This is a genomic window from Chryseobacterium gleum (assembly GCF_900636535.1).
In the GTDB taxonomy this organism is placed as follows: domain Bacteria; phylum Bacteroidota; class Bacteroidia; order Flavobacteriales; family Weeksellaceae; genus Chryseobacterium; species Chryseobacterium gleum.
In genome coordinates this window covers 2,133,843-2,249,185 of the sequence record NZ_LR134289.1, presented here as the reverse complement: position 1 = coordinate 2,249,185, position 115,343 = coordinate 2,133,843, and the positions used below count along the sequence as shown (strand labels likewise).

General features: G+C 37.1%; 103 protein-coding genes, 2 tRNA genes and 1 riboswitch (2 of these 106 cut by a window edge). Of the genes, 61 read left to right on the top strand and 44 right to left on the bottom strand.

Going from position 1 to position 115,343, the window contains the following annotated elements:
* The 5 genes from EL165_RS10265 to EL165_RS10245 form a co-directional block, all read right to left on the bottom strand.
* Positions 1-171, bottom strand: the start of a protein-coding gene (locus EL165_RS10265) for a fumarate reductase/succinate dehydrogenase flavoprotein subunit (RefSeq protein ID WP_002977413.1). 1,746 nt of this gene lie to the left of the window's left edge; 171 of the gene's 1,917 nt are visible here — the first part of the coding sequence; it begins with the start codon at positions 169-171; the stop codon falls past the left edge of the window.
* A gap of 11 nt (positions 172-182) precedes the next feature.
* Positions 183-839 carry a succinate dehydrogenase cytochrome b subunit gene (locus tag EL165_RS10260; RefSeq protein WP_002977414.1) on the bottom strand — a complete coding sequence of 219 codons (657 nt, stop codon included), beginning with the start codon at positions 837-839 and terminating at the stop codon, positions 183-185.
* A 17-nt stretch (positions 840-856) separates the two neighbouring features.
* Positions 857-2,287: an anion permease gene (locus EL165_RS10255; protein ID WP_002977415.1), complete on the bottom strand. Its 1,431-nt coding sequence runs from the start codon at positions 2,285-2,287 to the stop codon at positions 857-859.
* 20 nt (positions 2,288-2,307) lie between these two features.
* Positions 2,308-3,474 carry a porin gene (locus tag EL165_RS10250; protein ID WP_002977416.1) on the bottom strand — a complete coding sequence of 389 codons (1,167 nt, stop codon included), beginning with the start codon at positions 3,472-3,474 and terminating at the stop codon, positions 2,308-2,310.
* A gap of 149 nt (positions 3,475-3,623) precedes the next feature.
* The gene (locus EL165_RS10245; protein WP_002977417.1) at positions 3,624-4,673 is read right to left on the bottom strand and encodes a linear amide C-N hydrolase; all 1,050 of its coding nucleotides are present in this window, start codon (positions 4,671-4,673) and stop codon (positions 3,624-3,626) included.
* 382 nt (positions 4,674-5,055) lie between these two features.
* Here EL165_RS10245 and EL165_RS10240 point away from each other — a divergent pair, with 382 nt between their 5' ends.
* The 3 genes from EL165_RS10240 to EL165_RS10230 all read left to right on the top strand — a co-directional run bounded on the left by EL165_RS10240 (position 5,056) and on the right by EL165_RS10230 (position 8,868).
* Entirely contained in the window at positions 5,056-7,254 is a 2,199-nt protein-coding gene (locus tag EL165_RS10240) for an ATP-binding protein (protein WP_002977418.1), read from the top strand.
* A gap of 20 nt (positions 7,255-7,274) precedes the next feature.
* The gene (locus tag EL165_RS10235; protein WP_002977419.1) at positions 7,275-7,826 is read left to right on the top strand and encodes a biliverdin-producing heme oxygenase; all 552 of its coding nucleotides are present in this window, start codon (positions 7,275-7,277) and stop codon (positions 7,824-7,826) included.
* A 115-nt stretch (positions 7,827-7,941) separates the two neighbouring features.
* Positions 7,942-8,868: a malate dehydrogenase gene (locus tag EL165_RS10230; RefSeq protein WP_002977420.1), complete on the top strand. Its 927-nt coding sequence runs from the start codon at positions 7,942-7,944 to the stop codon at positions 8,866-8,868.
* A gap of 296 nt (positions 8,869-9,164) precedes the next feature.
* Here the strand turns inward: EL165_RS10230 and EL165_RS10225 are convergent, their stop codons facing one another.
* From EL165_RS10225 to EL165_RS10190, 8 genes are all read right to left on the bottom strand, one after another.
* Complete coding sequence (locus EL165_RS10225; RefSeq protein WP_002977421.1) at positions 9,165-9,713, bottom strand: hypothetical protein; 549 nt, start codon at positions 9,711-9,713, stop codon at positions 9,165-9,167.
* Between the two features lie 104 nt (positions 9,714-9,817).
* On the bottom strand, positions 9,818-10,369 hold the full coding sequence (locus EL165_RS10220; RefSeq protein ID WP_002977422.1) for a putative glycolipid-binding domain-containing protein: 552 nt from the start codon (positions 10,367-10,369) through the stop codon (positions 9,818-9,820).
* 45 nt (positions 10,370-10,414) lie between these two features.
* Complete coding sequence (locus EL165_RS10215; protein ID WP_002977423.1) at positions 10,415-10,987, bottom strand: Crp/Fnr family transcriptional regulator; 573 nt, start codon at positions 10,985-10,987, stop codon at positions 10,415-10,417.
* A gap of 100 nt (positions 10,988-11,087) precedes the next feature.
* Positions 11,088-12,158 (bottom strand): tetratricopeptide repeat protein, encoded by a 1,071-nt coding sequence (locus EL165_RS10210; RefSeq protein WP_041461410.1) that lies wholly within the window; start codon positions 12,156-12,158, stop codon positions 11,088-11,090.
* A 98-nt stretch (positions 12,159-12,256) separates the two neighbouring features.
* Complete coding sequence (locus EL165_RS10205) at positions 12,257-12,490, bottom strand: hypothetical protein (protein ID WP_002977426.1); 234 nt, start codon at positions 12,488-12,490, stop codon at positions 12,257-12,259.
* A gap of 101 nt (positions 12,491-12,591) precedes the next feature.
* The gene (locus EL165_RS10200; protein ID WP_002977427.1) at positions 12,592-13,128 is read right to left on the bottom strand and encodes a GNAT family N-acetyltransferase; all 537 of its coding nucleotides are present in this window, start codon (positions 13,126-13,128) and stop codon (positions 12,592-12,594) included.
* Positions 13,129-13,145: 17 nt separating this feature from the next.
* Positions 13,146-13,538 carry a VOC family protein gene (locus EL165_RS10195; protein WP_002977428.1) on the bottom strand — a complete coding sequence of 131 codons (393 nt, stop codon included), beginning with the start codon at positions 13,536-13,538 and terminating at the stop codon, positions 13,146-13,148.
* Between the two features lie 18 nt (positions 13,539-13,556).
* Positions 13,557-14,393, bottom strand: coding sequence for a hypothetical protein (locus EL165_RS10190; RefSeq protein WP_126358620.1), 837 nt, complete (start codon positions 14,391-14,393; stop codon positions 13,557-13,559).
* A 53-nt stretch (positions 14,394-14,446) separates the two neighbouring features.
* Here EL165_RS10190 and pafA point away from each other — a divergent pair, with 53 nt between their 5' ends.
* Positions 14,447-16,093, top strand: a complete 1,647-nt coding sequence (gene pafA / locus EL165_RS10185; protein ID WP_002977430.1) for an alkaline phosphatase PafA — start codon at positions 14,447-14,449, stop codon at positions 16,091-16,093.
* Positions 16,094-16,150: 57 nt separating this feature from the next.
* Here the strand turns inward: pafA and EL165_RS10180 are convergent, their stop codons facing one another.
* Both EL165_RS10180 and EL165_RS10175 read right to left on the bottom strand, forming a co-directional pair.
* On the bottom strand, positions 16,151-17,284 hold the full coding sequence (locus EL165_RS10180) for a tetratricopeptide repeat protein (RefSeq protein WP_002977431.1): 1,134 nt from the start codon (positions 17,282-17,284) through the stop codon (positions 16,151-16,153).
* A complete protein-coding gene (locus EL165_RS10175; RefSeq protein ID WP_002977432.1) occupies positions 17,281-18,906 on the bottom strand; it encodes a helix-turn-helix domain-containing protein in 1,626 nt (541 codons plus the stop codon). The genes EL165_RS10180 and EL165_RS10175 overlap by 4 nt, the downstream gene beginning before the upstream one ends.
* 155 nt (positions 18,907-19,061) lie before the next feature.
* Here EL165_RS10175 and EL165_RS26295 point away from each other — a divergent pair, with 155 nt between their 5' ends.
* The 4 genes from EL165_RS26295 (at position 19,062) to EL165_RS10160 (ending at position 23,621) form a co-directional block, all read left to right on the top strand.
* On the top strand, positions 19,062-19,445 hold the full coding sequence (locus EL165_RS26295) for a hypothetical protein (protein ID WP_232529180.1): 384 nt from the start codon (positions 19,062-19,064) through the stop codon (positions 19,443-19,445).
* Positions 19,397-20,374 carry a T9SS type A sorting domain-containing protein gene (locus EL165_RS10170; RefSeq protein ID WP_232529179.1) on the top strand — a complete coding sequence of 326 codons (978 nt, stop codon included), beginning with the start codon at positions 19,397-19,399 and terminating at the stop codon, positions 20,372-20,374. Before EL165_RS26295 ends, EL165_RS10170 begins: the two co-directional genes overlap by 49 nt.
* Before the next feature lie 135 nt (positions 20,375-20,509).
* Positions 20,510-20,687: riboswitch (cobalamin riboswitch) on the top strand.
* A gap of 31 nt (positions 20,688-20,718) precedes the next feature.
* Positions 20,719-22,545, top strand: a complete 1,827-nt coding sequence (locus EL165_RS10165) for a TonB-dependent receptor plug domain-containing protein (protein WP_002977434.1) — start codon at positions 20,719-20,721, stop codon at positions 22,543-22,545.
* 20 nt (positions 22,546-22,565) lie between these two features.
* Positions 22,566-23,621: a YncE family protein gene (locus EL165_RS10160; protein ID WP_002977435.1), complete on the top strand. Its 1,056-nt coding sequence runs from the start codon at positions 22,566-22,568 to the stop codon at positions 23,619-23,621.
* 139 nt (positions 23,622-23,760) lie between these two features.
* On the opposite strand, the gene EL165_RS10155 is transcribed toward EL165_RS10160, so the two are convergent.
* The 9 genes from EL165_RS10155 to gldB all read right to left on the bottom strand — a co-directional run bounded on the left by EL165_RS10155 (position 23,761) and on the right by gldB (position 30,927).
* Complete coding sequence (locus EL165_RS10155; protein WP_002977436.1) at positions 23,761-25,179, bottom strand: CCA tRNA nucleotidyltransferase; 1,419 nt, start codon at positions 25,177-25,179, stop codon at positions 23,761-23,763.
* 37 nt (positions 25,180-25,216) lie between these two features.
* Complete coding sequence (locus EL165_RS10150) at positions 25,217-25,561, bottom strand: nuclear transport factor 2 family protein (RefSeq protein ID WP_002977437.1); 345 nt, start codon at positions 25,559-25,561, stop codon at positions 25,217-25,219.
* Between the two features lie 106 nt (positions 25,562-25,667).
* The gene (locus tag EL165_RS10145) at positions 25,668-26,216 is read right to left on the bottom strand and encodes an L-threonylcarbamoyladenylate synthase (protein WP_002977438.1); all 549 of its coding nucleotides are present in this window, start codon (positions 26,214-26,216) and stop codon (positions 25,668-25,670) included.
* Between the two features lie 275 nt (positions 26,217-26,491).
* Positions 26,492-26,920 carry an IS200/IS605 family transposase gene (gene tnpA / locus EL165_RS10140; RefSeq protein WP_002977439.1) on the bottom strand — a complete coding sequence of 143 codons (429 nt, stop codon included), beginning with the start codon at positions 26,918-26,920 and terminating at the stop codon, positions 26,492-26,494.
* Between the two features lie 264 nt (positions 26,921-27,184).
* The gene (locus tag EL165_RS10135) at positions 27,185-27,697 is read right to left on the bottom strand and encodes a DinB family protein (protein WP_002977440.1); all 513 of its coding nucleotides are present in this window, start codon (positions 27,695-27,697) and stop codon (positions 27,185-27,187) included.
* 96 nt (positions 27,698-27,793) lie between these two features.
* Positions 27,794-28,246, bottom strand: coding sequence for a GNAT family N-acetyltransferase (locus EL165_RS10130; RefSeq protein ID WP_002977441.1), 453 nt, complete (start codon positions 28,244-28,246; stop codon positions 27,794-27,796).
* A 68-nt stretch (positions 28,247-28,314) separates the two neighbouring features.
* On the bottom strand, positions 28,315-29,454 hold the full coding sequence (locus tag EL165_RS10125) for a cystathionine gamma-synthase (RefSeq protein ID WP_002977442.1): 1,140 nt from the start codon (positions 29,452-29,454) through the stop codon (positions 28,315-28,317).
* Positions 29,455-29,587: 133 nt separating this feature from the next.
* A complete protein-coding gene (gene gldC, locus EL165_RS10120) occupies positions 29,588-29,911 on the bottom strand; it encodes a gliding motility protein GldC (RefSeq protein WP_002977443.1) in 324 nt (107 codons plus the stop codon).
* A gap of 32 nt (positions 29,912-29,943) precedes the next feature.
* Positions 29,944-30,927 (bottom strand): gliding motility lipoprotein GldB, encoded by a 984-nt coding sequence (gene gldB / locus EL165_RS10115; protein WP_126358619.1) that lies wholly within the window; start codon positions 30,925-30,927, stop codon positions 29,944-29,946.
* Positions 30,928-30,979: 52 nt separating this feature from the next.
* Here gldB and EL165_RS10110 point away from each other — a divergent pair, with 52 nt between their 5' ends.
* The 6 genes from EL165_RS10110 to EL165_RS10085 all read left to right on the top strand — a co-directional run bounded on the left by EL165_RS10110 (position 30,980) and on the right by EL165_RS10085 (position 34,518).
* The gene (locus tag EL165_RS10110) at positions 30,980-31,618 is read left to right on the top strand and encodes a leucine-rich repeat domain-containing protein (protein ID WP_002977445.1); all 639 of its coding nucleotides are present in this window, start codon (positions 30,980-30,982) and stop codon (positions 31,616-31,618) included.
* Between the two features lie 11 nt (positions 31,619-31,629).
* Positions 31,630-32,160, top strand: a complete 531-nt coding sequence (locus EL165_RS10105; RefSeq protein ID WP_126358618.1) for a GNAT family N-acetyltransferase — start codon at positions 31,630-31,632, stop codon at positions 32,158-32,160.
* Positions 32,150-32,689 (top strand): GNAT family N-acetyltransferase, encoded by a 540-nt coding sequence (locus EL165_RS10100; RefSeq protein ID WP_002977447.1) that lies wholly within the window; start codon positions 32,150-32,152, stop codon positions 32,687-32,689. The genes EL165_RS10105 and EL165_RS10100 overlap by 11 nt, the downstream gene beginning before the upstream one ends.
* 13 nt (positions 32,690-32,702) lie before the next feature.
* Positions 32,703-33,494, top strand: a complete 792-nt coding sequence (nadE, locus tag EL165_RS10095; RefSeq protein ID WP_002977448.1) for an NAD(+) synthase — start codon at positions 32,703-32,705, stop codon at positions 33,492-33,494.
* Between the two features lie 26 nt (positions 33,495-33,520).
* Positions 33,521-34,024 (top strand): ribonuclease domain-containing protein, encoded by a 504-nt coding sequence (locus tag EL165_RS10090; RefSeq protein ID WP_002977449.1) that lies wholly within the window; start codon positions 33,521-33,523, stop codon positions 34,022-34,024.
* Positions 34,025-34,209: 185 nt separating this feature from the next.
* A complete protein-coding gene (locus EL165_RS10085; RefSeq protein ID WP_002977450.1) occupies positions 34,210-34,518 on the top strand; it encodes a barstar family protein in 309 nt (102 codons plus the stop codon).
* A 230-nt stretch (positions 34,519-34,748) separates the two neighbouring features.
* Here EL165_RS10085 and EL165_RS10080 read toward each other — a convergent pair whose 3' ends face one another.
* Positions 34,749-35,231, bottom strand: coding sequence for a cytidine deaminase (locus EL165_RS10080; protein ID WP_002977452.1), 483 nt, complete (start codon positions 35,229-35,231; stop codon positions 34,749-34,751).
* 101 nt (positions 35,232-35,332) lie between these two features.
* Here EL165_RS10080 and namA point away from each other — a divergent pair, with 101 nt between their 5' ends.
* From namA to EL165_RS10015, 14 genes are all read left to right on the top strand, one after another.
* Positions 35,333-36,385, top strand: coding sequence for an NADPH dehydrogenase NamA (gene namA / locus EL165_RS10075; protein ID WP_002977454.1), 1,053 nt, complete (start codon positions 35,333-35,335; stop codon positions 36,383-36,385).
* A gap of 28 nt (positions 36,386-36,413) precedes the next feature.
* On the top strand, positions 36,414-36,692 hold the full coding sequence (locus tag EL165_RS10070; protein WP_002977456.1) for a DUF2752 domain-containing protein: 279 nt from the start codon (positions 36,414-36,416) through the stop codon (positions 36,690-36,692).
* Positions 36,693-36,981: 289 nt separating this feature from the next.
* Complete coding sequence (tssD, locus tag EL165_RS10065; protein ID WP_002977458.1) at positions 36,982-37,386, top strand: type VI secretion system tube protein TssD; 405 nt, start codon at positions 36,982-36,984, stop codon at positions 37,384-37,386.
* Between the two features lie 149 nt (positions 37,387-37,535).
* Positions 37,536-39,467, top strand: coding sequence for a type VI secretion system Vgr family protein (locus EL165_RS10060; protein WP_002977460.1), 1,932 nt, complete (start codon positions 37,536-37,538; stop codon positions 39,465-39,467).
* A gap of 1 nt (position 39,468) precedes the next feature.
* On the top strand, positions 39,469-39,639 hold the full coding sequence (locus tag EL165_RS25810; RefSeq protein ID WP_002977462.1) for a hypothetical protein: 171 nt from the start codon (positions 39,469-39,471) through the stop codon (positions 39,637-39,639).
* 64 nt (positions 39,640-39,703) lie between these two features.
* Positions 39,704-40,681 carry a DUF2931 family protein gene (locus EL165_RS10055; RefSeq protein WP_002977464.1) on the top strand — a complete coding sequence of 326 codons (978 nt, stop codon included), beginning with the start codon at positions 39,704-39,706 and terminating at the stop codon, positions 40,679-40,681.
* A 31-nt stretch (positions 40,682-40,712) separates the two neighbouring features.
* A complete protein-coding gene (locus EL165_RS10050) occupies positions 40,713-42,125 on the top strand; it encodes a T6SS phospholipase effector Tle1-like catalytic domain-containing protein (RefSeq protein ID WP_002977466.1) in 1,413 nt (470 codons plus the stop codon).
* Between the two features lie 56 nt (positions 42,126-42,181).
* Positions 42,182-43,225, top strand: a complete 1,044-nt coding sequence (locus EL165_RS10045; RefSeq protein WP_002977468.1) for a hypothetical protein — start codon at positions 42,182-42,184, stop codon at positions 43,223-43,225.
* Positions 43,226-43,254: 29 nt separating this feature from the next.
* The gene (locus tag EL165_RS10040; RefSeq protein ID WP_002977470.1) at positions 43,255-43,743 is read left to right on the top strand and encodes a DUF4280 domain-containing protein; all 489 of its coding nucleotides are present in this window, start codon (positions 43,255-43,257) and stop codon (positions 43,741-43,743) included.
* 11 nt (positions 43,744-43,754) lie between these two features.
* Complete coding sequence (locus EL165_RS10035; protein ID WP_002977471.1) at positions 43,755-46,415, top strand: OmpA family protein; 2,661 nt, start codon at positions 43,755-43,757, stop codon at positions 46,413-46,415.
* Between the two features lie 8 nt (positions 46,416-46,423).
* Positions 46,424-47,239, top strand: coding sequence for a hypothetical protein (locus EL165_RS10030; protein ID WP_041461412.1), 816 nt, complete (start codon positions 46,424-46,426; stop codon positions 47,237-47,239).
* Positions 47,240-47,248: 9 nt separating this feature from the next.
* Entirely contained in the window at positions 47,249-47,902 is a 654-nt protein-coding gene (locus EL165_RS10025) for a hypothetical protein (RefSeq protein WP_002977475.1), read from the top strand.
* 54 nt (positions 47,903-47,956) lie between these two features.
* The gene (locus tag EL165_RS10020) at positions 47,957-48,607 is read left to right on the top strand and encodes a hypothetical protein (protein ID WP_002977476.1); all 651 of its coding nucleotides are present in this window, start codon (positions 47,957-47,959) and stop codon (positions 48,605-48,607) included.
* 90 nt (positions 48,608-48,697) lie between these two features.
* Positions 48,698-49,414: a hypothetical protein gene (locus EL165_RS10015; RefSeq protein WP_002977477.1), complete on the top strand. Its 717-nt coding sequence runs from the start codon at positions 48,698-48,700 to the stop codon at positions 49,412-49,414.
* Between the two features lie 80 nt (positions 49,415-49,494).
* Here EL165_RS10015 and EL165_RS10010 read toward each other — a convergent pair whose 3' ends face one another.
* The 3 genes from EL165_RS10010 to EL165_RS10000 form a co-directional block, all read right to left on the bottom strand.
* Positions 49,495-51,282: an endonuclease gene (locus EL165_RS10010; protein ID WP_002977478.1), complete on the bottom strand. Its 1,788-nt coding sequence runs from the start codon at positions 51,280-51,282 to the stop codon at positions 49,495-49,497.
* Positions 51,283-51,897: 615 nt separating this feature from the next.
* Positions 51,898-52,425: a DUF4136 domain-containing protein gene (locus EL165_RS10005; RefSeq protein WP_002977479.1), complete on the bottom strand. Its 528-nt coding sequence runs from the start codon at positions 52,423-52,425 to the stop codon at positions 51,898-51,900.
* A 5-nt stretch (positions 52,426-52,430) separates the two neighbouring features.
* Positions 52,431-52,610: a C1orf53 family protein gene (locus EL165_RS10000; protein ID WP_002977480.1), complete on the bottom strand. Its 180-nt coding sequence runs from the start codon at positions 52,608-52,610 to the stop codon at positions 52,431-52,433.
* 40 nt (positions 52,611-52,650) lie between these two features.
* On the opposite strand from EL165_RS10000, the gene EL165_RS09995 reads away from it, so the two are divergent.
* From EL165_RS09995 to EL165_RS09965, 7 genes are all read left to right on the top strand, one after another.
* Positions 52,651-52,977, top strand: a complete 327-nt coding sequence (locus EL165_RS09995) for a hypothetical protein (RefSeq protein ID WP_041461413.1) — start codon at positions 52,651-52,653, stop codon at positions 52,975-52,977.
* A gap of 347 nt (positions 52,978-53,324) precedes the next feature.
* Entirely contained in the window at positions 53,325-54,233 is a 909-nt protein-coding gene (locus EL165_RS09990) for a 1-aminocyclopropane-1-carboxylate deaminase/D-cysteine desulfhydrase (protein WP_002977482.1), read from the top strand.
* A 66-nt stretch (positions 54,234-54,299) separates the two neighbouring features.
* A complete protein-coding gene (locus tag EL165_RS09985; RefSeq protein ID WP_002977483.1) occupies positions 54,300-55,358 on the top strand; it encodes a glucosaminidase domain-containing protein in 1,059 nt (352 codons plus the stop codon).
* A 73-nt stretch (positions 55,359-55,431) separates the two neighbouring features.
* Positions 55,432-56,721, top strand: coding sequence for a glutamate-1-semialdehyde 2,1-aminomutase (gene hemL / locus EL165_RS09980; RefSeq protein WP_002977484.1), 1,290 nt, complete (start codon positions 55,432-55,434; stop codon positions 56,719-56,721).
* 966 nt (positions 56,722-57,687) lie between these two features.
* Positions 57,688-59,022 (top strand): amidohydrolase, encoded by a 1,335-nt coding sequence (locus EL165_RS09975; RefSeq protein WP_002977487.1) that lies wholly within the window; start codon positions 57,688-57,690, stop codon positions 59,020-59,022.
* A 187-nt stretch (positions 59,023-59,209) separates the two neighbouring features.
* Complete coding sequence (locus EL165_RS09970) at positions 59,210-60,055, top strand: AraC family transcriptional regulator (protein WP_002977488.1); 846 nt, start codon at positions 59,210-59,212, stop codon at positions 60,053-60,055.
* Between the two features lie 78 nt (positions 60,056-60,133).
* Positions 60,134-61,372, top strand: coding sequence for an amidohydrolase (locus tag EL165_RS09965; RefSeq protein ID WP_002977489.1), 1,239 nt, complete (start codon positions 60,134-60,136; stop codon positions 61,370-61,372).
* Between the two features lie 414 nt (positions 61,373-61,786).
* Here the strand turns inward: EL165_RS09965 and EL165_RS09960 are convergent, their stop codons facing one another.
* Entirely contained in the window at positions 61,787-63,196 is a 1,410-nt protein-coding gene (locus EL165_RS09960; protein WP_002977491.1) for a hypothetical protein, read from the bottom strand.
* A 46-nt stretch (positions 63,197-63,242) separates the two neighbouring features.
* A complete protein-coding gene (locus EL165_RS09955) occupies positions 63,243-66,032 on the bottom strand; it encodes a TonB-dependent receptor (RefSeq protein ID WP_002977492.1) in 2,790 nt (929 codons plus the stop codon).
* 324 nt (positions 66,033-66,356) lie between these two features.
* On the opposite strand from EL165_RS09955, the gene EL165_RS09950 reads away from it, so the two are divergent.
* The 12 genes from EL165_RS09950 (at position 66,357) to EL165_RS09895 (ending at position 81,872) form a co-directional block, all read left to right on the top strand.
* Positions 66,357-67,031 (top strand): response regulator, encoded by a 675-nt coding sequence (locus tag EL165_RS09950; RefSeq protein ID WP_002977493.1) that lies wholly within the window; start codon positions 66,357-66,359, stop codon positions 67,029-67,031.
* A 48-nt stretch (positions 67,032-67,079) separates the two neighbouring features.
* Positions 67,080-68,111, top strand: coding sequence for a sensor histidine kinase (locus EL165_RS09945; RefSeq protein WP_002977494.1), 1,032 nt, complete (start codon positions 67,080-67,082; stop codon positions 68,109-68,111).
* A gap of 134 nt (positions 68,112-68,245) precedes the next feature.
* Positions 68,246-68,842 (top strand): IS1096 element passenger TnpR family protein, encoded by a 597-nt coding sequence (locus EL165_RS09940; protein ID WP_002977495.1) that lies wholly within the window; start codon positions 68,246-68,248, stop codon positions 68,840-68,842.
* Positions 68,843-68,984: 142 nt separating this feature from the next.
* Entirely contained in the window at positions 68,985-70,334 is a 1,350-nt protein-coding gene (locus EL165_RS09935; RefSeq protein WP_041461638.1) for an alpha-amylase family glycosyl hydrolase, read from the top strand.
* A 147-nt stretch (positions 70,335-70,481) separates the two neighbouring features.
* Positions 70,482-70,922 (top strand): hypothetical protein, encoded by a 441-nt coding sequence (locus tag EL165_RS09930; RefSeq protein ID WP_002977497.1) that lies wholly within the window; start codon positions 70,482-70,484, stop codon positions 70,920-70,922.
* A gap of 17 nt (positions 70,923-70,939) precedes the next feature.
* Positions 70,940-71,590 (top strand): hypothetical protein, encoded by a 651-nt coding sequence (locus EL165_RS09925; protein WP_002977498.1) that lies wholly within the window; start codon positions 70,940-70,942, stop codon positions 71,588-71,590.
* 137 nt (positions 71,591-71,727) lie between these two features.
* Positions 71,728-72,522: a thymidylate synthase gene (locus tag EL165_RS09920; protein WP_002977499.1), complete on the top strand. Its 795-nt coding sequence runs from the start codon at positions 71,728-71,730 to the stop codon at positions 72,520-72,522.
* Between the two features lie 213 nt (positions 72,523-72,735).
* Complete coding sequence (locus EL165_RS09915) at positions 72,736-72,954, top strand: hypothetical protein (protein ID WP_002977500.1); 219 nt, start codon at positions 72,736-72,738, stop codon at positions 72,952-72,954.
* 22 nt (positions 72,955-72,976) lie between these two features.
* The gene (locus tag EL165_RS09910) at positions 72,977-75,487 is read left to right on the top strand and encodes a M1 family metallopeptidase (protein ID WP_002977501.1); all 2,511 of its coding nucleotides are present in this window, start codon (positions 72,977-72,979) and stop codon (positions 75,485-75,487) included.
* A gap of 169 nt (positions 75,488-75,656) precedes the next feature.
* Positions 75,657-76,985 (top strand): hydroxymethylglutaryl-CoA synthase family protein, encoded by a 1,329-nt coding sequence (locus EL165_RS09905; protein ID WP_002977502.1) that lies wholly within the window; start codon positions 75,657-75,659, stop codon positions 76,983-76,985.
* Positions 76,986-77,601: 616 nt separating this feature from the next.
* Positions 77,602-80,397, top strand: coding sequence for a SusC/RagA family TonB-linked outer membrane protein (locus tag EL165_RS09900; protein ID WP_002977503.1), 2,796 nt, complete (start codon positions 77,602-77,604; stop codon positions 80,395-80,397).
* Positions 80,398-80,411: 14 nt separating this feature from the next.
* Positions 80,412-81,872 carry a RagB/SusD family nutrient uptake outer membrane protein gene (locus EL165_RS09895; protein ID WP_002977504.1) on the top strand — a complete coding sequence of 487 codons (1,461 nt, stop codon included), beginning with the start codon at positions 80,412-80,414 and terminating at the stop codon, positions 81,870-81,872.
* A gap of 68 nt (positions 81,873-81,940) precedes the next feature.
* On the opposite strand, the gene EL165_RS09890 is transcribed toward EL165_RS09895, so the two are convergent.
* Positions 81,941-82,864: an AraC family transcriptional regulator gene (locus EL165_RS09890; protein ID WP_002977505.1), complete on the bottom strand. Its 924-nt coding sequence runs from the start codon at positions 82,862-82,864 to the stop codon at positions 81,941-81,943.
* A 181-nt stretch (positions 82,865-83,045) separates the two neighbouring features.
* Here EL165_RS09890 and EL165_RS09885 point away from each other — a divergent pair, with 181 nt between their 5' ends.
* The 3 genes from EL165_RS09885 (at position 83,046) to EL165_RS09875 (ending at position 86,293) form a co-directional block, all read left to right on the top strand.
* Positions 83,046-84,575 carry an aldehyde dehydrogenase family protein gene (locus EL165_RS09885; protein ID WP_002977506.1) on the top strand — a complete coding sequence of 510 codons (1,530 nt, stop codon included), beginning with the start codon at positions 83,046-83,048 and terminating at the stop codon, positions 84,573-84,575.
* Between the two features lie 207 nt (positions 84,576-84,782).
* A complete protein-coding gene (gene adhP / locus EL165_RS09880; RefSeq protein ID WP_002977507.1) occupies positions 84,783-85,817 on the top strand; it encodes an alcohol dehydrogenase AdhP in 1,035 nt (344 codons plus the stop codon).
* Between the two features lie 92 nt (positions 85,818-85,909).
* On the top strand, positions 85,910-86,293 hold the full coding sequence (locus EL165_RS09875; RefSeq protein ID WP_002977508.1) for a DUF779 domain-containing protein: 384 nt from the start codon (positions 85,910-85,912) through the stop codon (positions 86,291-86,293).
* Between the two features lie 9 nt (positions 86,294-86,302).
* On the opposite strand, the gene EL165_RS09870 is transcribed toward EL165_RS09875, so the two are convergent.
* Both EL165_RS09870 and EL165_RS09865 read right to left on the bottom strand, forming a co-directional pair.
* Positions 86,303-86,728 (bottom strand): hypothetical protein, encoded by a 426-nt coding sequence (locus EL165_RS09870; RefSeq protein ID WP_002977509.1) that lies wholly within the window; start codon positions 86,726-86,728, stop codon positions 86,303-86,305.
* 114 nt (positions 86,729-86,842) lie between these two features.
* Positions 86,843-88,042: a dicarboxylate/amino acid:cation symporter gene (locus tag EL165_RS09865; protein ID WP_002977510.1), complete on the bottom strand. Its 1,200-nt coding sequence runs from the start codon at positions 88,040-88,042 to the stop codon at positions 86,843-86,845.
* A 93-nt stretch (positions 88,043-88,135) separates the two neighbouring features.
* On the opposite strand from EL165_RS09865, the gene EL165_RS09860 reads away from it, so the two are divergent.
* The 3 genes from EL165_RS09860 to EL165_RS09850 are packed head-to-tail and all read left to right on the top strand — an operon-like array spanning position 88,136 to position 89,926.
* Positions 88,136-89,050 (top strand): DnaJ C-terminal domain-containing protein, encoded by a 915-nt coding sequence (locus EL165_RS09860; RefSeq protein WP_002977511.1) that lies wholly within the window; start codon positions 88,136-88,138, stop codon positions 89,048-89,050.
* Between the two features lie 3 nt (positions 89,051-89,053).
* Positions 89,054-89,356 (top strand): chaperone modulator CbpM, encoded by a 303-nt coding sequence (locus tag EL165_RS09855; protein WP_002977512.1) that lies wholly within the window; start codon positions 89,054-89,056, stop codon positions 89,354-89,356.
* Between the two features lie 36 nt (positions 89,357-89,392).
* The gene (locus EL165_RS09850) at positions 89,393-89,926 is read left to right on the top strand and encodes a YcxB family protein (RefSeq protein WP_002977513.1); all 534 of its coding nucleotides are present in this window, start codon (positions 89,393-89,395) and stop codon (positions 89,924-89,926) included.
* 77 nt (positions 89,927-90,003) lie between these two features.
* Here the strand turns inward: EL165_RS09850 and EL165_RS09845 are convergent, their stop codons facing one another.
* Positions 90,004-90,996 (bottom strand): PLP-dependent cysteine synthase family protein, encoded by a 993-nt coding sequence (locus EL165_RS09845; protein WP_002977514.1) that lies wholly within the window; start codon positions 90,994-90,996, stop codon positions 90,004-90,006.
* A 152-nt stretch (positions 90,997-91,148) separates the two neighbouring features.
* The gene (locus EL165_RS09840) at positions 91,149-92,378 is read right to left on the bottom strand and encodes an ABC transporter permease (RefSeq protein WP_002977515.1); all 1,230 of its coding nucleotides are present in this window, start codon (positions 92,376-92,378) and stop codon (positions 91,149-91,151) included.
* A gap of 4 nt (positions 92,379-92,382) precedes the next feature.
* On the opposite strand from EL165_RS09840, the gene EL165_RS09835 reads away from it, so the two are divergent.
* Positions 92,383-93,579 carry an exo-beta-N-acetylmuramidase NamZ family protein gene (locus tag EL165_RS09835; protein WP_041461640.1) on the top strand — a complete coding sequence of 399 codons (1,197 nt, stop codon included), beginning with the start codon at positions 92,383-92,385 and terminating at the stop codon, positions 93,577-93,579.
* Here EL165_RS09835 and EL165_RS09830 read toward each other — a convergent pair whose 3' ends face one another.
* From EL165_RS09830 to EL165_RS09815, 4 genes are all read right to left on the bottom strand, one after another.
* Positions 93,580-93,786 carry a hypothetical protein gene (locus EL165_RS09830; protein ID WP_002977517.1) on the bottom strand — a complete coding sequence of 69 codons (207 nt, stop codon included), beginning with the start codon at positions 93,784-93,786 and terminating at the stop codon, positions 93,580-93,582.
* A 4-nt stretch (positions 93,787-93,790) separates the two neighbouring features.
* Positions 93,791-94,423: a DUF3575 domain-containing protein gene (locus EL165_RS09825; RefSeq protein ID WP_002977518.1), complete on the bottom strand. Its 633-nt coding sequence runs from the start codon at positions 94,421-94,423 to the stop codon at positions 93,791-93,793.
* 14 nt (positions 94,424-94,437) lie between these two features.
* Complete coding sequence (locus EL165_RS09820; RefSeq protein WP_002977519.1) at positions 94,438-95,613, bottom strand: thioredoxin family protein; 1,176 nt, start codon at positions 95,611-95,613, stop codon at positions 94,438-94,440.
* A gap of 162 nt (positions 95,614-95,775) precedes the next feature.
* Positions 95,776-96,138, bottom strand: a complete 363-nt coding sequence (locus EL165_RS09815; RefSeq protein ID WP_002977520.1) for a winged helix-turn-helix transcriptional regulator — start codon at positions 96,136-96,138, stop codon at positions 95,776-95,778.
* 142 nt (positions 96,139-96,280) lie between these two features.
* Between EL165_RS09815 and EL165_RS09810 the strand changes: the two genes are divergently transcribed.
* From EL165_RS09810 to EL165_RS09785, 6 genes are all read left to right on the top strand, one after another.
* The gene (locus EL165_RS09810) at positions 96,281-97,225 is read left to right on the top strand and encodes an alpha/beta hydrolase (RefSeq protein ID WP_002977521.1); all 945 of its coding nucleotides are present in this window, start codon (positions 96,281-96,283) and stop codon (positions 97,223-97,225) included.
* Positions 97,226-97,424: 199 nt separating this feature from the next.
* Complete coding sequence (locus tag EL165_RS09805) at positions 97,425-99,008, top strand: histidine kinase (protein WP_002977522.1); 1,584 nt, start codon at positions 97,425-97,427, stop codon at positions 99,006-99,008.
* A gap of 129 nt (positions 99,009-99,137) precedes the next feature.
* Positions 99,138-101,711, top strand: a complete 2,574-nt coding sequence (locus tag EL165_RS09800) for a zinc-dependent metalloprotease (protein WP_228370553.1) — start codon at positions 99,138-99,140, stop codon at positions 101,709-101,711.
* A gap of 6 nt (positions 101,712-101,717) precedes the next feature.
* Complete coding sequence (locus EL165_RS09795) at positions 101,718-105,047, top strand: SusC/RagA family TonB-linked outer membrane protein (RefSeq protein WP_002977524.1); 3,330 nt, start codon at positions 101,718-101,720, stop codon at positions 105,045-105,047.
* Between the two features lie 12 nt (positions 105,048-105,059).
* A complete protein-coding gene (locus EL165_RS09790; RefSeq protein WP_002977525.1) occupies positions 105,060-106,379 on the top strand; it encodes a RagB/SusD family nutrient uptake outer membrane protein in 1,320 nt (439 codons plus the stop codon).
* Positions 106,380-106,458: 79 nt separating this feature from the next.
* Entirely contained in the window at positions 106,459-107,220 is a 762-nt protein-coding gene (locus EL165_RS09785; protein WP_002977526.1) for a LytR/AlgR family response regulator transcription factor, read from the top strand.
* A 72-nt stretch (positions 107,221-107,292) separates the two neighbouring features.
* On the opposite strand, the gene EL165_RS09780 is transcribed toward EL165_RS09785, so the two are convergent.
* The 5 genes from EL165_RS09780 to EL165_RS09760 form a co-directional block, all read right to left on the bottom strand.
* Positions 107,293-110,349 carry a non-ribosomal peptide synthetase gene (locus EL165_RS09780; protein WP_002977527.1) on the bottom strand — a complete coding sequence of 1,019 codons (3,057 nt, stop codon included), beginning with the start codon at positions 110,347-110,349 and terminating at the stop codon, positions 107,293-107,295.
* A gap of 261 nt (positions 110,350-110,610) precedes the next feature.
* A tRNA-Phe gene (locus EL165_RS09775) sits at positions 110,611-110,683 on the bottom strand.
* A 532-nt stretch (positions 110,684-111,215) separates the two neighbouring features.
* A tRNA-Phe gene (locus EL165_RS09770) sits at positions 111,216-111,288 on the bottom strand.
* A 109-nt stretch (positions 111,289-111,397) separates the two neighbouring features.
* Complete coding sequence (locus EL165_RS09765; protein ID WP_002977529.1) at positions 111,398-113,239, bottom strand: bifunctional lysophospholipid acyltransferase family protein/GNAT family N-acetyltransferase; 1,842 nt, start codon at positions 113,237-113,239, stop codon at positions 111,398-111,400.
* 22 nt (positions 113,240-113,261) lie between these two features.
* Positions 113,262-114,500, bottom strand: a complete 1,239-nt coding sequence (locus EL165_RS09760; protein ID WP_002977531.1) for an aspartate kinase — start codon at positions 114,498-114,500, stop codon at positions 113,262-113,264.
* Positions 114,501-114,825: 325 nt separating this feature from the next.
* Here EL165_RS09760 and fbp point away from each other — a divergent pair, with 325 nt between their 5' ends.
* On the top strand, positions 114,826-115,343 hold the 5' portion of the coding sequence (gene fbp, locus EL165_RS09755; protein WP_002977533.1) for a class 1 fructose-bisphosphatase. It continues 499 nt past the right edge of the window; the window shows 518 of its 1,017 coding nt (coding positions 1-518); it begins with the start codon at positions 114,826-114,828; its stop codon lies beyond the right edge, outside the window.

Genomic DNA, 115,343 nt, shown 5'->3' with positions numbered 1-115,343 from the left:
ATATCCCATTTCTCCCAAAGAAGCTGCGATTGAGCTTCCCGCCAGCCCTGTTCCTACCACAATCACATCCAGTTTTTTTCGGTTGGCAGGGTTTACGAGTCTTGCTTTCTTTTTATAATTTTCCCATTTATGTTTTAATGGGCCTTGTGGTATTTTTGAATCTAAAATCATGATCGTTCCTTTTAATGATAAGTAAAGAATACATAAATTGGCATCAATGCAAAGCCTACACAGATAATAATTGAATAAGCAATTCCGATCGTTTTGAACCATTGTACAAACTTAGGATGATATAATCCCAGAGTTCTTACAGCACTGTGTATCCCATGAACCAGGTGATAACACAAAGCGATCATTGATACAACATAAATGATAACGTACCACCATTCTTTAAAGACATTTACAACCAAGATGTAGAGATCTTTATTTCCGTTCTCATCTAAAGGAGGATTTCCGAATTTGTAGATATACCAGAAATTCTGGAAATGGATCACCAGGAAAATCAGGATTAATGTTCCGAGGATTCCCATATTTCTGGAAGCCCATGTACTGGCCCTTCCTCGTTTGTCTGTCTGGTAATCACCACCTGATTTTTTATTTTTCAAGGTAATGATTAATCCGTCAACTGCATGCAGGATAATACTGGCATACAAAACATAAGAAACTATTTTGATAATGATATTTCCTGATAAAAAATGCGAATAGGCATTAAACTGAAGGTGCGCCTGTTCTTGCGGAAGAAAAAGCTGAAGATTTCCAAGGAAATGAATCAACAGGAAGAATCCCAAAAAGAGTCCGGTAAGGCACATCAGCATTTTTCTTGACAATGTTGATAACATATTTTTGATTTAAATGATTAATAATATCCTAAGACTTTCATCCACAATCCTCCTATAACCATATAAATGATCAGTAGAACAATTCCTATCTCAAGACCTCTGAGCCACCATGCTTTAAGGTCTACATAGCCGCTTCCGAAGAATACCGGAGCAGGACCGTGACCGTAATGAGTCAATACCCCGTAAATAGAACCCATGAAACCAAGCATCATCGCCAGTAGCATAGGAGGAATTCCCAAAGAAACCCCTACACCCAGCAATGCTGCATACATGGCAGCTACGTGAGCAGTGGCACTGGCAAAGATATAGTGACTGAAGAAATACACGACAATAATAACAGGGAAGGCGACCTGCCAGCTCAATCCTCCGATCTGAACTTTGATAAGGTTACTGAACCAGCCAATGAATCCCAGTTCATTTAAAGAGCTTGCCATCATCACCAATACGGCAAACCAAACAATCGTATCCCATGCACCTTTTTCACCTTTTACGTCCTCCCAGGTTAATACTGAGGTTAACAGTAATAAGGTTAAACCAATGAAAGCTGTTGTTGTAGCATCAATTGAAAGTGCTCCTCCAAAGATCCAAAGGGCCAGCAGGATAAAGAAGGCTAATAGCATCAGCCATTCGTTTCTGGAAATAGGTCCCATTTCTTTTAATTTATCAGCCGCCATTTTTGGAGCATCTCCTGTTTTTTTCAATTCTGGCGGATATAATTTGTACAATACCAAAGGAACAACAAAGAATGCTACCGCCCCAGGAATAAAACCTGCTGCAGCCCATGACATCCAGGTAATATCGATGCCAAGGTTAGCGGCAAATTTCTGACACATCGGGTTACTGGCTGTCCCGGTAAGGAACATAGAAGAAGCGATGAGGTTCATATAGTAGCTGTTTAAAGTCAGGAATGATCCTAATTTTCTATGGGTTTCCGGCTTTTCAGGAACGGAATCAAAGCTTATGGCCATAGATTTCATGATAGGATAAATAATCCCGCCACCTCTTGCTGTGTTACTTGGAATAGCGGGTGCAAGACAAACGTCGGCAAGCCCTAATCCGTAAGCCAGCCCCAGTGAACTTTTCCCGAAAACTCTGATGAATAAAAAGGCAATACGGTTCCCTAGTCCTGTTTTGATAAAACCTCTGGCAATAAAGAATGAAATCCCGATCAGCCAGATTACTTTATCTCCAAAACCGGAAAGCGCTTTTGTAATAGATTTTCCGGCATCTCCCGGAGCAACTACCTGGGTAAGGGCAGTAAATCCAATGGCCATCATACACATGGTTCCCATGGGAGCAGCTTTTAGAATGATTCCTAAAATGGTTGCTGCAAAGATGGCAAACAGATGCCAGGCATTCTCAGCAACACCTTCCGGGGCAGGAATGAACCATATGATCAACGCAACAACAAATGTGATCGCTACGTTTTTAATATTAATTTCTTTCATGATACTAACTGTTTAATCGTTTAAAACCTACTCTGTACCTGTACAATGAATAGATTGTTGTTGTATTGTGATGTGTTTTCTACCTGATGTTTGTAGCGGTCAAACTGTACTCCCAGCTGAATTCTTGCGCCATAATTTTTCAGAAATTCCAATCCGAACATCGGTGTTATGGTTTGTCTTGGGTTGGAAGCCATTCTGAAATTGGTGTCAAGATATTCGTACCGGCAGGAAAGTTCGAAGGCACTGAGATTTTTATGGTTGATTTCATATCTCAGATTCGGAAGGAAATAAACACCGCGGATCAGGTACTGATCCGGATTCTCTGGGCGCAGCTCAGGGGCAATGGAATTATACAGTACGTGGTTGGTGGCCTGTTTGCCTTCCAGCTGCATGTCCAGGCTCCATTTCGGATCAAAATGGATCAGTGAGCTCAAATCAACTCCCAAAGCATATACTTTTTTGCTGAAAACCTCTCCGATACCTCCATTTAATCCTACATTGAAATTGTATTTTTTGGATAATCCGAAAACAAGCCGGGTAGAATACTGTTTTCCATTGTCATTATCGTTAATCTGGTTTTTTCCGTTTCCATTTACTACTGAAACAGCATATTGGAAAGGAATTTCTCCCAGCTGAAGCTGTCCTGTAGCAGACATTCCGATCTGGAAACTTGTCCAGCCAAGTTTTCCGAATTCCGTATACTGGTTAGACCAGTCTAAAGATTTAATGATATCTATAGGATAAGTCTCTTCAATACCGAACCATGGTCTGAACTGTCCTACGGTAATTGCTAATTTGGGATTGAATGTGTATTTGAGGTAAGCGTTTTCAAGGACCCTGCTTTTGGGATCATTTTTAAAGTCTGCAAGGTTGGCCAAAACGACAACTTCAGTACGTTTGCTGATCTGCGCCCGAACCTGGACCCTCATGTATTTGAGCATGAAATTATTGTCAGTTCCGGATCCATCGGTATGATGAAGTCCGTTTACATCAACATCTTTAGTCATCCCTACAAGGTAACGCGCCTGAAAGAGGCCTTTGATCTGCAGCTGCGGATATTTTACATTATCTTCTTCCTGTGGAGGAGGTGTGGTCTTCAGAGAATCCTGATTCTGAGCATAGGCAGATAGTCCGCAGGCCAGCATGCAAAGTATCAGGCTTTTCTTTTTAATCGAAAAAAAGGCCATATCTATTTTGTTTTTTTATTGTGAACTTTATTTTATCACAAGCTTCAACTCTCGGTCAGATTTTCATGACCGGATTGTACTTATGATGCTCAGTATTCTTTCATCCGCAGGAGCAGATGTATAAGTAAGCATCTTTTTCTGATAAAATATTACTTTAATCCTAAGAAGGTGAATGGAGCAGATTCCTTAAATTCTGTATTGGATTTTCCGCTATATGTGCGATAGTTACTAAGGTCAAGTTTCATTACTTTACCTTTTGGGCTTAAATCAAATTCTTTAAGATCTACCCAGAAAGTATTTGGAGTAAAGACTGTTTCAAAATAATATACCAGGTTCTTCTGATCTGAAACAGAGCGCCATCTTGTAGACGAAATATTAGGTTCTGTTGCAGAAGTGATTCCGTAAGGAACGGAACAGTTTCTGATCACACTGAAAACACTGGCTACCGCTGTGCGGGTATCTGCTGTCTGAGGAATTGCATTGATGTAGTAAGAAGCTCTTACAAAGCGGTCTGCAGCGCGGTTGGTTCCCGGAAGCATAACCGTTCCCGGAATACCTTTCCAGTAATTGTTAAGCGCCAGCTGCTCTTCGAAAATAGGAGAATTGGTCATCACAGTATATGAAGGATCGTGGTGAATTACCAGCTTTCCGCCAATATATTCAAATACTGCGTTGTCTCCTGAAGCATCGGAAATAGAAAGATGGACGGTTGTAAATCTTTCTGTCCCCGGAATATAATCACTTACAATAACGAATGGTTCTTTTCTTGAAAATTCTACAGCTTCTTTTACGGTGGCAAAATTATCAAGATAATATTGAGCCCATAATGAAATGGCAATTCCCTTTTTACTTCCTTTTCCATCAAATTTCGGATATTCGGATTCTCCTAACCAAAGCAGATTGGCCACCAGTCCTTTTTCATTCATGCCGTCAGCTGATGCAATATCCCATGAAGAGCTTACAAGACTTCCGTATTTGGCAGTCCATTTTACAGATTTAGGACCTACCAGCCCATTTCGGTCTATACCTTTCGGTAAAACCCATAAGTTGACAGGGATTTCATCCCGCCAGTCCATAGAACGGGCAGTAATAACGGTATTCTGGGGACCTTTGTACACTACTCTTGTACACGCTTCAGAAGGATTCCATAATCCTATAGAAAGGATCAGAGAAAATAAAATTAATGGGAACTTTTTCATAATAGTATTATTTGAATTTAAATTTTATGTTGAATCTGTTATGAATAATTTAATGTATTTTATTCATATTCATTATTTGGTGATATAAATTTAGCGAAATTTGTTTAAATAAAGTAATTATTTAGGTTAATAATATGTAATTTATGTTATGAATCATGCTTAATGAATGATAATTGGATGGTTGAATATTTTTTTGTATATTTTAATGATATGATATCAAACAGTTGAAAAAATAAAAAATATTTTAATGACCTTTTTCCTTTACTTTCTCATTGTTTTTATCATGTAACGGGTTGATATGTTGTGCTTTAAAATTAGGTACCACAAAATGGAAAGCTGTTAATAAAAATCGTTATATTTGATTAACAGACTGAAAAGACATATGAATTTTATAGAATGCCATGAAGAGCCTATCCATATTCCGGGTTCTATACAAAGTTTTGGCTATTTGATTGGCATTGATGCAGAGCTCCATACCATTACTTTTTTTAGCAGGAATATTTCGGATTTATTTAAAATCGGAAACTCAGAGGAGCTTTTCGGAAGAAAACTTACTGATTTTCAGGAAAGTTTTCAGGGCATTATTGATTCAGAAATCTATACTTCACTGGACAAGTTTACCAGACGCAGTAATGAGACTTATTTCGATAAAATTTTTATCAACGGTAAAGAATATCATTTTTCTGTTTTCAGAAGTGAACTTTATATCTTTCTGGAATTCGAAGCGGTACTGATTAACCCGAATAAACGGATTTCCAATAAGTATGATAATTTTTATATCATCGATAATGAAAAGGAACTCTGGAATCATCTTCTGGAAACCCTTTCAAAAGTGGTAAACTATGACCGGATGATGGTCTATAAATTCATGATGGATGGTTCCGGAAAGGTAATTGCTGAAAAGAAAAATGAGAATATGGAAAGTTTCCTGGGACTTCATTATCCGGAATCTGATATTCCGAAGCAGGCAAGGAATCTTTATCTGAAAAAAAGGAAACGAATCTTCAGCAATGTATATGCAGATACAGTTCCGGTTCTGAGCAAAAGCCCGGATCATATTGATCTTACTTTCTCAGCATCCAGAGCCATGTCACCTGTTCACGGACAATATCTGAAAAATTCCGGTGTAGCGTCAAGTTTCAGTGTTTCTATTATCATTGATGATTACCTTTGGGGTCTGGTAACATGCCAGAATGTGGAACCGAAGCATATTGACCTTGAAGATAGGGTACAAGCCGGTATTTTTACAGCTCTTGCTGCGAATGCTTATTCCTCTTTTAAATCTAAAAGCGAACTGAATTACCGTCTGGAGCTGAATGAAAGAATGTCTCAGCTGAAAACTGAGTTTTTAAAACATAATATTTTGTTTGATTCTCTTATTGAATGTAAAGAAGAGATCAGAAACTTACCTGAAGCAGACGGACTTGCCATTGTTTCGGAAGAAAATGTGATAACAGATGGCAGCACACCTGATCTTGAAAGTATTAACAGGATCGTAAAATGGGCTCTTGATACTACCACTGAACGTATCTATGTGAGCAGAAGCTTTCTTAAAGATCATGGTGAAGAGCTTGGGCTTTCTGAAAATGCGGCAGGAATCATCATTTATTTTATCGAAAGGGAGAAAAATGAAATGCTGATCTGGTTTAGGAAAGAATTCGATGAACATATCAACTGGGCCGGGAATCCGGAGAAAACAATAAGTGTTTTTTCGCAGAACGGAGAAGAAAAACAAATGATCTCACCAAGAACTTCTTTCCGGATTTTTACAGAAAATATAAAAGGACAGTCTAAGAGATGGAATTCCAGAAATATAAGTGCTGTACAGACTGTAAGGGACCTTATCCTGGAAACGTCTCATAAAAATTATAATGCGATCAAAAGGCTTAATGATGAGCTTAAAAAAGTAAATGAAGAGCTTGATAGTTTTTCTTATACTATTTCGCACGATCTTGGTACACCGCTCACCGTAATGAAACTGAATGCTCAGATGCTTTTGGGAAATCTTACGGATGATTCCGGGAAAAGCAAAACCAAGATCAATACAATTATTGAGGAAATCGACAATATGGCTGAAATGATGCATGATGTGCTGCAGCTCAGCCGTGCAAAATACAGTGAAATCCAGCTTGAAAACCTGAAAACGGTTCATACGATTGAGAAGATCTCTGAAAATGCCAAGATGACCTACGGAAGTCCTAACAGTGAAATTATCATTAAGGAATGTCCGGACGTATTGGCTGATAAAACGCTTCTTCATCAGGTGTTTCTGAACATCATCAACAATGCCGTAAAATACTCTTCTCATAAAGACGTTCCCAAAGTGGAAATTGAAGGAACAGAAGACGGACAGACCATTATTTACAGAATTTCTGACAATGGAATTGGTATTCCTGAAGAAGAAAAGCATAAGATGTTTAAGATCTTCAACAGGATGGACAATGCCAAGAAATTTAAAGGAAATGGAGTAGGTCTATCTATTGTACACCGAATCATGAAAAGAATTGGAGGAAATGTTGATTATGAAAGTAATAATGAAGGGACTTCCTTTATTTTAACTTTCAAAAAGCCTTACATTTGAGAAACTTTTAAAACGTTATTATGGTAACAGAATATCTTAAGCAGAATACAGCAGACTATCACGATGCAGCAGAAAAACTTTTTAATTCTGAAAAGATTTTCAACAAGACTTTCACATTAGAGGATTACAAAAAAATCATCCATACCAATTATCTGATGCTTCTTCACAGTGAAGATAAAATATTCAGCAGTCTTTCTGATAAGTATGCAGAAAAACTTCAGCTTGATTCACGAAAGAAGCTTTTCCTTATCGAAAAAGATCTGAAAAGCCTTTCCCTGAACAATCAGAAGGCTTCTTATCATCTTGAATTTGACAATGAACATGAAGCGCTTGGAGCCATGTATGTAATTGAAGGTTCCACTCTTGGTGGAAACGTTATTGCAAAACAGCTTTCGAAAACGGAAGGTTTCGATGAGGTAACTTTCAACTTTTTCGGATGCTATCATGAAAATACAGGACCAATGTGGAAGAACTTTAAAGAAGTTCTGGATATGGAAGTGCCTGAAGAAAACTACAGTGAAGTGCTTTCCGGTGCGAAAAAACTCTATACGTTTTTGCTGAACGTCAATTAATTCATTTAATTCTAATTAAATTCCTGAAAGATTGCGCAATTTTTCAGGAATTGTTAAATTTGGGGAGTTTCAAATTTAAACTTAACTAACAAAAAATAATTTAAAAAGTAACAATATGAAAGTAACTGTGGTAGGTGCAGGCGCTGTAGGAGCAAGCTGTGCAGAATACATCGCAATGAAGAACTTCTGTTCAGAAGTAGTTTTGGTAGACATTAAAGAAGGGTTTGCTGAAGGGAAAGCAATGGATTTGATGCAGACAGCATCTCTTAACGGATTTGATACAAAAATTACGGGTACAACAGGAGATTACAGCAAAACTGCAGGTTCTCATGTGGCAGTAATCACTTCAGGGATTCCAAGAAAACCTGGAATGACAAGAGAAGAATTGATCGGTATCAATGCTGGTATCGTGAAAGACGTTACTGAAAACTTAGTAAAACATTCTCCGGAAGTGATCATCATCGTGGTTTCTAACCCTATGGATACTATGGCTTACCTTGTACACAAAACTTCAGGTCTTCCTAAGCACAAAATCATCGGAATGGGTGGTGCATTAGACTCTGCAAGATTCAAATACAGATTGGCTGAAGCTTTAGAAGCCCCAATTTCTGATGTTGACGGTATGGTAATCGCTGCTCACAGTGATACAGGTATGCTTCCATTATTAAGCAAAGCGACAAGAAATGGTGTTCCTGTAACTGAGTTCTTAAGTGATGAGCAGCAAAAATATGTCATCGAGGAAACTAAAGTAGGAGGAGCTACGCTTACCAAATTATTAGGAACTTCAGCATGGTATGCTCCAGGTGCAGCGGTTTCTGTAATGGTTCAGGCCATTGCATGTGACCAGAAGAAAATGATCCCTTGTTCTTTAATGCTTGAAGGTGAATATGGACAAAATGATATCTGCTTAGGTGTTCCGGCTATCATCGGAGCTAACGGAGTAGAATCAATCGTAAACGTAACATTGACTGCTGAAGAGCAATTGAAATTTGCTGAAGCTGCTAATGCAGTAAGAGAAGTGAATGGAGATCTTAAATTTTAATATTTATCCGCTTTAAGCGGGGATTAAAATAAATAAAATCCGGCTGTTTCATTTTTGAAACAGCCGGATTTGTTTTATGAATATGTTAATGGTGGAAAGATTTCGGCGCGGCCGGAGGCCGCGCCGAAATCTGATTATAATAAATCTGTTATCGCTTCTTGTTTCCATAAAGCGGGTAACAACCTTAAAACCCCTATGCTCGCGCCAGCGTCAGACTACTGTTGCGGTCAACTTACCTTAGGTATTGTTAATATGTCAGAAAATCATATTTTGAGAAGGGTTTTCCATAATGGAAATTATGATACGCTGTTCTTAGGAATTCTTACCAGGAGGATAATGACCCAGATTTGAAGAATGGTCTGTACTATACTGATGATTCCCAGTACAGGATTGACAAACAAATTTTTCAAAATAGAGGAAAACCCGAAAAGCCCTAGTATAAAGGTTACTATAAGAACGTATTTTGCTACTTCATTCCCTTTTCCTATAAGATAGCCTATTCCAAAAATAAAGGTCAGAGTCGCTATTCCGACAAAAATAGATAATCCGGAATTGAAAGGATCATAAGCCCAGATAAATCCTGCAATGCCTAATGCTCCACACACATACATGATATTGGAAGCTTTGGTATGGTTGGGATGTATTGTTATTTCCTGTTTTTTGCCAAGAACCGCCGTTCTGGAAGCAATGAGCGCTGATTCTTCATCAGTAAATTTTCTTCCTCTTGACTGCAATATTTCATAGGCATATTGTACTGCCTGTGGAACAAATTTACTATTAGGGTTAATGTATTTTTCAAGTTCCTGACTGGACATTTTTTCCAGTACATTTTTTTTAGTATCCATTATGGTAATTAGGTTTCTGCGAAATTAATCAAAATGAAGGAGATTACGGAGTAAAGATCTTTGCAGTTATAAGTCTCCCTCGATATTTCAATTATTTATATTTTTCAGAGTTCCGAAATTTTCTCAAACAATTCAGGGTAGTTGATTACTAATCCATTTTCATCCACCGAAATTTCAGCTTTAAAATCGGTTTCAATATTCTCATACAGATATTTATTAACAGCTGTCCGTGTATATTGCTGCTGGACCGGTCTGATATGATGGTTTAAAACATCGATGTAAATAACATCAATATTCTGAGAACCGTTCTCTGAAAGTTTTAAATTGTTGATCGGTAACGTATTGGTGAAAGGAGTCAGAGAAATGTCTATGAACTTGAAATTATTAAATTCAGAATGCACAACACCGTTGATTTTCCAGTGGTTTTGATTTCTTTTTCCTGAAAAAGTTCTTTTAACTGTATTGATCTCTGATTCAATCAGAAAATCCTGAACATTCCAGTCTTTATCACTAAGAATCTTATAATTTAAAGCATATATTTTATCCTTGTGGCAGCCAATGATTTTCGATTCTACAGTATAATCTTTATCGTCTGAATGTAAATTAAAATATTCAAGGGATTGATAAAAGATTCCTTTCCAGATTAATGTCTTCATATCATATTGCTTTGATTGTTGTGGCTTTTTGAATGGCTTTTAATGTCAGCGGGATACTCTTCTGTTCCGGATCCTGCTTAATGTTTCTCTTGCAACTCCCAGAAATGAAGCCAGCTGCGTGAGAGATATACGCTGAATCATATGAGGATGATAGGTTTCCAGATGTTCAAGTCTTTCCTGTGCTGTATAAAGCTTGAACAAATTGGAAAATTCTTCCTGTCTGGAGGCAAACTTGCGAATACAGTGACGTCCTAATGTCTCAATTTCAGGGACTTTAGCAGCGGCTTCAAACAATTTTGTTTTATCAAAAATAATGGCATGAAGTTCCTCACAGGCAATCATATTAAACTCTGATTTTTGACCGCTTCCAAAACTGCTGATATTGGTAGTGATCTCGTTCTCGAAGAAAAATCCGGTATTTTTAATATCACCTTGTATTTCATAATAACTTTTGCAATATCCCTTTTCAATATAAAACAAAGAGTTACAGGTGTCTCCTTTCTGTAACATCAGTTCATTTTTTCTGTAAGTTCTTTCTGATAGGGCAGACTGAAGCGTATGCCAGCTTTCATCGGAAAATGGTGTGAGTGATCTGATATAGTTTAGAAGATTTTGCATGATATCAGAGCGATCTTTTTTGCAAAAATAATAAAATTAAAGAAGACTATTTGTACAATTAAGTTTAGAAACGGATTATATAAGATTGATAAAAATACCTTTATTTTGGTATAGAGTCAGCTATATAAAGATTCATTTTATCAATTTTCAGAATATTGGTATCCTTCGTGTACCAACCTACAAATTTTTCATATTCTGCTTTATTATTAATGAGCCAGTTATTAAACGCTTCTTGATCTCCTATCTGAAATAGGTAATAATTATAAGCATTAAATAGATTGTTATCATCCAATATTTTTTGATAGTTTAATAAAACATTTGACGGATTATTTTTGTATTTCAGATATTCCCTCAATGCTTTTCTTCTGATATCTGACAAGTTTTCCAGATTGATTTCTTTTTTATCGACAGTAGCGAGTGCAAAATATCCGCTGTAAAGAAGACAGAAAGGAAGAGGATCAGTAGGTTTACTGTCTTTTTTAATAGTAATAAAGGCCTGGCAAAAATCAACTGTTGTACTTTTATCTTTGAATTTTATTGCTTTTTTATACCCGTCATATAAAAGTTGACTCATTTCCTGGCTTCTGGAAGTGGTGCGTTCCAGATTTAAAAATATTTCACCATAAACAAGACCGTATAGTATATTATTAGAATTTAAAAATAATTTGGCTACTCTGTAATAGTTTGATGGATATGCCGGTTCTGTCTTTATTCCGTTTTGGTAGCTTTCAATGGCCTCTTCTATTTTTTTTTCAAGTTCAAAAACAACCCCTCTCTCCAGATAAAGTTTTCCGGAAGACGGATACTTTTTTAATCCTTCATCATACGTCTTTATAGCTTGTTCAGGGTTATCGGCATAATCATAGGCATTGCCGAGAAGGGCAAAATAATAGTCATCTATATTGGGATAATCTTTGATTTTTTCTAACAGTGATATGGCACTTTTATAGTCTTCTTTTCGGATATAGGCAAGTGCAATTTCATACGGGTAGGTGTAATCTTGTGGATCTTTTTTTTCACATTCTCTAAGGATAGCGATACCCTCATCATATTTTTCTTTATCAATAAGTTTGACAGCGTCATAAACTTCTGCACATTTAAATGTCTTTTTCTGTGAATATATGAATGAAAAGGTAGTGAGTGCAACTATAAAATAAGTTTGTCGTAACATGAGTTTTTTGATATTAGTCCTAATGCAAATATGCATTTTTTTAAACTAAAAAGAGCGGAAAAACCGCCCTTAACAAAATTTTATCTAACAAGTATGCTTTAGATATAAACACATCCGCATCCTGTTTCCCATTCCTGGCAAAGACGCATCGGTTCATTACATCCCGGATTACCGCCGCCACCGCCGGAAACTCTGTAACAGGTACCATCACTGCAATAATAAGAACCTATTGTAGGAGGACAGTTGCCATCAATATCACATATTGCATAAGGGGTGTCACCTCCGCTGATCAGGACAAGCTGATTTCTCTTTAATTTTTTCAGATTTTTCATAGTAATCATTTTTAATTTGTTGATTACTAATGTATAAATTTTTTAACACACCAGCAAGTGTTTTAATTGAATAGAGCTAGAGATTAATAATAACGACCTTTCTATTCCACATCTAAAGTCATGAAAAGAGCAATTTCTTCCGCATTTTCATACAATCTGGTGTTCAGTCCGGTAATATTGAATCCCATTCTTCTATAAAACTGTATGGCCGGGTAATTGGTATTTTGTGTTTCCAGTTCAATGACCCGGCAGTTTAGTTTTCTTGCTTCTTTAATGGCGTTTTTAATCAGCATAACTCCGATTCCTTCCCGCCTGTGTTTTTCATAGACCAGAATATTTTCAATATAAAAACTATTGTTCCACGTTCTTTGCTCACAGATAATCCAACCTGCCAGTTCTTCATTGATGAAAGCACCAAAAGAATTTCCCTGTGCAATGATGGTGTTCAGGTCTGCAAGGTCTTCAGGAGTGGTTTCCCAGATTTTAGTATAAGACAAAGACTTTTCTTTTAAAATAAACTCAAATGAACCTCCAAATTCAATAGAAGAGACTGCATATATTTTGTCTGTTATATAGCCGTTATGCCCCCAGCTCAGACCCTGGTCGGAAGTTAATTTTTGTAATTTTCTTATTTCCACATCAGATATTTTTAAGCTTATTGGATTTCGGTGCAGATTTCTACAAGATAATTGTTGATATCTTTAATGTAAGCCGTTTTTTGGCCCCAAGGCTTTACAGCAATATCTTCATAAAGAACAGCCCCGTTTTTTATTGCTTTTTCTACCAAAGCTTCTACATTGTCAGTAGTGAAGCCTAATTCCATCCCGAAGGGTTTATCTTCTGTTTTTGCAGTTAAAAATCCTTTTTTGATATTGGAACCTGCAAGGCTGACAGACGCGAATGAAAGAGTAGTTTCACCAGTCAGAAGTTCTCCGTAGTCTTTTTCAGGAGTCATGAACTTTATTTCAGAGCCGAAAGTATTTTTGTAAAAATTCATGGACTGTTCTACATCTTCAACATATAGGATGACATATTTGAATTTGATCATATTTGAATAATAAAGGTTTTATTTTTTATTGATAATATATTCTTCATCCACCATCAGTTCTGTATGGGGCCCTTGTAAAGGATATTCTTTGAAACTTCCGAAATGACCGAAGTGAAGTGGATATTTTTGAGTAAGCAAACGTACTTTACTTCCGAAAGAATTGATATCAACCTTTTGTAAGGTATTTTTTTTCTGTCTGCCATTGGTGAAAAAGAGCATCAGGTTACAATGATCTTTAAAATCAAAATCATTATAGTAAAATACATGGAGATTTTCTTCTCTGCAAATCTGCGACAAATCATTAATAAGATCTTGCTTATACTGTAAAGGCAGATTACAGTCAATTCTGGCAGCATAATGTTCTGCATTACTTTTTTTGAAATCCGAACCCACCATCTGGATAAAACGGTGTTCTATGTTTCGGAATTTTTCTCTTTCAGGCGGGTAGCTTTTACTGGATTGAATGGTAAAAGGAATTTCGGAATCTAACAATACAGCATTTTCACGTATCAATAATTCTTCGATTTCTAACGCAAACTGAAAATGAAAATCAAAAAGCATATGGTCACCAATATTGATGATCAGTTGATTTTCATTAATATTCAAGTGTAAATAAGTTTCCTTGAAGCCCGCTTTTAATTCTTCGAGTTTCAGGATAAGATCATCTGTATTTTCAACACGGACTCTTGCTGCCAATTCGGCTGGGTTATCGGCGTGTCCGCCATATCCGGGATAAAATTTGAAAAATTGAAAGTCATATAAATTGTCCGGAAATCTGAAATACCAGTATACGCCTAAAATCATAGAAGATGGATTGATGAATTGTACAATAATCAAAATTAAATAAAATTTCACACTCCAAAACTTTCAAAACCCTTAAATTTGTGGTCAATAAAAATTTTACTTGGATGCTTAGGAACATTTCAATTGCGGCAGCTACTTTATTGTCCGTAGTTACAATCAATGCGCAGAAGAACAGAAACACTCAACTGGAAAGACCAAAATTAGTCGTAGGGCTGGTAGTAGACCAGATGCGTTGGGACTATCTGTACCGTTTTTATGGTAAATACGGAAATGATGGTTTCAAAAGACTTTTGAATACAGGATACTCTTTAAATAATGTACATATTCCTTATGTTCCTACCATTACAGCTTTGGGGCATACATGTATCTATACAGGATCTGTACCGGCTATTCACGGGATTGCGGGAAACGACTGGACAGATAAAGAAACTGGTAAAGGAGTTTACTGTACTGCGGATGAGAGCGTTCAGCCGGTTGGAACTACCAATGCAAAAACAGGAAGTCATTCTCCGAAAAATCTTTGGTCTACTACGGTAACTGACGAATTGAGACTGGCTACCAATTTCCAGGGAAAAGTAGTGGGTGTTTCTTTGAAAGACCGTGCCTCGATTCTTCCTGCAGGTCACACGCCTAATGGTGCCTTCTGGTTTGATGACAGCACAGGAAATTTCATTACAAGTACATGGTACATGAATGATCTTCCTCAGTGGGTAAAATCATTCAATGCGCAGAATCTTCCGGAAAAATTAGTGGCAAATGGCTGGAATACGTTACTTCCAATAAATGAATATACGGAAAGTGCACCTGACAATTCACCTTGGGAAGGTCTGTTGGGAAGTGCCAAAACGCCTACTTTCCCTTACAGCAACTTAGCAAAAGATTATCAGGCTAAAAAAGATAATATCCGTTATACACCTTTCGGAAATACGCTTACATTGAAATTGGCTGAAGCATCTGTAGAAGGTGAAAAACTGGGTGGAGATAATATTACAGACTTCTTAGCTATCAACCTTGCATCTACAGACTATGCAGGACATAAATTCGGACCGAATTCTATTGAGGTAGAAGATGTTTATATCAGATTAGACCAGGATCTGGCAGAATTCTTCAAATATCTTGATTCCAAAGTAGGAAAAGGAGAGTACACGGTGTTCCTTTCTGCTGACCACGGAGGCGCGCACTCTGTAGGGTTCCTTAAAGAGCATAAAATCCCGACAGGTTTCTTCGGAGAAGATGCAGAAAAGAATCTGAACCAGAAGCTGAAGGAAAAATTCGGAGCTGATAAACTAATCAACGCCATCGATAACTACCAGATTTATTTTGACAGAAAAGTATTGGCGGACAGCAAGCTTGAACTGGATGATGTAAGAAACTTTGCAGTGAAAGAAATTGAGAAAGATCCGACGGTTTTATATGCTGTTTCCGTAGATAAAGTGCAGGAATCCAGCATTCCGGAACCAATCAAACAGAGAATTATCAATGGAATCAACAGACAGAGAAGCGGAGACATCCAGCTGATCTCTCACGATTCTATGCTTCCTCCATATTCAAAAACAGGAACTACCCACAGTGTATGGAATTCTTACGACTCACATATTCCATTGATCTTCATGGGATGGGGAGTGAAGCAGGGAGAAAGCAATAAAGAATATCACATGACTGATATTGCTCCTACAGTATCTTCTTTACTGAAAATCCAGTTCCCAAGTGGAAATGTAGGAAACCCTATTACTGAAGTTATTGGTAAATAAAGTTGAAAATTATATAAAATAAAAGCCGTTCCAACGCTGGAACGGCTTTTATTTTGGTTATGATGCTCTTATCATTTGCTGAATTTCTTTCTGAAACTTCTTATTTTGTCTTCGGACCTTTACAATGAAGTACAGGAGTACAGCCATTATAATACCTCCCAATGCAACAGAAGCTGTTATTATGGAATTATGATAAGATTTCAGCTTTTCGCTTTCTAAATAGGTTTCTCTATTATGATTATCAATAATCTGATTAATGGATTTCAGTTCGTTCTGCTTTCTCCTGAAACGCATTTCCAGGTATTTTTTGTTATACTGCTGATAGAGATTCTGTTCTCCCAGAGCAAGATAATTATCAGCTAACTCTTTGTAAATGCCTTCGTTCAAAATAATATCGCCCGTATTTTTACACAGGTTTTCTGCTTTTAGCAAAAGATTGATTGCTGATTGATTTTCATGTTTTTGCCTGTAGATTTCAGCAATTCCTTTCAAGGCAAATGCTTCCAGACTTTTAGCATGATTTTTCCGGGCATAGTCCAAAGACTGAACAAAAGCTTCCTGTGCTTTATCAATTTGATTAAGATTAAGATAGCAGTATCCGATGTTATAGTATACCACACTCATATTAGCGTAGGTGGTTTTCCCGGAGGATACTTTTTCAAAATTCTGTATCGAAATTAGAAACTTTTCCAGGGCAATTTCTGAATTAGACTGACTCTTGTAAATCATTCCCTTTATAGCATAACTTCTTGCGGTTTCAATATATTTGAAAGGAGTTTTTTCCGGTATTCTGGCCAGATACTGATCGGCTTCGTTCAATGTTTCTAAACTCTTATTGAATAGTTCCATCTGCTGATATTGAATGGCAACAGAAATAAGAACACTTGCCTGGCTTTTGAAATCGTTGGTTTTCTGCGAGAGTTCCTTAGCTTTTAAAATATACTTTAAAGATTCCTCGAAGTTTCTTTTGGCAATATTCGCTGTGGAAAGCAGCATGTAAATATCAATGGATGTACTGATATCCGGATTTTTCTTTAATAATTGTTCTCCGGTTTTAATGGTATAATCGGGGTTGTCATAAATTTCAAGCCGGGCTTTTCTTATTAATTCACGATCCGGTATTTTCTGAGCTTTCATACCGATACAAAAAGACAGAAGGATTGAGGTTATTATTTTAAAAAAGAGTTTCATACAGTTTTACTTTTACTGATTTCCTGAATATAGGTATTAGGAGACATCCCGGTGACAGACTTAAAGACCGTAGTAAAGGCACTGTGCGATGAAAACCCTGAATACTCTGCAAGATAGCTCACTTTATAATTGAGAAAAGTAGAATCATTCTTTAATAATTGTACAATATGATTGATTCTTAGTTTGTTGATATAGCCGTTAAAATTTTTCTCCTTGTTATTAATAACTTCTGAAAGGTATTTCGTATTAACTTCCATTTGAGAAGAAAGCATGGATAACGACATATTTTTATTCAGATAATGACCGGATTTTTCGAATTCTTCAAGTTTGCGAAGAATCTCATCTTCTTTTTCCCTTGATATTTTGGTAGAACCGGAATCTTTTGCTGTTGCAGTAACCTTCTCTGGAATGGCAGACTGAGACTTGCGACTGATCTGTTTTTCAAAGAAATCAAATTGTTTTTTTAAGTCTTTACCTTTACTTTTAATACTTAAAAAATAAGCGAATAGTCCCAAAATTATCAAAGACAAAATGAGCGCTAACGGCCAGAAAGATTTAACAAACATCAGCTTTTGAAATTCAATATTTTTATTCTGACTGGTTTCCACAAGTTTTACAAGATACCGTATTCCTTCCCTGGAACTGGCATCTGTTTTTGTTTTTAAATCATTGTAAAGTTTATTGTACTGGTGGTACTTTGCATCATCATGAAGTGCATAATAGCTGCGGGATAATGACTCATAGATTTTAATTTTTAAATTATTGAAAGGCAGATCTTCAATCAGTGAAAGTCCGGCTTCCAGCTTTTCAACAGATGCTCTGTAATCCTGCTTCAGAAAATAATATTGAGATAGATTTTCATAGGCAAGACCTAATAGAAATGGCTGGTTTTTCTGATGCTCAAGATCATCAATAATACTTTTTATAAGAGGTTGATATTCGATAAGTTTATTTTGTTTCAGCAGATAGGAAGAACGGAAAATCCTGTTTTCCAGTTTTAATATTTTATTTTCTTCATTCTGACCGCTGAGGTATTGATTGCTTTTGTCCAGATTTTGCAGCGCTGTGGGATAATCCCGGTTGATCCCTGAGTTCAAAGCCTGAAGCTGATACAGTTTTGCGGTAGTAACTCTTAGAGTCGCATCGTTACTTTTAAGAAGTTTCTGATCAGACAGGAGATAACTGATAATTCTCTTAGACTGATTGTATAAACCCAGATTCTGATACTGATCAGCAAGGTTATAATCACCGAAGATCTGCATAAAATAAGAAAGATTATTGTGTTCAGGATCTTCTTTTTGAGCAAAAATATTCACAGATTGTACATAATCACCTTTCATGGCAAAAGCCTGGGAAATAATATTCTGAAGGATCATTTTGTGTTCTGTGTTCTGATCGCTGACAAGAATTCCCTGAGTGTAGCTGATGCATTCGTCAGAATTCTGATAGAGTTTCAGAAATGCCTTATCTGCCAGGATAGTAAAGTCAGGACCGGATTGTGCATTGGTAATAAGGGAAAAGCCAATGAAAATAACAAGGAGAATTTCTTTGCTATGATCAAATAATTTTTGAATGAATACTGGGTTGTTTGTGTTTTTTTGAATAATTCGGGTAAAATCCATATTCAAAATAATATTTTATTATCTGATTGATTATTAATATTTTAAAAATTATATTCTTTTGAAATTCACGAATTATGAAAGTCAATTTCTTTGGGTGTGGTAAATATTATATTAATATTGTTTTCACCAATTAAAAAATCTAAATATAATAAAATATGAAAAAATTTTACAAAATGTCAATGAAAATATTAACAGCTTGCCTTTTTCTGAAATTGGGTATTGTGAAAGCTCAGCTTACTGTAATAGGCTTGGGAAATTATAATGTAGGAGCTGTTTCAGATAATGGAGTGGTAAGCTTGCATACAAGTGCAGGAGCTATATATAAATGGAATGCATCGGGAGGACTTGTACAGATAGGTTCAATATCAAACGGATATCCTGCTGCGGGCAGAACCATAGTTTCGAATGACGGGACCAAGATCTCATCTTCCGTTACAAATGCTGCAACAGGTTTCAATGAAATCTCGACTTATGATGTAGCTACGGCCACATGGGTAAACAGGGGGGGCTGGTTCCTACCGGCTGGGATGGCAGTGTAAGTTCTACCTGGGGAATGACAGCTAATGGCAGTACAATTGTGGGGCTGGGATTCCTGACGGCAGCTAACGCACATGCTGTGAAATGGGATGAAGTAAACGGAATGGTAGATCTGGGAAGTATTGTTCAGGGACGAAGCTCCAGGGCAAACGCAATCAATGCTTCAGGAACGGTAATTGTAGGATGGCAGGACGAATCAAACGGTACCAGAAGTGGTGCGAAATGGCAGGATGGAGTGGAAAGTTTTATTACAGATAACAATGGAAATAATGTTGGAGAAGCGGGAGGTATTTCCGCAGACGGAAGTACGATCATCGGTTCAGCCAATCCTAATCCCTATGTTTGGAATGCAGTAAGCGGACTTACTTATATTACGCATCCTAATGCATCATTCAGTTTCAAGGGAGGCGCAACAGGAATTTCAGGGGATGGAACTAAAGTTATTGGATATTACAGAGCATTCGGAGCACCTCCAATGTCTGGCGAGGGTTTTATATGGACCTCTGCCACCGGAAGAGTTAATCTGAATGATTATGCGGTATCCTTAGGAATTGCCACCAATGGAGTGACGATGGGACTTCCTCTGGCTATTTCTCAGGATGGGAAGAAAATTGCCGGAATGGGTGTGAATGCTTCCAATCAAATGGTTGCTTTTTATCTGGATACATCTGAATATTTATCAGTGAATGATGAGGTAAAAGAAAAAAACAACATGGATATTTATCCTAATCCGGTTACTGATATTCTATATTTTAAAGGCACAGGAAAAATAGAGAAGGCAGAAATTTATAACTTGGTTGGACAAAGGGTGAAATCATTCAATACTGTAGAAGGACAAATTGATGTTTCATCCTTGTCAAAAGGAGCTTACATTCTGGAATATTCAGTGAAGGGAGAAAAGCAACAAACTTATAAATTTATCAAAAAATAACATATATAAATAGTAAAGTAGTGGGATGAATGGCTGTTTTCAATATTGAAAACGGCTGTTCTTTTTTGTTTACGTACCCAAAAGATAACATTTTTAAGGCGAAGCACGGTTTTTTGGTGAATACACATAAAAAACTATCTTTGCAAAAATTTTGGTTTCCAGTATTTTGGAATGAAAAGGGAATCGGGTGTAACTCCCGGACTGTCCCCGCAACTGTAAATCGCAACACAAGTTTCTGCAAAAAGCCACTGTTTAACAACGGGAAGGGGCAGAATGCGAAAGTCAGGAGACCTGCCAGGATTATAACAAAAAACATATTGCTTTCGGAGGAAAAGTAAAAAGGTATGGATATAAAAAGATCTTTAGTACTGCTTTTTTCATCTTATGGTTGTTTTCTTTTTGGACAAGAGAAAACCATTGACACTATTTATGTCTTCGACAATCAGATGAACAGGGTGAAGCTTTTTCATCCCGTAAAAATAATTTCAGCAGAGGATGCTGAGAAGAACTCCAGCAACCTTTCGGAACTTCTGAGATTTCAGTCACAGGTATTTATTAAGGAAAATGGCCGCGGCGCTGTTTCTTCACCTTCTTTCAGGGGAACTACCGCCCAGCAGACTGCATTTGTATGGAACGGAATTAATATCAATTCCAATTTTCTCGGGCAGGGAGATATCAACAATATCGCATTGTTCGGGTATGATCAGATCGGAATAAAAGCCGGCGGCGGAAGTGTTGTCTATGGAAGCGGAGCCATTGGGGGAAGCATTCACCTGAATAATACCCTTGATTTTAATAAAGGCTTTCATGGTTCCCTGTTTTCTGAAGTGGCTTCCTTTAATACTTATAATAATTTTATAAAAGGTTCTTACAGCAATGATAAGTTCAGTTTTAAAGCTTCAGGAAATTATTCTGTAAGTGAAAATGATTATAAGGTAAGTGACCTTAACTACATCAATAGAAACGGGAATTATTACAATACAACGTTCAATGTAGGTGCATCCTATAAAATTACGAACGATCATAAAATTTCATGGCAGAGCCAGTTTTTTGATTCTTCACAGCATTATCCTGTGTATGAGGAAACAGGAACAAAAACTAAATATAAAACGCAGAGCGTAAGGAGCCTCCTTTCCTGGGACTGGAACAAAACAAAGTTCAGCAACTCCTTAAAAGCCGCTTATACAGAAGAAAATTTCCAGTACTTTGGTTCGTTGACCCAACCTAAATCCAGCAGTGGAACAGGGAAAAATTATATCTTTAAAAATGATTTTAATTATTTCCTGAATTCAAAATGGAATTTTAATCTAATAGGAGAATTTCAGGTCAATAAGGGAGAAGGTTATCAGAACGGGATATCCAGTGTCAGCAGAAATATAGGATCAGTTTCAGGATTATTACGATATTTTGCAACGAAAGATCTGCGTTTTGAAGGTGGATTTAAAAAAGATTTTGTGGAAGATGTAAAATCACCGTTAATGTATTCTTTCTCCGGAAAATGGAGCGCTGCAAAATGGTATGATGTGAGCATTAACGTCTCCAAAAACTTCAGATATCCTTCATTTAATGATATTTACTATGAACCGGGTGGAAATAAAGACCTAAGACCGGAAACCTCAACTCAGGTAGATATGACTAATGAGTTCAAAATGGGAGATTTCAGGCTTAGCTTTTCTCCTTATTATATGGATATTACAGACCTTATTGTATGGCTGCCAACCGCTAAAGGATACTGGCAGGCTTTTAATGTTAATAAAGCAGAATCTTACGGGCTGGAATCTCAGCTGTCATTCAGCAAGCAGTTGGGAAATCATAAAATCCGGGCGAATGCAGGGTATTATTATGCAAAATCTATTGATAAAGAAACCAACATGCAGAGACCTTATGTTCCTATACACAGAGGAAACATTAATGTGGATTATGAATATGGTTTCTTTAAATTTTTTACCCAGTCACTGCTGAACGGGGTTACCTACACCACAAGTGATGAAAAAAGGTCAGAGGCTATAGATCCTTATTTTCTTTTAAATATGGGTGTTTCTGCAACTCTGGCAAAAAAGTATACTTTAGGATTTAAAGTGAATAATCTAACCAATACCTACTATAAAACCGTTTCTTTCTATCCTTTACCGAAAAGAAACTATAGTGTGTACGCAGCAATAAATTTTTAATAATTAAAATTGAATAAATTATGAAAATAACTAAACTTTTAACTGTCTTATTTGCAGTGGTACTATTGTTTAATATTTCTTCATGTACAAGTGACTCTGCCGAGTTTGACGTTTCTCCGATCACTTACCAGAACGGATATTTTATCTCTAATGAAGGTAATTTTAACAGCCAGGGAGCTAAAGTAACTTTCGTTACGAGAGATTTAAGCCTTAAGCAGGATGATGTATATGGTTATAACAACAATAAAGAGATCCTGGGTGATGTTCTTCAGACGATTGGCCTTAACGGGAATAAAGCTTATCTTGTTTTGAATAACTCAAACAAAATTGTTGTAGTAGACCGTTACACATTTAAGAAATTGGGAGTAATCACACAACAGCTTGATAATCCGAGAGGAATTGCTTTCGCTAATGACTTTATCTATGTTGCTAACACTAATTTCAGTGCAAATACTCAAAGTATAACTAAGTATAAAGCTTCTGATTATTCATTTGTAAGCAAAATTAACATGACTGAAGTTTCTGATAAAACAGTAGAAGCGGGAGGAAATATTTTCGTACAGAATGCTTCATCAGGATATGGAAACAAGATTACTTATATCAATACTTCCAACGACAGCAAAACTGAAATTACCGTTCCGAATGGTCAGATTGGAAATACTGTCTCTTACAAATCCAATGTTTATACAATTTCTTCAACAGCTACAGATTCTTATATCTATAAGATTTCAGGTACCGGAACCCTTACACCGGTAATTACACTGACAGGAATTCCAAGTGCAACCAACCTTCAGATTGATAATGATAAATTATATTTCAGCTCAGCCAATAAGGTGTATACAACAAGCTTAACTGCTCCGACAGTTCCTTCCAGTCCATTATTAACAGCTGCAGATGGTGGTCCTTATTTTACATTGTATGGATTTAATGTTATTGACGGAAGAATTTTTGCTTCTGACGTAAAGCAGTTTACACAAGAAAGCGAAATGGTTATATACTCAGCAGCTACAGGAAGTAAGATTGTTACCGTGAAAACAGGAGGTATCGGTGCTAACGGAACTTTTGTAAACCCATAATAATTTTTTATTTTTTCATCATTTGTGTTTTTTTCCGGCCGGTTTCGAAGAAACCGGCCGGCTTTGTTTTCATAGTAAGCAAAAAAATCCGGCGTGATGGAACATCACGCCGGATTTTTTTATATTTTATAATCTTGAATTATATTGTTAATCCCAGTTTTTCAGCTTCAGCAATTACAAACTTTGTAGCTTCTTCTTTTTCATTGGGAATTTCACCCTCCAGGATTGCTTCTTTTACTTTCTCCTTTAAAATACCGATTTCACGGCCCGGCTTAAGATTGAACATTTCCATAATCTCTTCACCGGTAATAGGCGGCTGGAAGTTTCTTACCTGATCCTTTTCTTCCACTTCTTTGATTTTTACCGCCACATATTCAAAGTTTTTTTTGAACTTCTCCTGTTTTCTGGAGTTTTTCGTGGTAATATCTGCCTTGCAAAGGGTGAAAAGATCTTCCAGGTTTTCTCCGGCATCAAATAAAAGTCTTCTTAAAGCAGAATCTGAAGCGTCATCAGTGATCAGAGCAATGGGCCTTGACGAAAGCTTTACCATTTTCTGAACATATTTCATGTCACTTCCCAACGGCAGTTTTAGTCTTTGGAAAAGTGTTTTAACCATTTTTGAGCCTAAAAACTCATGTCCATGGAACGTCCATCCTGTTCCTTCCACAAATTTTTTGGTTGGAGCTTTTCCAATATCATGAAGCAAGGCAGCCCAACGCAGCCAAAGGTTATCTGTATTCACGGAAATATTGTCAACGACCTCCAATGTGTGGTAAAAGTTATCCTTATGTGTTTGTCCTTCCACTTCTTCCACACCCTTCAGTTCAATCAGTTCAGGAATAATCAGCTTTAAAAGACCGGTTTGTTCCATTAATCTAAGACCAACAGAAGGTTTTTCAGAAAGCATGATCTTGTTGAATTCTACCATGATCCTTTCCATAGAAACAATCCTGATTCTTTCAGCTTCCTGCTGGATAGCTTTCAGAGAGTTTTCCTCAATTTTAAAATGTAAAGTAGAAGCAAAACGCACCGCTCTCATCATCCTTAAAGGATCATCAGAATAAGTCTGCGCAGGTTCCAGCGGAGTTCGTAAAATTTCTTTTTCAAGATCATCAATTCCATTAAAAGGATCGATCAGTTCTCCGAAATTATTTTTGTTTAAAGAGATAGCCATCGCATTGATCGTAAAATCTCTTCTCTTCTGGTCATCTTCCAGGCTTCCGCCCTCCACTTCAGGCTTGCGGCTGTTTTCTGTATAGCTTTCCTTTCTGGCTCCTACAAATTCAAGGTCAAGCTCTTTATATTTGATCATGGCTGTTCCGTAGGTCTTGAATACGGAAACCTTCAATTTCGGATCTATATCCTGAGCTACATTTTGGGCAAGTTCAATACCGCTTTGCTCCGTTACAAAATCTATATCCGTAGAAGCTTTTCTGTTCATCAGAAGGTCACGTACATAACCGCCTACAATGTATACGGACTGGTGATTCCTTTCTGCTGCTTCAGAAATGATTTTAAAAAGTTTTAAATTCTTATTTTGATTAAGATTAATTTTCATTGTTAATAACAGTGTCAATTTCTACCGATGTTACCCATTAATCATAATGAGCATACATTCTACTAATTTTTCCATCTTCATTAAAAAACATGACTTCCACAGCATGTTTATCCATAATCGACTTATAAAATAATGCTACCGAATCTACTCCCGCCGTAGAATGGATCAGATCAAAATGAAGGTCCGGAAATTTATCCAGTGCCTTTCTCCAATATTCACGGACAGCTTCTTTTCCTTTTAATGAACTTTCCCTGCCACCTGTGGCCATAGCAATCATAGGAGTGGTGATCTCAATATCATCCGCGTAATGGGACAGAATATCCTCTAAATTATGAGAATTCCAGACATTCACCCACGTTTGAGCAAATTTTTGATGATCCATAGCAAATAGTTTATGAGTTGAGTTTGCAAAGATAGAATTAAAAAAAAGAAATCCTGCCAAGATGAACTGACAAGACTCTAAAAATAAACAGGCAGCTTCAGAATAATTACTCTCTCAGAACTTTTATCCTGTTGTCATTCCATATTTTAATTACCGAAGAACCTGAATATTTTGAAACTTTTTCTCTGTCTTCCTCCACTGCATAATCTACAAGATCAATCATTTCCTGAGAAATATCAGAAAATTTCAAAGGGCTTTTTTCGCCACTGAAATTGGCTGAAGTAGATACAAGAGGTCTGTTTAATTTTGTAATCAGTTTTTTGCAGAAATCATTTTTTACAAGACGGATTCCTATACTTCCGTCTTCAGCAAGAAGCTCTTTAGGCAAACCTCTCGGGTTTTCATAAACAATAGTTACCGGCTTTTCGCTGAGATCAATAATTTCCCAGGCCATTTCAGGAACATCTACCAGATCCTGAAGTCTTTTCTCAGACTCCACAAGGATGATCATGGATTTATTCTTTTCACGCTTTTTGATTTCAAAAATTTTATTGACAGCTTCTATATTGGTCGCATCACAACCAATTCCCCAGATGGTATCTGTAGGATAAAGAATCGTTCCGCCGGATTTTAATATTTCGATAATATGTTCCATAATTGTAAGTGAATTCAAAGAGTGGATAAAGGTAGAAAATCTGTGAGTTTTGGGCAAAAAAATAGGGTGTGAATGTGGCTGTGTTGTTAGGTTTTGGCTAAAGCCAATGGAATTATGTATAATATAAAACGGGCTAAAGCCCGTTCCTATTGATATCTTTATTACGTATTAAAGTAGATCAAAATAAATATATAAACGTCAATTTTATTCAATAGAAATGGGCTTTAGCCCATTTAAAAAATGGATACAAATTCTATGGCTTCAGCCAAAACCTATCACATTTTAAAATTATACTTCTCAATAAATTCTTTATACTCATCAGTAAAACTCTTTTTCTGATGATGCTTTTCCTGATTTTTAATATAATTTCTTACAGTATCCACCATAGATTCGGAAACTGAAACTGCAAAATATTCATCCTGCCATGAAAACTTTCCAGTGACAAGTTTATTTTTATTGATCCAATGAGACGATTCTCCTTTTATCAGTTGAACAATTGTTTCTATATTCTGATTAGATCCCAGAGAAATAAGGCAATGACAATGATCTGAATAGCCATTAATCATGTCTAAAAATATTCCTTTTTCTGTGGAATATTCTTTAATATGTTTCCAGACCTTGAGACGTATGTCGAATGTATTGAGAAATGGATCTCTGTTTCTTGTAGAGAAAACAAGATGAATATAAATTTTGATAAAAGCCATTTGTGTTGTTTTATCAAAAATATTATTTTTTTCAATACGTCAATAAGTTTCGGCTAAAGCCAATGGAATAAGGGTAAATAATGTAAAAACGGGCTAAAGCCCGTTCCTATTGATGTTTTTTATTAATCGGTGGAATATTTTTTAAAAAATTCGAATATCCAATTTAATAGAAATGGGCTTTAGCCCATTTAAACAATTTTAAATAATCATTCGGCTTTAGCCAAAACTTATCAAAATTCAAACGTATTTTTTAATTTCTTTCTACTACATCCATCCCAATTTCGATAAATACCTTTCCTCAATAATACTTAGGTGATGGTAATTGTGTCCCACGATCAGTTTACCGATGGTTTCTACAGAAATTTCATGGCCATTAGCTATACCTGTGTTTTGCAGAGCAGAAGGTTGAAGTGTTTCTAGTAGAATCTGTGAAGACTTTCTTACCAGCTTGTATTCTTCTAAAAGAGATTCCAGGCTTCTTTCGTCTGCAAAAGACTGATCAGCGTATTGATTTTCATCAAATCCGGGAAGGTTGTTTTTTTCTCCTCTGGCAAACGCTAATATCCTGTATTGGAAAACTCTTTCGGTATCCGATAAATGAAGCAGAAGACCTTTTAAAGTCCATTTTCCTTCTGCATAAGCGAAGGTGGATTGTTCTTCAGTAAGGTTGGAATAAATTCCGATGGTTTTGTCTGCTGATATCTGCAGTTCGTTTAACCAATCTCCTGATGGAATCTGATCTAAATATCTTTGGATGTATTTTTGAAATTCGGTCATATAATTTTGTTTTTAGTAGTAATTTAGGGATACGAGTTTTCGAGACTCGGGGTTTGTTAGTGCGTATAAATATTAAAATTATTTATTGCTCATTGCTCATTGCTCATGATTCGTCCATTCATAGAAATTCACGGAATCATAAAGCTCAAAGCCGCAGGCTGGATACAATTGGTTTCCGATATCATTGCTTTTTCCTGTTTCCAGAAGGATACCACACGCATTTGAAGAGCGGCATAGTTCTTTGGATGCCTCAATCAATTCTTTGGAATAGCCTTTACCTCTGTGTTTTTCATTTACGTACAGATCATTCAACAGCCAGTAACGCTGCATTCTTGTAGATGAAAATATAGGATATAATTGTACAAAACCAGTAAGTTTACCATTTTCTTCTGCAACGAAAATTTCTGAATCTTTTCTTTCAAGCCTTTCCTGAAGAAAGTTTGTAGCTGCAGGAATATCAGAGGATTTATGATAAAATACCCTGTACTGATCAAATAATTCTGCGAGTTGTGGTAAGTCGGAAACAACTGCTTTCCTTGAGTTTTTCATAATATCAGTTGGTGTTATAATAAAATGAGAAGGATTATCAAGATCCTTCTCATTGAGTGTATTGTATGTTAAGAAAAAGCTTTCTCAAGATCCGCAATAAGATCTTCTGCATCTTCTATTCCTACGCTTAAACGAACAAGGTCGTCCGTGATTCCCAGTTCCGCACGTTTTTCTGCCGGAATTGAAGCGTGAGTCATTAACGCAGGGTGGTTAGCCAGAGATTCTACACCTCCTAAAGATTCTGCAAGGGTAAATACTCTTACTTTTTCCAGAAATTTAATAGCATCTTCTTTCTTTCCGGATTTAAAAGTAAATGAAACCATTCCTCCTGATTCCTTCATCTGAGATTTTGCCAGCTCATATTGAGGGTGAGATTCCAATCCTGGATAAATTACTTTATCTACCGCCGGATGAGTTTCAAGGTATTTAGCTACAGCCAAACCGTTGTCAGAGTGTCTCTGCATTCTCAATGCCAATGTTTTGATCCCTCTCAATACAAGATAAGAGTCGTGAGGGCCTAAAATACCGCCGCTCGCAAACTGAATAAAGTGAAGTTTTTCTCCCAGTTCAGCATCTTTAGCAATAAGAGCTCCTGCAATTACATCAGAATGACCTCCCAAATATTTCGTTGCTGAGTGCATTACAATGTCAGCCCCCAAATCAATAGGTCTCTGGATATAAGGTGTTGCGAAAGTATTGTCTACTGCTACCAGAATATCTTTTCCTTTTGCAACTTCTACTACTGCTTTGATATCTACTAATTTCATCAAAGGATTCGTAGGAGTTTCTACCCAGATCAGTTTTGTTTTATCTGTAATGACATCAGCAATTTTGGAAACATCGTCAAAATTCACGAACGTAAATTTCAGCTGATATTTTTCGAAAAGTCTTGTGAACATTCTGTAAGTTCCTCCGTAAAGATCATCTACAGCAACTACTTCATCCCCTGGGTTTAATAATTTTAAAACACAGTCGATGGCCGCAAGACCCGAACCGAAAGCTAAACCTCTCGCTCCGTTTTCAATACTTGCCAGAGAGTCTTCCAATGCCTGTCTTGTAGGGTTGGCAGCTCTCGAATATTCATATCCGGAATGTACTCCCGGGCTTTTCTGTGCAAATGTAGAGGTCAAAAATACAGGTACATTTACAGAACCCGTTGCAGACTCATGGTGCTGCCCTCCGTGAATTACTTTTGTATTAAAATTCATAATTTTTTGCTTTAGACTTGAGCATTAAACAATAAAGCATATTGCTTAAGCGGATTGTTTTATTAAAATTTGCTCTAGCTGAATACAAAAAGCTTACCGCTTACTGTCTGCAGCTTGCTGCAATTATATTTTTTTACTTAATAGCGGATTTCACAGCAAACTCTTCTGCAATTTCTTCCATCCACTGTGCTACATCCTCTTCGCCGGTTGCTCTCTGATACGTATTTCCTAAAGATATTAAAATCTGATGGATAAACATCTTCATTTGGTCTACAGGCATTTCTTTGGTCCAAAGATCAATTCTTAGCGCTTCTCTTGTCTTGTCATCCCATACAGAAATCATGGTTGCTTTGGTATCCTGTTTTTCAATACCGCCATCCTGGGCATTCCATGTAATATTTTCCGGGACATGATTTTCATCAAGCTCTACATCTATCGTAATCTGAGTCTTTCTCATTTTTTCTATTTTTTCTGAATTCTAAATTTTCTTTATTTAAGTTTCGGTTTATAACCGGATTGATTAAAAATTGTGGTGGCATCCATTTTCAGAAAATCCGTCAGCTTTGTTTCAGGCTTTTCTTTAAGGTATGCTTTGCAGATCTGCCATCCTGTAAAAATTCCGATCTGTGGTGAAGATTCGTTATCAATTTCCGTATAAAATTTCGAGAAAGGTCCCGGTGAGATGAAACGTTCTCCAAGTCTCGGATCATCTCCGAAAATCAGGTTGCTTTCTACAAAATAGTTCCAGATGTTGGCTTCATTGTTGGTTGCCCATTCATACTGCTTCTTGGTATAATTTATTTTCAGATAATCAGGAACGTCGGGAAGAAAAGCATCCTGGAGAATCATTACTTTCCCGTTCAGAACCATCTGATCTATGAACTTCTGATGATCAGGAGATTCCGTTACAATCTTTTCTGCAAAAAGCTGTGATACTTTTGGAACCATATTCTGTGGGTTCATTGATTTTTGAAAATACAGTTCCAGCCCTTTGTAATTAGGATTTCCATCACCCATAAAACCGGTGACATCTATAAATAAAAGGTTTCCTTTCTCGTCATAAAATATCGGATCCTGAACCATCTGTAAGGCAGATGAAAATAAATATACTTTCGGATTTTTAAACTTCGGGAAGTAATATTTAATATGTGAAAACAAGCTCTGAAGTTCCTTTTGAAGATTTGCCTGGTTTATTTTTCCGATTGCTTCCTTGTAGATTTTTATCTCTTCAGCATCAGCTCTTCTTTTTTCAAAATCAGCATCAGAAACAGTTCCCTGAAACCATGGAAATTTCGACTTAAACTGATCCAAAGGAACATCCGGATTATAAAATTCTTTGGAAATATCTGTGATGTCAACTTTTTCAGCTGTTTCTTTTACTTCAACCTTCCATTGATTTTCAGGTTCTTTTTTGCAGGAAATAAGTCCGGCAGCTAAAACAGAAGAAAGCGCAATATATCTAAAAATCTTCATTATTTTTACATGGAATTTAAGTTTACAAAAATAAGGATTAAATACACAATTCATGATGAAAATTAAAATATTTACAGCCCTGTACCTTATTTTCATGATATCTTTTTTCTATGGGCAAAAGCTTGAATTTAAAGATAAAAACTTTGAAAAAGCAGTACTCGGAAATTTTGATCTGAATAAAAACGGATTACTGGAAGTTTCCGAAGCTGAGATGGTTATGAATCTGTTTCTGACTCAGAAAGGAATTACCTCGGCAGAAGATCTTTCCCTTTTTAAAAATGTGAAAATGGTTGTTCTGGATGATAATATAATTCCTGATATTACAATTCGTAAACTGGATCAGCTGGAGCTGTTCTCCTGTACAGGATGTAAAATTTCTTCATTCAAAGCAGAAAACCTGAAAAATTTAAGTTCATTATATCTGGACAATAATCTTTTGGAAAGTATTTCACTGGAAGAGATTCCGAAAATTGACCAATTAACATTATCTTTAAATCGATTAAAAGAAATAAACCTGACTCAGTTTAAAGTATTAAGAAAACTGAACGTAGAACATAACAAGCTTCAGAAAATTGATATTTCCGGTAATCCGGCCTTACAAACCCTTAATATCATGGGGAATAAGATAAGAGAAACAGATATCAGGAAAGCCGCAAAAACAAACGTGACTATTTTTGGAGCGGAAGACTAAAACCAATGATTATGAAAATAGAAACAGAACGATTGATTTTAAGGAAGTTGGAAGATGAAGATTTTGAACGCTTATTTCTGATGGATTCCAATCCTGAAGTCATGAAGTATATTGGTGTACCGGTTTTAACGGATATCAATGAATCAAAAAAGATCATCAGTATGATTCAGAAACAGTATGATGAGAATGGAGTAGGAAGATTGGGAGTTGTGGAAAAAGAAAGCGGACTTTTAATAGGATGGAGCGGATTGAAACTGCTTACCCATGAAACCAATGGTTATAAAAATGTGCTGGAACTGGGATATTGCTTTCTTCCTGAATCGTGGGGAAAAGGCTATGCCATGGAATCTGGAAAAGCTTCTCTTGATTATGGTTTTAATGGCCTGAATGCCGATGTTATTTATGCCTATGCACATTCTGAACACGATGCTTCTAACCATATTTTAAGAAAATTAGGCTTTGAAAAAACCGGCGAGTTTGAGGAACCGGATGGAATTTGTTTCTGGTACGAACTGAAGCGTGAAAAATACGGTGAAAAATGATAATAATAAGACAGGAAGAAAAAAAGACCATCAACAGGTTTTTCAACTGACAGAAGAGGCTTTCAGAGAAATGGAACATAGTGATCATCAGGAGCAGTTTCTGTTAGAAAAGCTGAGAAAATCAGAAGCCTTTATCCCGGAATTATCATTAGTGGCAGAAGATGAAAAGGGTACAATTGCCGGACATATTCTGTTCACAAAAATAAAAATTGTCAATAATTCAGAATCTTTTGATTCACTTGCTCTGGCTCCTGTTTCAGTGAAGCCGGAATTTCAGAATCGGGGGCTTGGAGGAAAACTGATTCTGGAAGGACACCGTATTGCCAAAGAATTGGGATATGAATCTGTAATCCTTATCGGGCATGAAAATTATTATCCGCGCTTTGGTTACAAAAAAACAAGTAATTTTGGCATTTCTTTTCCATTCGATATTCCGGAAGAAAACGGGATGGCTGTAGAATTGGTAAAAGACGGATTAAAAAATAAAACAGGAGTGGTGAAATACCCGCAGGAATTTGGAATAGACTAAAAAAATATAAACAATGCAAACACAAAAAGTAATAGATCATATTGTAAGCTGGTTAAAGGATTATGCTACAAATGCTAAAGTAAACGGATATGTAATCGGGGTTTCCGGAGGAGTGGACTCAGGAGTTGTTTCTACTTTGGCAGCAATGACAGGTATGAAAACATTACTGATCGGAATGCCGATCCGTCAGAAAGCTGATCAGGTAGATCGTGCACAGGACCACATGAATGACCTTAAATCCAGATTTCCCAATGTAGAAACAATATCTGTAGATCTGACCCCAGCGTTTGAAGAAATCTATAAAACTTTTCATGTAAATAATGAGGTATATCCCAATGAGAATTTGACCTTTGCGAATACAAGGGCACGTCTCAGAATGCTTACACTTTATTACTACGGGCAGCTGAACGGACTTCTTGTTTGTGGAACAGGAAATAAAGTAGAAGACTTCGGAATTGGTTTTTATACAAAATACGGAGATGGGGGAGTAGATGTTTCTCCGATTGCTGATCTTTATAAAACTGAAGTATATGAACTGGCCAAGGGGTTAAATCTTATCAAAAGTATTCAGGAAGCTATTCCTACAGATGGGCTTTGGGACACGGAAAGAACAGATGAGCAGCAAATTGGCGCGAGTTATCCGGAACTGGAAAAAATCCAGAAAGAATACGGAACGAAAACGGCTGACGATTACGAAGGAAGAGACAAAGAAGTTTTCGAGATTTTCGACAGAATGCATAAGGCTGCGAAACATAAAATGGATCCTATTCCGGTTTGCGATATTCCTGAGGAGTGGAGAGCATAGAAATAGTATCATATTAAATAACAGCTATGAACGGAAAAATAAGATCGGTTTTTTTTATATGTCTGGGACTTCTTTTCGGAATGTCCGTGATGTATGTCTACAGGAACTTTATTGAAGATAAAAAAGTTCAGTCAGATTCTGTAAAAAAAGAAACGGTGAATTATGGAAGCACTTCTTCCGATGGAAATTCATCTTCTCAGATTTCTATTGATCAGCTTACTGAAGAAAAAACGGTGATCAGCTATGTGAAACAAAATCACAGGCTTCCGGACTATTATATCACTAAAAATGACGCCAGAAAACAGGGCTGGAATCCTTCCAAAGGAAATCTTTGCGATGTGCTTCCCGGAAAAGCTATTGGAGGGGATAAATTCGGAAACAGAGAAAGGCGTCTGCCGGATGGGGAAAAGTACTTTGAAGCAGATGTAAATTACCATTGCGGCGGAAGAAATGCAGACCGTATCATCTATACCCGGAATGGTGATGTGTACCTTACCAAGAACCATTATAAAAGTTTTGAAAAACAGTAATGCGTAAATAGCATCAGGTCATTGCTTCGTGCTAAGCTTCTCGCAATGATTAGTGCATAATTTGTATTTAAGGGGTGATAAGTCGTAATTTTGAAAAATAAAGTATTGTACGTGCAGTTCCGAAAAATTCTGCAAAAAAATGCAACACTTTTTTAATCAATAAAAATTGGAAATTTTAGTTCAATATGAAGACAGTATATATAGATTTTACAGACATAGGTGATTATGAAGATTTTTACACCCAGCTCAAGGAAAAAATTCAGCTTCCTGAGCATTTTGGGGATAATCTTGATGCCCTTTTTGATACCATCACCGGGAGTCTGGAAATGCCACTCCATTTAGAATTCGTCAACATGACTGTAGATCAGCTTGAGATTTTTGAAGACCTTCTGACTACTCTGGAAGATGCGGAAGAAGAAGTGGAAGATTTTAGTTTCAGTTATTATCTGGAGCAATACGAAGACGAAGATGATGATGTAAAATCTGAAGAATAATAAAGTAAGAAAGGCTGTTCCAATACAGGAGACAGCCTTTTTTATATTGATTCTTATTCTATAGTATTTTATTCTTTGACATACAAACCTAACAGGTTTTCAAAACCTGTTAGGTTTCTTATTTTATTTAACTGTCACGTTTATTCAGGACTAGCCGATGTGAACTTTTGCTTCACAGCCTGTCAGAGTTTCAAACCTGGGCAGGGAGCTGAAAATCAGGTTTCACCTGGTTATAAAAAAGTAGAATCAAAATAAAAAGGAAGCAGATCTTTCACTGCATGCACTTTTACAACCTCTTCATTCATGCTTGAAAAATAAAGGTCGATATTTTCATTCTGCTTCGTTTCGTACTCAATTAAACTCTGGCGGCATGCTCCACACGGAGGAATAGGAGGATTTTTTTCATGAAATTCTTTCGGACCTCCCACTACAAAAATCTTTTTTATTTTCACATTCGGAAAGTTGGCAGCTACCCAGAATAGAGTGGTTCTTTCTGCGCAAAGTCCGGAAGGATAAGCTGCATTTTCCTGGTTGTTTCCAGAGTAGATTTCTCCGTTTTCCAGTAATACGGAGCATCCTACCAGAAACTGGGAGTAAGGTGCGTAAGCATTTTCACGGGCTTCCTTGGCTCTTTCAAATAATTTATTTTCTATATCACTCAGTTCACTGCTATTTTTAAAATATTCGTAACTGATCTCTATGTCTTTTTTCATATATTGTCAACTAAAAAAGGGGGGTAAAATTAGTTCTTTTTAATGAAGTGGGCAATATTTTATTCTTCCCGTAAAAAGTTCAATTTTTTTAATATTAAAAAATGTTATATACACCAATAAAATTCAGAAATGTTGAGTTGAAAAACAGATGGGTAATGTCACCTATGTGTATGTATTCATGTGAAAACGGAGAGGCTAATGACTTCCATTTTGTACATTATGGAAGCAGGTCACAGGGCGGTACAGGTCTGCTGATTGTAGAAGCAACAGGAGTGGAGCCCAAAGGTAGAATTACCAATCACTGCATGGGTATCTGGAATGATGAACAGGCAGAAAAGCTGCAGAGAATCGTAGAATTTGTTCACAAAAATTCAGATAGTAAAATAGGAATACAGCTGGCTCATGCCGGAAGAAAAGGTTCAACATGGAATAACATACAGATTTCCATAGAAGAAGGCTGGGAAACCGTTGCGCCAAGTCCTATTCCTTATCACCCGACCGAAAGAATTCCGCATGCGCTCACTAAAGATGAGATCAAAGAGCAGGTTCAGCATTTTAAAAAAGCAGCAAGAAGAGCTGTAAAAGCCGGTTTTGATATTATTGAAATTCATGGGGCACATGGATATTTGATCCATCAGTTTTTATCGCCGCTTTCCAATATCAGAACAGATGAATACGGAGGAACTTTTGAGAACAGGATTCGGTTTTTGATTGAAATTGTAGATGCTGTTAATGAAGAATTAAATGAAAATACAGCCCTGTTTGTAAGAATTTCAGGAACAGAATATGCTGAAAACGGCTGGGATATCCAGAGCAGTGTGGAGCTGGCAAAAATTTTAAAAGAACACGCTGTAGACCTTATTGATGTATCCAGCGGCGGAAATATCCATGGGGCAAAAATTCCTGTTTTTGACGGCTATCAGGTTCCTTTTTCATCACAGGTGAGAAATGAAGCAGGAGTGAACACCGGAGCAGTAGGTTTAATTACCAGAATAGAACAGGCAGAAGAAATCCTTAAGAAAGGAGATGCTGATCTGATCTTTGTGGCAAGAGAAATTCTGAGGAATCCTTATATTGCTGTTCAGGGATCTTTTGAAATGAAGGAAGACTGTTTCTTCCCTCATCAGTATACCAGAGCCAAAATCTCTTCTTAGTTCCCGGATAACTTTCAAAGCAACAGCAATGGATATTGACGATTTCATGTTTACCTGTCCCAGTAAAAAATTCCTGGGAGTAGAATGCCTGGGATGCGGTGCACAGAGAGCAATCGTATTGGTATTTGAAGGGAAATTCGCTGAAGCTTTTCAAATGTATCCTGCTGTATATACCTTATTGTTGTTTTTTCTTACGCTGGGTTTGAGTTTCATCGATAAAAAAAGAAAATACAGTAATATTTTAATGATTTTGGTAGGAGTTAATCTTATTATTATGATCATTGGCTACCTATATAAACATTATTAATTTAAAAAAAAATAATGTAAGTGTTTGATTTTAAACGGATAATGTAGAACGTGTCTTATTTTGTATTTTGATTTAAAGCGAATTATTTAGAAAAATTTCAACAAAAAATAAAATTCATTAGATTAAAATTCTTGCTTTGTTTTATTGTGCTGAATTTTAGAAATGTCGTAGAACTACTACAATTTATGAATCAGTGCCTCAAAAACTTTTTAAATTAGAACATGAAGTCTATCTTTGTTACATAAATCCTATATCAGGGATCAGTCGTTAATGATTAAAATTTAAGAATATGGCAGGAAATTCAAGAGGAATCTTAAAATTCAATGGAGGTGAAGGTCAGAAGTTATTAAAGCTTAACTATAGCGTATCAAGATCTACAGACGTTTCAGGACGTGTGGCATCTGACCCGTCAAACGCATTGATCAAAGTAACAATTGAAGCAACAGAGAAATCTGATGTTTTAGAAAGTTTATTAAACAGCAAATATAAACCTACAAGCGGAGAAATCAACTTTAACAAATCTCACGAAGAAGGAACATTGATCTCTTTGAAATGGGAAAACGGATATGTTATTCAGCATGAAGTAGATTTTGATGCTATTGACAGCAACAATATGCTGATCAGCTTTGTAGTAAGTGCTGAAAGTATCACCTATGGAAATTCATCTTATGATGGGCTTTGGCCAATGAGCTAAGTCTTTCATGAGCCGTAAATAAAAGACTGTCCCTAATAAGACGGTCTTTTTTTACCTTAGACTATATTCTGCGGGATTTTTGTTTATATTTTTAAACTCCCGTTCTGCCGGATAATCGTTTAGAAAATTAATCAAATCACTAAAAAAATATGTCAAATACACCTGGAAACTCACAAGCGGCGTCTTTTCGTCCGACGCAGAATGCAGATGGTATTTCCGAAAACCATCATACAGGTATCAATCGTTTGGTAAAACTTTCCCTTGTTATAGAAGGGAAAATTATCAAGTACTATAAACATTTCAAGCTTAAACAAAGTACAAGAAGACACCATGAATTCACACTGACACTGGCGCATGATACCCTGGGAGACAGACAGACCCACTCATTGGAAGAAGCCAATAAATTTCTTGGAAAAAGACTTACAGCGGTTATTTCCTATAAAGATATAGATAACAGCCCTGAAAGAACTTTTGTAGGGGTGATTACCGGAGTAGGATTCAGCCAGGAAAAAATGAGCCTGGGAAATATTGTGCTTACAGGATACAGTCCTACCATTCTGCTTGATGGTGCTCCTCATATTCAGAGCTTTGGAGGTTCACGGCCTGTTAATATCGGAATTATTGCAGACGAAGTAATCAAACAGGGGATTGATAAAAGCCGTTTTGATATCAGGGTTGATGCCAATAACTTTTCTCAGATCATCTACAGCAGCCAGTATGATGAAACTCACTATAACTATCTGGCGAGAATGGCTGAAGCGTATGGTGAACAGTTCTACTATGACGGAGAAGTTTTACATTTCGGAAAGTTGCCGGCTCAGAATAAACCTATTACCCTTACGTATGGAAGCAGCGCCAATGATATTAAAGTTGAGCTGAAAGCTGTACACACCAAACCGCAATTCTATGGGTATAACAGCAATAAAAACGAAAAGCTGACTTCAGGATCAACGCCCATCAAACATGTAAGTGATCTTGCAAAAACAGCATACAGCCATAACGAAACTATCTATAAAACGCCGGCTTTGCAAGTGGCTCCTATTAAAGCAACCACACATCTTGACGTTGAGTACTCTCAGAAAAGCGCTTCAGGAAGTGAGGCGGTAAATGTTTTTTCCGTTTCAGGAAACACAACCGTTCCGTTTCTTCACCCCGGTTGCGTAGCAGATGTGCAGATGCGTAAACAGGATTCTAATGAAACCTCTTATTTCACGAGGATCATGATTACAGAATCAGAGCACGAGATTGACACGATAGGTCATTACAAAGGAAGTTTTGTGGGAATTGCAGCAGATACAGGATTTCTTCCAAAGCCGGAATTTACTATTCCCAAAGCTGAGCCACAAACTGCAACTGTTATTTCCAATACAGATCCGGAAGGACAGGGAAGAATACAGGTACGATTTGACTGGCAGACCAATGATACCACTCATTTTATCCGTATGATGAGCCCTGATGCGGGAGGAACAGATCAGATTACCCAAAACCGTGGCTATGTCGCTATCCCCGAAGTAGGAGATCAGGTAATGGTTAATTTTGTACACAGCCATCCGGACAGACCTTTCGTTATGGGAGGAATGTTCCATGGAGGAGTTGCCTTGGGAGGAGGTGTTAATAATCATTTGAAATCCATTCAAACCAGAAGCGGGATCAGAATTCTGATGAATGATGAAGAAGGAAGCGTAACGATTCTGGATCCGAGCGGAAATACCTATTATATGGACGGACAAGGCAATATCAGCATGAAAGCACCTAAGAATTTTACTTTAAATGCAGGTGATAATATCAATATTACAGCAGGAAAAGAAATTTCTATAGGAGCAGGCGCAAGCATTACCAGTACCGCGAATGACAACATTGTTTCCATCGCAGGAAAAGATATGAAACTTACGGCTTCGGGAGATATTACAGAAACTTCCGATACCAGAACTGAAATGATTGAAAAAGAATTCAAGAGACAATCTGAGACTTCCAATGAAATAGCAGGGGAAATTTCCATGTTCAGCGAGCTGGAAAATATGACCATGCAAAGCGGAAAAATCGTGGAATTCAACAGTGCTGAAAAATCAAAACTTTTCTGATATGGCAATCATCAAAACAGCAACCAACCTGCGCATCACAGTAAAAGATTCTTATCATCTGAGCGTTGGAAAAAAGGTTGAAAAAATAGCAAAGAAAATCAATGTGGAGGCACAAAAGGAGAATCTGGTTTTAGCAAGTAACAAGAAGATTATGTCCCATGGCCATAAGTAAATATAACATACTCATTCTTTTTATTATATGCTGTTTCTCATTAACGAATTGTCAGAATAAAAAAATGGAAGAAAAATACACATGGCTGGGAACTGTTTCTGCTCCGCAGGAATATCCCATGGAAGTATATGAAGGAGCGATTATTGCCGATGATTTCACTTACCCCTTTGATGCCATCTGGGGAACACAGAATACCGGCTGGGGAAAAGAGGGAGGTACCATGAACGTAACCACCGAAAGAATGAATGCTCCTCATAAGCTGGAATTCACATGGTATTCCTTAGTGGAAAAAAAATTCTATACCGGAAAATGGGACCTGGATAAAGAAAAGATCAGAAAACTTTTGGATGAAGGGTTTGTAGACCAGGACACCAAAAAGAAAACTACTTACCATTCTTTTGTGGTAGGATTGGCTCCGAAGGGAAGAGTCGTGTTGTGGATGAAAGGTCCCGGAAACCAGAAAGAAATAGGTGCTTTCCAGGCACATGATACTGTCATTACCAAAGAAAAAGCCTATGATAATGCCCAATATATGTTGAAAGAAGGCTTTGCGGATAGAATGCTGAAAGACCCGTCCTACAAAACATTCAAGCCGGAAGTTCGTGAGAAAATTGAAAAAGAAGGATATCCTGATGCAGACATTTATAATGTATACAGAGAAAGATACAACTGGAAACCTTCCGTAATTCTCCCGGAAGGAGCCACCTGGATCGATTTCGGATTTACCAGCTATAACGGAGAACAGGAAAATCTTTTTGATCAGAGTTTAAAAGATAATACATACAAAAGCAGAGCTATACCAAAATTCTGCGGTTTTTACTGGAAAGATAAAAACAACAACAGGTATGCGGTATGGATAGACGCTTTTGATGACAAAGAAATATTTGATTTGTTTCAGAAAACAGGAAAAGACAAAAACATTGATCTGACCATTAAAGTCAATGAAGACAATACAAAGGTTTTGATATCCCTTGACTCTGAAAAAGACAAACTTCCGGTAACTAAAGCAAAAATAAGAGTATCTCGAAAGATAGAAGAATAGGTTTCATTCAGTCAATTTAAAAACAAGAACTATGCACAACAATCAATTTGGAAGCTATACACCAACTGTATCCAAAGAGGAGGTACTGGATATTACCATTGGGATTTTTTTTGACGGAACCCTGAACAATAAAACCAATACAGACGAAAGAAAAAATAACACGGATGCCCATAAAAAACATGGTGGGAAATCATCAGACAATACAAGCTACAACAATGACTGGAGTAATGTAGCCCGCATGTGGGATAACTATGATAAAAACTTCGGTATTTATATAGAAGGTATCGGTACACAGGATAAAGAAGGAGATGCTACGCTGGGATACGCTTTCGGAACAGGGGAAACCGGGATCAGATCAAAAGTGAGAAAAGGCTGCGAGGAAATCGTAAAAAAGGTGAAAACCATTAAAGCAGAAAAAAAAGCTGATAAAATTGCAGTTCTTACCTTTGATGTGTTCGGATTCAGCCGTGGAGCTGCCGCTGCCCGTAATTTTGTATACGAAATAGGAAAAGCAAAATATAAAGCTACCGCACGTACCATTTCCAATGAAGCTGCTACAGTGACCACTTATTCAGATGATGACGGGAAAAGTGTGGAGGCAGAAGATCTTCCAAAATGGGGACATCTTGGCCTTAAGCTCGAAGAAGCAGGATTAAAAGTTGATGTGTTGAAAGTGAGATTTCTGGGGATTTACGATACCGTTTCTTCCTATTCAAAATACCTGTCACCAATGCCTAATTTCAGTAACGATGTTGAAGAATTAAGCCTGAATGACATCGGAAAAGCACAGACTGTTGTTCACTTTATCGCCACTGATGAGCACAGAGAAAACTTTGATCTCACCAGAGTACATATCGGAACCGAAAAAACATTTCCCGGTGTACACTGCGACGTGGGAGGTGCCTATGAGAACGGGCAGGAAACGTGGGAAGAAGTGGAAACATCCTGGACAACCAGTTCCAAATTAGAAGCATTAAAAGCAGAACTCGTATCAGAAGGTTGGTATGAAAAAGATATGCTTACCATTACTCCCGGATTCTATTTATCATTGAGAGGAACCCGTTATCTGCTGAAAACTTACAGCTATATTCCTCTACATTTTATGGCTGAATACGGCATTGAGAAAAATCTTCCTATCACCTTAAAAAAAATGACTGATGATAAATATTCCATTTTGAATGATCAGTTTTTAATAGGAATAAAAGACCATCTCAGAACTTATGTGATGGGAAATGGCAAGCCTTATGCCTTCAAACATTTTAAAGCGCTGCGTGATGCTTATGGTGGAAACGAAGTCCCGGAAGACCGCCAGGATGCTTATCAGAAAGAAGTAAAAGAACAGAACGATTTGAGATTCCTTCGTCTTCATTACCTTCACTGGTCAGCAAGAAGAGAAGGAATCGGTATGGATCCGAGACCAAACAGAACAAGAGTTATCCACTAGAATTAAATTTTAAAAAGATACCGTACAAAGAAAGAAATTGAAGCAGGAACATTTTTATGCAGAAATATAACATACATACCGTTCAGAAAGATGAAACTTTAAAAAGTATAGCCTCGCTGTACGGATTGGATAAAGACGCATTAAAACTCTTCCACAACAACCATTGCGCTGTTAAGGACATGATCCTGATCAACCTTAACGGACAGAAAGAACTTTTTATTCCGAGAACTGCGGTTGCAGATAAAAACCTTTTGGTAAAATTCGGAAAAGGAAACAGCCTTATCCTTCGGCCGGAAGCTTCAGTGCGAAGATACAGTGTGGTCATTACCATTGAAAAAGGAGAAGATAAAAGCGAATTAAAATATGAAACATCCGTTCGCTGGCTGAAAACAGAAAAAGGAAATCATTTTTTTGAGATAGACAGAACATCAAACCTTTATCTCAATGAAGAAGAGGTGAATGAAATTGCCGATCTGCTGGCTTACAGAACATCTAAGGTTTTATACCCGTTACAGATCAGTACCAATGAATATGGGAAATTTGAAGCCGTAGAAAATGCTGAGGCGTTTTTAAAAAGATGGCCCACTGTAAAAGAAGAACTGTATAAAGAATTTGATGGCGAAACCGTAGACGAATACTGCGGAAAGATTGAAAAAGTAATCAGCCGGCCTGAAGCCATAGATCTTTACCTGAAAAATGATTATTTCATCCGTACTTTGTTTTTTGGAATATACCAAAGCTATGGTCCGGAATATAGAACTGAGATGATAACAACCTTTCCTGTAGTAGATAATGCTATTGAACCCGGATATAAAATCACACTGGAAACAGATCCGCTGAAAGGAGAAACCGGCCTGGTTACGGTAGAAGGATCAGGAAAGTTATATGAAGAAAGAGACATTGATGACTTTATAAGAAGATCACCCTTTTCATTGATTATAAATGATGCACCTGTAATGAATGAAGAAGGAACTTTCAGACTTATAAACTATATGAAAGAAGAAACTTCACTTCCGAAATCTCTTTATCTGGAATGCAGCATTATGTTGCAGGAAGAAAAAAAGATTTCAGTATCAGTTTCAGGAATTGATGAAAACTAAATTACCATTTCACTAAAGATAAAATTAATATGGCAGAAAAACATATTGTAGTACAGGGCGCCCTATGCAAATGCCAGTTCGGACAGGTTCCGGACAAGCTGAAAGTACTTACACACCAAAAAGAATATGCCAATGATAAAAGCGCTTCCAAAAAACTGATCGTTACCACGAAAGAAATTGGAGCAGCCACATTTGAAAAAAATACATTCGGAAACTGTACCAAAATGGGAGGACCGCCGCCGCCATGCAAGATTATGGTTACAGAATGGCAGAAGTTTTATGATAAAGTACAGCTCAGCAATGGCGGATATATCATTGTGGAAGACAGCAAGGCAGTATGTGCCGTTGCCGGTACTCCATGCATTGAGATTATAGACCACGGGCAGCGGGCAGAAGCCAGCCAGCAGAACTTTAAAAATGCCGACCAAGATGTTCAGCAGCAGATTAATCCGCTGGTGGATTCCGAAGAAATGTATAACGAACAGCCTTCAGGAGGAGGGCAGGATGGTGCAATCTAAATGATAAGAAAATGGCAAAAGGCGTAAAAAAAATAAAAGTTGTAAGCGGATTGTATTACCCTAAAATGTCTGTATTAGGGCAAAGGATTACCATAAAGCCAGACCAGTGGGTACAGTTTGGGGTAGGGGAATGGCTGCCGGGAACTACAGATGCAGACAAAAAGAAACCTCTTACCTGGATGAGGCAGAACAGCAGCAGAAAAATTATTATCAATCAGATCACCTCTGCTACAGGATATAAATTTTTAATTAGCAAGCAGTACTGCGGAAGCTATCAGTTTTATATTGAAGCCAGTCTCTCCGGAGTAAGAGATACTAAAAGTGATACAGGAATATTTGTAAAAGGCTGGTGTGAACCCAAAATTGTAAGCAGCAAATGGTCTACACAAAAAAACAGCAAAAGCATCAAAAACAATAAAAAAAACGAATACATTTCCTATGGACATATCGTTCATCTTAACCTCGTGACGGAAGGTCTCAATGGAAATACAGTCAGTATCGAACTTTGGAATCAGCAGACAGCAAAAGCAGATAAGCTGGTACACACCTACAACAATGTACAGGTAATAGATGGTGAGGTCAATCTGAAAATAGAAAATACCTTTGCCTGGATGGCCTATGTGGACAATATTCAGAATGTAGAGGAATTTTATATTAAAGTAAAAGATGTTGCCTCCAAAAAATACATTAAAGATAATCTGGGGGATGATCTTCATGCCATCTATCTGAATGTAAAAAATAAAGTCGCCACTACCAACACCAACGGAGCCCAGAACCAGACACCGACTAAAGTGTATAAGCCGGATGTCAATTCCGTTAGACTCGAACCCTGTAAATTTGAAGTCATCAAGATTACTGAAAATGAAACAAAGGACGGCAAAGCCAGCAACACAACCGTTAAAGTCTTTGATAACGGGAATGGTGTCAAACTGATAAAATCTGCCGCTTTACAGGAGCATATTCAGAGAACCATCTACTATAAGTTTGACTCTACAGTTATTGATAAAGATGGGGAAGCCGTCCTGAATAATGTGCTCAAATTTCTTCTTGAACACAAAGATTCCACAATGAATCTCAGTGGCTATGCCTGCGTTATAGGAAAAGAAAATTATAACAAAGGGCTTTCGCAAAAAAGAGCTGATGTTGTCAAAAAATTCTTTGCAGACGGAGGGTTAGATCCAAGAAGAATTATCTCAGTAGGAAAAGGGGAAGTAGATCCTACCGATGATAAAATGGGAAGAGATAATATCAAATACAAGAACGAGAAAGATTACGAAAATAACCGTAGAGTAGATATTTCATTTATATTCAATGCCCATGATGCACAGACTATCAGTTATGAAGTAACCGCACCAAGTGTTTCTACAAAGAAAAATCTCGTCATTGATATTACAGGTTTTCAAACCAATGAATGCTTCAGGGACAGTAAAGGAAAACATAAAAAACAGACCTTGATGGTAGACGTAGGACAGGCAATAGATAAGGGAGACACTGTGAAAACATTTAATACACCTACATTTACATATGGTGTATATTCCAACCTTTCCAGAGTTAACGCTTTTCCAGTGGAATATATCTGGCCTTCAGCATCCAATCCGAATCAGTTTCATTTGCATGTGCATAGCTGCCGGTATTTCAGCAATGAAAAAAGAACTACAGTACTGATCAAGGCTTATCCGGATATTAAATGGGAACTTGCTCTTGAGTTTTTGGTGAATGTATCCAATTATAAAGCAGCCAATATGCCGCCTGGATCTGTTTATGCAAAACACCAGGAAAAATCCAGACAGGCAGGATACAACAGAATGAGGATGAATGAAACCGGAAAAGTTCCGATTTCAATAGGGCTGGGCATATCTGCCGAATGGGATGCGGGGAGAGAAAAGAGAAGTTTTACCAATGAATTTGCAGATAGAATCAAACTGGTAGCCAGAATGATTGCCACTGCAGTCAATATTTTACAAAATGCAATCAACTATGCGCAAAGTGCGGCAAAAGAAACAGCAATACCGGTTGGTTTCAATATCAGATATCCGAAATTTACGGTTGTCGGAAAATGGTATCTGGAAAGAGTAAACGAAAGAAATACACTTAGCGTTATTGGTGAAGTAGGCTTTGGATTTAAACCTTTAATTGGAGCCGAAGTTGTTATTGATATATTGGGAGCAGCCATTGCGGCGGCTTCGTATGGAGCAACCGGAAACCCGGCAGCGGCAAGAATTATTAATAAGTTTCGTGGAGGATTAGAAAAATTAGGTGCTTCAGTAACCTTTACAGCAACATTTTATGGGGAGCTGGAAATAATGGTAGATGCCCTGAAGATTGACAGTATCAACGGGATCAATATGCAGGGAAAAACTACCATTGGAGGAAAAATGGGAGCCACTATTGAACTCAGTGTAAGCGTTGAGGTAGGAAGAGTAAAAGGGACAAAATCGAAGCCTATTATGACATTTAAAGCCGCTGCAAAAGCAGATTCTTACTTTGGTGGAGATATTGTACTGGATTCTGATTCTAAGGGATTATTCATCCAGCCGATCCTGAAATTTTCAGGAGTAGTACTTTCAGTAGAAATAGAAGGAGAAGTAGGCTGGTGGAAAAGCAATTTTAAAGTAGAAGAAAAAGTTATAAAAGAAGAAACTCATTATTTGGAAAAAAAATATCTAACTTAAATTGACTTATGCATAATTTTAAAAAACCATTATATTCTGTATATCCGAGAATGTACTGCTCGGGAACCATCTACGTAAATGATGTTCCTGTGATAGACTGGTACGGAGATGAAACAAAAGAAGGAGGATTCGGAGGAGATACAATAATCAATCAGGCCTTGCTTCAGAGCGGAAAATATAAAGTAACCGGGAAAATGTATCCTCGTTTAGGAAAAAATATTTTGGATGAAGATGATATGATGTCCATCGATTTCTTCTGTGCAGAGCTTGATAACTGGAAGGCTTCACGATTTGCGTTTCATCCTAAAATAGAATCTCCCTGGGATGGTTTGAGTGACAATATTAAATATCCTCATTTTGAAATCAAAGGTGAAATAGAAGTTGAGCTCCCTTTTGTACTTGATGGATGGCAGAACTCGGTAGATCTGAAAGACATCAAAAAAGAAGATCTTTTCAGCGATGTTTTCAAATATTATCAACAGATTAGAACAGCATTGCAAAGCCACAGTGCCGGAAGGTATCTGGAAATGTCACAGGATAAAATGAAGCTGCAGGAACAGGCTTTATACTATACAGAAGAACGGAAAAAAAGTTTTTTGGAAAGTGCAGGCCAATTATTTGCCCAGAATTTAGAGGTGGAAGAACTTCATGAAGGAGATCTGCAGCTCGAGATCATGGGACATGGAAAATTAGTAAGGTTGATGAAAAAAGATGGCTCACAACCATTACAGTTTAAAAGTCCGGATATTGAAAAACAAAGCAATATAGAAATGGAGGTGAAACTTCATATGAGAACAAAAGAAAAAGGTTTCAGTATTATTTAATCATTGAAAATGACTTTTTTAGGATATTTTACAGCAGTTCTTGTCATATTTTCACTCTATAAAGGATATCAAGTTTTCACGAAGTTTGCAGCCAACCGACAGCAGCTAGGAAAAAAAGGAGGCCTTCTGGAGAAAGTCTTCCTTATTTTTATCATTTCAGTCATTATGATTTCTGTCAATGCAATGGCATTTGTACTTTCATTTACTTTTTTTTGGGAAAAGGCTTACAGAACATTTGATGAGCCGCAATATGTAGCAACTGTTGTGGGGTATAAAAAAGAAATTACAAAGTTTAAGAACTTTTCAACTTCCACCTATAGAGACAAAGTGATTTTCTTTCCGAAAGTAGAATATACTGATGCAAATGGAAAAAAAGTAATAAAAACACTGGATATTACAACTGATCACCCACCCGCTATGGGACAGAAATTAAAGATAACAGATAAAGTAGGGAAAGATAGTACAAACACACTTCAGCTGGATTGGGTAATGTTTGCTGCAGGATGTATTTTTACAGGATTTGCAGCATTTTTCGCGTCATTAATTTCTACATACACCACATCATATTCCATGAAAAAAAGAATGACCTTGTCCTTCAGGATTGCATTATTGCTTATTTTCATTAATATTTCCTGTATAGTATTCATATATTTGAAATCATAAAGAAACAGAAGTATAGTTAAACGGATTATAGTAATCATCAAAATATAAAATAATATGAAAAAAGTAAGAGTTCTGATATTGATCTTTGTAGTATTGATCAATATCTGTTGTGGAAATAAATCATTTGATTTGTCAACGGTTTCATTAGGTGATGATGCAAAGAAGTATGATTTTGAAAACAAAAATCTGTTTCTGAAAGATGCAGCTAAGCCAGACATCATTCAATATTATGCTGATGAAAATAAAGGACTGTCTTATGAAAATATTCCATTAGATAATACAATGGGTACAAGAATTACCGTATACAAAGGAAAAGTAGGTGCTCTGGACACCAATGCTGCCGAAAAATATTCTTTGGAATTTGTAGAAAAAATAGTAAAAAAGAATGGAAATCCTACTGCTTCTATTACAGATAAAGCAACTGTAGATGCTAAGCTGGTAAAACCTATTTTTGAAAAGCTTAAAAAACTTTCTCCAGAAAAAGTGTCATGGAATCAAAATGAGAAAAATTCCTTTACATATCCTACTTCTTTCTTCTGGGATGACGGGAAAAATTATTCCATATTAAGTATTTCTATTGAAGATGATGGGAGAATAAGAAATAAATACATTTCTGTGACGAAAGATGCCTATCGTAATAATGCGGTATTTGGATTAAAATTTCCTGCCCCTCCGACTTCTCCATGGTATAAGTATATGAATTAAAACAGTCAGTAAGAATATAAAACAGTTTCCAGATACTTGAATCCTGTTTTTTCTGTTTATTATTGATAACCGGACACTAACACTAACATTATGAAAAAACTGAAATATGTATTAATACCAGTAATCTGCCTGAGTCTTGCATCATGCGGCCGGCAGAAAAATAAAGAAAGTGAGTCTTTGGTTGAAACAGCGGGAAGTACCCAGACTGAACCATTCAATCTTGCCAAACTGAAAGCAGGACAAAATATCAACGATATTTTAAAATCTGCCGGCGCAACAGAAAAAGAAGCTGTACGCACCAATGAAGTTACTCTTATCGGAAATGAAAAACTGGCTTTTTCATCAAAAGAATTATTACATTTCAATGGGATAGATCTGGAAGGCAGGAACAATAAAAATACAAATAAAGTCATTTTACATTTCGGAAAAGTAGACCATGAAATAGGCCCGCTTGCCAATGAAAAAGAAGACGAATTAGGGATGTATCAGCTCGATATCTATACTGAACAGGAAAGAACAGCACTTCTGGAAAACCTAAATAAAACATTACATAAACCGAGCTTCGATTCTATACACGAAGGTTTTGAATCAGAAGTAAAAGGTAATGAGATCATTCAGACTCATAATAAGTTCAGACAGGAAGTAGCGATCTGGAAAGATAAAGATATGCTTTACTATTACTGCGAAACCAAAATAGATAACAGACCGGACGAATACCGCTGCAATCTGTTTGTATTCAAAAATAAAGAATGGAAAGACCTTCTCAAAGGATCCGGATATCCCGATCTGGATAAAATTTCTTTATAATATTCGCCTTATTAGGAATTTAAAAACAAAAATGCCAGTCTAAAAAGACCGGCATTTTTTATATCAAATTACTATTTGAACTATTTCACTATAAACTGCATCGTCACCTGATCAAGCTTTAAGATATAAATTCCCTGACTAAGATTTCTCGTTTTGATAGAATTTCCATTTCTGAAAGGCTGATCTATCGTCTGAAGAACTTTCCCCTGAAGATTATAAATTTCAGCTTTCTTTACCTTCTGAAGATCTCCTTTTACAAAAATCTCCTGATTAGTAACCGGGTTCGGAGAAATTTTAAAACTGTCGGAAGTGGTTTCTGTAGCTGTATTTTGAACCATTCTTGCACTGGATCCTGAATAGCATGTCCATGAAAGGTCATCAATAGCCACTCTGTTACTTGTTGAATTATTAACAAGACTTACCACGACATTTCCGGAAATGTTGATATTACTGATGGTAGTAGTGACAGCAGAAGTACTGTAAGGAATAGTTCCCACGGTTGTTCCGTTTACTTTTACGTCGAAAGTACCGTTGGTTCCGGTAAACTTAAGCTGTGTAGTCACTGTTAAAGAACCAATACCATTAGCAGAACTTCCGGAAGTTAAAGAACCGCTTCTTACTGTAATTGCTTTATTATTAAGAGTCTGATCCGTTCTTGAATCCGTTGCAGTCCATGAGATACCGCCATTGCTCCATGTTCTGGTAGCATAAGTAGAGCTGGCTGCCGGAATCGTTTCAAAAGTTTCATTGGCACAGCTGGTTGGTGTAGTGCTTCCTGCATTGGTTGTACCGGAAACTGTAGAACTGTTTGATGATGAATTTCCTGCTGCATCCTTCGCAACCACATAAAAGCTGTAAGTTGTAGAAGGAGTAAGCCCTGAAATGGTTGTTGAGGTTGAACTCGTTGTCGTTTGCAGACTTCCGTTCATGTAAACATTATAAGCTGTTACTCCTACATTATCGGTAGAAGCGTTCCATGCCAGAGAAATACTGCTAGACGTTTTTCCGGAAATAGTTACACCTGTTACTGTAGCAGGCGCTTGGGTGTCACCGGAAGGTTGCTGGGAACCCCAGATAAGATTGACATAATTCGGATTATCAATAAACGGGTTTCTGTTTCCCTGAAAAGCATAAGAGGCATTATTTCTTTTAATTTCAGCCTGAGAAACCGGATCCTGATTATGCCATGCAAGCAAAACATTCAGCTCCCATGTCTGTAATCCCGGGAAAGTAGAACTTCCTAACATATTTCCTGACGAAAAAGTAGAAAGCTTGCTTTGGTAGCGGGTTACAAAATAGAAAATCATACGGGCCACATCTCCTTTAAACTCATCAATTGGCTCAAATACTGTTCCCGAATATCCTGAAGAAGCAGAAGTTCCAAGTTTTGAACCATTCTGTGAAGTAAAAGAAGCACTTCCCACCTTTCCGAAAGGATAATTACTTCTCATTCCGTTTACTTTCCCGTCTGTAGCCCTGATAAAGTGAATATCGGCAACCATTGGAGAAGCCTGGTTGAAAAGACTTTGAGGAACAATGTGCTCTCTGTTATAGCAATTCCCTTCAGTAGAATAGGTACCACACTGATCAGATCCCGGAGTAAAATTGTAAGGGTCAGCACCTGAAGGTCTTTCTGAGTAAATATCCAGAATCGTTCCGTCATTTTCGTAGTCCTTGTCAATATCCGTGGTTTTATATCCTGTCCAAAGCCCATTGTAGCCTTTATCAACATGTCCGTTAGTGATAATGTTGCTTAATTCAGTTTTCAGTGCTGCACCACTCAGTCCGTTGGCAGAATTGTAGTAACCTGCAGGAGCCTGTGCATGGGCAAGTCCTGCAAATAAAGAAAATAAAATAATTTTTTTCATATTAATTAATATAAGTCTCAGCAAGAATACCACATTTTTGTGAATTAAAAAATTACAAAATCGTTAATTTTAAATGCACTATATGTAATGCATAATGAGTGGTAAATGATAAGTGATGAATGATGAATGATGAATGATGAAGTTTCGTGTGAGATTCAGTTTTTGTATTTTGAATTATGGCTTTTCTATAATTTATCCTTTACTTCAATATTGGATATTCAATAGGTGCGGGCCTTAGCCCGGTTTAAAATAAACCGTTTTCCTTTGCTTTATCCGAAACTATAAATAATAGAAGACTATATCCACGGTTATCTGTGCAAATCTGTGCTATCTGCGGGATAAACAAAAATTACCCATAAGCCGTACTTTCTATGGTTTATCCTCAATATTGGATATTCAATAGAGGCGGGCTTTAGCCTGGTTTAAAAATAAAACGTTTTTCCTTTGGCTTTAGCCAAAACTTAAATAACGGAAGGTAATTTTCAACAGTCATCCGTGCAAATCCGTGTAATCTGCGATAAAAACCTCTGCCATTATCCCGTCAGGAAATTCCAGCTTATAAAACCTAAAAAGCCGGTACAAAAGTACCGGCTATATATAATGGATGACTTAAATTTATTTTCTTTGTGGCGGATAATTTTTCATAATCTCAGCCATGATTTCAGGAATCTGTCTTTGCTTTGCTTTTGGAGAATCTACAGAAATCCCGCTTCCGATACCCTGCCAGACTAATTTATTGGTTTTTGCATCAATAAGATCTACAATTAATGCTCCTTCATTATAATTTGTTGTCCATGTTCTGTTCATGCCAACACCCCATCCGAATGGTCCGCCCCATCCCCACATTCCGTAAGGTGAAGACGAGTTGATATCAGTAATCTTTTTATGATTTGCTTTTACGTTGATGATAAGATCAGGATTTTCTCCGGACTGAAGTCCTTTGCTCTGAAGCTGTCTCGACAGTTCGTTCAATACCCTGTCTTTATCAATATCATTCAGTTTTAGATCATCAATTCTTATTTTATAGGTTTTGTAAGAATTGAAATTGGCGGTTTCAGCATAATCGGAACGTACCTGAAAAGGGCTACAAGAAGTTAAGCCTAAAGTAGCAGATGCCAACAAAATAAAAATATATTTTTTCATTTTATTTATTTTTTTTTATCACTTTTAATGAATGTATCAGTCTTTTTATCGTACCCGTAAGGACAGTGTCTGCAGCCGCTTTTACAGCAATAGCCTCTTTTCAGATGGAATTTTTCTGTAAAAACCTTGTACCCCTGTTCATTATAGTAGAAGTCTTCACCTTCTTTGATGTCATATTGGGCCATAAGTTAAATGCTAGTCAAAAAACTTTTTATATTTGTTACTATGATAATTGTATGCCAAAAGCCTTTAAAAAAATTAAAAATTAATGGCATCGCGCTCTTTCCCTTTATCTTCATTAGGAAACCCGAAGATAAGGAAAATAATGTATTGATCAATCACGAAAAAATTCATTTGCGTCAACAATTGGAAATGCTCATCATTTTCTTTTACATCTTCTATGTTATCGAATATTATTATTGGTTCTTCAAACTTAAGGACGGCTATCTGGCCTACAGAAGAATTTCCTTCGAAAAAGAAGCTTACGCAAATGAAAACAACCTGAATTATCTCAGAAAAAGAAAATTCTGGAGCTTCAGGAAATACCTTTGAAATTATAAATGATGAATGATGAATGATGAATGATGAATGATGAGTTGCGTGTTTTCGGGATTCGCGGTGTGGATCTAGGTTTGGGAATCTGGGGCTGAGATTTCGGTTAACGATCACAATATTCAATAGGAGCGGGCTTTAGCCCGTTTATCAAAACAATCTAAATTCATCCGGCTTTAGCCAAAACTTAAATTAAATAATCCTTATCTTATTATACAAAATTCGTACATACTTAACACGATCATCTGTGTAAATCTGCGTTATCTGCGAGAAAAAAAAGAAAACTCACACAACACTAAATCTTTTCCTAATTTTGTAAAGAATAATCTTTGAGTCGTAAAACTGAAATGCTATTAAAACTTCCCACAGAACCTGTTCCTATCCAGGAAATTCCCATTCAGAAAAATATTAAACTTTTCATTAAAAGGGAAGATCAGATTCATCCGTTGATTTCAGGTAACAAATACTGGAAGCTGTTTCACAATGTCAACCACTATCTGGAAAAAAGTCCTGATAATCCCTATATCATTACTTTTGGAGGCGCTTTTTCCAATCACATTGCAGCGGTTTCAGCAGTAGGGAGCCTGGCAGGTATTCCAACACTGGGAATTATCAGAGGAGAGGAACTGCAGCATAAATGGCGCGATAACCCAACCTTACTTTTTGCAAAAAGAAATGGAATGAACCTGAAATTTGTCACCCGGGAAGAATACCGTCACAAAGAAAAACTGACAGAATTCCTTCAGCAGGAGTTCCCTGAAGCTTTGATAGTTCCTGAAGGAGGAACCAATAAAGAGGCTGTAGAAGGAGTGAAAATGATGCTCAATGAACAAACAAAAGATTTTGACTATCTTTGCACCGCAGTCGGAACCGGAGGAACCATTGCAGGAATTTCAAAGTTTTGTGAAGAGAATCAGAAAGTTATAGGATTTAAAGCCGTTGACGATGCTTCACTGGAGAATAAAATTTTTGAATTAACTTTAAAGCATAATTTTGATCTAATAGATTCATGTTTTGGAGGTTATGGTAAAATAAATGACGGAAACGTCCGTTTTATCAATGATTTTAAAGAAAGGTACGGTATTCCTTTGGAGCCGGTTTATACAGGAAAGATGATGGAGAAGATTTTTGATTTGATTGAAGAAGGGTATTTTCCTGAAAACAGTAAGATTTTGTGCTTTCACACTGGTGGATTACAGGGCATTGAAGGAGCAAATCTGCTGTTGGAAAAACAGAATAGAAATTTAATTATATAAGTAAAATTGAAAAACATGAAACACTTAGTGTTCCATCTTTCATTTTAAAACAATAAAAAATATAAGATGAAAAGACTTTTCCTATCCATAAGCCTTTTAGTTTTATCAAAATTTTCAGCCCAGACTTGGGCAACCGAAGATCAGTATATTCAGAAGTTTGCTAAATATGCCGTAGAAGAAATGGAAAAATATAAGATTCCGGCTTCTATTACCCTTGCCCAGGGATTACTTGAAACTGGGGGTGGGCAGAGCAGACTGGCTCTGGAAGGTAAAAACCACTTCGGCATAAAATGTAAAGAAGACTGGACCGGTAAAACGATGAAACATACCGATGATGCACCCAACGAATGCTTCCGTGTGTATGAAGATCCAAGACAGTCTTATGAGGACCATTCCATATTTTTATCCACCAGAAAATACTATGCAAATCTTTTCAAACTGGATATGAAAGATTATAGAGCATGGGCGTACGGTTTGAAAAAAGCAGGCTATGCTACCAATCCCCGGTATGCTTCAATTCTTATCACTAAAATTGAAAAGTACAGACTATACGAATATGACAATACGAACTCCAATGAAGTATTGTACGCCGTTCTGAAAATGTATCCTGATCTGAAGGATGACAGAACGTTCATGGCACAGCTGGAACCTTCAAAAGCAGGTAAAAAAACTAAGGAACCGGTTACCGTAGAAGTTCCTTATAAACAGACTTCTTATGCGCAGCAGCAAAAAAGAGTGGAAAGAATCAAAACGAAAGCTGAAATTCTTAATTCCATTCTTATCAAAAGCCATCCGAATGACGGCCTGAAATATATCATTATTCCTGAAGATACCGATGTGAAATTCATTGCTAACAAATTTAAGGTCAGCGAAAGCAGACTTATGAAATGGAATGAGCTGGAAAGTGAAACCTTGAAGAAAAATGACATCATTTTCCTTGAATCTAAAAATTCTACAGGAAATACAGCTACTTATAAAGCCGAATACGGAGAAGATATGCATGATATCGCCCAGAAATTCGGAATCAAATTAAATAAATTGTATGCTAAAAACAGAATGGATGAAGGACAGCAGCCATCCGCAGGACAGCTTATTTATTTAATAGATAAAAAACCACGAAACTAATTTAATTTTTGTTGAGAGTTTACCGTTGACAATTACATGCCAACCAGCAGCTGTCAACAACAACGAAGTATATATGAAGTATCAAAGAAGTTCGGCTTTGTTTGATGAAGCCTACAAATACATTCCGGGAGGAGTCAACTCTCCGGTAAGAGCATTCAAATCCGTAGGAGGAGTGCCAGTTTTTATGAAATCAGCAAAAGGTGCTTACCTTACTGATGCAGATGACAATACTTACATCGATTATATCAACTCATGGGGGCCGGCTATTTTAGGACATACACATCCTGAAGTACTGGAAGAACTGAAGATACAGGCAGAGAAAGGATTCTCTTTCGGAGCACCTACAGAACTTGAAACAGAAATTGCGAAATTCATCATTGAAAATGTCCCGAATATTGACCAGATCAGAATGGTTTCTTCAGGAACAGAAGCATGTATGAGTGCCATCAGACTGGCAAGAGGATATACAGGAAGAGATAAAATTGTAAAATTTGAAGGCTGTTATCACGGACATTCAGACTCATTCCTGATTAAAGCCGGAAGTGGTGCTGCCACATTCGGAAATCCAAATTCCCCGGGAGTTACTGCAGGAACGGCAAAAGATACTTTATTAGCCCGTTATAATGATATTGAACAGGTTCAGGATTTATTCCGTCACAATCAGGGAGAAATTGCAGCGGTAATTATAGAGCCGGTTGCCGGAAATATGGGATGCGTACTGCCTGAAAACGACTTCTTACAAAATCTTAGAAAGATATGTGATGAAAACGGAGCTTTGTTAATCTTTGATGAGGTAATGACCGGTTTCAGATTAGCATTCGGAGGAGCTCAGGAACTTTTCAACGTAAAAGCAGATTTAGTGACTTACGGAAAAGTAATCGGTGGAGGACTTCCGGTAGGAGCTTTCGCAGGAAGAAATGAAATTATGGACCACCTTGCACCAAAAGGAGGGGTATACCAGGCGGGAACATTAAGCGGAAATCCTTTAGCCATGAGAGCAGGATTAAAAACCCTTCAGCTTATTAAAAATGATCCTGAATTTTTCAACAGATTAGAGAAGACAACTGAAACATTGGATTTTGAAATAGGAAAAATTCTGAACGAAAAAGGAATTGCTCACAGAATCAACAGAAAAGGTTCTATGATGTCTGTTTTCTTTCATATTAAAAGTGTTTCCAACTTTGATGAGGCTCAGGAAGCTAATCATTCATTGTTTAATAACTTCTTTCACCAAATGCTTCAGAATGGAGTATATCTTCCGCCAAGCGGTTATGAAACTTACTTCATTAGTGATGCCATCAAGGATAAAGAAATTGATATGACACTGGAAGCAGTAAGAAAGTTTGAGTATTCAAATAAATAAATATAAAAAACCGGATTTTACATCCGGTTTTTTTGTGCAGAATGATTTGAATTGGAAAGTCTGCAGATCAATAAAAAACTCTACGCAATCAGAGTTATACACAATCTTTGTCACTCCGCAGGAGTCTCAGCAGCGTAAAACAGTATAATCTGGATTCCTACGGAATGACAAGGGTGCTGGTAATACTTCCCGTTTATTATAAGTGATAGTATTACATCTAAAAAAATAAGGACATAGTTTGTCACTCCGTAGGAGTCTCAGCAACGTAAACAGTATAACCTGGATTCCTACGGAATGACAAGGTGCCGGTAATACTTTCCGTTTATCATAAGTGATAGTATTACATCTAAAATACCCACATAGTTTGTCACTCTGCAGGAGTCTCAGCAGTGTAAAGCAGTATAACCTGGATTGCTACGGAATGACAAGGTGCCGGTAATACTTTCCGTTTATCATAAGTGATAGTATTACATCTAAAAATACCCACATAGTTTGTTCACTCCGCAGGAGTCTCAGCAGCGTAAAGCAGCATAACCTGGATCGCTACAGAATGACAAGGTGCTGGTAATACTTTTCGTAAATCATAAGTGATAGTATTACATCTAAAAATATGTACATAGTTTATCACTCCGCAGGAGTCTCAGCAGTGTAAGCAGCATAAGCTGGATTGCTACAGAATGACAAGGGTGCTGGTAATACTTTCCGTTCATCACAAGTGATAGTAGTACATCTAAAAATACACACATAGTTTGTTCACTCCGCAGGAATCTCATCAACGTAAACAGTATAACCTGGATTCCTACGGAATGACAAGCGTTGCGGGATACTCTTTGTTGTAGTGTAGAAAGATAAACTGAGTCTTTTTAGCAAGTAATCACCACAAAGCATAAATCATACAGATTTTGTAATAAACCATACACTTTGTTCAGAACACTTCTTTTTAATTTTGCCATAAACAGATTGGAAATGAAGACCTCAGACCCTACCATCTCCCGCAAGGATTTTATCCGGAATTCAGCATTGGCTGTAGCGGGATTAACTTTATTGCCTAATATAATGACCGCATCACCTTTTTTTAATGAAAACAGAATTTCAGCAAAAGGAAAAATGAGCCTTAAAAATGTTCGTCTGGAAACTGGTTTTACGTATGAGGATGGAGAAGTGGCTTCTACTAAAACCGATCTGTTCTGTATAGAAGTTGAAAACGGAAAAATTACAAAGATTTCCCCAAATCAGCCAGATGCTAAAGCAGTAGATTTAAAAGGATTTTTAATGCTTCCTGCATTCAGGGATATGCATATTCATCTTGATAAAACTTTTTATGGAGAGCGGTGGCAGGCTGTTAGAAAAAGGAACGGTGGAGTGAAAGGAATGATCGAACTGGAGCAGAAAATGCTTCCTGAGATGCTGAAGAATTCAACTTTCAAAGCAGAAAAACTGATTGAGTTATTACAGTCTAAGGGAACTTCCTATGCAAGAAGTCACGTGAATATTGAACCTACTTCCAAACTTCAGTCATTAAAAAACCTGCAAAGGGCTTTAGAAAATAAAAAGAAAGGATTTGGAGCTGAATTGGTAGCTTTTCCACAGCATGGGGTGTTTTACACGGATTCAGCGCCTTATCTGAAAGAAGCGGCACAAATGGATATCGATTTTATCGGTGGGGTAGATCCGTTCAACATTGATGGAGATATTGAAAAAGTCGTTGATTTTACCGTTCAGCTTGCTACAGATCATAAAAAAGGAATTGATATTCACCTGCATGAAACCGGAGATTCCGGATTGAAAACAGTAGAATATCTGATTAAAAAAGTAAATGAAAATCCTTCTCTGAAAGGGAAAACCTATTTAAGCCATTGTTTTGTTCTTGGGAAATTAGAAACCGTAAAACAGGAAGAAATTGCTGAAAAATTAGCCGATGCCCAAATCGGAATTGTCTCTACAATTCCCTTCGGAAGACTTATCATGCCAATACCAACACTTTACAAACATAATGTCACGGTTCTTACAGGGAATGACAGCATTGTGGATCACTGGAATACTTTCGGAACAGGAAGTGTCCTTCAGAAAGCCAACTTAATGGCCCAACTGTATGGATATTCAACAGAATTCTCATTATCACGAAGTTTAAAGCTGGCAACAGGAAATATCCTTCCGCTGGATGATAAAGGAACCCAACAGTGGCCTAAAGCCGGAGATAAAGCAGATTTTGTACTGATCAATGCCAGCTGTTCAGCAGAAGCGGTATCAAGAATTTCAGAGGTGGAATCATTGGTACATGATGGAAATGTTGTCTTTTAATTCAAATAAGAATTGATTAAATAAAGATATAAATATAATCTAGTTGTGTTTTTTTTGACCACAAAAGGTATAGAAGTGAATGCGGACTGAAACTAATGTAAGAGTGAAGGTAATGCTTTTATCCTTTTGTGGTTATTTTTAGTTTTCTCTCATAATTTTTAGTAATTTTAGGAGAAAATCAGGCAGAGTGGGTTATCATACAGATCATTTTCCGGTATTAGGAATTCAGGAATTCAGCGAGAATCAGCTGAAGGGCTGTAATCTGTTATTTAATGAACTTTATGGAGCGCGTTCTATTGATGAACCCCACAAGCATGACTTTTTTATCATCAATCTTTTTGAGTATGGAGTAGGCACACATACCATAGATTTTACAGAATATCAGGTGCAGGATTATCAGATTCATCTTGTTTTTCCTGATCAGGTGCATCAGTGGGTGATTGAAAAAGAAACCATCGGATATCAGCTGATGATCAGTAGAGATTGGTTTGAAAGCTTTCTGCCATCGTTGAGGTTTTCAGCTTCTTATTACCAGAACCATCCGGTGATCAATCTTTCCAAACAGGTTTTTGAAACTTTTCTCTATGAATTTCAGGCCATTCAGAAAGAACTAAGTGGGGAAAAAATATTTTGGGAACTGATTCAGAAAAGAAGTGAAATAATTGGTTTGCTAGTGAGTAAATCCGTGGAGGGTGCTTATAAAGATTTTGAAGTCTATAACTCGAATCCTATTATTTCAAGGTTTCTGCATCTTATTGACGAACATTTTAAAACGGAAAGATCAGTTTCTTTCTATGCTGAAAAACTAAATATTTCTGCCAACTATCTGAATATTGTCTGTAAGAAAAGTCTCAATGCTTCGGCTTCTTCTCTCATCCAGAACCGTATTTTACTGGAGGCAAAAAGACTCCTGAAAGTTTCTGAAATGTCTGTGAAGGATATTGTGTATGAATTAGGTTTCTATGATCATGCCAGTTTTTCCAAATTCTTTAAGGCACAGACGGGGATGACGCCTTCCCAGTTCAAAGAATAATCTGTACAAAACAAGACATAATTGATACACCGGTTTATCCTTAAGCCAGGTTAATTTTGTATTGTTAAAATTTAAATCATGCAATTTCCCTATCAATTAACTGCAAAAGGAAAATATACCCTGAAAAATGTCCGCCTGGAAACTGGCTTTGAATACGAAAATGAAGAGGTCATTGGAACAAAAACAGACCTTTTCAGTATTGAAATTGAGGCCGGAAAAATAAAAAAAGTGAAAGCTAATGATCACTCTTCTGAAGCTATTGATGCTAAGGGATATCTGATGCTTCCTGCTTTTAAAGATATGCACATCCATCTTGATAAAACATTATATAGACTTCCGTGGCAGGCACTTTCTCCAAAAAGAAAGACGGTAAAAGATATGATTGCTTATGAACAACAGATCATTCCTGAGCTGCTGAAAACTTCTGTAAGCAGAGCGGAACAGCTGATCAGCCTGCTGCAGCATTACGGAACTCATTTTGTGAGAACTCATTTCAATATTGATCCTACTTCAGGATTGAAATCACTGGAACATCTTGAGCAGGCTCTTGAAAATAAAAAAGATTCCTTCCAAGCTGAGCTGGTTGCCTTCCCGCAGCATGGTGTTTTTTATACAGAATCTGCACCTTTGATGAAAGAAGCCGCACAACTGAAAGGTGTGAAATTTATTGGAGGGCTGGATCCTTTAAGTATTGACGGCAGCATTGAAAAAGTAATGGATTTTACGGTTCAGCTGGCTTTAGATCATCATAAAGGAATTGATATTCATTTGCACGAAACGGGAGAGTCGGGAATGAAAACCATCAATTACCTGATTGATAAGGCGATCGAAAATCCTGAACTTCAGGGAAAAGCTTTTGTAAGTCATGCATTTGCCTTAGCTCATCTTTCACCAAAAGAAACAGAGCTGATTGCAGAAAAACTGGCTGCAGCAAAAGTAGGAATTGCTTCTTCTGTACCTTTTAAAGGAAAGATAATGCCTATTCCAACCCTAAAAAAATACGGAGTGAACGTATTGATCGGAAATGATAATGTGCAGGATTACTGGAGTACATTCGGATCCGGAAATATGTTACAGAAAGCGAATCTGATTGCTGAGCTCTATGGGCACGCCACAGAATATGCGTTGTCGAGAACCTTACAGTTTGCAACTCAAAGTATTCTTCCTCTGGATGAAAAAGGAAATAAGCAGTGGCCAAAAGCAGGTGATGAAGCTGCAATCGTTCTGACGGATGCTTCCTGTTCTGCGGAAGCCGTTTCCAGAATGTCCGAAATAAAAGCCCTGATGAATGACGGAAATTTATTCTGGAGAAAGTAATTGAAGTATATATTTTTTATACACTTGTTTTTTGTAATGCCATCGGAGACTTTCTGGTGGCATTTTTTGTAGTCGCAGGTATCGAGATTACGCGTTTCGGTTTTCGAGTTTGGATTCGGGTTTTGTTTTTTTGTTGTTATCAATAGGAACGGACTTTAACCTGTTTATGTAAAAACGAATTCAGCCCTTTGGCTTTAGCTTAAACTTATCAGCAAACATCTGTGTAAATCTGTGTCATCTGCTGTAAAAATAACTGTTCATATTGCTGTTTCAGTTTTTTCAATATGAACACCCGTTCACATTGAAACCGGCAGATTTTTATAATGCCAGGGAATAAAGAAAAAAAAAGCCTTCGGAACATTTTTCCAAAGGCTTTTTAAATTTAAATGAAATTAATCTAACTACTATATTGTTTTATAAGTTGAAGTTGGTCCAACCTGCATACCATGTATCTGTAGCATCTTTTACCGCACCTTTGTAAGTTACTTGTGTAAACCAGGTAGCCAATTTAGGATTAGTAAATGAACCTCCGGTTAATAATGGAGAACCTGCAGTAGGCGTGAAGTTTGGTGTAGTTCCTGCTGGAGCCCATGCACCGGCAAGTTTTACATCAGCTGTAGAAGCAAGGATTGTATTTCCTTTAGCATTGAACCATGTTGTAAGATCTGCCAATGTATATGTTGTAGGAGTAGATGTAGATGGTCCGAATTTTAAAGGAGTTGTATTTCCTGCCAATACGTTGTTTTCAAAGAAAAGTTTATTACCTACAATATTGTTATCTGTTGGAGAACCTTTTGTAGCATCGATGAATAAACCAACAGGGAATCCTGTAAATACAGAGTTAAATACTGAGATAGAAGAGTTTCTTCTGATCTGTAAAGCATTCTGGAATAACGCGTTGATAGAACCAGGAGCCGCAGAGTTGATTGGCCCGATAATCGTCATGTTAGAGAATGTAGCAGATGTCTGAGGCGCTAAAGTAGAACCGTTGGCGTCATTATCAGATTCAAATGCGTTGGAACCTGAAACGTCCGCTACCTGAGAATCTCTTACTGCAATACCAAACTGTACATTTCCTGAGAATCCGTTATCTGTATCGAAATCGTCATCTAAACCTTTGTAAGAAATAAGGTGAGAACAGTTTACTGTTCCTCCGAACCACTCAAAACTGTCATCATTAGCATAAGCAACTTCTACATAATCTACTGTAGTTCCGTTACCTACACCACCGAAAGTAAGTCCGTTGATCTCTTTATCCGGTAAGAATGCATATCCTGCATATTCAATTCTTACATATTTTAATACACCACTGTTGTCAGCTGCATTTGTTCCCCCATAAAGTCCAAGACCTTCAGAGTTGTTGATTCCTCCTTCAATTTCTCCAACTCCGTTTGCACCACCGAAAGAGGCGTTGGTAGGAGCGTTTCCTAAAATTACTACACCTGCCCAGTCTCCTCTTTTAGGACTTGGTTTTTCTGAAGTGAAGATAATAGGGTTGGCAGCAGTACCTTCTGCCATGATTTTACTTCCTCTTGTAATGATCAAAGCACCGTTTTTATCAGCTTCACCTACAATCTTTGTACCTGGCTCGATCGTTAAAGTTGCTCCGTTAGTTACATATACCAGTCCTCTCAGCTTATAGATTTTATTGGCTTTAAGTGTTGTATTGGAAGTGATTTTTCCTGAAAGAATAAGGTTTTCAGTTTCTCCGTTTCCGTTACCTCCATTTTGAATAATGGTAGGTCCATCTTCTTCTATATTTCTACATGCGGTAGTTGATACTAGAGCGCCAAGCATTAAAGAATATAAAACGAACTTTTTCATGTTATAAAGAATTAAATTATTTTTATTAGATTATTTGTTGAGTGAATTAAAAATTGTATCCCAGTGTTAAACTGATATTGGTTCCTGTAAGTCTTTCAATGGCAAGAGCATCTTTGCTGTCATACTTACCGTTGTCGTTCAGGTCATGGTAGAATTTGGCACGACGGTTCAGGATATCTGAAACATTCAGCTTGATCTCTCCTTTGTTGCTCCATAATTTTTTAGCAAGCTGGAAATCAAGAAGAGGTCTTGGTGCCTCCCAGATTGGTGGAACCTGGTCATTTCCTACATACAGGATTCTTCTTCCGATCATGTTGAATAGTACTGTAGAAGACCATCCTGATTTCTCAGTATCATACTGAAGACTTACATTTACCGTATATGGAGACTGTCCCTGCATTGGTCTGTCAATCTTGGTAGTTTCGTCAGTTACTCTGTTTTTGATTAATGCTACGTTTCCACCCAGTGTAAAGTTTTTAAGAGCACTTACAAAATCCAGTTTTTTTCTGGCTTCCACTTCCAATCCGTAAGCATCAGCTTTATCTACGTTAAGATAGTTAAAGGTGTTACTGGTTCCTACCCCTGATTGGTTGAAATATAATTCGATAGGCTTTTTAAAGTTTTTATAGAAGGCAGCTACTGAGAAAATCTCACCGTTTCTCGGGTAATATTCCCAACGAAGATCAGCACTCGTGATTTTTGTTCTTTCAATAGACTTGTTACCAATTACGGTAGCTCCAAGATCAAAATCATAATAAGCTAGAGGAGAAACCTCTCTGAATTCTGGTCTTACAACAGTTTGCGAACCTGCAAGACGAATGTTCATTTTAGGATTTACCTTGAATGTTAAGTTAACAGCAGGCAGGAAGTCTGTAACACGTGTATTTACAAAACGGTCATCGCTTTTCTTTGTGCTTCCAACCAACTGGTCAAAGTTTTCAACTCTTAATCCCCAAACCGCTCTTAACCATGGTGTAAAGTTATTGTCAAACTGTAAATATCCTGCGTTAAGGATTGTATTGGCAATATATCTGTACTGGTTTCCTGCAATTTCATCGAATGTAAATCCTCCGTTAGTTCCAAAATTCTGAGGATTGAAGATCGTTTCAAAAGGCTGGGAAAGTAGTCCCTGGTTGAAGTTTTCAAGTCTTACAGAGAACGGTCTTGAATTATATATTCTGTCTTTTACCTGGAACAAATAACCTCCTTTGATCGTTTGCTTCTGTCCGAACATCGTAAATGTTTTGGAAACATCACCTCCGGCATTATATAAATAGTCGCTTAGCGTAGAATAGAATACACTTCCTGACTTTTGGGAAAGACCATTGGAAATCAATGCTAAATAAGGACTTCCCGGCATGTTGGTATATTGGTTATACTGCAAACGCTGCAGCAAAGGAATATACTGATCAAGAATTCCGAAGCTTCCGTACCAGTTGATGGTCAATCCGCCAAGAGCATCAATTTTATGGTTACCGCTAAGGGTTGAGTTATAGAAAGTAGTTTCTTTAAAACCGATCTCCCTTGCCATGATGTTTGTTCCGTTGATAGGATCAAATTCAAAGTCCTTTCCTGTTCTGAAGGACATGTGGTTTACCGTATTGTTGGTAATGATATTCTTTAAGGAAATTTTATTGTTGTTGTTCAGCTTTAAAGCAAGGTTCAACATTCCCCCTAAAATAATATCATTGCTGTATTTTTCTGTAAAATAATCGAAGTTGGTATCAGCAAGCTGGTCGTTGATGGTGAAGAAACGGTTGGTAGATTCAGTTCTTCTTTTGTTATTACTGTAGTTTAAAACAGCAATTACCCCTAAATCTTTTCCGAAAATTTTTGTGTTGAAACCACCGTCAAGCTGTAAGCTTAAGTTTTCCGGGTAACCGATACTGTTGTATCCCAAGTTCTTTGTATACCCTTTACCGATCTCCGTTTTTTGTGCCTCGGTCAGAATGCTGAACGCATTTTTTGCAGGCATATTGGTAGGAAGTTTTCTGTAACCGTCATCAATTCCTAAAAAGTCCCATTTTCCGCCTTTCTGCATATGGAATTCCTGTCCCATAGTAGCTGTGTTTCCTCCTACACCTACCTGAACGTTGAAGAAGTTTTTATTAGGAATATCCTTTGTATTTACCTGAATCAATGCTCCTCCCCATTCACCTGTATATTCTGGAATGAAAGTTTTGTTGATAACAAGGGTTTCGATAACGTTGGCAGGGAAAAGGTCAAAAGAGAAAGTCTTTCTGTCAGGTTCCGTACTGGATAGCTGAATACCGTTTAGCATCGCCTGGTTATAACGGTCAGATAAACCTCTTACTACAATATATTTTCCATCAAATAAACTTACCCCTGAAACTCTTTTCAGAACTTCACCGGTGTTTCTGTCCGGACTTCTTTTAATCGCTTCAACACCGATAACCTGAGAAACTACACCGGCATTCTTTTGTAAACCGATGGTAGAGGCTATGGTTTCTTTTCTTGCATTTGATTTTATGACAACTCCCTCGATTTCTTTTTCTTTGGCAGATGGCTTATCCAGAACAATATCAAGATGCGTGTTACCTTCATTTTTGATAACGACCTCGCTGATCTCTTTTCTGTTATACCCGTTGGAACTTACCGTTACAATGTAATTGGTACCAGGGGAAAGGTTGATAGAGTAGTATCCGGAAATGTCAGTGGTAACTTCCTGACCATTTACTTTTACTTTTACTCCTTCTATAGGAGTGTTGTCTTTCTCGTCCAATACCCTACCTTCCAGAATCTGACTTTGTGCAAAAGCATAGCCAGCAGAAAACAAGGCAAGTAGCATAATGCTCTTGTGGAGTTGTTTTTTCATTTTACTTCTTTTACTTCTTTTTCAAGGGCAAAATAAAGGCTAAGTTTTTAAGAAAACTTTAGGAGAATCTTAATTAATTATGAAGTTTGTATTAACGGATAAATGGATTTTATAGTTATCGATGTTTAATTTATATAATTATAATTTTTGCTTTAATGTTAATTATTATTCCTTATATTTGATTTGTGTATATATAATTGTTAATTTTTTTATTGATTTTATAATCTATATTTAAAATGCTATTTTTTAATAATTAGTTAACATTTGCAGGATAGATGAAATCAATGGAAATAATTAATTTTGTGGGAATTCTTAAACTAGAAGATGAGCAAAAAAATTCTTTTAATAGACGATGAACTGGACATTTTAGAGATTCTGTCTTACAATTTGGAAAAGGAAGGGTATGATATCTATACGGCTACCAATGGTAATGAAGGTATAGAAAAAGCAAAAGAGATTGTTCCGGACCTTATCTTATTAGATGTCATGATGCCTGAGAAAGACGGTATAGAAACATGTCAGGAACTTCGTAAAGTGAAAGAACTACAAAAGACACTTATCGTTTTCCTTTCTGCAAGAAGTGAAGAATTTTCTCAGTTAGCAGGTTTTCAGGCGGGTGCCAATGATTACATTGTGAAACTGATCAAACCGAAAATCCTTATCTCTAAAGTAAATGCATTATTACAGCTGACCTCTCAGGTTTCTGACAATGCTAAACTTATTGAAATCGGAGACCTTGTTATTGATAAAGATAACTTCAGAGTTTCCAAAAGCGGACAGCAATTTCTTCTTCCTAAAAAAGAATTTGATTTGCTTTACCTTTTGGCTTCCAATACGGAGAAGGTTTTCAAAAGAGAAGAGATTCTGGAAAAAGTCTGGGGTAATGATGTGATTGTAGGAGAAAGAACGATCGATGTTCACATCAGAAGACTGAGAGAAAAACTAGGAATCAATACGATTCAGACATTAAAAGGGATAGGGTATAAACTGATCGTTTAATTATTTAAAAACCTTAACTTTACGTTCAATCATTAAAACGTTGTAAAATTGAAATTTTACAGACTTACCCTCGTTGCCTCGTGTCTGCTGACACTGGTAATGTTCCTTTTGGTAGTCGTATTCGATTCACTGAAAGATATCTATTATGAGACCCCTTTGTTCAAAACGGGTCTTTTCATCTGTATTGTCCTGATCTTCCTGATCAACTGTGTAGTGCTGGAACTGCTTTTCAATTATTATGGAAGAAAGCAGGTAAAAGGTCTTTCCGGATTTCTTCCGCAGGAAATCGTACAGAATCAGGACGAAAATATTACCATCAAAGAATTAGGCGAAAGGTTTTCAGATCTTAACCAGCAGCAGGTATCAGAGATTGATATGATGAAAGAGATGGAAAGCTACCGTAAAGAATACATCGGAAATGTTTCCCATGAGCTTAAAACTCCTTTATTTTCCATCCAGGGATATGTGGAAACCTTAAGAGACGGCGGAGTGGACAACCTTACCATCAGAGATAAGTATCTGGAAAGAATTGATAAATCGGTAGAAAGACTGATTGCCATTGTTACAGATCTGGATATGATCAACAGGCTGGAGGCCGGCGAAATCAATCTTACCGTTTCGAAATTTGATGTCAATCTTCTGATCAAAGAAATCTTCGACCTTCTTGACCTTGAAGCCGAAAAAAGAAATACAACATTACAGATTCAAACCCTTCATCCACAGATCTTTGTGGAAGCTGATAAACAGAAAATTTCACAGGTTTTCATCAACCTTATTTCCAACGCCATTCATTATGCCAACAGACAGGAAGCAAAAGTGATTGTAAAAACCAGTATCCTGAAAAATAAGGTGCTGATAGAGGTGATAGACAATGGAATGGGAATCAAATCTGAAATTCTCCCAAGAATCTTTGAAAGATTTTACCGTGTGGAAACCAGCAGAAGCAGGAGAGAAGGCGGCTCCGGGCTTGGCCTGGCTATTGTAAAACACATCCTTGAAGCACACAACGAAAACATCACCGTTGAAAGCGTTTACCTGGAAGGTACGAAGTTCAGTTTTATGCTCGAAAAAAGTAAATAATTCCGGCAAAATGTAAGAAAAAAAAATATTTTAAAAAATCCTGAAATATTTTTTTGTCACATGTCATTTATTATATATTTGCAACAGAGATTTATCATAATTATAAAGGCAAAAAAGTAATTTAAGAAACTGATATGGTTTACAAAATCCGCGTAATATTAGATGCGAAAGAGGATATTTTCCGTGATGTCGAAGTTAAGGGAAAACAAACGTTATGGAACTTACATTTAGGAATTAAAAGTGCATTCAGTCTGCAGGGAGATGAGCTTTCTACTTTTAATCTGTTGGAAGATGACGGAACGATCGTAAAAAGTGTCCCATTGGAAGATATGAGTGATGATGGTGATGGCGAGATCATGTCAGATGTTTACATTGATGAGGCTTTTGAAAATGTAGGTGACAAAGCACAGTTCCAGTATGGGCTTCTTGATCTTTGGGAGTTTTTCTGTGAACTTGTAGAAGTAATAGAAGAAACAAAAGGGGTTAATTATCCTATAACCGTATACAGATTTGGAAACGTTCCATTAAAGGCTCCTAGCAAAAACGGAGGTGCCGGAGGTGGCAAAAAGAAATCAGCAATGCCATTGGTAGATGATGAATTCGGTTTTGATGACGATTTCGTAGCAGGAGGAAACTTTGCAGATGAAGACGACAGTTTCGATGACGAGGAAGAAGAAGACTACAATGACGATGTCTTTGATGATGAGGATGACAATGATGATGAAAGATAGTCAGCACAATATACAGGCCCCGGGTTTTGACCCGGGGCTTTTTTATGGCCAAGTAAAGTGAACAGCCATTCTGCTTTTAATGATTTTGGCTTTTTACCCTTTTACCCCAAAAACAATCCTTACTTTTGTTAAAAATAGTTTAATGAAAAAATTAATTTTGTTAGCTGTAATTGGTCTGGGAATTGTTTCCTGTACCACTCAAAAAAATACCAGAAGGATGACAGAACTGCCAAAAGATTGGAAACATAACACAAATATCTACGAAGTAAACATAAGACAATATACTCAGGAAGGAACTTTCAAAGCCTTTGCAAAAGAAATGCCCCGCCTGAAATCTATGGGAGTAAAAACGCTTTGGTTTATGCCGGTTACTCCAATTGCCCAGCAAAATAAAAAAGGAAGCCTGGGAAGTCCTTACGCGGCAGCAGATTACACCTCTGTCAATCCGGAATTCGGAACCCTGCAGGATTTTAAAGATATGGTGAATGAAGCCCACAGATTGGGATTCAAGGTGATTCTTGACTGGGTAGCCAATCATACCGGCTGGGATCATGTGTGGACAAAAACACATCCTGAGTTTTACCTGAAAGATCCGGATGGTAAATTTCATATTGCCTCAGGAATGGATGATATCATTGAACTTGATTATAAAAATCAGGAAATGCGCCAGGCAATGATTGATGCCATGAAATTCTGGGTACGGGAAACCAATATTGATGGCTTCCGATGTGACCTTGCCTCATGGGTGGAAGTAGATTTCTGGGAGCAGGCACGCCCCGAAGTGGAAAAAGTTAAGCCGCTTTTCTGGCTGGGAGAGTTTGATGAACTGGAAAGTCCTGAGTACGGAAAGGTATTTGATGCCAGCTATTCCTGGAAATGGATGCATAAATCTGCCGACTATTACAAAAATAATGAACCGCTTCAGGAACTGAAGGATCTGTTGAGACAATATTCCAATATCGGAGACGCTTCAATGAGAGCATGGTTTACGACAAATCATGATGAAAACTCATGGAACGGTACCGAATATGAAAAATACGGTGTGATCACAAAACCTATGGCAGTATTCTCTGCAACATGGAATGGTGTTCCGTTATTATATTCAGGCCAGGAGCTTCCGAATATGAAGAGACTGGAATTTTTCGAAAAAGATGCCATCAAATGGACAAATACCTACCAGGTTGCTGATTTCTATAAAACATTATTAGATTTAAAAACATCAAATCCTGCATTAAGAGGAGGAGATTCCAATGTGACCACCTATCTTCTTAATACAACAGCCAATGACAAGATTCTGGCTTATGTAAGAAAAAACGGGAAAGATGAAGTATTGGTAGTCCTGAATATGTCAAAAGAACCCGTTAATTTTTCCATTGAAGATGAGCACCTGTCAGGAACATTCAGAAATGTTTTTGATAAGACCAGAAGGGACTTCAATCATGGAAAAGACTTCAGTTTCAAAGTTTCTGACTATGCCGTATTTGAAAAGTAAGCAAAAAAACCTCTAAACTTCCGGTTGAAGCACTAATTATTAACAATTAGTCTTTTAGGATACTCATTTCCCTTCCTCTGGAGGGGGGCAAAATCACAGATTTTGACGGGTGGTTTATCTGCCCTACAATAAAAATCCACCATTACAATGAACAAACAGGAAATAATCAATATTATTAAAGCGAAAGCAGCTGACAAAATCCAGTATTTCGAAAACCTCATTGCAGAAACACGGGCTTCCAATAATGACACTAAAAGCTCTATGGGAGACAAATATGAAACAGGAAGAGAAATGCTTCAGCAGGAAATCAATAATCTGCAGAGACAGCTCAATGAAGTATTGAATCAGCAGGCTGTATTGCAGAAAATAACTTCAGATTCTTCAGAGAAAGTTCAGAACGGAGCATTGGTGAAAACCAATAAAGGATTATTTTATGTAGCTGCTTCCATGGGAGAAATTATGTATGAAAAACAGAAGATTATGACGGTTTCTGCAGAATCTCCTTTAGTAAAGGCAATGTTTGGCAAGAAAATGGGAGAGACATTTACCATCAACAATATCATTCAGGATATTGAGCATATTTGGTAAATCAATCTTTTAATAATATGAAATGTAAAAATCTACTTCTCCTTGCCTTTTTACTGGTAGGTCTGGTGCTCAACGCACAGGTTCGTGCCACCGTTTCGTCAAAAACATATGATCTGGAAACAGTTAAATTTACTGTAGACGGTTTTGTATTTACACTTAATGCAGACGGATCAATTGCTGATTTTAATGCTCCTGATCTGAATGGTAAGCTGGAATACTATGATGACCAGGTTTTTGATAAAGTAAAATATGGGAAACTTAAAAGCATTGGAAACGTTAAAATAGATTACTGGGAAGATTCTGCCTTTACGAAGGAAAAAGCCGGTAAGTTGAAGAGCTTGGGTAATATTTCGGTAGACTATTGGGAAGATTCTGCCTTTACGAAGGAAAAAGCAGGGAAGGTAAAGAAAATAGGTAATCTTGCCATAGATTACTGGCCAAATGATGTGATAGATAACAGCAGGCTGGGTAAACTGAAGACAATAGGAAATATCTCTATCGACTATGGAACAAAAGATATTATTGATGAAAGTAAATTTCAGAAGCTTATAAAATTTGGCCCGGTTAGACTGGATTATTCAAATGATAGATTTATTGATAAAAACAGATATGGCCAGTTAAAATCAATCAATGGAAACAATGAAGAAATCAGCGTTTCCGTATTATAATATTTCGGCTGTTTAATCGCTTGAAAATATAATGTTTACACTCATTTAATAGAAAAGAGATATGCACCTTATAAAAAGCATCCATAGGTTGGGTGCTTTTTTTTTATTAAATTTGGAACTTAAAATCTCATTCAAAAATGCAAAACTACCTGGACCTTTTACAGCATATTTTAGACAACGGAACTGATAAAACCGATAGAACCGGCACCGGAACAAGGAGCGTGTTCGGGTATCAGTTAAGATATGATCTGTCAAAAGGATTTCCTTTGGTAACCACAAAAAAAGTGCATTTAAAATCTATTATCTATGAATTGCTCTGGTTTCTGAAAGGAGATACCAATATCAAATATCTTAAAGATAATGGAGTAAGCATCTGGGATGAGTGGGCAGATGAAAACGGAGATCTTGGACCTGTTTACGGGGCACAATGGAGAAGCTGGAGCGGAGCTGACGGAAAAGTAGTAGACCAGATCACAGAAGTAATCGACCAGATCAAAAAGAATCCGGATTCCAGAAGACTGATTGTATCAGCATGGAATGTTGCGGAGATTCCTAATATGGCTTTGGCTCCTTGTCATGCCTTATTTCAGTTTTACGTAGCAGATGGTAAATTATCCTTACAGTTGTATCAGAGAAGCGCTGATGTTTTCCTTGGAGTACCGTTCAATATTGCAAGCTATGCGTTGCTGCTGATGATGGTAGCACAGGTTTGTGAGCTGGAAGTGGGGGATTATGTTCACAGCTTTGGAGATGTCCATATCTATAATAATCACTTTGAGCAGGTAAACAGACAACTTGCCAGAGAGCCGAGAGCCCTTCCGACCATGAAACTGAATCCTGATGTTAAAAACATTTTTGATTTCGATTTCGAAGATTTTACTTTAGAAAATTATGATCCACATCCAGGGATCAAAGCTCCTGTAGCCATTTAATACTTTTATATCACTTTAATTTTTTATTACTTCTATTTATTTTACATTAATAGAGGCATTGTCTATGCCCATAAGCTGGAAAATCAGAATATAAATACTTTAGCATACCTTCTTTTGGCAATAGTTTCTTAAATTTGAAAGAAACAAACTCGGTTCATTCGATAGATCCATTGACCGTTAGGAGATCACCAATTCAAATGCTAAAAATAAATCATGAAGTATTTAAAAATCAATATAGAAGAAAATGCAGATATTGAAGCGCTGAAAAATGCTGTACAACAGCTGAAAGGAGTTGCTTCAACAGAAATAGTGGATGATGAAAACCCTGAGAGCGAGCTCAAAAAAGCCTTTGCTAAAACAAAAGAACAGCTTAAAAAGGGAGATTATGAAACTTTAGTCAATGATATTTTCGATATAATCATTAAAAAATAATTCTAAAAAATAAAGTAGACCTATGAGAAAGGCCATTTTATCAATTGCTATACTTGGAATTTTATTTTCCGCAAATGTATCAGCACAAACTGAAACTTCAGGAAGGGAAAAAGTATACAGAGCTACCCATACCAAGGTAACAGAACTAAAGCATACCAAACTGAAAGTAAATTTCGATTACCAGAAAGAACAGATGAACGGAGAAGAATGGCTTACCGCCTCACCTTACTTCTATGCAACCAACGAGCTAACTCTTGATGCAAAAGGAATGCTGATTCATGAAGTATCTCTCGATAATAATGGCAAAAAATCTCCTTTAAAATACGAATACAAAGGCGATATTCTGAAAATTACTCTTGATAAAACATACCAGAGAAATCAGGATTATACAGTTTATATCAAATATACAGCCCGACCGAATGAGGTAAAACAACAGGGAAGTATGGCTATTAATGATGCAAAGGGTCTGTATTTCATTAATGCTCAGGGAACAGAGCCGGACATGCCTACACAGATTTGGACACAGGGAGAAACAGAATCTTCTTCTGCATGGTTTCCAACCATCGATAAGCCTAATCAAAAGACCACACAGGAAATTTACATGACGGTTCCGGATAAATACGTTACCCTTTCCAATGGTATTCTCAAAGAATCCAAAAAAGAATCCAACGGACTTAGAACAGATCATTGGGTTATGGACAAAAGGCATTCAACTTATCTGTTCTTTATGGGAGTAGGAGAATATGCCGTTGTAAAAGACAAATGGAAAAATATTCCGGTTGATTATTATATTGAAAAAGAATATGAGCCGTATGCTAAGCAGATCTACGGAAATACACCGGAAATGATCGACTTTTTCTCCAAAAAACTGAACTATGATTATCCATGGGCAAAATATGCCCAGATTTCCGGAAGAAATTATGTAAGCGGAGCGATGGAAAATACGACTGCAACACTCCACGGAAGCGATATTCTTCAAAAGCCTGGACAGCTTATCGATGAAAATACTTGGGAAGATACCATTGCTCACGAATTGTTCCACCACTGGTTTGGAGACCTCGTTACCGCAGAAAGCTGGAGTAATCTTACAGTGAACGAATCTTTTGCCAACTATTCCGAATACCTTTGGAATGAATACAAATATGGAAAGGACCAGGCAGATTATCACCTGATGACAGATGTGAATAATTATCTGCATAACCCAACCGACTTTAACAAAAACCTGGTAAGGTTCAATTATGAATCCCGTGAAGATGTTTTTGACCTGGTGACGTATCAGAAAGGAGGTGGAATTTTAAATATGCTGAGAAACTATCTCGGAGATGATGCCTTCTTTGCCGGAATGAACGATTATCTGAAAACCAATGAATATCAGAATGCAGAAGCCCACCAGCTGAGACTTTCTTTTGAAAAAGTGTCTGGTAAAGACTTAAACTGGTTCTTTAACCAATGGTATTTTGGAAGCGGAAACCCGAAGATTAATTACTCATCTACATTTGAACCTGTGAAAAAACAGGTTGCTGTAACCATTAATCAGACTCAGGAAAAGCCATTTGAATTTCCTCTGGCTATTGATGTTTATGACAATGGAAAACCTAAAAGATACAATGTCTGGGTAAATGCAGAAGCAAAAAATACATTTAATTTTGATGTTTCTAAAGCTCCGGATCTTGTTAATATTAATGCAGATGGGGTTTTACTGGCTGATATTACCGATACCAAAACTCCGGAACAGAACCTGATGCAGTTTACCAACTCTAAGGAATTTAAAAGCAGATACCTGGCTTTAACCGGAATAAAAGATCAGATTGGAAAAAGCCCTGCCGCAACAAAATTGTTAGCTGCTGCGCTGAAAGATCCTTTCTTCAGAGTAAGAATAAAAGCTTTGAATTTAATAGACCTTCCCAATCCTGAACAAATGAAAGCATTAGGTGCTGAAGTTGAAAAACTGGCTTCCAATGATCCGAAAACTTTAACCCAGGCCGCCGCTATTACAGCTTTAGGGAAAACAAAAGACAAGAAATATCTTCCATTATTTGAAAAAGGAGTAAATGCTGTTTCCAATGCAGTGAGAGGAAGCTCAATGAGTGCGATTCTTACCATTGATCCGTCAAGGGCAAACAGTCTGGCTGACAAAATTGATATGAAAGGTGCTTCAGAAGAATTGCAGGCACAACTGCTTCCTGTTATTGTGAAGAACAGGATTACTTCCCAGATGGAAAATATTGCGCCTCTTGCTACTTTTTATCCGTTTATTAAATTCCAGAACCCGGAATTAGGAAAAGCGGCAGAAGACGGTTTCAACTGGATCATGACTTCTGATAATCTGAAAGCTACGGAAAGCATCACAAAAATAGCAGGATATGCCAAAAATCAGATGGCGGATAATCCACAGGCTAAAATGATGATGGTTCAGATGCTGAAAGATGGCCTAAGTAAAAAAATGGAACTGCTGAAACAGAATCCACAGAACGCAGCAAGCATCAACAAGCAGATAGATGTTCTGAATAAAGCTATTGAAAACTATAAATAAAAGAAGGGAGCCGGTAAATTTACCGGCTCCCTTCTTTTTATTGCTGAATACTAAACTGTCAGATTATCATTTAAAATACATTGATTTTTAACGATGTTATAAAAATCAGTACTTTTTCCTGCTGTTTTTTGCGTTATCTTTCATAAATTCGTTCAAAATTTAGACAATTATGAGTTTTGGAATTGAAGCAGCGGGCTATTATGTGCCTGGTTTATATTTGGAGATTAAGGATTTAGCAGAAAAAAGAGGAATAGAACCGGCAAAATTGGAAAAAGGCTTAGGTCTTCATAAAATGGGACTTTCTGATGTCCATGAGGATGCTGCGACCTTTGCAGCAGAAGCATTACTGAAGCTTATACAAGATTACCATATCAATCCGAAGGAAATAGCAAGAGTGTATCTGGGAACAGAAAGTGCTTTGGATGCTGCAAAACCTACAGCTTCCTACGCTGTGCAGATGGTAGAAAAAGTATTGGAGGAAAAATTTGGAATCAGATGTTTCAGAAACTGTGACGTATTAGATATGACTTTTGCCTGTGTAGGAGGAGTAGATGCATTGCATAATGCTCTGGATTTTGTAAGAGTAAACCCTGATAAAAAAGCAGTCGTAATCGCAAGTGATTACGCAAAATATGAACTGGCTTCTTCTGGTGAATATACGCAGGGAGGCGGAGCGGTGGCTCTTTTGGTTTCATCAAAACCTGATCTTCTTGAAATTGAAAACAACTGGGGTGTTGCTTCAGAAAGTGTCTTTGACTTTTTCAAACCAAGAAGATTGTATAAAAAGGAAGATCTGAACGGAGCTCCGGAAACTTACCCTGAAAAAATTGAAATTTTTACCGATGAACCTGTTTTTGATGGACAATATTCCAACCAATGCTATCAGGACAGAATAAGAGAAGCTTATAATCATTATAAAGAGATAACAGGAGAGGAAAAGCCTTATGAAAACTGGGAATATATTATTTTCCACTTGCCATATGCCTTTCACGGGAAAAGAGTATTTACTGAAATTTACAGTCTTGAGAACAATCTTTCCTATGACACGGCAGAAGAACAGAAAGCGGTTGCCAAATCCGAAAGCTATCTTAAATTAATCAACGACAAGATTGAAAAAACACAGAGAGCTTCTTCCGAAATAGGAAATATGTACACAGCATCTATATTTATGGCACTTCTTTCTGCGCTGCAGACAGCTTTTAATGAAAATGAAGAACTTTCAGGTAAAGAAATTGGTTTTGTAGGGTATGGAAGTGGTTCGAAATCAAAGGTTTTTGCAGGAAAGGTTTCAGAGAACTGGAGAAAGGTAGTAGAAAAATGGAACTTATTCGAAAGCTTGAAACAAAGAACAGCTGTTGATTTTGAAACTTACGAAAAACTCCACAGAAAGCAATTGAACCTATCTGTAAATAAAGATTACAAAGGCTTCGGGTTGGTCTCTGTAGAAGCAGAAAACCCTGTTTTAACCGGAGCAAGGTATTATAGTTATCAGAATTAAGATAAGTGAAATTTAATATTTAAAGGCATTCCATTTTGGGATGCCTTACTTTTTTATTAATATAATCATACAGGATATTTTATGAATTTTACAGTTGTATTATCTTTAATTTTAATGGTAAGGCAGCTAAAAAAATATAACAAATGTTTGCGGAGATTCCACAGACTTTAATTGAATTTCAGATATAATATATTAACAGTTTTTTGAGCAAAATCCCACACAGGCAATCACAAAACAAGAATTCTTTGATTGTAAAGGTCTGTTTTTATATAAAATTTAAGAAAAAGAGCTTGTTTTTTCTCTATTTCTGCCAAAATCAATACGTGTTTTTGTTTATATATTCCGTTAAAATTGAATTTTTAATTTATTTTTTCAACCATATATTTTAAATAACTGTAGATTGATTTTATTTTTAAAATTTATTAAAATTCCGTTAATATATAAATTAGCTCTTTTTTTGTTAATTTTTTAAATACAATTAAAATGATTTTCCATCATTTTTTGCGTATGGATGTGAATCTCTCCTTTCTGGAAGCCAGTTTTCAGCATTTACCGAATTGATGTTATAGATATTTATCGACATATTTGTCGCTTGAATATATTAAAATCTGTTAATATGAATGTGAAGTTACATGTATTAAGTGCCGGAGCTTTGTTCTTTTTAGGGCAAGCTGCTTTTGCACAAAAATCTAAGAATGATTCTGTTCTGAAGGAGAATAAGATCGATGAAGTAATCGTTACTGGATACCAGAAGAAAAAAGCAGATGAAATTACCCAGGCTCAGGCTGTTGTTGGTGGTGATGAAATCAGAAGAAACTCCCCTACAACATCTATTGGTAACTCTTTACAGGGTAGAGCTTCAGGGGTATTTGTACAAAGTACTACAGGGCAGCCGGGGGCTGCTGCTACCATTCAGGTAAGAGGGATTGCCGGTGTTGGTGGTTCTTCTGAGCCTACTTATGTTGTGAACGGAATGTATATGACTGCAAGACAGTTCAGTGCAATCAACCCTGCCGACGTAGAATCTATTTCAATTCTTAAAGATGCTGCTGCCACAGCACAGTATGGTGCGAGAGGAGCAAATGGGGTAGTAGTTGTAACAACTAAAGCCGGAAAGGCTGGAAAAACTCACTATTCATTTGAAACTAAGTTTGGTTTCAGTGAAAAGCTGAGAGACAAAAACTACACCATGATGAACTCAAGAGAGTTGATGGATTTCCAGAACCAATTAGGATATCTTGGATTTAAACCGAGATCTCAGGAGGAAATGGACAGATTGGCTGCTTATGATCATAACTGGCAAAAAGATTTGTTGAAGCCTTCAAGCATCCAGTCTTACTTATTCAGTGCACAAGGAGGATCAAGAGAGAGTACTTTTTATTACTCTTTAGGATATGATTCTGACAATGGTATTATCAGAGATATAGACGGTCTTAGAAGATATACTGGTAACTTCGGATTTACGAATAAATTGAGCGAAAAGCTGAATGTGGGTATCAACCTTGGAGTTCAGTATCAGGAAACACAGAATTTCAGAGACAGAAATAATACGCAGAATCCATTCGGGGCAATGTATAAATATGCTCCTTATGAGCCGGTTTATAATGCAGACGGCAGCTACAACCAAACCATGAGAGCGGGTTCTAACGTTGTTGAGCAGATCCGTAATTACAGATTAGATGATCAGAGACTGAGAATTCCGGTAACTTTATTTGCTGAATATAAAATTATCGATGGTCTGAAGTTTAAGACCAACTTTAACGGACTTTTCGATTGGTATATGGGAACCCAGTGGCTGAAAAAAGGTTCAAACCTTGATATTACAGTTAACAAAGTACCTACAGGTTCATTGAACAAAAATTCATTCTACACGTTTAACTACACCTGGAATAACTCCATTAACTATAAAAAATCATATGGAGGTCACAACTTTGATTTCTTAGGATTTATCGAATACAACGATAACTACAACGAAACAATGAACGGTGGGGCTTATGGATTGAAATCACCTGTAATAAATGTTCCATCTATTACAACACCATCTGACAGAAATACATTTACTGGAGTTAAGGTAAGAAATACTCTATTCAGTTTAGCTGGTATACTTAACTACGATTATGAAGGTAAGTATTTGGTAACAGGGTCATTGAGAAGAGATGCTTCATCAAGATTTGGTGCCAATAACCAAAGTGGTATTTTCTGGTCTGCAAGTGCTGCATGGAATATCGCGAAAGAAGACTTCATGAAAGGTGGTTTTATTAATGATTTAAAGCTTAGAGGATCTTACGGTACAACAGGTAATGATGGTACTTTACCTGATTATTTTAACGTGAACAATATCAGCTATGGATTATATGGTACTAATGGTACTTCATATCCTAGTACGCTTTCACAAGGTAATTTTATTATTGGGAACAGCAATCTTAAATGGGAGTCTAATGCGATTACCAACTTGGGAGTTGATTTCACCATGTGGAACAGAAGAGTTCGTGGATCCGTGGAAGTATATCAGAACAAGAGAAAAGATTTCGTACAGCTTGTGCCTTTGGATAAACAGGAAGGTGGATACTACCAGTACATCAATGCAGGAGATATGTCTCAGAAAGGTCTTGAAGTTGAACTTAGTGTAGATGTAATCAAGCAGAAAGATTTCCAGTGGAACTTACATGCTAATATTTCTTTCCAGAAGTCTGTTCTTGATAAGTTAGCAGATGGCCAGTCGGAAAGAAATTTAGGAGATACTTATCTTAAAGTGGGAGAAACTCCATATGTATTCTATAATGTTAGATTTGCAGGGGTAGATCCAGGTAACGGAAAAGCATTATATTACGATAAAGCTGGCAATATAACTGATGTTTATAGCGCTTCGAATGCAGTTCCGCTTACGGATAAATCCCCATTCCCAAAAAGCTTTGGTGGATTTGGTACTACCGTTCAGTACAAAGGACTTGATTTCAGTGCAGATTTCGCATTCAAGTTAGGCGGGTATACTTATAACAACATGTATGCTGCTGCTGTTGACCCAACATTGGCTGTTGCGGGTAGAAACATGGCTCAGGCTGCTGCTCAGGTTTGGAAGAATCCAGGAGATACAGGAGTGTTCCAAAAAGTTGACTCAAACGGTATGCGTGACTCTGATCAATGGATTGAAAAATCAGATTACTTAAGATTAAGATCACTTACATTAGGATATACATTTGATAAAGCATTCCTTGGAGAAGGATCACCAATTAATAAGCTTAGAGCATACGTACAGGGGCAAAACCTGTTTACAGTGACTAAGTTCCACGGAGAGCCTGAAGTTTCAGTAGGATCCGGAGAATCTACGGCATTGTTCGTTCCTGGAGCATATAACCTTTATACTTACCCTGCTGTAAGAACAATCTTGGTAGGATTGCAATTAGAATTTTAATATTGAATAGCTTTATGAAAAAGAATATAATAAAAATAAGTTTAGCTGCGTTAACCATGTTTGTTACGTTAACGTCTTGCGACAGAAATTTAGATCAAATCTCATCAATCAATGAAGATCAGGAACAGGCAATGACAAGACCTGAGACCTTCAGACAGGCTATGGATGGAGCTTATACAGCTCTTAAAGGAGCTGGATATTATACTGGCGATACAGGAAATCAACTTATCATGGGTGATCTTACTACAGATAACCTGGTTCGTGTAACTACAGGAAGAAATACCAATTTTGCGGCATCAAACTTCGAATTTTCATCAGATAATTCACAGACAACAGGATTGTATAGTGCTGCCTATCTTGTAATCAGCCGAGCTAACTTTGTTTTGAAATATATCAACAACGGTGTATTATCCGGAACACAGAAAACGAATTTGGAAGCTGAAGCAAGAGCATTAAGAGCAATAGCACATTTTGATATTGTAAGAGCGTATTCTAAGATCCCGACTCAATCTGCAGATGCAAAATCAAGTGTGGGGATTTATTACGCTGAAAAATATGAGCCTCTTAATAATACAGGATCTAGAAATTTAACTGTTGAGCAGGTTTATGATAAGATTATAGCTGATTTATTATTTGGTGCTGATAATATTACACAAAATGATGCGGATAAAGGAAGACTGAGCAAAGCTGCCATCTATGGATTGTTATCAAGAGTATACCTGTACAAAGGAGACTATGCTAAAACTATAGAATATGGAGAGCTTGCATTGGGAATGTCACCAGGTATCACTGAAAAGAAAAATTTTACTGCTCTGTGGAAAGAAGAAAATAATACGAAGAATGTGGACGGAATTTTATTCCAGGTATTAAATGCTGCATCAGAACAAAATACGGTGGGTGTTGCTTATAATCAATCAGTTCCTGCCTTAAGATCTGAATTTGTTGTAGATTATGATCTATATACTTCATATACAAATGATGATGTGAGAAAATCTGTTTATTTCACTACAAGTGTATATAGCAAACAAAACTATAATCATGTAACAAAATATTCAGGAAACGGAGGTCCTGCTAATATTGTTTCAATTAAATATTTAAGAGGAGCTGAAGTATTATTGAATATTGCAGAAGCATATTACAGAACAGGTAATGGTGCACAGGCTCTTGTTTTACTAAACAAGCTAAGAGCTGAAAGATATAATACATTTACACCTGGTACAGAAACAGGACAGGCTCTTTTAGATGCTATTTTAAAAGAAAGAAGACTGGAGCTTGCATTTGAAAATGACAGATGGTATACATTGAAGAGATTAAATCTTCCTGTTCAGAGATCAGGAAAAGGAGACCTTGCGGATGGTACAGGAACACCGGCTGTAGCACAAACTCTTCCGGCAGGAAGCTTCAAATGGCAGTGGCCAATTCCAATTACTGCTATCCAGGCAAACCCGAACATTAAGCAAAATGATCAATATTAAGATTTAATTTTAATATATTTTTTAAGAAGAGTCCCAGAAATGGGGCTCTTTTTTATATCATTACTGAACTATCTTATCATCATCCTATCCTGATAACTTTTCGGAGTTACTCCCTCCAGCTGCTTAAATACTCTGGTGAAATAATTCGTATCTGAAAATCCTGTCTGAAAAGCGGTTTCCTTGATGCTGGTCTGGCTGGCCAACAGCTCTTTTGCCCTATTGATTCTTTCCTGTAAAATAAAATCATTCGGAGAAGTTCCCAGCTCATCTTTGAACATTTTAAAGAAATTGGATTTGCTTACATAAGCCAGCTTCGCAATGCTGTCAATCGACAATTTCTGGTGCAGATTTGTTTTAATATAATCCACTACAAAACCTATTCTGGATTTATTCTTAACAATATTTTTTTCTACCATGCTTCTTGCCTGGGTCTGCATCAGTCTGATCAGAAGTTCCTTCAGTGCAAAATCGGCCATGATATCCTTTTGAGAATTATCATCCATCGCAATTCTCATAATATTGTTGGTAGCGGAAGCAAGCGCTTTATTATTAAACAGAAAATATTCATCCAGCTGAATATTCCATTGTGAGGCCTCATCCACTTTGGGAAGGTGATAATTCAGATAGTTGAGAGAATCTTCAATAAAATCGGGATTTAGGCTTAAAGAAATACATTGTGTAGGTGTTTCATCAGCCTCCGGAAAATCAATGACCATGGTTTCCCCTGGTGCTACCAGAATGCTTTCTCCCGGATAATAATCAAAATAACTGGTTTTATTATCCAGCTTCATGTGTTTTTTACCTCTCAGCATTGCTGTAAATGCAATATTTTCAAAGTGCAGTTTTACGTCAAAAGCAGCCTTGTGAGTCTCATAAATATTGAATTCACAATTGTTTAGATTGAACTTCGTCTGGTTTTCAACAAGACTCAATAGTTGGTTTTCCTTGCGTAATTCAGGAGTATTTAATAAAATCTTACTATTGTTATTCATTTCTAAATTTTTTTCTAAAGGAGGTAACTCAAATATAGAAAATTTGACAGTATGTTGCTGTTAATAAAATACTAAAATTAAACCCTCTGCACTATTTTACACTTTTTTTATACGATTGTGCTATACTCTTTCAGGCTTCTTAGTGTAATTTGGCATTAACGAAAAATAAAAACAAACTAATATGAGCACTATTACAGAACCAAGATCTGCGACACTTTTACAGCGTCCTCAGTTTAAAAACAGATATGATAATTATATCGACGGAAAATTCACGCCACCCGTTAAAGGACAGTACTTTGATGTAGTCTCTCCGGTGGACGGAAAAAACTTTACTCAGGTGGCTCACTCTTCTAAAGAAGATTTGGAATTGGCAGTAGATGCTGCTGCAAAAGCATTTCAGAGATGGAAAAATACATCCTCTACAGAAAGAAGTATCATCCTGAATAAAATTGCAGACAGGATGGAACAGAACCTGGAATACCTTGCAATAGTAGAAACTATTGATAACGGAAAGGCTGTAAGAGAAACATTGGCAGCAGATTTACCTCTGGCTATTGATCATTTCAGGTATTTCGCTTCTGTGATCCGCGCCGAAGAAGGATCACATAATGAATTGGATAAAGACACCGTTTCCCTAATCGTTCACGAACCGCTTGGAGTGATCGCACAAATCATCCCATGGAATTTCCCGATACTAATGGCGGTGTGGAAACTGGCTCCGGCATTGGCGGCAGGAAACTGCGTGGTTTTAAAGCCGGCAGAAAGTACCCCTGTTTCCATTATGGTTTTAATGGAACTCATCGGAGATCTTTTACCGGCAGGCGTTGTTAATATTGTCAACGGGTTTGGGGCAGAACTCGGAAGAGCCCTTGTAACTAATCCGAAAGTCGCTAAAGCAGCATTTACCGGATCTACGGCGACAGGACGTCTGGTAATGCAATATGCTACAGAAAACATCATTCCTGTGACCCTGGAATTGGGAGGAAAATCACCTAATGTCTTCTTCAATTCAGTAATGGATGCAGATGATGAATTTTTAGACAAAGCTATAGAAGGAGCTGTTCTTTTTGCCCTTAATCAGGGAGAGATCTGTACATGTCCTTCAAGGTTGCTGGTTCAGGAAGGTATTGCCGATGCCTTTATTGAAAGGGTGATTGAGAGGGTAAAAGCAATCAAAGTAGGAAATCCGCTGGACAAAACCGTGATGATGGGTGCACAGGCTTCACAGATTCAGAAAGATAAAATCCTTTCCTATATCCAGCTGGGAAAAGAAGAAGGGGCAGAAGTGCTTGTGGGAGGTGATGTCAATCATTTGGGGGAAGATCTGGAAGACGGATACTACATTCAGCCTACCATCTTCAAAGGAAATAACAGAATGAGAATCTTCCAGGAAGAAATTTTCGGTCCTGTACTGGCGTTTACTACTTTCAAAGACGAGGAAGAAGCTGTGAAAATTGCCAATGATACCATCTACGGACTGGGAGCAGGAGTCTGGACAAGAGATGCGCATCAGCTGTACAATATTCCCCGTCAGATTGAAGCAGGTAGGGTATGGGTGAACCAATATCATTCTTATCCTGCAGGAGCACCTTTCGGAGGTTACAAGCAATCTGGAATCGGAAGAGAAAACCATAAAATGATGCTCGACCATTACCGTCAAACCAAAAACATGCTGATTTCTTATAACAAGAATAAGCTAGGTTTCTTTTAATATTATTTAGGACGTGCCCGATTGCCTTGGCTTTTCCCAGGGCAAAACGGTCGGGCTATCCAGGGCTGCACTTCGTTTCGGTGCTCCGTTTCATTCCGCACCGGCTCGTTCCTCGCCGCCCTTACTATCCCTCACGCAGGAAAATTACCTGTTTAGAAATGAAGATACAAACTAATAATTCTAATAACTCAATCCAAAAAAGAAAATATGATCCCAAAAACAATGAAAGCGGCGGTAGTTCAGGGCTACGGCCAACCTTTGAAAATAGAAGAAGTACCCGTAAGAGAACCCGGCAGATATGAAGTTTTGGTTAAAGTAATGGCCTGTGGAGTCTGTCATACAGACTTACATGCTGTGGATGGCGACTGGCCTGCAAAGCCGAAGATGCCTCTTATCCCCGGGCATGAAGGTGTAGGTATTGTAGTCGCATGCGGACCCGAAGCTTTTGTAAAAGAAGGAGATGCGGTAGGAGTTCCGTGGCTGTACAGTGCATGCGGATGCTGTGATTATTGTATCACCGGATGGGAAACCCTTTGTGAAGCACAGAAAAATGGAGGATATAGTGTAGATGGCGGATTTGCAGAATACGTCATTGCAGATTCAAGATATGTAGGACATTTAAAATCTGATGTTAACTTTTTGGAAATTGCCCCTATTTTATGTGCGGGAGTAACAGTTTACAAAGGACTGAAAGAAACAGAAACAAAACCTGGTGAATGGGTCGCTATTTCAGGAATTGGTGGACTGGGGCATGTGGCAGTTCAGTATGCAAAGGCAATGGGAATGCATGTTGCTGCCATTGATGTAGCAGATGATAAACTGGATCTGGCGAAAAAATTAGGAGCAGACCTTGTAGTTAATGCAAAAAACACAGATCCTGGAGAATATTTGCATAAAGAAGTCGGCGGAATGCACGGCGCATTGATTACTGCGGTTTCACCTATTGCTTTCAAACAGGGAATAGATGTGCTGAGAAGAAAAGGTACCATTGCTCTGAATGGCTTGCCTCCCGGCTCTTTTGAACTTCCGATTTTTGAAACGGTCTTAAAGAGAATCACCGTAAGAGGTTCCATTGTCGGAACCAGAAAAGATTTACAGGAAGCCCTGGATTTTGCCAATGAGGGATTGGTAAAAGCTACCGTTACTCCTGCAAAACTGGAAGATATCAATGATGTATTCGATAAGATGAAAAAAGGACAAATAGATGGCAGAATTGTTCTGGATATTGCCGGCTCAAATTAAATGATGATGTGTTGTGGTTCCCGGTAAATATTTTACCGGGATTTTTTATACATTTTTAAGTTAGGTTCACTCTTTATCACATTAAATAGAAAATGGAAACAAAAATATCAAGACTTTCAGCAACTGAGCAGGCGCTTGAAGTAATTCGTACACTTGAAGAACAATACGGCCCCCTGATGTTTTATCAGGCAGGAGGATGCTGTGAAGGTACCCAGCCGCAATGTTTCGAAAAAGGAGGATTTTTTCCCAGAATGAACGACGCCATGATCGGAACTATCAATGGACACGAATTCTGGATAGATCGTGACCTCTTTGAATACTGGAAATATTCACATTTTACTCTGGATGTGGCAGACGGCTTCGGGCCCGGAGGATTTTCTCTGGAAACTCCATTAGGAAAAACCTTTAAGGTTCATTACAGGCTTTTCACTCCTGAAGAGTATGAAAACCTGGAGCCTGTAAAGCGTAGTGAATAAGATAAAGATTTAAGGCTTTTGAGCAATATAGATAAGCTCTCTTTCAAATTCATATTTGCCTCTTGAAATTCCTCTTTTTAAAATGAAATATTGACTAATTCCTATTACTAATGCGATTATTGCGAGCATATGATCCTGTCGGTCTCCTTTTATACTGACAAAAACGGCGCCCAAGCAAAAACATACGATGACGATCCAGTTAAAAATCTGAAATCCTGATGGGAAAAATTCTATAACCACGGATGATTTACCGTTCTTATCAGAAATAGTTCCATGAAATATAGGATTGCTTCTGTTTATGTCAAATAATCTTGCTCTTCTTTTGATTGTAAAGCTGTTGCCATCAATCATTCCGCGGTATTCAAACCGTGTGGGAATTGTAGCATCTTTTTCCAGTGATATGAAAGTAGTATTGGTTTTATAAGTGACTTTCATTAATCTCTGTATGAGTTCAGTGCTGTTGATATCGAGATCAACAGTGAGACTGTTATATAAGCCAATGCTTTTGAGAAGTGAGTTCAAGGGTTAATAGAAAATAGTTAAATGTAATCAGACTTTTACAAACCTACTGACAAACATAGCCGCGACTATGTCTCCCACAGCATTCAGCACTGTTGCTAAAGGATCTACCAAAGTTCCAATGATCATCACCGCAGGAATGGCTTCCTGAGGCAGCTTATAAACAGAAATCATCAGCATTTCCCCGATGTATCCACCATTAGGAATTCCGCCTGCGACAATACTCACAAAAACGGTTATTCCCAAAGCTAAAAGCAGGTTGGCAGGGTCAAAGAAATCTCTTCCAATGATCAGGAAAGCCACATAGATCTTAATGATAGAAGACATGGATGATCCGTTTTTATGCAGGGTGGTTCCGATGGGAATTACCAGATTGGCAATAGAATTCGGGATCCCTATTTTTGATGCGGCCTGTAAATTGGCAGGCATTGTTGCAAAACTGCTGCAGGTGCTTATTGCTGTTAAAGTAGGGTAGATCGCATTCGTCCAAAAGCTTTTCACTCCTTTTTGTCCATTTGCCATAAACGCATAAATAGAGAAGAAAACAAGGAAGTAAATTATCCCTGCAATATAATATAGCCCCAAAGGTTTGCCATAAAATCCAAAAAGCTGAGGTCCCAAAGTTGCTACCTGATAAGCAAAATAAGCCCCTAATCCAATGGGAGCCAGCTTCATAACCAATAGAAGGAGCTCTTTCATTACTTCATATCCGGAGGCAATGAAAACCCTGAACGGTAACCCGTCTTTTCCTGTCTTTCTTGCTGCAAATCCTGTCAGAAAAGCAAATACAAGAAGAGCCAGCATATTTCTTCTGGAAAAAAGCTCTGTGAATTCCCCTACTGTAAAGAAACTTACAATTCTGTTGCCCCATGTATCCTCATTAGCTGCTTCAGAAATAATCTCAGAACTTCCGGAGATTCCTGAAACCGGGAAAAGATAAACTGCACAAATAGTGAAAACAGCTGCTGTGAGAATAAAAAATAAGAAAGTAAGCGCCATCACAAGGATGATCTTTCCGAATTTGGACTGCTGTTCCAGGGAGGCAATAGAATTGGAAACTGCAAAAAATACCAAAGGAACTACACTTACAAAAAGAAGATTAAGAAAAATATCACCTAAAGGTTTTATATATTCCACAAAGCCGGGAGCAACAATTCCAATGATGCTTCCAACAATGATTCCTAAAAGTAAAAATATGATTCCGGAGTAGTTTTTCAATACATCTTTCATGTAGAGCATTTTATCAAAGATAGCTTTATTTTTAACATTCTGTTATACAATTTTCAAACCTAAAATTCATAAATTTGAGTAAACCTCATTTCTATGGCTTATATAGATTATTATAAAATTTTAGGCGTAGATAAAAACGCAACACAGGATGATATCAAAAAGGCCTACCGGAAACTGGCCAGAAAACATCATCCTGATTTAAATCTCGGCGATAAAGAAGCAGAGAAGAAATTCAAAGAGCTGAACGAAGCCAATGAAGTCCTCAGTAATCCCGAAAACCGTGCTAAATATGATAAGTACGGAGAACACTGGAAACATGGCGAAGAATACGAAAAAGCCCAGCAGCAACAGCAAAGACAGTATCAGCAGCAAAACTATAACGGAGGATTCTCCGGTGCGGATTTTGGCGAAGGAGAAGATTTTTCAGATTTCTTCCAGAGCATGTTTGGTGGAGCAGGTGGAGGATTTGGCAGAAGTTCAAGAGGAAGGGCATCCGGAAAATTCAAAGGACAGGATATACAGGCAGAACTGAATTTAAGCTTAAGAGATGCTGCAACCACTCACCAGCAGACTTTTGATATCAACGGCAAAAAAGTCAGAATCACCATTCCGGCCGGAGTGTATGACGGACAGCAGATCAAACTGAAAGGACATGGAAATCCCGGCGTAAACGGAGGACCCAACGGAGATCTGTATATCACCTTCAATATCCCGGCAGATCCGGATTTTGAAAGAATCGGAGATGATCTGAAAACAAAAGTTGTGATTGATTTATACACCGCTGTTTTAGGTGGAGATGTAAAAGTACATACCCTTACAGGAAGTGTAAATCTCAAAGTAAAACCGGAAACTCAAAACGGAATTACCGTAAGATTGAAGGGAAAAGGTTTTCCTGTCTATAAAAAAGAAGGTGAACACGGAGATCTTTTTGTAACCTATGAAGTGAAACTGCCAACGAACCTTACTGAAAAGCAGAAAGAACTTTTTGAACAACTAAAAAATTCATAAGCTATGAGTGAAAGAATATCACGGGAAGAACTCGTAAAAATATATAATATAGAAGTCACTTTTTTTGATGAACTTGTAGATTATGGGCTGCTGAACATTCAGATTGAAAATAATATTCATTACCTGATGTATGAAGACCTTCCTGACTTGGAAAAATTTGCCAACTGGCATTATGATCTTGAAATAAATCTTCCCGGTCTTGAAGTGATTCATAATATGCTGAAAAAGCTGGATGCTCTGAACCGCAGAAACAGAGAACTGATGAATAAACTTTCTGCAATAAATGATCAATATGAAGATATTTAATGTAGTTTTGTAGCTTTTAAAGCAAATCCTACAATTATGAATGAAGAAAAGGTGATTACCCTAAAACCGGACAGAAAGATTTTTGAAGCTATTTATTTTAGCGGTAATCAGGGTAGCTTGCTTTTTTCACCAACAACGAAAGGGAAAACCATTACCACTATTGCAGCAGCTGTGATCGTATTTATTGTATTTCTTTTAAAAGATCATTTGACTAAAGAAAGTGCAGGTATTTTATACTTTTTAAGCTTTATTTTTTTGCTTTGTGCTGTTTTTCTATCGGTAAGTGTTAATAAAGTTTCAAGATGGAAGAAACAGGTGAATCATTATTTAAATAATCTGGAAAAATGCAAAGTGTATGAAATCCGTTTTGATAAGAACTTTTTTACAGTAAATATCGATGGGGAAAAAGAAACAAGTGAATGGAAAGATTTTGAGTATTTTGACAGTAATCATGAATTTATTTCCCTTGAAGGAAAATACAGTTATATGTTTCCCAGAAAAGCAATGAGCGAAAGAGAATACAGTCTTCTCAAAAATATATTGAAAGAGAAAGTAAATGTCAACCCATAAAATAAAAACGGAGCAAAATTATCCTGCTCCGTTTTTGTTATTTATAAATTAGCTTTTTTACCTTTTAGCAATTTTGCCTATTTACTTTCTTCCAGCCATCCCATTTCCTTCATCCATTCATCATTGTAGATTTTTCCTACATATCTTGAACCGTGGTCATGAAGTAAAACTACAATTACATCATCTTTAGTGAACTGATCTTTCATCTGAACCAGTGAAGCAATAGCACTTCCGGCAGAATATCCACAGAAAATACCTTCTTCTTTAGCCAGCTTTCTTGCGTAGATAGCACCGTCTTTATCCGTTACTTTTTCAAAGTGATCAATCACAGACATATCATAATTTTCAGGAATGATATCTTCCCCGATTCCTTCTGTAATATAAGTATATGCATGATCATAATGAAGTTCACCTGTTTCATGGAATTCTTTCAGAATAGAACCATAAGTGTCAACCCCGATTACTTTAATCTCCGGATTTTTTTCTTTAAAGAAAGTTCCGCATCCTGTGATGGTGCCTCCTGTTCCGGCTCCCACTACAAAATGAGTCAGCTTTCCTTCAGTCTGTTCCCAGATTTCCGGTGCTGTAGATTCATAGTGAGCTGCTCTGTTAGATAGGTTATCATATTGGTTGACATACCATCCGTTTTCCGTTTCTTTAGCCAGCCTTTTTGAAACTGAATAATAAGAACGGGGATCAGTAGGCTTTACATCAGTAGGACAAACGATTACTTCGGCTCCTACGGCACGAAGAATATCACATTTTTCTTTTGACTGTTTTGAATTGGTTACAAAAATACATTTGTAGCCTTTGATGATCGCTGCCAGTGCCAGTCCCATTCCTGTATTTCCTGAAGTACCTTCAATAATGGTTCCTCCAGGTTTTAATCTGCCGTCTTTTTCGGCATCTTCTATCATTTTAAGAGCCATTCTGTCCTTTACGGAGTTTCCGGGATTGAAGGTCTCTACTTTCGCCAATACTAATGCCGGGAAATCTTCACCTAACACTTTGTTAAGTTTTACCAGCGGCGTATTACCTATCGTTTCAAGGATATTGTTTGCGTATTTCATAATGTTTTATATGCGGCGCAAAGATAAGGCTTTTAAAATTATCTGCGCTGTGGATAACATGTGGATAAGTTGTGGATAAAACTGAAATGATCTAAAAGACAATCAATAACTTCCAATTATCAATTATCAATTATCAATTATCAATTATCAAATTAGTTGTACTTAATCGCCTTCACCGGAGAAATTTTACTGATCAGGTAACTTGGAATAATCAAAGCCAGTCCTGAGATAATAAGAATTCCGACTGAAATAGATATAATGGCAATTGGATTAAGGTCTACAGGAACGGTGCTTACATAATAGTTTTCCGGATTAAGCTTAATGATTCCAAAGAATTTCTGGATTAAAATCAGTCCCAACCCGATGGCATTTCCGTACAAAAGCCCCGGAATCATAATAATCAGGGTATAATTGATGAAGGTTGCTCTTATCTGCGAATTGCTTGCGCCTAATGTTTTCAGAAGACCAATAGAATTTGTTCTTTCGATAATAAGGATCAGGAGAACCATAATGATATTGATAACCACTACAATCAGCATGATGATGATGATCAAAGCAATATTAGTATCAAAAATGCTGATCCAGTCGGTAATCTGCGGGAATTTTTCAGTCGCTTTTTCAGCGTAATTTTTGTAACCGATCAGCTTCTCAATGTCAGGAAAATCTTTGTCAATATCATTAACATTCTTCAGGAAGATATCTATACCGCCGATTTCATCAGGTTTCATATCCTGAATTTTTCTTGCATGATTGATGCCGCCAATAACAAATTGTTCATCAATGAGCTTGATATCAGTTCTGTAAATTCCGATCACTCTGAATTTACGGTAAAGTGGTTTTTGATCGGCTTTTAAAAATACGGTAACAATACTGTCATTTACTTTAAGATGAAGATCATTGGCTACTTTCTGTGAAATCGCAACATCATTGTTGAACCCTTTCTCTGTCACTTTCGGAGTAGTCCCGGCAATAAGGAATTTTTTAAACCTTAAACTGTCAAAATCTTTTCCGATTCCTTTAAATATGATTCCGGCGAAATTGTGCTCATTACGCATAATTCCGGTTACTGTTACATATTTCTGAATGCTTTCTACATCAGGAAGTTCTTTTATCTTTGCAATGTTCAGTCCCTGATTATCAAGAACAGAAGTATTGTAAGAAGAATTTGACCGTGTAGATCTTACCGTAATGTGTCCACTGAAATCTGCCAGCCTCTCCTTGATAGCTTTTTTGGAACCAAAACCGGTGGCTACGGTAATTAAGGAAACGATGATTCCTAGTGCTACGGAAAGCCTGCCAATGAAGATGATAACCCTTGAAAGGTTATTTTTGTTATCTTTGGAAAATGCTATTTTTCTAGAGAAATATAAAGGAAATTTCAAGCTTATGAATTTAGATTTCAAAATTAAAAATTTACTTCTGATTTGCCTAATTTTTTTAGGAGTATTCAACCAATATTATTCTCAGACTCAAGTTCAACCGGATTTTAAAACCGGTGCAAATCAGCCTGAAATTTATTTGCCATTGCTGAAAAACAAAACAATAGGAATCGTAACAAATCAGACTGGCTTAATGAGTGACAGAACTCATCTGGTGGATTTTTTGGTAAAAAAAGGAATTAAAATCAACTCTATTTTTGCTCCCGAACATGGATTCAGAGGTGATGCCGATGCCGGGGCAAAAGTGAAAAACGGAGTAGATGTAAAAACAGGAATTCCCATTGTTTCTCTGTATGGTAATAATAAAAAACCAAAACCGGAACAGCTTGCCGGAATTGATATCGTTGTTTTTGATATCCAGGATGTAGGAGTGAGGTTCTATACTTATATTTCCACTTTGTCTTATCTGATGGAAGCCGGTGCAGAAAATAATGTAGAGATTATGGTGCTGGACCGTCCCAATCCTCATGACGGATATACTGATGGACCGGTGTTGAAGAAAAAATGGTCAAGTTTTGTTGGGTTGCATGAAGTTCCTGTAGTATACGGACTTACCATAGGAGAGTACGGAAAAATGGTCAATGGTGAAAAATGGCTGAAAAATGGTGTTCAGGCTAAATATACACTCATCCCGATGAAAAATTATCATAAAAAGCAGCGTTATCCGATGCTTGATAAGCCTTCCCCTAATTTACCCAATGATAAAGCCATCAATTTATATCCAAGCCTTTGCTTTTTTGAAGGAACTCAGGTTTCTGTAGGAAGGGGAACAGATCTTCCGTTTCAGATTTATGGCTCTCCATGGACGGAAAATCTTCCCTATCAGTTTACACCAAAACCAAGCTATGGTGCTAAAGATCCATTCCTGAACGGGAAGCTGTGCTATGGTGAGAACCTTTCGAATTACCCTAAAGATCTAAGAGAATTAAATCTTGAATGGGTAATCAAAGCATATAAGAATTACAAAAATCCCCAGCAGGATTTCTTCCTGAAAAATTTATGGTTTGATACTTTATCAGGAACTGATGAATTGAGAAAACAGATCATTGCCGGAAAATCAATCCAGGAAATCAAAAGTTCATGGAAAACAGATCTGGAAAATTTCGAAAAGATCAGAACCAGATATGTGGTCTATGAAGATTAATTAATCAAAATTCTGGGGCGGATTTTTATCATTTCTGCCCTTGTTTAATATAAAAAGTCCCACAGTCAGTCCAACAACTCCAGCAAAAGCAGTCATTAATGCCCTTTGTAATTTATCAGGCAGATCATTTCCGATATAATTCATTAAAAAAAGGATCACAAAAGTGATCGCTAAAATGATCATATGATTTTTTCCGAATAGCTTCATTGTCTTATTTTAATTTATAAGAGATCATTACGCCTCCTCTGTACGGAATGATTTCACCACTTTTGTTGAATTCTTTTGCCGAATCATAGCGCAATCCTGTAGAGCGATCATATCCTTTATAAAATCCCTGAGATGTTCCAACAGTTCCATAAATATCAAGATTCCATCGTTCTGATAACTGAAACTGATATCCTGCTGTAATACCCAGCATAATATTAAAGCCCTTCTGATAAAGATTGGTGTTTAAAAGGACATCTCCATTATCCTTATAAAAATATCCGCTATGCCAATAACTCCATTTTTGAAGATTATAAGCTGCAAAACCAATATTCGCTCCTAAGTACCAGTTTTTAAAAGCTTCTTTAAAATAATATCTTCCTTCTACGGAAAGGGAGTAGATCTGTAATTCATGTCCTGCGAAAGATTTCCATGGTGAAATGAAAACATCTCCCTGCAAGGTATATTTGGGACTGATCTGTTTTTCCAGTCCAAGGTTTAAAATACCAATGGGAGCAAATAAAGCATTTCCTTTTATGTATAAACTTTTATCCTGTCCTCCTTGTTCCTGTTCCTGCGCACTTAATGTACTTACTGACAGGAAAGCTAAAATGCCTGCTGCTAATAATTTATATTTCATCCGGTATGTAATGTTTATTTTATTTGCTTTAATAATTCGTCTGCCAGTTGAGAATCCTTATTCCCCTGAACTGCCATATTTTTAGACATCTCAGCATAATTTTTTGCTGTTTCTTTATTTCCGGTAAGGTAATAGAGTTTGGCAAGAATATAGGTGTTTTCAGAAGTTTCTCCCCTCATAACAGATTTTTCTGCCCATTCAGTTGCTTTTTTCAATGATGATGGTGTTTTCACATGGTCTGCAAATATCCATGCTGCTCTCAGAAGTTCATTCGGATCAAAAGTATCTGAGTTTTTATAATAATCTAAAGCTGCTTTTTCGTATTCAGGAAAATTGCTGTTTTGCTCATAGTAGCTCAGCTTGGTCTGATTAAGTTTCTTAGCGGCAGCTTCTTTTCCAACCAATGGTTCGGCAGCTTTCATGAAATAGTCATCATTGATTTTCTTATTTTTATCATCAATAGACTGTTCTACTATTTTTCCCAATCTCAGCTGAGCATCAAATTCATTGTAAGTTTCTTCAGGAAGGAATTTAATAATCTCGGCTTTTCTGGATGCAAAAACAGGATAATTGATATCTTCTGATGATTTCACGAAATAAAGAAGAAAACCAATCTCGTCCTTTGTGAGTTCTTCTGTTTTCTTTTTATTCTGGAAATATCTTTCCGAAGCTTTTTTGGCAAATTCATAATCTGAGTTGGCATTAAGCTTCATGATATTGATAAGAAATTCCGGGTCTTTTTCACCGCCGGCAAAGCGGTCCTTAAGAGAACCTTTCTTATTTCCTGATGAATTGATATCCTGAGCCATAGCTACAAACAGGCTCTCTTCCATATACCCTGTATTTCTGGAAACCAGCTCACCTTCACCGTTCAGGAAAAGATAAGTAGGATAGGAACGTACTCCGAATTTAGAAGCAATATCCCTGCCTTCTCCTTTTTCCATGTCAAATCTTGCATTAATGAAGTTGGTATTGTAGTAATCACTCACGGACTTCTGGGTGAAGACATTTTTTTCCATCATTTTGCACGGTCCGCACCAGGAAGCATAGGCATCAATAAAAACCAGTTTTTTTTCTTTCTTGGCTTTTGCAATGATATCTTTGAACGGCAGTTCCTGAAACGTTATAGATTCCTGAGCAGAGACAGCGATGGTGCAAAAAATAGATATCCCGGAGATGATCTTCTTCATTTTCAAATAAGATTTGTAGGCGAAGATAATTAATTTTCAAAATATAGCGAGCCGAATCTGCGGAGCAAACCATGATATTAACTAATTTTAAGACTTATAGATACTTCTGATTCTTCAGACTTTTATAAAAGTATGAGGATATAATAAAGTAGTTTAGTAAAACTATTTTTTCTTCTTAATTTTTTTATGCTCGTTTCCCCATAGTTCCAGCTGATCCAGAACCGGAATTAATTTTTTGCCAATTTCCGTAAGTTCATATTCTACTTTTGTGGGCACTTCAGCATATACTTTCTTGCTGATGAGTTCTTCCTGCTCCATTTTTTTTAACTGCAAAGTGAGCATTCTTTCTGAAATATTGTGGATTTTATCTTTCAGTTCAGAAAATCTTAACTTTCCATGTTTAAGATGGTAGCAGATGGAGAGAATCCAGCGCCCACTGATGAGATTGACGGCATATATTTCAGAACAGCTGTACTCCAGTGTTTTTTTATTTTCATTATTGGTAGATGATTCTTTAATACTCATACTTACATTTTTGTTCGTTCCGGACAATCATTTGTTCACTTGGAAAACAGAATATAGATCAGTTAAATTTACAAATAAAACAGGAGATGTACTGCCTGAAAGTAGTTTTATCACCTATGTAGAACAAAATACTTAAATTAATATGAATTTTGATAGAATTAACAGTGATTTAAAATATAGTATTGATAATGTTCCTTATTCATTAGAAATTGATGAAAATTTGTTTTTGAATAATCCGGAAATTATTCAAGAGGAAAGAAAAGAATTTGTGAAAGCTCATCCCTTTAAGAAGCCGGATCATATTGTTGTGAAAGATATTTTTATTCCCGGTTCAGAAGATGGATATCAAATCAGGCTGCATATTTATCAGGCTGAAGATTTCAAACCGGATAGAGTTCTTCTTTACTTTCACGGAGGAGGTTATGTTTTTGGATTGCCTGAGCAGGTGGATGATCAGATGTTCGAAATAACAGATAAACTCAGTGCAACCATTATATCTGTTGATTACAGGCTGGCCCCCCAATATCGGTTTCCGATTCCTGTTTCAGATGGTTTTGATGCTTTACAATGGATTATAAAACACGGTGGAAAACAATTGGGAATTAATCCTGACGATATTACCATATTTGGAGCAAGTGCGGGAGGACATTTGGCGGCGGCCGTAACTCAAATGGCAGCAGACCATACTATTCAAAATATAAAACATCAGTTCTTGCTGTATCCTGTTATTCATAACAGGCTGAATACTCCTTCAATGGAAGAGTTTACCGATATTCCTCTGTGGAATAAAAATTATGCAAAGACAGCCTGGCTGCACTTTCTTGGGGAGGAAAATAAAGATAAAAGCATTCCATATTCAGACCTGACCTGTTACAACAATTTTTCAAGTTTACCACAAACCACTATTGTTGCCTGTGAATTAGACCCTTTGAGAGACGAGGATATAGAATATGCTCAACTCTTATACAAGGCAGGAGTGAAGACAGAACTATGGGTGATTCCAGGCGCTTTGCATTTATTTGACCTCTTTAATTCTTCCATAAAAGATGAATATAATAATTTTATGATGAGCAGGCTGTTCAAATAAAATGTATGAAATTATAAAATAAGGAGGTCACCATACTTACAGCAGTTTCCTATTGTATTGATTATTGTAGGGGTTGCTAAAAACTGACGGTTAGCGGATATTTAAAATATATAAATAAATCACTTTACAGTCCTGAAATCTTTGTTATATCTTTGCAAACGAATAATTTATATGTAGAGGAATCCGTAATTTATAGAATTTGATTATTAATTTTAAGCACGCTTTATCCAAAAAATCCATTTATATTACCGCTTTATCTGCCTGCTTCATTGCAGTGGCAGCATTTGCCGTTTTGAGTCTTCTGATTACCGAAGACAGCCGTAAGAATACCGACGATTTTGCCAAGAAAACATTCTTCCGAAAGTATGAATCTATAGAACATGAATTCAGAAATATTGAAGATTATCAGTATCTCCTTCGTGCATTGATCCAGAAAGACGGATTGAAGAACTATAAAGACTATTCTTCGGTTTTAAATGACCTGAACAAAAAAAGAAATCTGCTTCCTTACAGCTGGTATTATTATGAAAATGCCGCTTCCGGTAAAACAGAAAGTAATAATCCGTTATCAGGTATTTTTAAGAAAACAAAGGATAAAGGGCATTCTGTTGTTCTCAAAAATAATGGACCGGGGCATTTTAAAGATCTTTTGACGACTCAAAAAGACAGTACGTACTGGATAAGCTATGATTCTTTGGTCCTGCCCGATAAAAGCAGATTATATTATGGTTCTACCGTAAGTCTTGACGATCTTCATCAATATTTTATCAATGTTGACAAAAGTTCCAATACATATGCCTATGTTTTTACCAAAGAAGGAATCTGTATCACCCATCCGGAGAAAAAATATATCGGGAAGAATATTTTCGACTTTACAGATATCAAACCCAATGATACACTGACCCGCCAAACTGAAGCAGGGTATACCAAGGGAACAGCCATTTCAGAATATCTGGGTGTGGAGGTGACACGGTTTATAAAACCATTGAAGACCGATAATTTTGATGGGTACACAGTTGTGAATCATGTAAACTTTATCATCGATGAGAACCTCAATAAGATAAAAACTTATACCGTTTATATTTTCCTGGCAGCGTTATTTCTTATTGTAACTGTTTTTATTTTATTTCAGAGGGCGACCAGTCTTGCTTATCAGGAAAAAGAAAAAATACAGTCGGAGAAGAATTTACTTTTGATAGAAAACGAAAAAATGCACAAAGCCGAAGTGATCAATCAGCTTCAGCAGCTTAAAAACAATATCAATCCACACTTTCTTTTCAATTCACTGAATTCCCTTTATATGCTGATTGGGATCAATAAAGAGAATGCCCAGAAATTTACCATGAATCTTTCGAAGATTTACCGGTATCTGATCGTGCCTCCGAAAGAAAATATTGTTCCGGTTTCTCAGGAAATCAAATTTATACAGCAGTATATGGAGCTTCTGAAAAGCAGGTTTGATGAAGAGATGAGGTTTGAACTGATTATCAATGCTCCTGCAAGCCTGGAAAAAAGGATTCCGTATTTATCCCTTCAGATCGCCACGGAAAATGCAACCAAACATAATATAGCAACCATAGACCAACCCCTGGAAATTATCATTATTGTTGATGAAGATGGGATTACGGTAAAGAACACCTGGCAGCCTAAAACAGACCCGGTACCGGGTGAGAAGTTTGGAATTGATTATTTGAATCAGATTTACGGGTATTTTAAGAATAATCTTCTTCATATTTCTGTAGATGGTGAATATTTCATATGTTTTTTGCCTTTATTGAAGTGAAAATAAAAATCCATTCACTCCCGAAAAATCACCATTCACTCCCTAATATTATATATATGATTCATGATACCTATAGCTTTGCGGCTGAAACTAAGATATTTACTATTTGGAATGAATCGGACTATTTTAATGAAGAATTACAGGCTTGCACTGTATCTCGGTCTTGCTGTGGCTTCACCAATGGCAGTAGCACAGAAAAAAGATAAAGATACGGTAAAGGTCAACAAAGAAAAAACGGATAAGACAGAAACCTCTTCCTCCAAGAAAACCAAAAAGATTGAAGACCTGATCAAAAAAGGAACCTATAAAAAAGGGCTTTTTAATACCATTCAGGTAAAAACGGATATTTATTTTGAGATTCCTGACAGCTTAATGGGGCGCCAGTTTTTGGTGGTCAACAAGCTTTCTCAGGTACCGATGCAGGTGAATGAAGCAGGTTTAAACAAAGGAATGAATTATGAAAATAAAGTCATCTCTTTCCACCGTGATCCTATAGCTAAAAAAGTATGGGTGAAAACTGTTGTACCTAAGGTATCATCCCCAAAAAATGATGCCATTACAAAATCTGTAAAAGACAATTTTTCAGAATCTGTCATTGAAGTCTTTGATATTGAAGCACAAAACAATGACTCTACAGCTGTAGCGATTAAAGTCAATAAAGTTTTTGACGGAAATCAGAAAAGCTTTAATGATGTATTGGCCAATGTAGGATTGGGAGGATCTGTGAAGTCAAGCCTTTCTTATATAGAAGGAGTAAAAACTTTTCCCAAGAACCTTGTGGTGAAGTCTCAATTGTCTACTTCTGTCAATGAAGGTGGCGTAGATCTTCCGGTAACATTAGGAGTTACAACCAATCTGGTTCTGCTTTCTAAAATACCGATGAAACCAAGAGTAGCGGATTCAAGAGTCGGATTTTTCTCCGAAAAACACTGGTCATTTAATGACAACCAGCAGAAAATGGATGAGAAATTCTTCATTACCAAATGGAATCTTGAACCCAAAGATGAAGATAAAGAAAAATACTTAAGAGGTGAGCTGGTAGAGCCTAAGAAGCCGATTGTTTATTATATCGACCCGGCGACACCAAAACAATGGCGTGAGAAAATCATCGCCGGAGTACATGACTGGCAGGCGGCGTTTGAGCAGGCAGGATTCAAAAATGCAGTGATTGCGAAAATGCCGGATGAGAAAGATGAAGATTTTGATATTGATGATGTAAGATATTCTGTGATTACCTACGCCGCTTCGCCAAAGTCAAATGCAATGGGACCATCAGTAGTAGACCCGAGAAGCGGGGAAATTATCGAGGCAGATATTATCTGGTGGCATAATGTAATGACTTCTCTTCATGACTGGATGAGAATTCAGACAGGGCCTATTGATCCAAAAGCAAGAGGAAATAAATTCAGTGATGAACATATGGGTGAAGCCATCCGTTTTGTTTCATCTCATGAAGTAGGACACACTTTCGGACTGAAGCACAATATGGGAGCATCCTTTGCTTTTCCTGTAGAATCGCTTCGCTCCAAAGAGTTCACAGACAAAATGGGAGGTACAGCTCCTTCCATTATGGATTATGCCCGTTACAATTACGTAGCTCAGCCGGAAGATGGAGTTACAGCCATAACTCCGAAAATTGGCCTTTACGATAAATATGCCATAGAATGGGGTTACCGTTGGTATCCGGATGAATTCACAGAGAAAAAAGCGCTGAAAAACTTAATTGAAAAACATCAGGATGACCCGATGTATTTCTATGGAGAACAGCAGAGCTATCTTGAAACTATTGATCCGCGTTCACAGTCTGAAGATTTGGGAGATGATGCGATGAAAGCCAGTGAATACGGGATGAAAAACCTGAAAGTGGTTATCAATAATCTTTTACAATGGACCTATGAAGATGGTAAAGATTATACAGATGCCGGAAAACTGTATCTGGGAGTAATCGGGCAGTGGGATCTGTACACAGGTCATGTGATGGCGAATGTAGGAGGAATTTACCTGAACAATACAGTTTTTGGAAACAAAAAGAAAGCTTACGAGGCGGTTCCTGCAGAAATTCAGAGAAGAGCGGTTGATTATCTTGTTAAAAATGCCATCAACCTTCCGGAATGGTTATTCTTTAATCCGATTACAGAAAAAACGTACCCGGTAAAAGATTCGCCAATGGGACCATTTGAACAGACACCGTATACCCTTGCAAGAGGAATGCAGTATGCGAATATCTATTCTTTATTTATGGATGACAGGTTACTTAGGCTGCTCGAAAATGAATTAAAACATCAGATGTCCGGCTCAAAAGACGAAATCTATACGGTTGAGAATTTATTTGATCAGGTGAGAACAGCCATTTTCAGTAAAAAAGGAAGCCTTACGATGCTTGAAAAGATGACACAGAAAAATTATGTGGATGCCTTAATTGTTTCAGTAAACAAATTATTTGAGAAAACGGCAGTGAAAGGATTGAAAACAGATGATAACCTGAAGATCCCGACCATCTGTAATTTTCATGAAGATGATCACGGTTTGAGGAATATCAATTATTCATCCATGAAAAGAGTATCTGAGGTTACTACGTACAAGAGAGCAGAACTTCAGAAGGTTCTGGACTTACTGAACAGAACAAGGTACAGAGGTGATGATGCTTCGAGAGCACATTACACAGATTTAATCATTCGTATACAAGAGGCTTTAAACAAATAAACGGCAATGAAAAAAACTCTAATACTTTTACCTCTTTTGGCTGCTAATATAGCAATGGCCCAGCAAAAGAAAACCATCACCGGGAAAATAGAAGATGCCAATACATCCCATATTATCAGCGGTGCATCTATAAAAATCGAGACACAGTCAGTGTCTACAAAAACAGAACTGGAAGGAATTATCGAAAGTGTATCAGTAGGTACAGTGACTGATAAGGACGGAAAATTCATACTGGAAATCCCTGCCGATACAAAATCCGTACTGGTAAGTTTTCCAGGTTATGAATCCAGGGTCATTCAGCTTAATGAAGGGCAAACGAATTATACCATCAGACTGACTTCTGAAGTTTCAGATAAAAATAAAATCCAGGAAGTAATTATCACCGGTTACCAGAAAATTGAAAAGCGCAAGCAGACTTCAGCAGTTTCTACTGTAAAAATGGACAACATCAGCCAGGCTGGTGTGGCCAGTGTAGACCAGATGCTGGCAGGGCAGATTGCTGGTGTGGCAGTAACTCCCGAAACCGGTGCTCCTGGTAGTCCTGCAAAAATCAGAATCAGGGGTACAGCTTCTCTTTCCGGACCTCAGGATCCGCTATGGGTAATCGATGGTCTTCCGTTGGAAGGAAATGATGTGCCTAACTTTACGGATAAAGACAATATTGACCAGCTTCAGAACTTCTCTATTGCAGGTTTGAACCCTAACGATATTGAAGATATCACCATCCTTAAAGATGCGGCTGCAACGGCAATTTACGGAGCAAGAGCTGCAAACGGGGTAATCTCCATCACAACCAAAAAAGGAAAAAAGGGAAGCTTAAAACTGAATTTCTCTGCAGATACTTTTGTTACAGCACGCCCTGATTTTGATAAACTAAACCTTTTAAATGCTTCTGAAAAAGTAGATCTGGAACTGATGCTTGCCAAACGTGCAGATCTTACTTACCGTGCAGATAAAGGAGAAGTGATGAGAATTCTGACTCAGAACAACCAGCTTGATGTTTTCAGAAACGGTGGTTTTGACGCGTTGAATTCATTCACCCGTCAGCAAATTAACGGTTTAAGAAACAACAATACAGACTGGGGCAAACTGTTGTACAGAAATGCTATCAACAAACAATACGGATTAAGTGTTTCCGGAGGAAGTGACCGTGCAGATTACTATTTCTCCCTGGGATACTATGATGAAGAAGGAACAACTATCGGGACAGGTTTTAAAAGGTATAACCTGACTTTAAAAAACAATTACAAATTAAGTGATAAGTTAAATGCAGGAATCTCTATTTTCGGAACACAAAGTGAACGTACATCTTTTGTAACGGATGCTGATGCTTCAATAAACCCGGTTAACTATTCAAGGAATGCCAATCCTTACATGAAACCTTTCAATGCAGATGGAAGTTACAATTATGATAGAGATATGGATGGTTTTGAAGACCGTTATATTCCTTTCAACTTCCTTGAGGAAAGAGAAAATACCAATTATTCGCTGAAAAATAACTCTTTGAAAGGTATTTTAGATTTAGAATATAAAGCTTCAAAAAGTTTAAGGTTTACCTCTCAGTTAGGGATTCAGTATGATGCCAACAAAACAGAGAAGTTCGCAGCAGAGAATACTTACTTCACCAGAAAAATGAAAGAAAATACCCGTTATTACAAAGACGGTAAATACAATTACTTTCTGCCGGCTGGTGCTGTAAAACAAAACTGGGATAATGATTTCTTCCAGTACAACTGGAAATTGCAGGCGGCATACAGCACAAAGATCAATAAACATGAGATTGATTTGATGGCCGGTACGGAAATCCGTAAAACAGAAGATAATACAACGATTACAAGAGCTTTCGGATATGATCCGAAGACCAGAAGAGCTACGGCCATTGTTTTCCCGAATTCAAGTTTTGCAGCAGATAAAAGATATGAAACCTATCGTGAAAATCCTCCAATTGAGAATGCTTATGCTTCCATGTTTGCAACAGCATCTTATACTTACGACCAGAAGTATACATTCTTTGGAAGTGTGAGATATGACGGAACCAATCTTTTCGGGGTAAATAAAAAATATAAATATCTTCCGATCTGGGCAGTTTCAGGATCATGGCTGGTAACGAAAGAAGACTTTATGAAAAATATTTCTGCGGTATCTAACCTTAGGCTTAGAGCATCTTACGGTCTTCAGGGAAATATCGACAGAAATACATCACCATTCTTTATTGGTGAATATAATGATGCAACCATTCTTCCGGGAGGAAAAGAAGCAATTATTAATGTTCTCAGCCCTCCGAACGATAAACTGAGATGGGAAAAAACAACCAATACCAACTTAGGGCTTGATTTAGGATTGTTCAATAACCGTGTAAGCCTTACCGCTGATGTCTACAGCAGAAAAGGTACAGATATGATCAGTATGAAAGAAACCCCTCTTGAAACCGGGTTCGAATATACGATGATGAACTGGGGAAGCTTAACCAACAAAGGTTTTGAACTGGCAATATCGACCAGAAACATCAATCATGATAATTTCAAGTGGACAACTACCATCAACTTTGCTCATAACAAAAGTAGAGTATTAAGTGAGCAGCCACGTGATAACTCATTGCTTCCGTCAAGAGAAGGACTTCCTGTAAATGCTGTTTTTGCTTTGAAAACTGCAGGAATGGATGAACACGGAAACCCATTATTCTGGAAAGGTGATCAGAAGATTTCGGCAGCAGAATTCTTTAAGTTATATGATGTATATGCAGACTTTCTTCCGGGACAGTTGGTAGATACAAAGCTTTCAAACGCTGAGCTGAGAAGCCTGTTTACCTATGTAGGAGACAGAGACCCGAAATTTACCGGAGGGATTATCAATACCTTTAAGGTAAGTAATTTTGATCTTACAATTTCTGCGACATTCAACCTGAAGCAGACCGTAATGAGAACTCCGTCTTACCGCGGTATGGAGCTGGACAGAGGAAGAAATTATACAAGAGATATCTATGAAGCAGGAAGTTCACTTCCGGGTATTACGAGTCCTGATATGGATGCTAATCCTGATGGATGGATGGCCAATAAATGGTTTGCCGGAAACCGTTCAAATGCGTACAGCTTATTGGATGTTTGGGCGAAAGAGATCAGCTACATCAGAATCAGCAGTATCCGTTTAGGATATACGCTTCCTAAAGAATTTACCAATCCTATGGGGATTTCCAGTTTGAGACTGAGCGTTGAAGGACGTAACCTTTTCGTTTTCAGTAACGGATATAAAGGATATTTCGATCCGGAAACGTATGGTAATATTTATGCACAGCCTATCACCAAGTCGGTAACTGTAGGATTTAATGTTTCTTTTTAAAATTTGAGAAAAATGAGAAAAATTACAACAATCATAGCACTTTCAGCAATCAGTTTAATCAATATCGGATGTGACAGGTTTCTGGATATTCAGCCTGAAGGAAAAATTATTCCTGAAACTACCGAAGATTACCGGAAAGTTCTTACGTCTGCCTATTCAAAATATCCTGTTCACAAATCTCTGGTAGCCCTTCGTACCGATGAGGTGAATATTGATGATAATTCTACGGATTTTATCTCTTATCGTGAGATTGCCATGTGGAAAGATTCAAATAATGATCAGGCCTCTACGGAATTTCCATGGGTAAGCTTTTATTCTGTGAACTTCTATCTGAATCAGATTATTAATGAGGGAAGCAAAACTATGCAGGATTCTCCTGAGAAAAACCAGATTTTAGCAGAGGCTTATGCGCTTCGTGCCTATCTGTATTTTGATATGGTAAATTTATACGGAAAGCCATACAACAGTGCCACGGCTGCTACCGACAGAGGGGTTCCAATTAATCTTGAAATTGATCTTGAACAGGTATTGAAACCATCATCCGTACAGGAAGTATACAATCAGGTTCATGCAGATATGAAAAAAGCAGAAGATCTGATGGTTGAGCAGAAGCAGCCACTGGGAGTCAATTACAGGTTCTCAAAAACTGCATTGCTGGCTTTTGAAGCAAGAACAGCTCTATACGAAGGAGACTGGAACAAAGCTTTAAACTATGCAGATCAGGTACTGGCGGTAAAAGCAGATCTTGCTAATTTAAATACCGTAAATACTCCGCCCAACCATTATGCTTCCCCAGAATCTATTATGGCTTTGGACAATACCTGGGATAATTCTATTAAGAATTTATCTTTTGCATCTCCGGAGCTTATTTCTTCATACAATACTACGACCGACAGAAGGCTTGGCATGTATTTTGAAAAAAATGGAAGTAAGTATAAGGTGATCAAAGGAGGGAGTTTAGAATTTAAAGTGTCTTTCAGAACCGCTGAACTGTACTTTATAAAATCTGAAGCATTATTAAAGTTAAATAAACTTAATGAAGCTAAAGAAGTACTTCTGAAAGTAGTAAAAAACAGATATACTCCGGACGGATATACTTCAGTACAAAATGCAGTGTCTTCAATGGATTCTACAGCATTTATGAACTTTATCCTGGTTGAGAGATTCAGAGAATTTGCTCTGGAAGGGCAGAGATGGTTTGATTTAAGAAGAGCCAATCAGAAAAAAATAAGCCACACCATCAGTGGCAAAGAGTATATTCTTCAGCAGAATGATCCGCGATATACCATTGAATATCCAATGAGTGCGAAGAAGAATAACCCTAATTTATAAAACTTCATATCAAATTCAATACAGAGGAAACCGCTTGAACTTAATTGTTTCAGCGGTTTTTTTGTACTTTTGCATCGTTATGAAAATTGCCATTATAGAAGATGAGCTGCTGGCTGTTAATTATCTGAAAAATCTTTTGGATATACAGAGCATAGTCCCTGTTACAGAGACTGTTATTCTTCGTTCCAAAAAGCAGGCAATTGATTTTTTTGAGAAAGATTCAGCAGATCTTATTTTTATGGATATCCATCTTGGTGATGGGATGAGTCTGGAAATCTTCGAACAGGTAGAACTTTTTACCCCGGTTATTTTTATTACCGCATTTGATGAATATGCCATGAGAGTCTTCAGGCATTTTACCATTGATTATCTTCTGAAGCCTTTTGAAGAGGGGGATCTCCATAAAGCTTTACAGAAATTTATCTCCATAAGAAACAATTTCGACCCTGAACCGGTACTTAAATCTATTTCTTCATTAAGCCAGACAGAAGGTGAGGTGATGAAACGCTTCATGGTAAGAGAAGGGAATAAATTAAAATCAATAGACGAACATAATACTGCCTACTTTTTTGCCTCCGGGAAATACCTTTTCCTGACTACTAAAGATCATCAGACTTATATTTATGATGATACTATTAAAGATATTATTCAGAAGCTGAATCCTGCAATTTTCTTTAAAATAAACCGGAAATTTATTATTAATAAAAATTCAGTTACGGAAATCATCAAACATTCAAGCCAGAAAGTAGAATTGAAACTTTCTCCTGAACCGGAAGTGAATACAGAAGTTTTTATCAGTAAACCGCAGATTGCCGAGTGTCTGAACTGGCTGAACACTTAATACTTGTTTTAAGAGGTTAACAAAAAACCTCTGAAGAACAGAGGTTTTGAGGTGCTTTATAAATGCTTAGTACTAAATCATCTTCATATATCTGAGATACGCTTCTATAACCGGCTTATTAAAAATGGCGGGTCTGATATCTGAACCTTCTAAAAAACGTTCTGTATTACTGCTTTTAAAATAATAGGTGTTTTCATAAGCTTCCACCAGCGATTTTCCTTCGTGAACATCATCAGAAAACAAATAAAGCAATGCATAGACAGGCGTTTCATGATTTCGTTTCCATTGTTCAAACCAGGTTTCAAAATCTAAACTTTTCATTTCCAGTCCGCAGTAATCGGTGATACGGACACAAAAATCGGTAAGAGACAGATCATGCTCCGGTAAAGGATTCAGATTAAAGTTGAGCCCAATTGCCTCCGGATTCTGGCTGATATGAGCAATAGATTTGCAGACATAATCTACAGTGATTACTTCATCTTTTAATCCCATTACCAATGGAAAAGCTTTTAGTTCAATACAGGAACGCATCAGTGAACTCCACCATTGGTTTAATGGAGTGGCACCGGTTTCCCCATGGCAAACTACAAACCCTAAACGGAAATTGATCAGGGGAAGACCTTTGGCACGGGCTTTCGAAGCCATACTGTCCATTACCCATTTGCTTCTGATATATCCCATATCTCGGCATACGGCAGGTAAGTTTTGTTCAATAGGATCATCCTCTGTCATCCATGTTTTTCCTGTAAAGCTTCTTCCCCAGCTGTAAACTCCTATAGATGAAGAAATGATCAGGAATTTTGTTTTTTCATGAACTGCCAGATGTAATATATGCGCCATGCCGTCAACATTTGGTTTTTTGATGTGTTCGTAAGGTTTCACATAACTTACATCACTTCCCATGTGGTAAATTACCTCAATGTTTTTCAGAAGGTATTCATATAATTCTTCATCAATTCCTAATTTGGGCTGGGTCAGGTCACCTAAAACAATTTTGATTTTATCCTCATACTCTGTTTTCCATATCAGTTTGAATTTTAAAAAAGTACTTTTAATACGTTCCAGACCCAACGTTTCGTTCTCAGCCCTTACAAGACAATAAATAACAGCATTCGGATTCCGGGGAATGAGTTCTTCCAAAAGATGGGAACCGACAAAACCTGTAACACCTGTGAGGAAAATTGTGGAAGGATTAGATAAAATCTTAGGATCAGGTTGTATGGTAATTTCAAAATCAAAAGGAAGTTGGGCATCCTTTATAAGCTGTTGTTCCACAAGACGGGCTTTCTGTTGCTGGCTAAGCTGATTTTGTGCCAGCCGGGTTTCTGCTTCCTTTACAAAAAGAGATATGGTTGGGAACTGATACAGCTCCGGAAGTGATATTCTTTTCTGGATGTTAAATGGTAAAAGGGCGTGCAGATGTCCTAGCATCAGAGAATGTCCACCCAATTCAAAGAAATTATCATTTTCATTTATTTCATCAAGGTTCAGTAAATCCATCCATATTTCCTTTATTTCCTGTTTAAGATCTGAGGTATCTACTTTTTCCTTTGCCTTTTTTGCGGATTGCTGTAAGGGAACATGAAGCTTGCTCTTATCAATTTTTCCAGTAATAGTCAAGGGAAGTTTGTCATACAAAATAATTTTTTCAGGAAGCATATAAGTTGGAAGACTTTGTTTCAGTCTTGCACGGATATCTTCCGCAGTGATACGTTCTTTGTCTGTTTCATAAAGTTCCAGAAATGCAACAAGAACAGGCTGTCCCTGGTCTGGGCGATGTACTTTTACGGCCACATTCGCAACCTGTGCCAGTTGTCCTATATGATGTTCAATTTCTTTTAATTCGATTCTGTATCCTCGTAATTTTACCTGCTCGTCCAGACGCCCTACAAACTCAATGTTACCATCTTTCCGCAAGAATCCCCGATCGCCGGATTTATATAATCTGTAGCTGATTCCGTAATCAGACTGCATCCATTCAGGTGCATCAATGAATACTTCTGAGGTTTCTGCCGGCTTATTGATGTACCCTTTTGCTACCTGCATACCACCAATATAAATTTCTCCGGTAATACCTTCATTCACATACTCCATATCTTGATTGAGAATATGAATATGGGTACCCTCCAAAGGTTTTCCAATAATATGAGGATTGGTATCATCCTGAAAATGATGGGTGATAACACCTACGGTAGTTTCAGTAGGACCATATACGTTAATGAGACGTATTCTGTTGCACCAGTTTTTTACTGTTTGTTCTGACGGTACTTCACCTGCAATGGAAAGGGTATGGAGCTTTCCGATGGGAAGATTTGTTGGTAATGTGCTCAATACAGCCGGAGGAAGAAAAGGAACAACTTCGATCTGGTGATCAACAATAAAGTCCAGCAAAGGTTTTCCAACAATTTTATTATCAGGATACAGAACAACGGTTGCTCCTGTAAACAAAGGAATCCAAATATCAATGATAGAAACATCAAATCCGGCTGAACTGAACTGAAGTGTCCTGTCTTTAGCAGAATAACCCCAAAGTTTTGTGAAAGATACAATAAAAGCATAAAAAGCCTCATGATGAATTTCTACACCTTTTGGAATCCCTGTACTTCCTGAAGTATAAATAATATAGGCTGTCTGCTTCAGATCTATATCATCTGGATTGATTGTAATCCGATCCCCTGCAGGTTCATTAATTCCGTGGCTCATATTAATCAATTGAGCCTGTGTTTCTTCAAATTTGTCAAGATAGGGATCTTCAGTGATGACAAGTTCAGCTTGTGAATCTTCGATAATGATTTTAATCCTGTTTTCCGGCAATTGTCCATCAATAGGAATATACGCTGACCCTACTTTCAGTATAGCCAGAAAAGCAACAATACGTTCAGTAGATTGTGACATGCAGACAGCAATGGGAGTTCCTTTTTTTAATTGTAAGGACAGAAGATAGGAGGCCAGTTGATCCGATTGGAGATCCAGTTCTTCGTAGGAGAGGCTTTTACTTTCTGAAATAATTGCTGTTTTTTCGGGTAAAGAACGGCTTACTTCTTTAAAAATAGAAATAACATTTTTAAACTGACTTTGTTGAATGCTAAATTCATTGTCAGCATTTTCGGGAATGATTGAATGTTTCATGATTTGTTTTTTGGGATTGGTGTTGTTATAATTATTTATAATTGTTTATGTTTAAATATAATTCAATTATCTTAAATAATTCCTCTTTATGTGATTAAATATTTTTAATTTTCTTATTTAGATGCGAAATTGTCGGTTATAAGGAAGTCGGAGAGATTAAGAATTGTAATTTTGATTCAGAAGATAGTATGGAAATCCGAAACGATTAAGAAATGAATATAAGAACAAAAAAACCTCTAAAATGAATTAGAGGTTTTGAAGTGGTTTCTCCAGGAATCGAACCAGGGACACATGGATTTTCAATCCATTGCTCTACCAACTGAGCTAAGAAACCATTATGTTTTTGTTTATTACTTCGTTGTTTTAAAGTGATGCAAAAGTATAACATTTTATGATACCGCGCAAGTATTTTGTTTTATTTTTTTAAAGAAATATCCTGGTATAGCTTGTTTTTGATTTCAATGTACTGTTCATCAGTATTTTGATAGATTATTATTTTTTTCAGTTTTTCTTATATTTTACTTTTTCAGATGATAATAATTTCCCGTTGCACCTTAGATAGGAAATGAAATAAAAGCTTCACTTTAGAAATGCAGGTAAAAACTCTAGAGGTATTTACAGAACCCAAAAACAGTCTCTAGAAATAGTCCAGTGTGATGAAGAAGAGAATCTGAGGCGATATTACATGGAATGCTGAAAGTTTACTTTATACTAGTGTAGTAAAGGATAGAGCATCATTTCAGTATTTCAGAAAACAATTATTACGGAATACCTGATTTAAAAGACAGATTGATGAGGGTTCAGGGAATTATATCGCATGAATATAAAAAAACAAAAAAACCTCTGACTAATCAGAGGCTTTAAAGTGGTTTCTCCAGGAATCGAACCAGGGACACATGGATTTTCAATCCATTGCTCTACCAACTGAGCTAAGAAACCATTATATTTTTGTTTGACTTACTTCGTTGTTTTAAAGTGATGCAAAAGTAGTAAGTTTTAGTATACAAAGCAAGTATTCATCGTACTTTTTTTGAATAAAGTTAAAAACCTACTGATTATCAGCCGGATTATTTTCCTGCTCTTTTCTGATCTGTTCGCTCATCTCTTCCAATACCGGTTTTATCGTGTTTTCCGGAAGGTCACTGATTCGGATATACATCAATCCATCGATCGCATCATTAAAGTTGGGATCCACATTAAAAGCAATTACTTTTGCGTTTTGTTTGATGTATTTTTTGATCAGGACAGGAAGTCTCAGTTCAGGCTCAAGATCATCAATAATCTTATCCAGCTTATTAAGGTCAGATTCCATTTCCTCAAAGAAGATGTTTTTATCCCTGTCACGAAGCTTTACCTTGTACTCATTCCTTGGAGTGATATATTGAGCTACAGCAGAATCAAAATAATTGGAGCGCATAAACTCGATCATCAGAGACTTTGAGAATTCCGAGAACTTATTCGAGATGCTCACACCTCCCATAAGGAATTTATGGTCTGGATTTCTCAGGCATACATGTACAATTCCTCTCCATAAAAGAAAGAGTGGAAGAGGCTTTTGCTGATATTCCTGGCAAATATAGGCACGGCCCATTTCGATTACCTTTTTAAAGAAAGGGTGGATGTCCTGCTCAAATTCAAATAAAGAACTTGTATAAAAGCCTTTGATGCCATATTTCTTCATTACTTCTCTACCCAGTGCCATTCTGTAGGCTCCCACCAGTTTTTTCTCACCATTGTCCCAAAGGAAAAGATGATGGTAATGCTTATCATATTCATCCAGATCAAAAGGAAGGTTACTTCCTTCACCTACAGCACGGAAGGTAAGTTCTCTCTGACGTCCGATTTCCCTCATGATAGAAGGGATTTCCTCATAAGTCGTAAAGTAGATCTCGTAATTTCCGTTACTGAACAGCATTTTGTCAGTTCCTCTCAATTTGTCAACATCATTTATGATATCTTCAAGAGGAGTTTCATCAATAATATTCTGAACAATATTTTCTTCCTTCAATAAAGGAAATTTTACAGATAAGTTCTTAAGATTGATACTCTGAGCAAGAGATTTTCTTTTCTCATAATAAGATTTCATCATATAAACCTTACGTTTCAGAAACTCTCCCAATTCCTCTATTGTTTCCATATCGTCCATTGCCTTTACTGTAATGGGACGTCCAATTCTGATTCTGATAGGTTTTTCCCTGTCATTCATCATTTCTGCAGGAAGCATCAGGGTTTGTAAATTTGGATGAAGCTTGGCTACCTGATAAAAAAGCCGGCTGTTTTTGGCATGGAAATACATTGGAACTACCGGAACCTTAGCCATTCTGATAAGCTTAAGTGCTGTTTTTTCCCATTCCTTATCTAAAATTTCTCCGTATGGATTATTTTTGTTGGAAACTTCTCCTGCCGGGAAAATACCTACGCAGCCTCCGTTTTGTAAATGCTTGAGTGTTTCACGCATTCCTGAAGAACTGCTATAAGCTTCTTTTCTGTTTTCAAAAGGATTTACAGCGATTACATACGGCTCCATAGGTTTGATCTTTTCCAAAAGGAAATTCCCCATTACCTTGAAATCCGGGCGAACCTCTGTCAGGATCTTGCACATCAGGATTCCGTCAATAGCACCCAGCGGGTGATTGGAAACCAGAATAAACGGTCCCGTTTTCGGAATCTTTGCCAGATCCTCTTCAAAAGCTACGTAGCTTAGGTTTCTTTCTCTCACAAATGAGTCGAAAAAGTCTTTGCCTTCCTTATCTTTTAATTTATCGTATAATTTATTTACTTCATTTATTTTAGCAATGCTCATCACAGCAGATGCTACCGGGTTCTTAAGGAACCCGATTTTGTTTAAGCCGGAAGCTTTGATCAGATCGTTTTTCGAAATTAAACTCATGTGTGTTTAGTCGCAATTAATATTATTGTGTTACCATTTGAAGAGTATTCTTGGAAATTTGTTCCAATAATACATTTTTTTCATGGTAAAATTGATCAATGTGATCCTTCTTCGCATTTCTTACTGTGAATAAAGATACATTTTTAATTGCTTCGGTTTTAAAAATTTTTTGAAGCTCTTCGTTGAGCTCATCAATATGATTAAACTTGTCTTCCAGGCACAATGCCAGGGAGATTGCAGAATTCTGCATTAAGGAAACTTTAATTTTATATTTGGATAAATATCCGAAAATCAAACTCATATGGTCTTCCGCAATGAAGGAAAAGTCTCGTGTAGAGATTTTCAGAAGGTCCTGATTTTCTTTAAGAATATAAGTTTCCTCTTGCTGGTTTTTTTCAGAAGCGCCTACTTTTGTTCCCTCTTTGGTAGGATCTACGAAAGATTTTACATAAAAAGGAATATTTTTTTGCTGTAACGGCTGCAATGTCTTCGGGTGAATAACGCTTGCACCGTAATAAGCCATCTCAATTGCTTCCTCGTAGGAAATATTGGAAAGCAGCTTTACATCACTGAATTTCCTTGGATCTCCCGTCATCACTCCCGGTACATCTTTCCAGATGGTCATCGCTTCTGCATTTAAGCAATAGGCAAAAATAGCAGCAGAGTAGTCAGAGCCCTCTCTACCTAATGTTACCGTAAAATTATTCTCGTCAGATCCAATAAATCCTTGTGTGACATAGCAGATTTCAGGATTAAGATTTGAAATAAATTCTTCAGTCTTTGTCCAGTCTACCATACCTTCTCTGTATGAATTATCTGTCTTTATATAATCCCTGGCATCCAGCCATTGATTGGTAAACTGGATCTCATTCAGATACTCACTTACGATTTTTGTAGAGATCATTTCTCCGCAGCTTACCACCTGATCATATACAAAGTTGTAATTGGGAGACTTGTTTCTTCTTAAAAATGAATCAATATCATCAAAAAAGAGGTTAATTTCAGCAAAAACAGCGTGGTTTTCAGGGAAAAGTCCCTCCGCAATCTCAATATGTTTTTGTTTTATCTTTTCAATCTCAGTTTGATAGTTTTCTTTTTTGAAATAAAGCTCTACAACCTTTTCCAACTCGTTGGTCGTTTTGCCCATTGCCGAAATCACCAGCAAACATTTGGCAAATCCTTGGCTTTCCAGAACCCTGGACACGTTTTTAACACTGTCAGCATCTTTTACAGATGCTCCACCAAACTTGAAAATTTTCATTAAATTGTTAAAAATAAAATTGTTAGATAAAAAATTACATGAGTTTTTTACGGACGTCAAAATTATAAATTTACAACGAGATATGAAATAGCCCGGCAGGGAGATAGAATTAAGATTTCCTTAAAAATCAACAATTCATGAAATAATCTGAATTTTTTATGAACATGAAGCTGCAAATTTGGAGGTCGGATTTTCAATAATGTCCTGGTATTATGTTGTGTTTGGCTTGTATCTTTTTGAAATACAATGGTTAATCTCTTTTTTAATTAAATTTTCTTAATGCGATAAATTTTCCGAAATTTGGGCAAAACGTAAAAAGAAAAATATGTCAAATCAACCATTACAGACTTTAGGAGAATTTCTTATAGATAAGCAGGACGATTTTCAGTATTCTACAGGTGAATTCTCTCGTCTTCTAAGTGCAATAAGATTGGCTTCGAAAGTGGTAAACAGAGAAGTAAATAAAGCCGGAATTGTAGATATAACAGGAGCTGCAGGAAACCAGAATATTCAGGGAGAAGAACAGCAGAAGCTTGATGTGATCGCCAACGAAATTTTTATTACGTCTTTGTCTCAGAGAGAGGTGGTTTGTGGGATTGCATCTGAGGAAAATGATGACTTTATTGATATCAAATGTGGTGAAAACGGACATTTAAGCAAATATGTGGTGCTAATTGATCCCTTGGACGGATCTTCCAATATTGATGTTAATGTTTCTGTAGGAACTATTTTCTCCATCTACAGAAGAGTTACAGAGCCGGGAACACCTGTACAACTGGAGGACTTTTTACAGAAAGGAGTTAACCAGATTGCAGCGGGATATGTTATTTACGGTTCATCCAC

Coding starts and splice junctions, on each gene's coding strand:
- EL165_RS10005 (WP_002977479.1), bottom strand. CDS start 52,425: ATGAAAAAATATATTTTTATTTTGTTGGCATCTGCTACTTTAGGCTTA.
- EL165_RS09905 (WP_002977502.1), top strand. CDS start 75,657: ATGAGTTTTGGAATTGAAGCAGCGGGCTATTATGTGCCTGGTTTATAT.
- EL165_RS09950 (WP_002977493.1), top strand. CDS start 66,357: ATGAGCAAAAAAATTCTTTTAATAGACGATGAACTGGACATTTTAGAG.
- EL165_RS09825 (WP_002977518.1), bottom strand. CDS start 94,423: ATGAAATATAAATTATTAGCAGCAGGCATTTTAGCTTTCCTGTCAGTA.
- tnpA (WP_002977439.1), bottom strand. CDS start 26,920: ATGGCTTTTATCAAAATTTATATTCATCTTGTTTTCTCTACAAGAAAC.
- EL165_RS10230 (WP_002977420.1), top strand. CDS start 7,942: ATGAAAGTAACTGTGGTAGGTGCAGGCGCTGTAGGAGCAAGCTGTGCA.
- EL165_RS10220 (WP_002977422.1), bottom strand. CDS start 10,369: ATGAAGACATTAATCTGGAAAGGAATCTTTTATCAATCCCTTGAATAT.
- EL165_RS10055 (WP_002977464.1), top strand. CDS start 39,704: ATGGAAGAAAAATACACATGGCTGGGAACTGTTTCTGCTCCGCAGGAA.
- EL165_RS10210 (WP_041461410.1), bottom strand. CDS start 12,158: ATGTTACGACAAACTTATTTTATAGTTGCACTCACTACCTTTTCATTC.
- EL165_RS09850 (WP_002977513.1), top strand. CDS start 89,393: ATGAATGAAGAAAAGGTGATTACCCTAAAACCGGACAGAAAGATTTTT.
- EL165_RS10165 (WP_002977434.1), top strand. CDS start 20,719: ATGGATATAAAAAGATCTTTAGTACTGCTTTTTTCATCTTATGGTTGT.
- EL165_RS09835 (WP_041461640.1), top strand. CDS start 92,383: ATGAATTTAGATTTCAAAATTAAAAATTTACTTCTGATTTGCCTAATT.
- tssD (WP_002977458.1), top strand. CDS start 36,982: ATGGCAGGAAATTCAAGAGGAATCTTAAAATTCAATGGAGGTGAAGGT.
- EL165_RS10015 (WP_002977477.1), top strand. CDS start 48,698: ATGAAAAAACTGAAATATGTATTAATACCAGTAATCTGCCTGAGTCTT.
- EL165_RS09890 (WP_002977505.1), bottom strand. CDS start 82,864: ATGAATAACAATAGTAAGATTTTATTAAATACTCCTGAATTACGCAAG.
- EL165_RS09795 (WP_002977524.1), top strand. CDS start 101,718: ATGAAAAAAACTCTAATACTTTTACCTCTTTTGGCTGCTAATATAGCA.
- EL165_RS10170 (WP_232529179.1), top strand. CDS start 19,397: ATGGGTAAACAGGGGGGGCTGGTTCCTACCGGCTGGGATGGCAGTGTA.
- EL165_RS10260 (WP_002977414.1), bottom strand. CDS start 839: ATGTTATCAACATTGTCAAGAAAAATGCTGATGTGCCTTACCGGACTC.
- EL165_RS10060 (WP_002977460.1), top strand. CDS start 37,536: ATGTCAAATACACCTGGAAACTCACAAGCGGCGTCTTTTCGTCCGACG.
- EL165_RS09860 (WP_002977511.1), top strand. CDS start 88,136: ATGGCTTATATAGATTATTATAAAATTTTAGGCGTAGATAAAAACGCA.
- EL165_RS10255 (WP_002977415.1), bottom strand. CDS start 2,287: ATGAAAGAAATTAATATTAAAAACGTAGCGATCACATTTGTTGTTGCG.
- EL165_RS10040 (WP_002977470.1), top strand. CDS start 43,255: ATGGCAGAAAAACATATTGTAGTACAGGGCGCCCTATGCAAATGCCAG.
- EL165_RS10000 (WP_002977480.1), bottom strand. CDS start 52,610: ATGGCCCAATATGACATCAAAGAAGGTGAAGACTTCTACTATAATGAA.
- EL165_RS09955 (WP_002977492.1), bottom strand. CDS start 66,032: ATGAAAAAACAACTCCACAAGAGCATTATGCTACTTGCCTTGTTTTCT.
- namA (WP_002977454.1), top strand. CDS start 35,333: ATGTTATATACACCAATAAAATTCAGAAATGTTGAGTTGAAAAACAGA.
- EL165_RS09815 (WP_002977520.1), bottom strand. CDS start 96,138: ATGAGTATTAAAGAATCATCTACCAATAATGAAAATAAAAAAACACTG.
- EL165_RS09760 (WP_002977531.1), bottom strand. CDS start 114,500: ATGAAAATTTTCAAGTTTGGTGGAGCATCTGTAAAAGATGCTGACAGT.
- EL165_RS09920 (WP_002977499.1), top strand. CDS start 71,728: ATGCAAAACTACCTGGACCTTTTACAGCATATTTTAGACAACGGAACT.
- EL165_RS10160 (WP_002977435.1), top strand. CDS start 22,566: ATGAAAATAACTAAACTTTTAACTGTCTTATTTGCAGTGGTACTATTG.
- adhP (WP_002977507.1), top strand. CDS start 84,783: ATGATCCCAAAAACAATGAAAGCGGCGGTAGTTCAGGGCTACGGCCAA.
- EL165_RS10110 (WP_002977445.1), top strand. CDS start 30,980: ATGATGAAAATTAAAATATTTACAGCCCTGTACCTTATTTTCATGATA.
- EL165_RS09820 (WP_002977519.1), bottom strand. CDS start 95,613: ATGAAGAAGATCATCTCCGGGATATCTATTTTTTGCACCATCGCTGTC.
- EL165_RS10130 (WP_002977441.1), bottom strand. CDS start 28,246: ATGAAAAACTCAAGGAAAGCAGTTGTTTCCGACTTACCACAACTCGCA.
- EL165_RS10030 (WP_041461412.1), top strand. CDS start 46,424: ATGCATAATTTTAAAAAACCATTATATTCTGTATATCCGAGAATGTAC.
- EL165_RS09925 (WP_002977498.1), top strand. CDS start 70,940: ATGAAATGTAAAAATCTACTTCTCCTTGCCTTTTTACTGGTAGGTCTG.
- EL165_RS10050 (WP_002977466.1), top strand. CDS start 40,713: ATGCACAACAATCAATTTGGAAGCTATACACCAACTGTATCCAAAGAG.
- EL165_RS09790 (WP_002977525.1), top strand. CDS start 105,060: ATGAGAAAAATTACAACAATCATAGCACTTTCAGCAATCAGTTTAATC.
- EL165_RS10225 (WP_002977421.1), bottom strand. CDS start 9,713: ATGGATACTAAAAAAAATGTACTGGAAAAAATGTCCAGTCAGGAACTT.
- pafA (WP_002977430.1), top strand. CDS start 14,447: ATGCTTAGGAACATTTCAATTGCGGCAGCTACTTTATTGTCCGTAGTT.
- EL165_RS10025 (WP_002977475.1), top strand. CDS start 47,249: ATGACTTTTTTAGGATATTTTACAGCAGTTCTTGTCATATTTTCACTC.
- EL165_RS10035 (WP_002977471.1), top strand. CDS start 43,755: ATGGCAAAAGGCGTAAAAAAAATAAAAGTTGTAAGCGGATTGTATTAC.
- EL165_RS09995 (WP_041461413.1), top strand. CDS start 52,651: ATGATAATTGTATGCCAAAAGCCTTTAAAAAAATTAAAAATTAATGGC.
- EL165_RS10215 (WP_002977423.1), bottom strand. CDS start 10,987: ATGCAAAATCTTCTAAACTATATCAGATCACTCACACCATTTTCCGAT.
- EL165_RS09865 (WP_002977510.1), bottom strand. CDS start 88,042: ATGAAAGATGTATTGAAAAACTACTCCGGAATCATATTTTTACTTTTA.
- EL165_RS10245 (WP_002977417.1), bottom strand. CDS start 4,673: ATGAAAAAGTTCCCATTAATTTTATTTTCTCTGATCCTTTCTATAGGA.
- EL165_RS10195 (WP_002977428.1), bottom strand. CDS start 13,538: ATGATCAAATTCAAATATGTCATCCTATATGTTGAAGATGTAGAACAG.
- hemL (WP_002977484.1), top strand. CDS start 55,432: ATGAAGTATCAAAGAAGTTCGGCTTTGTTTGATGAAGCCTACAAATAC.
- EL165_RS10180 (WP_002977431.1), bottom strand. CDS start 17,284: ATGAAACTCTTTTTTAAAATAATAACCTCAATCCTTCTGTCTTTTTGT.
- EL165_RS10235 (WP_002977419.1), top strand. CDS start 7,275: ATGGTAACAGAATATCTTAAGCAGAATACAGCAGACTATCACGATGCA.
- EL165_RS10085 (WP_002977450.1), top strand. CDS start 34,210: ATGAAGACAGTATATATAGATTTTACAGACATAGGTGATTATGAAGAT.
- EL165_RS09765 (WP_002977529.1), bottom strand. CDS start 113,239: ATGAGTTTAATTTCGAAAAACGATCTGATCAAAGCTTCCGGCTTAAAC.
- EL165_RS09910 (WP_002977501.1), top strand. CDS start 72,977: ATGAGAAAGGCCATTTTATCAATTGCTATACTTGGAATTTTATTTTCC.
- EL165_RS09830 (WP_002977517.1), bottom strand. CDS start 93,786: ATGAAGCTATTCGGAAAAAATCATATGATCATTTTAGCGATCACTTTT.
- EL165_RS09785 (WP_002977526.1), top strand. CDS start 106,459: ATGAAAATTGCCATTATAGAAGATGAGCTGCTGGCTGTTAATTATCTG.
- EL165_RS09940 (WP_002977495.1), top strand. CDS start 68,246: ATGGTTTACAAAATCCGCGTAATATTAGATGCGAAAGAGGATATTTTC.
- EL165_RS09990 (WP_002977482.1), top strand. CDS start 53,325: ATGCTATTAAAACTTCCCACAGAACCTGTTCCTATCCAGGAAATTCCC.
- EL165_RS09855 (WP_002977512.1), top strand. CDS start 89,054: ATGAGTGAAAGAATATCACGGGAAGAACTCGTAAAAATATATAATATA.
- EL165_RS09845 (WP_002977514.1), bottom strand. CDS start 90,996: ATGAAATACGCAAACAATATCCTTGAAACGATAGGTAATACGCCGCTG.
- gldB (WP_126358619.1), bottom strand. CDS start 30,927: ATGAAGATTTTTAGATATATTGCGCTTTCTTCTGTTTTAGCTGCCGGA.
- nadE (WP_002977448.1), top strand. CDS start 32,703: ATGCAAACACAAAAAGTAATAGATCATATTGTAAGCTGGTTAAAGGAT.
- EL165_RS10045 (WP_002977468.1), top strand. CDS start 42,182: ATGCAGAAATATAACATACATACCGTTCAGAAAGATGAAACTTTAAAA.
- EL165_RS10070 (WP_002977456.1), top strand. CDS start 36,414: ATGGATATTGACGATTTCATGTTTACCTGTCCCAGTAAAAAATTCCTG.
- EL165_RS10175 (WP_002977432.1), bottom strand. CDS start 18,906: ATGGATTTTACCCGAATTATTCAAAAAAACACAAACAACCCAGTATTC.
- EL165_RS10125 (WP_002977442.1), bottom strand. CDS start 29,454: ATGAATTTTAATACAAAAGTAATTCACGGAGGGCAGCACCATGAGTCT.
- EL165_RS10205 (WP_002977426.1), bottom strand. CDS start 12,490: ATGAAAAATCTGAAAAAATTAAAGAGAAATCAGCTTGTCCTGATCAGC.
- EL165_RS10155 (WP_002977436.1), bottom strand. CDS start 25,179: ATGAAAATTAATCTTAATCAAAATAAGAATTTAAAACTTTTTAAAATC.
- EL165_RS10250 (WP_002977416.1), bottom strand. CDS start 3,474: ATGGCCTTTTTTTCGATTAAAAAGAAAAGCCTGATACTTTGCATGCTG.
- EL165_RS09960 (WP_002977491.1), bottom strand. CDS start 63,196: ATGAAAAAGTTCGTTTTATATTCTTTAATGCTTGGCGCTCTAGTATCA.
- EL165_RS10090 (WP_002977449.1), top strand. CDS start 33,521: ATGAACGGAAAAATAAGATCGGTTTTTTTTATATGTCTGGGACTTCTT.
- EL165_RS09965 (WP_002977489.1), top strand. CDS start 60,134: ATGCAATTTCCCTATCAATTAACTGCAAAAGGAAAATATACCCTGAAA.
- EL165_RS09885 (WP_002977506.1), top strand. CDS start 83,046: ATGAGCACTATTACAGAACCAAGATCTGCGACACTTTTACAGCGTCCT.
- EL165_RS09780 (WP_002977527.1), bottom strand. CDS start 110,349: ATGAAACATTCAATCATTCCCGAAAATGCTGACAATGAATTTAGCATT.
- EL165_RS10150 (WP_002977437.1), bottom strand. CDS start 25,561: ATGGATCATCAAAAATTTGCTCAAACGTGGGTGAATGTCTGGAATTCT.
- EL165_RS10080 (WP_002977452.1), bottom strand. CDS start 35,231: ATGAAAAAAGACATAGAGATCAGTTACGAATATTTTAAAAATAGCAGT.
- EL165_RS09935 (WP_041461638.1), top strand. CDS start 68,985: ATGAAAAAATTAATTTTGTTAGCTGTAATTGGTCTGGGAATTGTTTCC.
- EL165_RS10010 (WP_002977478.1), bottom strand. CDS start 51,282: ATGAAAAAAATTATTTTATTTTCTTTATTTGCAGGACTTGCCCATGCA.
- EL165_RS10020 (WP_002977476.1), top strand. CDS start 47,957: ATGAAAAAAGTAAGAGTTCTGATATTGATCTTTGTAGTATTGATCAAT.
- EL165_RS25810 (WP_002977462.1), top strand. CDS start 39,469: ATGGCAATCATCAAAACAGCAACCAACCTGCGCATCACAGTAAAAGAT.
- EL165_RS09875 (WP_002977508.1), top strand. CDS start 85,910: ATGGAAACAAAAATATCAAGACTTTCAGCAACTGAGCAGGCGCTTGAA.
- EL165_RS09800 (WP_228370553.1), top strand. CDS start 99,138: ATGAAGAATTACAGGCTTGCACTGTATCTCGGTCTTGCTGTGGCTTCA.
- EL165_RS09915 (WP_002977500.1), top strand. CDS start 72,736: ATGAAGTATTTAAAAATCAATATAGAAGAAAATGCAGATATTGAAGCG.
- EL165_RS10105 (WP_126358618.1), top strand. CDS start 31,630: ATGAAAATAGAAACAGAACGATTGATTTTAAGGAAGTTGGAAGATGAA.
- EL165_RS10240 (WP_002977418.1), top strand. CDS start 5,056: ATGAATTTTATAGAATGCCATGAAGAGCCTATCCATATTCCGGGTTCT.
- EL165_RS09975 (WP_002977487.1), top strand. CDS start 57,688: ATGAAGACCTCAGACCCTACCATCTCCCGCAAGGATTTTATCCGGAAT.
- EL165_RS10135 (WP_002977440.1), bottom strand. CDS start 27,697: ATGACCGAATTTCAAAAATACATCCAAAGATATTTAGATCAGATTCCA.
- EL165_RS09930 (WP_002977497.1), top strand. CDS start 70,482: ATGAACAAACAGGAAATAATCAATATTATTAAAGCGAAAGCAGCTGAC.
- EL165_RS09810 (WP_002977521.1), top strand. CDS start 96,281: ATGAATTTTGATAGAATTAACAGTGATTTAAAATATAGTATTGATAAT.
- EL165_RS09985 (WP_002977483.1), top strand. CDS start 54,300: ATGAAAAGACTTTTCCTATCCATAAGCCTTTTAGTTTTATCAAAATTT.
- EL165_RS09870 (WP_002977509.1), bottom strand. CDS start 86,728: ATGAAAGTCACTTATAAAACCAATACTACTTTCATATCACTGGAAAAA.
- EL165_RS09900 (WP_002977503.1), top strand. CDS start 77,602: ATGAATGTGAAGTTACATGTATTAAGTGCCGGAGCTTTGTTCTTTTTA.
- EL165_RS10145 (WP_002977438.1), bottom strand. CDS start 26,216: ATGGAACATATTATCGAAATATTAAAATCCGGCGGAACGATTCTTTAT.
- gldC (WP_002977443.1), bottom strand. CDS start 29,911: ATGAGAAAGACTCAGATTACGATAGATGTAGAGCTTGATGAAAATCAT.
- EL165_RS26295 (WP_232529180.1), top strand. CDS start 19,062: ATGAAAAAATTTTACAAAATGTCAATGAAAATATTAACAGCTTGCCTT.
- EL165_RS09895 (WP_002977504.1), top strand. CDS start 80,412: ATGAAAAAGAATATAATAAAAATAAGTTTAGCTGCGTTAACCATGTTT.